This window comes from Acidobacteriota bacterium, assembly GCA_039030395.1.
In the GTDB taxonomy this organism is placed as follows: Bacteria; Acidobacteriota; Thermoanaerobaculia; order Multivoradales; family JBCCEF01; genus JBCCEF01.
Map to the genome: position 1 here is coordinate 1 of JBCCEF010000022.1, position 83180 is coordinate 83180.

At 66.2% G+C, this 83180-nt stretch carries 73 protein-coding genes and 1 pseudogene; 48 read left to right on the top strand and 26 right to left on the bottom strand.

Annotated elements, in window-relative coordinates:
• On the bottom strand, positions 1-441 hold a 441-nt coding region (locus AAF481_16655), incomplete at its 3' end, for a hypothetical protein (GenBank protein MEM7482806.1).
• A 612-nt stretch (positions 442-1053) separates the two neighbouring features.
• Here AAF481_16655 and AAF481_16660 point away from each other — a divergent pair.
• The 4 genes and pseudogenes from AAF481_16660 to thiL all read left to right on the top strand — a co-directional run bounded on the left by AAF481_16660 (position 1054) and on the right by thiL (position 6383).
• Positions 1054-1632: pseudogene (locus AAF481_16660) on the top strand (GTPase domain-containing protein).
• A 694-nt stretch (positions 1633-2326) separates the two neighbouring features.
• Positions 2327-2797: a transcriptional regulator NrdR gene (nrdR, locus tag AAF481_16665; GenBank protein ID MEM7482807.1), complete on the top strand. Its 471-nt coding sequence runs from the start codon at positions 2327-2329 to the stop codon at positions 2795-2797.
• Positions 2798-2830: 33 nt separating this feature from the next.
• Entirely contained in the window at positions 2831-5365 is a 2535-nt protein-coding gene (gene lon, locus AAF481_16670) for an endopeptidase La (protein ID MEM7482808.1), read from the top strand.
• A gap of 10 nt (positions 5366-5375) precedes the next feature.
• On the top strand, positions 5376-6383 hold the full coding sequence (gene thiL, locus AAF481_16675) for a thiamine-phosphate kinase (protein MEM7482809.1): 1008 nt from the start codon (positions 5376-5378) through the stop codon (positions 6381-6383).
• 119 nt (positions 6384-6502) lie between these two features.
• On the opposite strand, the gene AAF481_16680 is transcribed toward thiL, so the two are convergent.
• Both AAF481_16680 and AAF481_16685 read right to left on the bottom strand, forming a co-directional pair.
• A complete protein-coding gene (locus AAF481_16680) occupies positions 6503-7195 on the bottom strand; it encodes a helix-turn-helix domain-containing protein (GenBank protein MEM7482810.1) in 693 nt (230 codons plus the stop codon).
• A 173-nt stretch (positions 7196-7368) separates the two neighbouring features.
• Positions 7369-7878, bottom strand: a complete 510-nt coding sequence (locus AAF481_16685; GenBank protein ID MEM7482811.1) for a redoxin domain-containing protein — start codon at positions 7876-7878, stop codon at positions 7369-7371.
• A gap of 253 nt (positions 7879-8131) precedes the next feature.
• On the opposite strand from AAF481_16685, the gene AAF481_16690 reads away from it, so the two are divergent.
• Positions 8132-8608 carry a GAF domain-containing protein gene (locus AAF481_16690; protein MEM7482812.1) on the top strand — a complete coding sequence of 159 codons (477 nt, stop codon included), beginning with the start codon at positions 8132-8134 and terminating at the stop codon, positions 8606-8608.
• Between the two features lie 12 nt (positions 8609-8620).
• On the opposite strand, the gene AAF481_16695 is transcribed toward AAF481_16690, so the two are convergent.
• From AAF481_16695 to AAF481_16705, 3 genes are all read right to left on the bottom strand, one after another.
• The gene (locus AAF481_16695; protein ID MEM7482813.1) at positions 8621-11743 is read right to left on the bottom strand and encodes a sigma 54-interacting transcriptional regulator; all 3123 of its coding nucleotides are present in this window, start codon (positions 11741-11743) and stop codon (positions 8621-8623) included.
• Between the two features lie 368 nt (positions 11744-12111).
• Positions 12112-13449, bottom strand: coding sequence for a 3-phosphoshikimate 1-carboxyvinyltransferase (gene aroA, locus AAF481_16700; GenBank protein MEM7482814.1), 1338 nt, complete (start codon positions 13447-13449; stop codon positions 12112-12114).
• Positions 13421-14191, bottom strand: coding sequence for an MBL fold metallo-hydrolase (locus AAF481_16705; protein ID MEM7482815.1), 771 nt, complete (start codon positions 14189-14191; stop codon positions 13421-13423). The genes aroA and AAF481_16705 overlap by 29 nt, the downstream gene beginning before the upstream one ends.
• Positions 14192-14365: 174 nt before the next feature.
• Here AAF481_16705 and AAF481_16710 point away from each other — a divergent pair, with 174 nt between their 5' ends.
• Together AAF481_16710 and AAF481_16715 are read left to right on the top strand one after the other, a co-directional pair.
• The gene (locus tag AAF481_16710; protein ID MEM7482816.1) at positions 14366-14929 is read left to right on the top strand and encodes a polymer-forming cytoskeletal protein; all 564 of its coding nucleotides are present in this window, start codon (positions 14366-14368) and stop codon (positions 14927-14929) included.
• A gap of 8 nt (positions 14930-14937) precedes the next feature.
• The gene (locus tag AAF481_16715) at positions 14938-15555 is read left to right on the top strand and encodes a hypothetical protein (protein MEM7482817.1); all 618 of its coding nucleotides are present in this window, start codon (positions 14938-14940) and stop codon (positions 15553-15555) included.
• A gap of 162 nt (positions 15556-15717) precedes the next feature.
• Here the strand turns inward: AAF481_16715 and AAF481_16720 are convergent, their stop codons facing one another.
• Genes AAF481_16720 through AAF481_16735 form a run of 4 tightly spaced genes read right to left on the bottom strand, consistent with a single transcriptional unit; the run spans position 15718 to position 18544 of the window.
• Entirely contained in the window at positions 15718-16263 is a 546-nt protein-coding gene (locus AAF481_16720; GenBank protein ID MEM7482818.1) for an NUDIX hydrolase, read from the bottom strand.
• Entirely contained in the window at positions 16264-16812 is a 549-nt protein-coding gene (locus tag AAF481_16725; GenBank protein MEM7482819.1) for a DUF4920 domain-containing protein, read from the bottom strand.
• A 47-nt stretch (positions 16813-16859) separates the two neighbouring features.
• Positions 16860-18323, bottom strand: a complete 1464-nt coding sequence (locus tag AAF481_16730) for a sodium:solute symporter family protein (protein ID MEM7482820.1) — start codon at positions 18321-18323, stop codon at positions 16860-16862.
• Positions 18320-18544, bottom strand: coding sequence for a hypothetical protein (locus tag AAF481_16735; GenBank protein MEM7482821.1), 225 nt, complete (start codon positions 18542-18544; stop codon positions 18320-18322). The genes AAF481_16730 and AAF481_16735 overlap by 4 nt, the downstream gene beginning before the upstream one ends.
• A gap of 95 nt (positions 18545-18639) precedes the next feature.
• On the opposite strand from AAF481_16735, the gene AAF481_16740 reads away from it, so the two are divergent.
• From AAF481_16740 to AAF481_16750, 3 genes are all read left to right on the top strand, one after another.
• Positions 18640-19806, top strand: a complete 1167-nt coding sequence (locus AAF481_16740) for a hypothetical protein (protein MEM7482822.1) — start codon at positions 18640-18642, stop codon at positions 19804-19806.
• A gap of 63 nt (positions 19807-19869) precedes the next feature.
• Positions 19870-20139, top strand: a complete 270-nt coding sequence (locus AAF481_16745; GenBank protein ID MEM7482823.1) for a hypothetical protein — start codon at positions 19870-19872, stop codon at positions 20137-20139.
• Positions 20136-20564, top strand: coding sequence for a type II toxin-antitoxin system VapC family toxin (locus AAF481_16750; protein MEM7482824.1), 429 nt, complete (start codon positions 20136-20138; stop codon positions 20562-20564). Before AAF481_16745 ends, AAF481_16750 begins: the two co-directional genes overlap by 4 nt.
• 10 nt (positions 20565-20574) lie before the next feature.
• Here AAF481_16750 and AAF481_16755 read toward each other — a convergent pair whose 3' ends face one another.
• The 3 genes from AAF481_16755 to AAF481_16765 all read right to left on the bottom strand — a co-directional run bounded on the left by AAF481_16755 (position 20575) and on the right by AAF481_16765 (position 30868).
• Complete coding sequence (locus tag AAF481_16755; GenBank protein ID MEM7482825.1) at positions 20575-22872, bottom strand: carboxypeptidase-like regulatory domain-containing protein; 2298 nt, start codon at positions 22870-22872, stop codon at positions 20575-20577.
• A gap of 188 nt (positions 22873-23060) precedes the next feature.
• Complete coding sequence (pbpC, locus tag AAF481_16760) at positions 23061-25466, bottom strand: penicillin-binding protein 1C (GenBank protein MEM7482826.1); 2406 nt, start codon at positions 25464-25466, stop codon at positions 23061-23063.
• Positions 25463-30868, bottom strand: a complete 5406-nt coding sequence (locus AAF481_16765) for an MG2 domain-containing protein (GenBank protein MEM7482827.1) — start codon at positions 30866-30868, stop codon at positions 25463-25465. The genes pbpC and AAF481_16765 overlap by 4 nt, the downstream gene beginning before the upstream one ends.
• Positions 30869-30940: 72 nt before the next feature.
• On the opposite strand from AAF481_16765, the gene AAF481_16770 reads away from it, so the two are divergent.
• The 6 genes from AAF481_16770 (at position 30941) to AAF481_16795 (ending at position 38299) form a co-directional block, all read left to right on the top strand.
• Positions 30941-31618: an SRPBCC family protein gene (locus AAF481_16770; GenBank protein MEM7482828.1), complete on the top strand. Its 678-nt coding sequence runs from the start codon at positions 30941-30943 to the stop codon at positions 31616-31618.
• A gap of 12 nt (positions 31619-31630) precedes the next feature.
• On the top strand, positions 31631-33220 hold the full coding sequence (locus AAF481_16775) for an MBL fold metallo-hydrolase (protein ID MEM7482829.1): 1590 nt from the start codon (positions 31631-31633) through the stop codon (positions 33218-33220).
• A 120-nt stretch (positions 33221-33340) separates the two neighbouring features.
• Positions 33341-33739, top strand: a complete 399-nt coding sequence (locus AAF481_16780; protein MEM7482830.1) for a BlaI/MecI/CopY family transcriptional regulator — start codon at positions 33341-33343, stop codon at positions 33737-33739.
• Entirely contained in the window at positions 33736-35925 is a 2190-nt protein-coding gene (locus tag AAF481_16785) for an ankyrin repeat domain-containing protein (protein MEM7482831.1), read from the top strand. The genes AAF481_16780 and AAF481_16785 overlap by 4 nt, the downstream gene beginning before the upstream one ends.
• Positions 35926-35957: 32 nt before the next feature.
• The gene (locus tag AAF481_16790) at positions 35958-37280 is read left to right on the top strand and encodes a hypothetical protein (protein MEM7482832.1); all 1323 of its coding nucleotides are present in this window, start codon (positions 35958-35960) and stop codon (positions 37278-37280) included.
• Complete coding sequence (locus tag AAF481_16795; GenBank protein MEM7482833.1) at positions 37277-38299, top strand: DUF72 domain-containing protein; 1023 nt, start codon at positions 37277-37279, stop codon at positions 38297-38299. The genes AAF481_16790 and AAF481_16795 overlap by 4 nt, the downstream gene beginning before the upstream one ends.
• Positions 38300-38468: 169 nt before the next feature.
• Here the strand turns inward: AAF481_16795 and AAF481_16800 are convergent, their stop codons facing one another.
• Positions 38469-40325 carry a serine hydrolase gene (locus AAF481_16800; protein MEM7482834.1) on the bottom strand — a complete coding sequence of 619 codons (1857 nt, stop codon included), beginning with the start codon at positions 40323-40325 and terminating at the stop codon, positions 38469-38471.
• Between the two features lie 99 nt (positions 40326-40424).
• On the bottom strand, positions 40425-40877 hold the full coding sequence (locus tag AAF481_16805; protein ID MEM7482835.1) for a nuclear transport factor 2 family protein: 453 nt from the start codon (positions 40875-40877) through the stop codon (positions 40425-40427).
• Positions 40878-41083: 206 nt separating this feature from the next.
• On the opposite strand from AAF481_16805, the gene AAF481_16810 reads away from it, so the two are divergent.
• From AAF481_16810 to AAF481_16845, 8 genes are all read left to right on the top strand, one after another.
• Positions 41084-42400, top strand: a complete 1317-nt coding sequence (locus tag AAF481_16810) for a hypothetical protein (protein MEM7482836.1) — start codon at positions 41084-41086, stop codon at positions 42398-42400.
• Positions 42401-42903: 503 nt separating this feature from the next.
• Positions 42904-43473: a TetR family transcriptional regulator C-terminal domain-containing protein gene (locus AAF481_16815; protein MEM7482837.1), complete on the top strand. Its 570-nt coding sequence runs from the start codon at positions 42904-42906 to the stop codon at positions 43471-43473.
• An 84-nt stretch (positions 43474-43557) separates the two neighbouring features.
• On the top strand, positions 43558-45933 hold the full coding sequence (locus AAF481_16820; GenBank protein MEM7482838.1) for an MMPL family transporter: 2376 nt from the start codon (positions 43558-43560) through the stop codon (positions 45931-45933).
• A 56-nt stretch (positions 45934-45989) separates the two neighbouring features.
• A complete protein-coding gene (locus tag AAF481_16825; GenBank protein ID MEM7482839.1) occupies positions 45990-46820 on the top strand; it encodes an outer membrane lipoprotein-sorting protein in 831 nt (276 codons plus the stop codon).
• The gene (locus AAF481_16830; GenBank protein MEM7482840.1) at positions 46783-48054 is read left to right on the top strand and encodes a hypothetical protein; all 1272 of its coding nucleotides are present in this window, start codon (positions 46783-46785) and stop codon (positions 48052-48054) included. The genes AAF481_16825 and AAF481_16830 overlap by 38 nt, the downstream gene beginning before the upstream one ends.
• 219 nt (positions 48055-48273) lie before the next feature.
• On the top strand, positions 48274-50007 hold the full coding sequence (locus AAF481_16835; GenBank protein ID MEM7482841.1) for a serine hydrolase: 1734 nt from the start codon (positions 48274-48276) through the stop codon (positions 50005-50007).
• 108 nt (positions 50008-50115) lie between these two features.
• Positions 50116-50949, top strand: a complete 834-nt coding sequence (locus tag AAF481_16840; protein ID MEM7482842.1) for a MipA/OmpV family protein — start codon at positions 50116-50118, stop codon at positions 50947-50949.
• A gap of 56 nt (positions 50950-51005) precedes the next feature.
• Positions 51006-51698 carry a response regulator transcription factor gene (locus tag AAF481_16845; protein ID MEM7482843.1) on the top strand — a complete coding sequence of 231 codons (693 nt, stop codon included), beginning with the start codon at positions 51006-51008 and terminating at the stop codon, positions 51696-51698.
• Here the strand turns inward: AAF481_16845 and AAF481_16850 are convergent.
• Positions 51671-51823, bottom strand: coding sequence for a hypothetical protein (locus AAF481_16850; protein ID MEM7482844.1), 153 nt, complete (start codon positions 51821-51823; stop codon positions 51671-51673). The two genes, AAF481_16845 and AAF481_16850, sit on opposite strands and share 28 nt — an antisense overlap.
• A gap of 78 nt (positions 51824-51901) precedes the next feature.
• On the opposite strand from AAF481_16850, the gene AAF481_16855 reads away from it, so the two are divergent.
• The 4 genes from AAF481_16855 (at position 51902) to AAF481_16870 (ending at position 56057) form a co-directional block, all read left to right on the top strand.
• Positions 51902-52939: a HAMP domain-containing sensor histidine kinase gene (locus AAF481_16855; protein ID MEM7482845.1), complete on the top strand. Its 1038-nt coding sequence runs from the start codon at positions 51902-51904 to the stop codon at positions 52937-52939.
• 110 nt (positions 52940-53049) lie between these two features.
• A complete protein-coding gene (locus AAF481_16860) occupies positions 53050-53613 on the top strand; it encodes a DinB family protein (protein ID MEM7482846.1) in 564 nt (187 codons plus the stop codon).
• 55 nt (positions 53614-53668) lie between these two features.
• Complete coding sequence (locus tag AAF481_16865) at positions 53669-54250, top strand: YdeI/OmpD-associated family protein (protein MEM7482847.1); 582 nt, start codon at positions 53669-53671, stop codon at positions 54248-54250.
• A 16-nt stretch (positions 54251-54266) separates the two neighbouring features.
• A complete protein-coding gene (locus tag AAF481_16870) occupies positions 54267-56057 on the top strand; it encodes an SLC13 family permease (GenBank protein MEM7482848.1) in 1791 nt (596 codons plus the stop codon).
• 206 nt (positions 56058-56263) lie between these two features.
• Here AAF481_16870 and AAF481_16875 read toward each other — a convergent pair whose 3' ends face one another.
• Both AAF481_16875 and AAF481_16880 read right to left on the bottom strand, forming a co-directional pair.
• On the bottom strand, positions 56264-57712 hold the full coding sequence (locus AAF481_16875) for a hypothetical protein (GenBank protein ID MEM7482849.1): 1449 nt from the start codon (positions 57710-57712) through the stop codon (positions 56264-56266).
• Positions 57712-58461 (bottom strand): hypothetical protein, encoded by a 750-nt coding sequence (locus AAF481_16880; protein MEM7482850.1) that lies wholly within the window; start codon positions 58459-58461, stop codon positions 57712-57714. Before AAF481_16880 ends, AAF481_16875 begins: the two co-directional genes overlap by 1 nt.
• 170 nt (positions 58462-58631) lie before the next feature.
• Here AAF481_16880 and AAF481_16885 point away from each other — a divergent pair, with 170 nt between their 5' ends.
• Positions 58632-59351 (top strand): DNA alkylation repair protein, encoded by a 720-nt coding sequence (locus AAF481_16885; GenBank protein ID MEM7482851.1) that lies wholly within the window; start codon positions 58632-58634, stop codon positions 59349-59351.
• A 117-nt stretch (positions 59352-59468) separates the two neighbouring features.
• Positions 59469-60617 carry a hypothetical protein gene (locus AAF481_16890; GenBank protein MEM7482852.1) on the top strand — a complete coding sequence of 383 codons (1149 nt, stop codon included), beginning with the start codon at positions 59469-59471 and terminating at the stop codon, positions 60615-60617.
• On the opposite strand, the gene AAF481_16895 is transcribed toward AAF481_16890, so the two are convergent.
• The 3 genes from AAF481_16895 to AAF481_16905 all read right to left on the bottom strand — a co-directional run bounded on the left by AAF481_16895 (position 60614) and on the right by AAF481_16905 (position 64168).
• Entirely contained in the window at positions 60614-60832 is a 219-nt protein-coding gene (locus tag AAF481_16895; GenBank protein MEM7482853.1) for a LytTR family transcriptional regulator DNA-binding domain-containing protein, read from the bottom strand. The genes AAF481_16890 and AAF481_16895 overlap by 4 nt on opposite strands.
• Positions 60833-61156: 324 nt before the next feature.
• On the bottom strand, positions 61157-61924 hold the full coding sequence (locus AAF481_16900; protein ID MEM7482854.1) for a hypothetical protein: 768 nt from the start codon (positions 61922-61924) through the stop codon (positions 61157-61159).
• 363 nt (positions 61925-62287) lie between these two features.
• Positions 62288-64168, bottom strand: a complete 1881-nt coding sequence (locus AAF481_16905; protein MEM7482855.1) for a S8 family serine peptidase — start codon at positions 64166-64168, stop codon at positions 62288-62290.
• 343 nt (positions 64169-64511) lie between these two features.
• Here AAF481_16905 and AAF481_16910 point away from each other — a divergent pair, with 343 nt between their 5' ends.
• Positions 64512-65708 (top strand): metallophosphoesterase, encoded by a 1197-nt coding sequence (locus AAF481_16910; GenBank protein MEM7482856.1) that lies wholly within the window; start codon positions 64512-64514, stop codon positions 65706-65708.
• Here AAF481_16910 and AAF481_16915 read toward each other — a convergent pair.
• The 3 genes from AAF481_16915 to AAF481_16925 form a co-directional block, all read right to left on the bottom strand.
• A complete protein-coding gene (locus AAF481_16915; GenBank protein ID MEM7482857.1) occupies positions 65635-66354 on the bottom strand; it encodes a UDP-2,3-diacylglucosamine diphosphatase in 720 nt (239 codons plus the stop codon). The genes AAF481_16910 and AAF481_16915 overlap by 74 nt on opposite strands.
• Before the next feature lie 29 nt (positions 66355-66383).
• Positions 66384-67472 carry a P-loop NTPase gene (locus tag AAF481_16920; protein MEM7482858.1) on the bottom strand — a complete coding sequence of 363 codons (1089 nt, stop codon included), beginning with the start codon at positions 67470-67472 and terminating at the stop codon, positions 66384-66386.
• Positions 67473-67582: 110 nt separating this feature from the next.
• Complete coding sequence (locus tag AAF481_16925; GenBank protein ID MEM7482859.1) at positions 67583-68401, bottom strand: lysophospholipid acyltransferase family protein; 819 nt, start codon at positions 68399-68401, stop codon at positions 67583-67585.
• 429 nt (positions 68402-68830) lie between these two features.
• Here AAF481_16925 and AAF481_16930 point away from each other — a divergent pair, with 429 nt between their 5' ends.
• The 17 genes from AAF481_16930 to AAF481_17010 all read left to right on the top strand — a co-directional run bounded on the left by AAF481_16930 (position 68831) and on the right by AAF481_17010 (position 82261).
• Positions 68831-69697, top strand: a complete 867-nt coding sequence (locus AAF481_16930; GenBank protein ID MEM7482860.1) for an SPFH domain-containing protein — start codon at positions 68831-68833, stop codon at positions 69695-69697.
• Positions 69698-69734: 37 nt separating this feature from the next.
• Positions 69735-69896 (top strand): hypothetical protein, encoded by a 162-nt coding sequence (locus AAF481_16935; GenBank protein ID MEM7482861.1) that lies wholly within the window; start codon positions 69735-69737, stop codon positions 69894-69896.
• A gap of 122 nt (positions 69897-70018) precedes the next feature.
• A complete protein-coding gene (locus AAF481_16940; protein ID MEM7482862.1) occupies positions 70019-70429 on the top strand; it encodes a hypothetical protein in 411 nt (136 codons plus the stop codon).
• A gap of 10 nt (positions 70430-70439) precedes the next feature.
• Complete coding sequence (locus AAF481_16945) at positions 70440-71195, top strand: ABC transporter permease (GenBank protein MEM7482863.1); 756 nt, start codon at positions 70440-70442, stop codon at positions 71193-71195.
• Between the two features lie 3 nt (positions 71196-71198).
• On the top strand, positions 71199-71975 hold the full coding sequence (locus tag AAF481_16950; protein ID MEM7482864.1) for an ABC transporter ATP-binding protein: 777 nt from the start codon (positions 71199-71201) through the stop codon (positions 71973-71975).
• On the top strand, positions 71965-73125 hold the full coding sequence (locus AAF481_16955; GenBank protein MEM7482865.1) for an MlaD family protein: 1161 nt from the start codon (positions 71965-71967) through the stop codon (positions 73123-73125). The genes AAF481_16950 and AAF481_16955 overlap by 11 nt, the downstream gene beginning before the upstream one ends.
• A gap of 30 nt (positions 73126-73155) precedes the next feature.
• A complete protein-coding gene (locus AAF481_16960; protein ID MEM7482866.1) occupies positions 73156-74124 on the top strand; it encodes a GDP-mannose 4,6-dehydratase in 969 nt (322 codons plus the stop codon).
• A 247-nt stretch (positions 74125-74371) separates the two neighbouring features.
• Entirely contained in the window at positions 74372-75715 is a 1344-nt protein-coding gene (locus tag AAF481_16965; GenBank protein MEM7482867.1) for a UDP-glucose/GDP-mannose dehydrogenase family protein, read from the top strand.
• Positions 75712-76731 (top strand): UDP-glucuronic acid decarboxylase family protein, encoded by a 1020-nt coding sequence (locus AAF481_16970; protein ID MEM7482868.1) that lies wholly within the window; start codon positions 75712-75714, stop codon positions 76729-76731. Before AAF481_16965 ends, AAF481_16970 begins: the two co-directional genes overlap by 4 nt.
• A 2-nt stretch (positions 76732-76733) precedes the next feature.
• Positions 76734-76973 carry an oxidative damage protection protein gene (locus AAF481_16975; GenBank protein ID MEM7482869.1) on the top strand — a complete coding sequence of 80 codons (240 nt, stop codon included), beginning with the start codon at positions 76734-76736 and terminating at the stop codon, positions 76971-76973.
• A complete protein-coding gene (locus AAF481_16980) occupies positions 76966-77733 on the top strand; it encodes a VTT domain-containing protein (GenBank protein MEM7482870.1) in 768 nt (255 codons plus the stop codon). The genes AAF481_16975 and AAF481_16980 overlap by 8 nt, the downstream gene beginning before the upstream one ends.
• Positions 77734-78302: 569 nt before the next feature.
• A complete protein-coding gene (locus AAF481_16985) occupies positions 78303-78800 on the top strand; it encodes a YciI family protein (GenBank protein MEM7482871.1) in 498 nt (165 codons plus the stop codon).
• 19 nt (positions 78801-78819) lie between these two features.
• Complete coding sequence (locus tag AAF481_16990; protein ID MEM7482872.1) at positions 78820-80124, top strand: sigma-70 family RNA polymerase sigma factor; 1305 nt, start codon at positions 78820-78822, stop codon at positions 80122-80124.
• 137 nt (positions 80125-80261) lie between these two features.
• Positions 80262-80711 (top strand): Spy/CpxP family protein refolding chaperone, encoded by a 450-nt coding sequence (locus tag AAF481_16995; GenBank protein MEM7482873.1) that lies wholly within the window; start codon positions 80262-80264, stop codon positions 80709-80711.
• Positions 80712-80770: 59 nt separating this feature from the next.
• Entirely contained in the window at positions 80771-81376 is a 606-nt protein-coding gene (locus tag AAF481_17000; GenBank protein ID MEM7482874.1) for an RNA polymerase sigma factor, read from the top strand.
• A complete protein-coding gene (locus AAF481_17005; protein MEM7482875.1) occupies positions 81366-81770 on the top strand; it encodes a hypothetical protein in 405 nt (134 codons plus the stop codon). Before AAF481_17000 ends, AAF481_17005 begins: the two co-directional genes overlap by 11 nt.
• Complete coding sequence (locus AAF481_17010; protein ID MEM7482876.1) at positions 81767-82261, top strand: periplasmic heavy metal sensor; 495 nt, start codon at positions 81767-81769, stop codon at positions 82259-82261. Before AAF481_17005 ends, AAF481_17010 begins: the two co-directional genes overlap by 4 nt.
• A gap of 43 nt (positions 82262-82304) precedes the next feature.
• Here AAF481_17010 and AAF481_17015 read toward each other — a convergent pair whose 3' ends face one another.
• On the bottom strand, positions 82305-82478 hold the full coding sequence (locus AAF481_17015) for a hypothetical protein (GenBank protein ID MEM7482877.1): 174 nt from the start codon (positions 82476-82478) through the stop codon (positions 82305-82307).
• 332 nt (positions 82479-82810) lie between these two features.
• A partial coding sequence (locus AAF481_17020; GenBank protein ID MEM7482878.1) for a hypothetical protein occupies positions 82811-83180 on the bottom strand: 370 nt, incomplete at its 5' end.

Genomic DNA, 83180 nt, shown 5'->3' on the forward strand with positions numbered 1-83180 from the left:
AAGTCGCTCCGGGAGGAGAAAGTCCTGGCGGATGCCCTCACTGCTAGTGCTGAACTCTTCGACCAGGCCTGGTCGACTCAGCCGTACCAGCGAGTCTTGCATGCTGACCTGGCCCGCACCCACGGGATACCGCTGGGTGCCGCGGCCGACACGGCTTGGCTGCAAACGTAACCGACCGAGCTCGTCCTCGCTGTCCGAGATCAAGTGCAGGCCCAGCCGGTCGACTTCGGCGACCAAGGCCTGCATCGGCGCCTGGAGCCGGGCGACTCCTGGCTCTTTCCAAGCCACCCGATGATCGGCCCCTGCCTGCTCCGCCAGATGCTCGCTGAACTCACTCGGGCTCAGGGCGCGCTCGACGGACGCCGGCGCAGGGCTAGCGTTGGTCACACCAACAGAGACCAGGGCCATCGCCGCAATCCAGATGGGTGCTCGCCACGTCATCCCAAAAGTTCCCAGAAATTCTTCGAATCGAGCGAAGACTCTACGTTACCGAGACTGCCCCGGTCACACTCCAGGGCTGCGAATCATGTCTCACAGAGCGCCATCGTAACAGTCACCGGCTGAGTCCATAGAAGGACGGACACCGGTGCGCCGGCACCGAAAGCCGAAGGCAATCGATGTGTATTGCGTGGGTTCGAGGGCTTGGCAACGACAGGATTGTCGGAGTCTGGGCGCGCGTGCTGGATGGCGACACGGTGATCGAGCCGATGATCGTGCGCCAAACAGACCTCGCCCATGCCGCCCCGCCCGAGAAGCCTTTCGAGGCGGTACGGACCGATCCTCTTTGGCAAACTGGTGTCCATTTCGCTCGGTGGATCAAAGCGGACCCAGGTCTCCTTCCAACCCCGTCAGCCGCACGAGAGCGGAATGCGCTCATCGGAGAGAGCACGGGTCCACCCCAAGGCAGCGTTGACGGATCAAAACGGGACCCCGACGCCAGACATCGACCCCGGCCAAGGGGAGCGGGCAACCGAAGACGGATTTTCGATTTTCTTGACCCCTTGATAGGCCGGTGCTAAGCTTCCTGTTCGCCTAAAAAGCCCGTCGACACTCATGGTTTTCTTCAATTACAGCACGATGCAGATGGCCGCCAAGGTCGTCTATTACGGCCCCGGATTGTGCGGGAAAACCACCAATCTCACCCATATCTACAACGCCACCGCGGACACCTCCCGAGGGGAGATGGTATCCCTCGAAACGGAGACCGATCGAACCCTCTTCTTCGATCTCTTGCCCCTGGATGTGGGTCAGATTTCCGGCTTCAGCACCCGCATTCAGCTCTACACGGTGCCCGGGCAGGTGTTTTACAACACCACCCGAAAGCTCGTCTTGAAGGGCGTGGACGGGGTGGTCTTTGTGGCAGACTCGCAGCGCGCCATGCGCCAGGCGAACCTGGAGTCCTTCCAGAACCTGGAAGAAAACCTGGCCCAGATGGGCCTGTCGGTGGACACCATTCCGCTGGTGCTGCAATACAATAAGCGCGACCTGCCAGACATCCTGAGCGTCGAAGAGATGGACGACGCCCTCAACACCCAGGACTGGCAGGCCTTCGAAGCGTCGGCGGTTCACGGGCAGGGGGTATTTGAAACCCTCAAAGGCATTTCGAAACTGACTCTCCTCTCGCTCCGTCAGCGTTTGGCGCGGGACGCCGATGTGGAGACTCCCGCCGGGCAAGGAACGGTACCTCGCCAAGGAGCCTCTCACCCGGATTCGCAGGTTCTCGCGCCACCGGCCGCGGCGCCGGAGACCGCTCAAGGCTCGCCGAACCAGGTGGACTCGAAGCCCGCGCCCGCGAGTGACCAGGATCCCAAAGAGCTCGAACCCGCGCCAGCGACCGAGAACCCACCTCCCGCGGGCACCGCTGCGGGAACCCGAACGCGCCGCGAGCGCGATGTCCTCGGCGAACTGGACGCGCTGCGCCAGGCCGCCCTCGCCTCCAGCCGCGCCAAACCCCTGCCACGGCGGGAAGAGCAAAGAACCCCCGCCGCGGCACCGGCACCAGGACGCGGAGGACCGTCGCGGCACGCCATCGAGCGGTCGAGCAACGGCCTCGGGGAGTTGAGCCGCAGCATTGCTTTGACCCTACAACGAGCGGACTTCGAGCGCGTCCGCCGATTGACGATTTCGATGCAGGTCGAGGACGAGAACAGCGAGGTGGTCGACGCGGTGCGGGGCCTGCAGATCGATCTCGACAATCCCAGCCAGCTAGAAAAGCTCCTTCTCCGACTTCAGATCGCTCTCCAGGCGCGAGAGTAGGATCGTCCCCGCGGAGCATGAAACATGCCCCTCCCGGACGACGCCTGACGAACCCTCGGAGATTCCTCCCATGAAGTGTCCATTCTGCTCTTCCAACCGCGATCGGGTGGTGGATTCCCGCGAACGCGACGACGGCGCCACGATTCGCCGGCGCCGGGAGTGCCTGGAGTGTGCTCGGCGGTTTACCTCCTACGAGCAGATCGAGGACATTCCGTACATGGTGGTCAAATCGGACGGCACCCGCGAAGAGTTCAGCCGCAAGAAGCTGATGGCGGGCATGTTCAAGGCGTGCGAGAAGCGGCCGGTCCCCTCCCGCCGGTTGGAAAACATCGCCGACGAGGTGGAGTCCCTGCTGCACCAGCAGGAAGACCGGGAGATTTCCACCCAGGATCTCGGCTCCTTTGTAATGGAAGGCTTGAAGGGTCTCGACCAAGTGGCCTACGTACGTTTCGCCTCGGTCTATCGGCGGTTCGAGGATGTCGAAGGCTTCAAAGAGATCTTGAAAGGATTGGTTGGAGCCCCGGAGAGCCGGAAGGCATAGCGCGCCCGCACCCACCGGAGCGCCGGAGACACGATGGCCCAAGAACCCGAAGTCCTAAAAATTCCGGATGTCCTGCCGGTCCTGCCGCTCAAGGACACGGTGGTCTTCCCGTACATCATCGTTCCGCTCTCGATCAGTCAGGATCCGAGCGTGCTGGCGGTGGATCGCGCTCTGGCCGAAGACCGGCTGATCATGCTGGTCGCCCAGCGCGCGGCCGATGAAACGGCCGGCGACGACGAGCCGACTTCGGAAGACCTCCACGCCGTCGGCACCGTGGCGGTGATCATGCGCATGCTCAAGCTACCGGACGGCCGCATCCGCATTCTGGTGCAGGGCCATTCCCGTGCCCGTATCGAGCACATCGGCCAGACGGCTCCCTACTTCCAGGCGCGCATCACGCCGATCCCAGAACCCGCCGGCCCCGAGGCAGGGGCCATAGACCAGGAAGCGGAAGCCGACGACTCCTCGGAGGACTCGGAGCACGGCGAACTGGAGATTGCCGCCCTGGTGCGCAGCGTCAAAGACGACCTGGACCGCGCCTCGGGACTGGGCAAGAGCATCTCGCCGGAAGTGATGGTGATCGCCGCCAACCTCGAACAGCCGGGCCGTCTGAGCGACCTGGCGGCGAGCAATCTGGAGTTGAAGCTCGGCGAAGCGCAGGAGATTCTGGAGACCTTCGACCCGGCGGAGCGCTTGCGGCGGGTGGGGGCCCTGCTGGCGCGGGAGATCCAGCTCCTGACCATGCAGCACGAGATCTCCAACCAGGCGCGCGGCGAGATGGACCGCAGCCAGCGGGAGTACTACCTGCGCCAGCAGTTGAAGGCGATCCAAGACGAACTCGGCGAAGGCGACGAGCTGACCGCCGAGATCCGGGCCTACCGCGAGGCGGCGCGGGAGAAGGAACTGCCGGACAGCGCCCTGGAGGAACTCGAGCGGCAGATCCGGCGCCTCGAGCGGAGCCATCCGGAGAGCGCCGAGACCTCGATCATCCGCACCTATCTAGACTGGATGACGGCGCTGCCATGGAACAAGACCAGCACCGACCGCCTCGACCTCGGCGCCGCCCAGAAGGTGCTCGACGAAGACCATTTCGGCCTCGAAAAGATCAAGGAGCGAATTCTCGAGTACCTCGCCGTGCGCAAGCTCAAGGCCGACGCGCGGGGGCCGCTGCTGTGCTTCGTCGGCCCGCCGGGAGTCGGCAAGACTTCCCTCGGCCGCTCTATCGCCCGCGCCCTCGATCGCGAATTCGTGCGCATCTCCCTCGGCGGGGTGCGGGACGAGGCGGAGATCCGCGGACACCGTCGTACCTACGTAGGGGCTCTGCCTGGCCGCATTCTGCAGGGGCTGCGGCAGGCGGACACCGGCAACCCGGTGTTCATGCTCGACGAGATCGACAAAGTGGGCGCCGACTACCGCGGCGATCCCTCCTCTGCGCTCCTCGAGGTGCTCGATCCGGAACAGAACTCGACCTTCGTCGACCACTACCTGGGGATGCCCTACGACCTGTCCAAGGTGCTGTTCATCGCCACAGCCAACCTCCTCGACCCGATCCAGCCGGCCTTCCTGGACCGCATGGAGGTGCTGCGCCTCTCCGGCTACACCGCCGCCGAGAAACTCGAGATTGCCCGCCGGCACCTGGTGCCAAAACAAATCGCCGAGCACGGCCTGAGTCCCGAACAGATGGAGATCACCGAGCCGGGCATCGTCCGCATCATCAGCGACTACACCCGCGAAGCGGGACTGCGCAATCTCGAACGATCGATTGGCGGCCTCTGCCGCAAGGTGGCCGTCGAAGTGGCCCGCGGGCGCGAGGAGGGGCGCGAGTTGGAAGAGCCTCGTTCCCTCGGCTCGGAGGACGTGGCGCGCCTTCTCGGGCCGCCCAGCCACCACAGCGAGGAACTGCTGCGGGACGACCGTATCGGCGTTTCCACCGGCCTGGCCTGGACCGCCGCCGGCGGCGATCTGATGTTCATCGAGGCGGTGGCGGTGCCCGGCAAGGGCAAGATCGTTCTCACCGGTCAGCTCGGCGAGGTGATGCAGGAGTCCGCCCAAGCGGCGGTTTCCTACGCCCGCTCCTATGCCGCCCACCACCCGGCTGCGGCGGATGACTTCTTCGCGACCCACGACATCCACATCCACGCTCCGGCCGGCTCCATCCCAAAGGACGGACCGTCCGCCGGCATCACCATCGCGGCGGCGGTGGTTTCGGTACTGGTCGGCCGCCCGGTGGATCGCCGCATCGCCATGACCGGGGAGATCACTTTGCGGGGAGACGTGCTGCCGATCGGCGGCTTGAAAGAGAAGGTAATGGCCGCCAAGCTGGCTGGGGTCACCTCCATTGCCCTGCCAAAGCTCAACGAACGCGATCTGCCGGAGGTACCGGAAGCGATCAAGCGGGGCATCGAGTTCCGATTCGTCGAAACCGTCGACCAGGTGCTCGACCTCGTCCTCCTCCGCGCCCCTGCCCGCAAAGCGAAACGCTCTACCAAGAAAAAACGAACGGCCACCTCCAAGAAAGCGACCTCCGAGGCGCGCACACCCGCCGGCCTCGGAGCCTCCACCCGGTGACCTCGCCGGCGTGAACGAAGAAGACCGCCTTCTACGGTGGCTGCGGCGTCGTGGCGGAGGGGATCCCGGGGATCCCATGCGTCCCGGTGACGACGCCGCGATCCTGCCGGCGGCGGGCGAAACAGCCGTCAGCGTTGACAGTCAGATCGGCGGCGTCCACTTTCCGGAAGATCTCGATCCGCGCCAGATCGGGCGCCGGCTGGTCGCCGTCAACTTGTCCGATCTGGCGGCGATGGGCGCGGTACCGCGCCACGCCTTCGCCGCCCTGTCCAGTCCGGAAGGGTTTGATCGCCGAAGCTTCTTCGAAGGCCTCCTCGCCGCCTGCGACACTCACCAGCTCATCCTCAGCGGCGGCGATCTCGCCCACTCCCCGGAGAGGGTGGTCGCCACCCTGACGGTGGTCGGCGAACAGGCACCCGACGGTCGCTGGCTGCGGCGCGGAGCGGCCCGGCCGGGCCACGCCCTGTGGGTGGGCGGCAGCCTCGGAGAGTCCGCCCTCGGTTGCCGGCTGGTCGCCCGAGGAGCCCGGCGCCGGGGCTCCCGGATCGACCTACCGCCGGGCATCTCCCCTCACCTCGCCAAGACCGCTCGTCGAGCCGTTCGCCGGCATTTGGAACCGAAACCACAGATTCCCCTCGGTCAAGCCCTGGCAACCGCTCACCGGCAAGGTGCCGCGATGGATGTTTCCGACGGTTTGACCCTCGATCTCGACCGCCTATGTCGCGAAAGTGGGGTTGGAGCGGTGATCGATGCTCCGTTACCTTTTGCCCCCCAAACGAAAGAACTGGCGGCTGCCCTCGACGCCGACCTCGGAGATCTCGCTCTCGGCGGCGGCGAAGACTACGTACTCTTGTTCACCCTGCCCTCGGGCGAGAGGGTCTCCGCCCCGGACGGCACGGGCTGTCGACGGATCGGAAAGATCGTCAAAGAAAAGGGCATCTGGCGCAGCGAGCGGAGACGTAGGGTCCCGCTGCCGATCCAAGGGTGGGACCACCTTCGATCGCGAACTCCAACATAGGCTGCTACACCTTCATATAGAAACCCTTGATCCGAAACGTAAGAACTCTTTATCTTTGGCAAACGAAAAGGCCGCCTGCACAGGCGGCCTTTCAAAATCACTGCGACTAGCGAGGTCGATCAAACGCGCTGTATCGTTACCCGCAAAGGCTTTCGATTCTGTTTGATGAGCGCCCGCACTTGCTGTTCCAGGCTCGACTGTGACTTTTCCAAGGCCTGGATGCGCTTCACCAAGTCACTCTCGCTCTTGCCTGCTTTCCGGCCACGGCCGCGCACAGTTCGGACTGCAGGCGCAGCCGAACGCCCGGTAGAGGCCTTCCGCCGGCCACCGCGCCGACCGGCATTCTCCTTCTTCAAGCGCTTAAAAACATCGACCGCCTTCACCGGATACCGGCGCTTCCGACCCTCTCCCTCGGAAGGAATCTCATCCTGATGGATCTTCGCATAGCGAGAAGCCGTCGGGTAAGAAACCCCTACGCGCTTGGACACTTCCTTCAACGTCAGCAAATCCCCCTTTTTCGCCGGCGATGCCTTCTTGCTTTGACGCCTCGAAGAGGCCCGTCGACCGCCCTTCGCCTTCGCCTTGGCACCGGACGAGGAAGCCTGTCGGCTAGGCCGACCGCGCTTGCTCACATTCTCCTTCTTGATCTGCTGGAAGACTGCAATCGCGCTGGCGGGATAGCGCTGTTTCCGGCCCTCTCCCTGCGAAGGAATACGGTCTTGATACTCCTTCTTGTAGCGCTGCAACGTCGGCATCGAAATGTTTGCCCGCCTCGACACTTCGGACAAAGTCAACAGTTTGGCATTGGCCATGAGCCGCCTCCTCTTCTAGGGTTCTCTTCTAAGAATTCATTCCTTCGAAGGGCGTTTCATGATCAGAATAACTCGCGCCCTTGCTCATTATCATTTCACGCACCGTACCTGTCAATGCGATCTGCAATCTTTAGTCAGTAGATCGACCCCATCGAATACTACTCGCGCTGTCTTCAGCTACCCTCGGAATCCGCCAGAATTTCCGCAATCGCCTTGAAATTCGGCTGTTCTCCGGCATTCTCAAGCACCTCCGCGTAGCGGACAATGCCTTGCTTATCCACCACGAAGGCCGCCCGCTTCGAAACTCCCTGCATGCCAAAGAACTCGTCATAGAGAGCGCCGTAGCGACCGGAAACCTCTTTATTGAAATCCGAGAGCAGTGGGAAAGGAAAGGACTCCTCTTTCGACCAGGCCTGCAGTGCAAAGGGACTGTCGACGCTGATGCCGAGAATCTCCGCATCGAGGGCACCGTAGCGGCTGTAGTTTTCGCGGATCGAGCACAGCTCTTCGGTGCATACTGAGCTCCAGGCGAGGGGGAAAAACAGCAGAACGACGTTCTGCTCACCGGCATAGTCCGACAATTGAATCGGATCCTGGCCGGGTTGGTGAACGAGCGAGAAGGCGGGGGCCGCCTGCCCGACTTCAACGGCACCGGAGGCGCCGGGCGCTGCTGAATTGGACATAGATCGTGTCTCCAGAGGAACTGTCCATGACGAAACTTGCTCTGAACGAGGAATTCGGGTGGGGAAACGGATCGCGACGAATCGTCGCGAGAGGGACAATACCCTCAATCGATGAGTTTATCTCAATCGGAGTTGGGAACCCAAATTGCGCTCATCGTCATCGGATCGAGGCGGCGCCAGAAAAACACTTTCGGACCGCATCGAAGACGATGATCGTGCCCCGAAACGCCGACGATCACGCTACGATAGGAAGATGGAAAGCGCCGCCACCAAGTCCGATCGATACCGAGCGGCTCAGCAAGAGCTGGCCGCCGTGCTAAGGGACATCGAGGATCCGATCGCCGTGATGGCCACGGCGGCGTGCATTCTCCACCGCCATATTCCTCAGGCCAGTTGGACAGGGTTTTATCGCGTCGTCGCACCGGACTTGCTTCGCATCGGCCCCTACCAAGGCCCCGTGGGTTGCCTGGAGATTGCCTTCGACCGAGGGGTGTGCGGCGCTGCTGCCCGAGAGGGCCGAACGCAACGGGTCGAAGATGTCCATGCCTTTCCCGGCCACATCGCCTGCGATGCTGAGACCCGCTCGGAAATCGTTCTGCCGGTGCACTCCCGGGAGGGAAAGCTGATTGCAGTACTCGACATTGACTCGCACCAGCCTGCGGCCTTCGACGAGGAGGATCAGGCCGGTCTCGAGCGCATCGTCGCGGCTCTCGAGAGACGCTTGCCGTAGAACCGGCTTGGATTACCGAAGTTTGAGCTTCTTGACCAGGTAGGACATCGCCTGGCGGGTAACGCCCAATTCACGCGCTGCGGCGGACTGGTTGCCGGCGCTGCGTTCGAGCGCCTCGGAGACGATCTTCCGCCGCAGTGCTTCGATCTCCCGGTGATAATCGGAGATCGGTCCCCGGGGAGCTTCCGGCAGTTCCAGATGCTCCGGTTCGATGACACCGGCACCGGCCAGGGCGGCAGCGGTTTGCAGGGTGTTCTCGAGTTCACGCACGTTGCCCGGCCAGGAATAGCCGCGCAGCCGCTTCTTCGCCTCGGCGGAGAGCGTTCCGCCGCCCCGCCGGTCGAGAATCGCCCGCGCCAGAACGAGCACGTCCTCACCGCGAGCGGCGAGCGGCGGCAGAACGATCAGCGCCCCTTTCAATCGGTAGTAGAGATCGCTGCGAAAGTCGCCGGCCTCGGCAAGTTCGGCCAGGTCCCGGTGGCTCGCGGCCACGACCCGGACATCCACCGCCCGGCTCAACGACTCACCGACCCGCCGCACTTCGCCTTCCTGTAGTACCCGTAACAGCATCCCCTGAGCTTCCGCCGGCAGGTCGCCGATCTCATCGAGCAACACCGTTCCGCCACGGGCCGCTTCGAAAACACCGCTGCGATCCCGGTCGGCACCGGTGAAGGCGCCTCGCACGTGCCCAAACAAATCCGACAGCAGCAACGAGCCGGACAGCGCCGCGCAATTGATCGCCACAAAGGGACCACCGCGGCGCGGGCTCAGGCGGTGAACGCGACGGGCAAAAAGCTCCTTGCCGGTACCGCTCTCACCGCGCAGCAAAATCGGCAGCGGCTCCGGCGCCAAGCGATCGAGGCGGGCGAGCGCTTGGCGCAGAGCGTGGCTGCTTCCCAAGATCTCGCCGTTGTTCTCCGCCGAGACGTGCCCGGCACCGCGGGAACGCGCTGCCGCCGACGGCGCGGACGCGGTGAGGGTTACCCGGTCCCGCAGCAGCGCAAACAGGGCTTCGAGCACCGCATCCTGAGACTTCGCCCACAGGCCGATTTCGCCCCCTTCGTGCGGCGCTGTTTGGCCGACCGGGCCACCTTCGCCGTCCACCAACACCTGAAGGTCCGACCCGCCGGTCCACACCACACGGGCTTCCGGGTATCCCATCGCTTCGAACATTTCGGACCACGCCGTGCCGCCGCCCTGCAAGAACTCTTCGAGAGCCTTCCAGGGACCGGCCTCGCGCCGCTCGATACGGTCTGCCAGCATGCCCGCCCCACCCCGGCGCAGAACCCGTAGAGCCTGCCTTCGCCAACGGGTTGGCACTTGATGGGGAAAGAGAATCTCCAGATCGAACACCCAGCGCGCGGCGCGAAAGGGCTCGACCTCCTCGAACACCCGCCACTCCTCCCGCGGCACCGCCTGTCCAGTGAGGAGAAACGTCCACAGGCGACCGCCGGTCTCATCCTCATCGACCGCCAGGAGCGCCGCCTCGCGGTCACCGGCGAGGGCCCACACGGCAGGACGCTCCTCCGGCTCGATTTCGTCGAAGGTTCCGGCGGATACCCGAACCAACGCTTCGCGCGCCTCGTCGGGCCGGTCCAGCCAGCCGAGGGCTCGAGCACCCAACAAATGCAGGGTGCCCGCATGGCCTTCGAGGCCTGCCTGCTCGAGCTGACGACACCCCTCCTCGCAACTCTGCAGGGCGGCCAGCGGCCGACCGCGGGCCAGTTCCAGGCGCGCTTCTAGGCTGCGATCGTAGGCCAGTCCCCGCAGGTTTCCGGAGCGCCGGTTCTCGCCCAGGGAGCGCTCCACCACTTCGGCCACTCCGCCGAGGCGGCCGCGGCGGAGACGGATCTCCGACAGATTCAACAAACCGAGAGTGGTAGCCCGGGGACCGTCGCACTGTCGATAGAGGCGAACCGCATGCAGGAACGCCCGCTCCGCCCCGGCCAGGTCACCGGTGCCGCCGCGGGCCACCCCCAGGTCATTCCACAGGCCGGCGGCGTCGAAGGTGCTGAGGCAACGGCGTGCGGTCCCTAGGGCCTCTTCCAAGTAGTCCGCCGAGCGGCGGGAGAAGCGTTCCGCCAGCGCCGCGACCCGCAACCAACGCCAGCCTTCGCTGGGATCGTCGCGCAGTCGTTGAGCCTTCTCCAGGGGCTCGGCCATCTCTTGCCAGCGGCCCTGGTCCCAGGCCGCCACCGCCGGCAACAACCGCGAACGAGCCCGCAGCACCGGCGGCGCCGAGCGGCCGGAGGCTAGGGCCCGGGCCACCCAGTCGCGAGCTCCTTCAGGTTGGCCGAGGCCCATCATCACCCGCACCGCCACCTCCGCCGCGGCCACCGTCGTCGAGGCATCGAGATCACCGCGCACCAGGTAGCCGAGGGTGCGCCGCGCCGCCCGGAAATCGCCCAGACCGTATTGGCACAGCAGCCGAATCCGCAAAGCCGGAACGTCCTCCCGCGAGCGGATCGCGCCGAGAGCCCGTTCGAAGCGCCCACGGCGGAGGTCTTCCTCGGCCAACTCGAAGACATCGCCTTTGGACGGGCCCCGCCACAGATCAATCACCCGGCGGCTGCGGAGGAGATCGACCATCTCGCTGAAATCGCTAGCCCGCTCTCGACACCGCCGGCGCCAGGCGACCGGACCGGCGAGCAGCACCTCCTCCTGCTCATGGACCACCCGAGCCACCAAGGCGGCGCGCGCGCCCGCAAAGGCCGCCGTCCACAAGAAAGGAGCGAGGTCCAGCAGAATCTCGACGGCGCGGTTGGCATCGATCGGTACCAGCCCTTGGTTCCAAATGTCCATCGCCCGCCGAACGACGCGTCGGGATTGGCCCCGGCCGGCGATCGCCGACCCACCGAAGAGGCGCGCCGCCAGCAGCCGGAGCAGATCCTGCGGTAGGCGGGTCGCCGGCCCCGGCACCAGTTCCAGACCCCGCAGGCGACCGGACGGGTCGACCTTCGCTCTGGACCAACCGCCGACCAGTCGCCGGCCCGCCTGGTGCGCCAGGGACAGGGTGGCGGCCCCTTCGAGCAAGACCGCCAGCCGCTGCCGGTCGGTCAATCGGCGGGCGGCTTCGGCGACCGGCAGAGCATTTTCACCAGCCGGCTCCGATGCACTGAATTGCAGATTCCCCAAGGCCGAATCACCCCGTCTTCAGTCGATTGCCCGGCAGTCGCAGAAGTCTTTGTTCTCTTGATTGCTATGAGAAAAAAACAATAGCACGAACGACCGCCCGCGCCGCGCCCCCGGCGAGACAGGGCAAGAAAAGGCCTTCGAAAGGGGGTTGGCAGGGTGCTGAGAAACTCGGCAGCACCCTGCGACCGAGCCCACAGGGCTCGGCGGCGCCGCAGGCGCCGAGGACGGGCGGCCCGCGTAGGGGTGAGCCGGAAAACACTGGCGTTTTCGGGTGAGGGGCGGACCGCGTGCGGGCGCCTAGCCCCCTGAAAGGAAAAGCTAGCAGGGAAGCTGAAATCAGAGGCCGCAGGCCTACTTCAGCTTCCCTGCTAGCCGGTTTGGAGGAGGGCCGAAAGATCTCGCCAGAAGGCCGGATAGGACTTGCAAACCGCCGAGGGTTCCCCCACCGTCACGCCTGGCCGCAGCAGGCCGATGAGAGCCAAACTCATGGCGATGCGATGATCGTCGTGGGAGTGAGTGGTCACGGGCTCCTCTGGTGGAGCAGCCTCAGCCCATACCCCCGGAATCACCAGCCCATCGGCCAGTTCCTCCGCCTGCGCACCGACGCGAGCGAGCTCCGACGCCATAGCCGCCAACCGATCGCTTTCCTTGATCCGCAGGTGAGGAACGTTGGTGATGCGCGTAATCCCTCGGGCGAAAGGCGCCAGGGCGGCGAGGGTGGGAACCTGGTCGGGCATCGACGAGAGGTCTGCTTCCACCGCCCGCAGGCGGCCGGTGCCGCGCACCCGTACCGCGTCGCCCCGCCAGCGGATGTCTCCGCCCATGCGTTCGAGCAGTGCCAGAAATCCCCGATCGCCCTGTCGGCTCGTCCGGGTCAGGCCTTCGAGGGTCACCTCACCGCCGGTGAGAACCGCCGCCGCCGCGGGATAGGCGGCGGCGGAGTAGTCCCCCTCCACCCGCACGCGATCCGGCGGCCGTAGAGTGGTGGGATGCACCACGAAGCGGTCCTCCGCCGGCCGCTCCACCCGCCCACCGAAGAGATCGAGCGCCTGGAGGGTCAGGTCTACATAGGGCTCCGAGGTGAGCGCCGGCACGTCGAGAATCGTTGGTCTCCGCCCGCGCTGCCCCGCCATCAGCAGCGCCGAGAGATACTGGCTGGAGGCTCCGGCGTCGAGGCGCGCAGCCCCGCCCTCAAAGGTACCGCCGTGGACCGTCAAGGGAGCGTAGTCGCCGCCCTCCACCCTAGCTTTGAGCTGCCCCAACGCTCGGGTCAGGGGCCCGACCGGACGCTCCCTCAGACGGGGCACCCCGTCCACCCGCCAGCGGCCGGGAACCGTACACAGGCTCGCCAGCAGGAAGCGAAACATGGTGCCGGCGTTGCCGCATTGGATGTCGACGACGGTTTTCTGCTCCGTCGAATCTGGATTGCGCGCCGGGGGCGGATCCAAGCGCACCGTCTCGCCGCTGCTGACTACGCCCCACCCCATCGCTTCGAGGACGCCGCGAAACAGGCGGGTGTCCTCGGCGTCGAGAGGACACTCGACGGTCAACGGCCGCCCGGCCAACAGGGCGAGGTTGAAGCACCGATGGGTCAAGCTCTTGGACGACGGCGGCGTGACCCGGCCTCTGACCGGCCGGCCCGCCGGGACGGCCCCGGCGAGACCCACCGCCGCGGGATCAACCCACCGTGAGAACGAGTCCGTCATAGCCTAGGGAAGCCTCCGGCGGCATCGATCGCTCGACCGCCGCGTGATCGATCTCGTGTGAGAGATGGGTAAAAAAAACGCGCCGCACCGCCAATCGCCGGGCCACAGCCAGTCCCTCCTCGAGGGTGAAGTGGGTGGAATGGGGGCGGTGGCGGAGCGCCCCGAGCACCAGCACCTCAACCCCGGCCAACAGATCGAAACTCGCTTCTGGGATGAAGTTGCAGTCGGTGACGTAGGCGAAGTCGCCGAAGCGGAAGCCCAGCACCTCCCAGCTGCCGTGACGCACCGGCACCGGGATCACCGACAGCCCGATCACCTCGAAGGGACCGTCGATTTGCCGCAAATCGATCTGCGGTTTGCCGCCGCCCTCCTGCCCGGGTTCGAAGATGTAGGCGAAGTAGGCGCGGAGCGTCTCGAGAGTACGGCGAGCACCATAGCAGGGAATGGAAGATTTCTGCCGGAAGTTGACGGCCCGCAGATCGTCCAGGCCGTAGATGTGATCCGCGTGAGCGTGGGTAAAGAGCACCGCGTCCAGCCGGTCCACTCCCTGGCCGAGGGCCTGCTGCCGAAAATCCGGCGTGGTGTCGATCCACAGGCGCCGGCCGTCCGCCCGTTCGAGGGAGAGGCTGGTGCGCAGACGGCGATTCCTCGGATCCGGCGAGGTGCAAACCTCGCAACGGCAACCGATCACCGGAACGCCGGTGGACGTGCCAGTGCCGACCAGGGTGGCGCGCAAACTCATGGCGCCGAGTGTAACGGTAGATGTGCCGGCCAAAGCCACTACACCGACCACCGCCTCTAGCGCATCGGGCCGCCGCCGGAGTGCATCGCTGCCCATGGATACCGATACCCCCTTGACCCCTCCGAACTCATTCTCTATTTTCAATGGAATAAACCACCTTAGGAGAGCCATCCCATGTGGAAGAAAGAAGACGATATGCAACCCAACGCCCAGTCCGCCGCGACGCCGGCGAGCCGGTCGGATTCCCGGAGCGGCGGTGCCGCCGCTGCCGTCATCGGCCCCTCCATTCGCATTCAGGGTGAACTTTCCGGCGGCGAAGACCTGCGCGTCGAGGGCCGCGTCGAGGGCAAGATCTCCCTGCCGGAACATCACGTGGTGGTGGGTGAGCAAGGCCGCGTCAAGGCCGACATCCTGGGACGCACCATCCGCGTCGAGGGTCAGGTGCAGGGCAATCTCACCTCTCGCGAACAGGTGGTGGTCAGCCGCTCCGGCAACGTACGGGGCAACATCACCGCGCCACGGGTGAGCCTCGAAGACGGCGCCCAGTTCAAGGGCTCCATCGATATGGAGCCCAAGGCCAAGGCCAAGGCCGCCGCGGGCGCCTCTGCCCCCGCCCCATCGGACTCGGCCAAGGGATCCGGTTCCGCCCCACGGCCGGAAGCCCCGAGCGGCGGCAAGGAGAGCACCGCCGGAGGCGGCTCCGGCCAGAGGTCCAAGAACGCCGGCGCGGGCCGCTAATTCCCGCTATGCGCTGGTTCCGCCGCCGCCAGCCGGAACCGCCCTCAGCGATGGATCAGGCCGAGCCGGAACCGGAGGTCCATCCCTCGCCGGGCCTGGAAACCCTGCTCGACGAATTGCCGACCAGGGACCGGCTCCGGATCGTGGATCTGGGGCCGGCCCTCGGCGACAACCTCGATTTCTTTTCGAGCCGGTTCTCCTGCCGGGTGCAAGTGGCGGATCTCTATCGGTCGGTGCAGGCAGAGGAACGGCACCTGTCGAAGGAACGCATCGCTGACCTCCTGCCGCTACCGGATCCGCCGGACCTCATCCTCGCCTGGGACCTGCCGAGCTACCTGCCGCGCGAGGCGCTCAAGGCGTTGCTCGCCCACCTGTCCGCCGGCAGTGCAGCGGGCACTCGCCTGTTCACTATGGTGGCCTCCCACTCGCAGATGCCCAACGAGCCGACCACCTTCGTGCTGCGGGAACCGGCGGCTCTCGAGTATCGGCTGCGCAGCCGCGCCCGACGACCGGCGCCGCGCCTGCCGCCGGCCGAGCTGGCCGCCCTCGCTCCACGCTTCAAGGTGGATCGCTCGTTCCTGCTGCGCCACGGGTACCAGGAATACGTGATGATCCGGCAGGAGTGAGAACTTGGAGCGTGCGGCCCAACTCACTCCGAGCCCGAAGGGCGAGTGAGCCGCCGGGATAGGGGTGAGCCCGAAAGAGTCATTTTTCGGCCAGGGGGGGCGCCTAAGCCCTCCAGAAGAAACAAGTTGGCAGGCTCCTGCAACAATCGGCGAAGCGGATGTTCAGGAGTTGGCCAACACCGATGCCGCTCGCAGCAGGCCGCAGACGGTCTTGGAGTCGGTGATGTCTCCGCGGGCGGCCCGCCGCACCGCCTCCGCCAAGGGAACGGGCACCACTTCGATCACTTCGTGCGCTTCGAGCGCCTGCTCAGCGGGTTCCAGGTTCTGCCCCAGGTAGAGGTGGATCTTTTCGTCGGTGAAGCCCGGCGTAGTCCAGATCCAGCCGAGGGAGATCAGTTCGCCGGGTCGGTAGCCGATCTCCTCCACCAGTTCGCGGCGGGCACAGGTTTCCGGATCGTCACCGTCGAGCTTGCCGCCGGGGATCTCGTCCAGCCAACCGCCGGAGGCATAGCGATACTGGCGGATGAGGAGCACCCGATCTTCGATCACCGGCACCACCGCCGCCGCACCGAGGTGACGGATCATCTCGAATTCGTGCTGGCGGCCGTTCGGTAGAAGTACCCGATCGACCGCCACATCGATCACCCGGCCTTCGAAGATGGTGCGACTCGAAAGGCGTCGACCGTCGCCCTTCACGGAATCGGTCACTCAGCGAGTCTCGGCCGAGGTGGCGGCCGTTGCGGACTCCTCTGCGGTGGAGTCTCCGGCGATCTCGGCACCCTCACCGAGGATCTGAATCAACCGGAATGGACCTTCACCGACGGCGGAGTCATCGAAGGTCTCACCCTTCTCGGCAGCCAGGTGACGCAGCCAGCGCACGTAGGCGTCGCGCTTCATCGGGAGCAACTGCACCACCCCTTCGGCCACCGCCTGCCGACCGATGGCGCTCTCCGGAAAGACGATCACCCCATCCTCGACCTTGACCCGGATGCGGCTTTCGCCGCCGGCCTCTTCGATCTCCATCCAGCAGCCCTGCATCGGGCACACCTGCCCTACCTCGCCGGACACCCGCACGCGCTTGCCGTCCCAGGCCTCCGGATCCGCCAGGATCTTCTCGATGGACGTCTCTTCCGCTTCCCGCAGGGGCTCGCCGTAGAGATCCGCCCACGCCGCACCAGCGGTCAACAGACTGATCAACAGTCCTGCGGCCCATGCCCACCGAACTGGCGTCCCGGTCCACTCATTTCTTCCCTGCATCGCCATCTCCTCGGAATTCAGGTTCCAGAGCATCATATCCAGGACCCTCACGGATGTCGCCGCAGCCGCAGCCGGCGCGAGATCACGGCGCCCGCGTAGTTGAGGCCCACCCCCAGCACCCCGGCGTGGAGGCCACCGACGGTGCGCAGCCCTACTGCGTAGAGAGTGACCGCCAAGCCGAGCCCCAGGACCAGGCCGAGAAGGATGTCGCGGCTGGTGTAGGCGGCTGGGTCGTCGGCGTCGTGCAGAGTACCGAGAACAAAGGCCGGGGACATCTGGATGAGGATCTCGAACTTGATCACCAGCAGGCCCCAGAGGGTGGTGCGCGGGGTAAGAGCGACACCCACCAGCAGCGCCATCACGGTGATGCTGAAGAGCGGCCCCCAGCGCAGCAGCCGCTCGGCACCGGCGGCGTCGAGGCCACGGGCGCGGGCCAGAAAGTCTTTGGTGAAAATCGAAGCCAGGGAGAGAAGGCACGAGTCGGCGGTCGACATGATGGCCGCCACCACCGCCATCATCACCACCAGCACCGGCAGGTAGGCGAGGGGCTGGATTTCGACCAGATGGGCGAGAACGCGAAAGGTGATCTGGTCCGCATCCGCCCCTTCGATACCCGGGAAGAGGGCGATGCCGGCGAGGCCGATGAGAACTACCGTGGTGATGGCGATGAGCGGCAGAAAGGCCATGGCGCTCAGGGCCCGGCGCAGGGTGACCATGCTGCGCGCCGCGTAGATGCGCTGAATGGCCTGCGGATAGAGCGGCGCCCCGAGGCCGAGAAGGAGAAAGTTGCTGGCCCACACCAGGCACACCCGCAGGCTGGGGCTCGCCACCTTCTCGGGGGCCACCGCCTCGACGGAGGCGATCACCGCGGCCGGCGAGCCGACCTCGAAGGACAAGAGGATCACCACCACCAACAGGCCGCCGAAAAGCAAGCCCCCCTGCAGCACGTCCGTCCAGGCCACCGCCCGCATTCCGCCGAGGAGTTCGTATACCAGGATCACCACCGCCCCCACCAGCACCGCCGTGGCGAAGGACACCGCGCCGTCGGTGAGACCGGAGAAGGCGTGCCCCATGGCCATGAGCTGCGCCAGCAGGAAGTTGAACAAGGTCACCACGAAGATCGTCGCCGACAGGTAGTTGAGCACCGGGCTGGCAAAGCGCTTGGCGAGGAAGTCCGTCGGGGTGACGAAGGCGCCGCGCCGCGAGCGGGCGAAAAGCGACGGCACAAACAGGGTGTAGCCGGCGACGATCGCCACCATGAAGGTGACGCTCATGAAATAGGCCAGGCCTTGGCGGTAGGTCTGCCCCGGAAAGCCGGACAGCGAGTTGCCGCTGTACTGGGTGGCGAACAGGGTCAGCAGCAACACCATCAAGCCGAGGCGGCGGCCGGCGAGGTAGAAATCGCTCAGCGTCTTCTCGCGCAGCGCGCGGCGCGCCACCGCCCCGACCACCAGCAGCAGCGCCACGTAGCTGCCAGCGGCCAGCACGAGGTCGCGCCCGAGGTCGTTCATGGCGCTGCCCCGCCCTTACCATCGTCACGCCAGTAGCGCGACAAGCCCCAGGCGGTGACGCCGGACAGCGCCAGCGTGAAGGCGCCGCTCCACCACAGCCAGACGGGTAGGCCGAGCCACGCCATCGGCTCGCGGCCGATGAACGGGAACGGCACGGTCCCCAGCGCCGTCAGCGCCAGGGCCCAGCGAAAGCCGCGGTGGGCACGGGGTTCGTCTCGCATCGTCGCGCCGAGCCTACGACGAAGGCGCACGAAAGGTCGACACAGGGCTAAAATCGAGTGAGGGTAGCAATGGGCGGAACCCTTGGGAGAGACCCGTGAAGAGACCGACATCGCACAGTTCCGAGATCGAGCAGGCCGTTCGCCTGCTCGCCGAGGAGGCGCGGCGGCGCATCGAGCGGCATCCCTCGGGGCATCTGCTGCGCTCCGGCAAGGAAGCTCTGGATCTCTCCCTTCAGCTCGATCCCTCACCCCACAACAGCGAGGACGGGCGCGCGGCGGAGGCTCTCGACCGCGATCTCGATGCAGCCATCGAAGGCTTGATCGTCCACCGCGCCGCTTTCCGGCCGGGACGGGTCTTTTGCTTACGCTGCGCCACACCGGACTGCGAGCACGCGGTGCCGCCGTCGAGCCGCGAGGTTTTCGCCGGCTACGGCGCCACCGGCATTCCGCGCTTTCTGGACTTCGGCCAGCTCTTGTTGGAGCGGGGCGATCCGCGGGTGGATCGCCTCTATGCTCGCCCTCCGGCCCTGCTGGCGCACACCCTACGCCGCGGTCACCTCACGGCGGAGCTGCTGGAGCCCTATCGCAACCCCGAATCGGGCTTCCGAATCCACGGGCAAGTGGCCGCCGGCTGGTACGGCGTACCCGATCCAACGGGACGCCCGCAGGCGGTGGCTCTGTCCTTCCAGATCGTCTCTACCCGCCCTGGGAAGCGGGGGCGGCGGCGCTTCGGCCTCAACGTGCTCGGCATCGGCCCGGACGGACAGCCCCTGGAACAGCTCTACGACCGGCTGCGCGAGCTGCCCTGGCAGGACACCGTGCGCTGGGCCCAAACGGCCCTCGACCAGATCACCTTCCAGCGCAAAAAACCCGGCAAGAGGTCAAAGTCCGAAGAACCCCTCGAACGGCGTCTCCTCCAGGTGCTCAACGGCCTCGCCCGGCGGCTGGAGAAGCACCGCCGGGCCAAGGACCGCAAAACCCTTCACGGGCAGCAGCGCGCCCGCCAGACGGAGCGCCCCACCCACATGGCCCTGGCGGACCTCGCCAAGGCGGGAAAGGACGAGCTGCTCTACGACACCCGGCAGGAAACGCTGGTGGTGCTGGGCGCCCGCGGCCGCGCCCATGTCTTCAACCCCGCCGGCAAACTGGTGACGTCGATCCGCTACACCCCGGCGGCGATCGAAAAGCGCCGCCACCGCAAGCTGTGGCGCCGGGCGACGGCGGAGGAGATTCAGGGGCTGCGGCAGAAGGTGGCGGGGTAATCTGATGACTGAGCATCAATTGATGCCTTGACATCAATTGATGCTCCCGCCTAGTATTCCCACATGAGGACCACGCTGACGATCGATGATGATGTGGCTGGACGGCTGAAAGAACAGGCCGAGAAGCGTGGCTTGCCTTTCAAGGTGGTGGTCAACGAAACACTGCGTGCCGGTCTCGGCCCCCACCCCTCAAAGAAGCAGGCCGTGCCGAAGGTGCGTACCCACTCCTTTGGGTTCCGCCCCGATATCGACCTCGATCGCATGAACCATCTGGCTGACGACCTGGAAGCCGAGGCGTTTGCGCGGAAGCTGGAAGAGCAGCAACAGGCATGATCCTGCCGGACGTCAACGTCCTCATCCACGCGCACAATCAGGACTCGCCGATACACCAAGATGCCCTACGGTGGTGGCAAGAGTGCCTGGCTGGCCGCATCGGCGTAGGCCTTGCTTGGGTCACCTTGCTCGGCTTTCTTCGAATTTCAACCCACCGACGCATCCTCGCCAGCCCGCTCCCCCATCGCCTCGTCCTCCAGGACATCGGACGCTGGCTGGAACTACCGCACGTCCACATTCCCCATCCATCGGAAAGGCACTTTCAGATCCTCAGCCGGTTCATCGACCAGGCCGGCACCGCGGGGAACCTCACAACGGATGCACATCTCGCCGCCCTGGCGATCGATCGCGGCTACGTCCTTCATTCCACCGATCGAGATTTCGGAAGGTTCGACGGCTTGCGGTGGATCAATCCGCTCCATTGACGACGAGCCTCTAGTCGATGACCAGTTCGACGACATCCCCCGCAGCGTGCGTCCCGAGGGAGTGATTCTCTCCGGCAACGGTCACCTGCGGCGCAACAGCGCCATTGGGATCGACACCTTGCAGAATCACTTCGCCCTCCGCGTCAGTGCGAAGGTAGACGACCGAGCCGTGGCCGGTCGCGGCAAATACCTGTTCGTCTGGACCCAACGTCGCCACGCCCAGGGATACCGCCACCGGAGCTCCGGCGAGGGGCCCTCCGTCCGAGTTCTTGACTCTAAGCAGCAGCGGAGGGTCCGGCGCAGCGGCGATCTCGATCCGTCCCGTACCGGACAGAGCTCCTGGCGGTAGAAGTGTCGTGGCCGCCCGAGGATGGACGACGATGGCCACCGCTTCTTCCCCGCAAAGCCCAGGCAGCTCGACGCGACCCCGCCCGTTCGCCATCCGCGAGCATCGCCGATCCCAGACTCCATTTTCGTCATAGACGAGTATCGCCGCCCGGCCTAGTTCCCGACCGTCCTGCAGAACCAGATCCGTCGCTCCCTGGCGCTCGTCCGCTTCCAGTTCGATCGTCAGGCGCACCGGCGTCTCCGGCGGCACGACAAGTCCGCGCCGACCGGAAGGACGATAGCCGTCCCGGAGCACGGCGAGATCCAGCGGCTTGCCCGGTAAGCCACGAAGGGCCAACCGGCCATCGGCGTCTGTGTGCATCGCCACGGCATGGCCGTCCTCGGGCTCCACGTAGCGAGCCCTACCATCTCGAAAGCGTAGCGCCGGCGACGGCGGCCGGTAGCTGACCATCGCGCCCTCCAAGGGCTCGCCGGTCATCGCGTCCTCCACCCGCACCTCCAACGCCCGAGCCGATCCCAACTCGAAGTCCAACCGCCCCTCTCCGAGCAGCGCAGAACTGATGTGAAACACCCGGCAGCGGCCGGCAGCGTCACAAACCTGAAGATGATCGGACATCGAGAACAACCCCATTCGCTCGGCGGCCGGACGATCCCGCAGATCCTCCGGCAGGGCGGATCGCTTGAGGTCGAAGATATCCGCCACCTCGCCGAAGTAGAGGAGCCGGTAAAATCCGTCGTCGCCGGTCGGAAACACCCGCCGCCGCGTCACGCCGGTCAGGGTCCCTTCAATCCGCACTTCGCCCGCCACCGGTTCGCTGTCCTCGGTGATCTCACCGTAGATCTCCAGTTCCCAAAGGGGAACCGGCTCCGACGCCGGGAAGGCGTCGTCATCCGCGCTCAGGTACGGGAAGACCTTGTTGCCGAGGCCGCGTACCCGGTCGTCTCCGATCACCGCGTCCACTGAGTACTGGCCGTGATCGAGCCCGGGGAAGGTGTACTCATGCAGTCCGCGGATCAACTCTCGCGTCAGCGGCAGTTCCCGGCAGGCGCGATGGTGGAGGGAAGCGCGGTCGCCGCGGCGGAGACCGCAGCGGTAGAGGTGTAGGCGGCCCGAGGGGTGCTCCCGCCGAGGCCGGTAGTCCACCCGCAGCGTCAAGGTCGCCCGTTCTCGAAGCTGGGTCGCGGGTAATTCCCAGGCTTCACCCTCGCGGCCCTCGACGAGGAGGCGCTCGGTGCGCAGTTCCGGGTGCTCCAGCCCAATCCAGCCGGCGGTCGCTTCGACGTCCAGGAAGAACAGCGTCACGCGACCGGGTGACCACGCCGCCGCCGTGGGTAGGGTCGGCAACGCCGCATCGCGGGACACGAAGGCCGCCATCAGGGCGGCACGGTCCACCGGCTTGTTCTCGGAGTCCTCGGGCAGCAGAGCCGTCCCCATCAGCGACTGGCGACCCGGCGGCGGAGGTGAGGGAACCCCAAAGGAGATAGCTGCACCGGCCGGGCAACGGCGAGGCGAAGCGATGCCGTCGAGCCCTCGAACGGTTACGCCATAGGCCAGAATCTTCCCGGCGGGCACCCAGGCCTGCTCTCGCACCCCCGGCACCAGCGGATAGACGGCGCCATGGTCCAGAGACACCAGGTCGAGCCGAGTCAAGCGGCGAAAGTCTGTGGCCTCCTCGACCCTCACCTGGCAGGCCGGCACAGCGTGCCACACCAGGCGCTCGGAGGCGGCCCCCTCCTCGGTCACCGGGAGCACACCGGCCAGCACGGAAACATAGCCCGGCCCTTCCGCAATCCAGGACCATTCGCCCGGCGGCACTTCGAGCTTTTCGTTCAGCGGCCCAACGATCGCCGGCTCGAAGGTGCCGACGCGATACAGAAAAACCTCGCCGTCCGGCAGAAAGTGCTCCGGGCCGAGGCGACCGGCGTTCCAGTCGTCCTCGGCAACCAGGTGAAAGCTCACCTTCGCGGCGCCTAGGGGGCCAGTGAAAAGCGCAGCGAAAACTAGAGCGGCTACCGCTAGCTTGTGACTCAGTTGCGCGTTCAAGGTCGAGCAATACACAGAGTCATTTTATCTAGATAAGTAATACTTTTCATATCATGACATAGTGATTCGACCCGACATCGCTGCCAGACTCCGCACCCGAGCCTCTACTCCACCCGCAATTCCACCTCATCCGCCCTTCCGTGGTCGTCGACCACCACCAGGCGGTGCTGGCCCTTGGAAGGAATCCAAAACCTCTCGCCCGTTGCCGGGCCGTTGGCGAGGAGCTTGCCGTTCAAGAACCAGTAGAGCTGTCCGCGGCGTGGGTCGAGGTGGGAGCCGCCGCGGGCGACCAGGGCGATCTTCTGATAATCCCGGGGCACGCCTCGCCGTAGGCGATAGGGAGTGCGGGGGTCCGGCGAGACGATGCGCGGGGCGGCCACCGCCGAGCCGCCGGCACAGTCCGAAGCAACCGGTGGCAGAGCGGTGAGGGCGAGGCCGCGGGACAGGCGCCAGGCCACCAGCTCGGCGGGCGGAATCTCCACCACCTCGGCGCGGTGCGGCCGCTCGCCGAGGCAGCGGCCGGCGAGCCACTCACCGGTTTCCCGGTCGACGAAAATCCGCCGATGCATCCGGCAGGACGGCAGCCGGGTGCGGCCGGCGAGGCCGGAGATGCGCTCACGCTGAGGACAGTGCGGCCCCGGGCGATGGCGGCTGACGGCGCAGACCTCAAGACCGCGGGTGACCGGCGCTGGCGGAGCGGTAGCGCGAGTCGGCGCCGGCGTCTCCACCCCCGCCAAGGCGCGATGGACGTCGAAGAACAAGGGCCCGGCGTGGCGGCTACCGGAGATGCCCTGCGACGCCTTGCCGTCAAAGTTTCCCACCCATACGGCCACCGTCCAGCGGTCGGTGAAGCCCACCGCCCAGGCATCGCGATGACCGAAAGAGGTGCCGGTCTTCCAGGACACGGCGGGCACGTCGCGGGCCAGATTCCAGGCCTCCGGCAGATCCGGCCGGCGCACCCACTTCAGCAACGAGGCCACCTGCCGGGCGGCGCCCCGGGACAGCCAGGCTTCCTCCCCAGCCGGAGCCGCGGCCTCACCGCGGGCCTGCGGCATCAGCCAGGTGAGGGGGGCCACTCGACCGTCGTCCGCCAGGTGGGCGTAGGAGTTCGCCAGCTCCAGCAGACTGACCTCGCCGGCGCCGAGGATCAACGGTAGGCCGTACTGCGCCGCCTCACCGTCGAGGGAGACGAAGCCGCCGCTGCGCAGCCAGTCGAGGAAGGACGGCAAGCCAACGTCCGACAGCAGCCGCACGGCGGGAGCGTTGAGGGATTCCGCCAGCGCCGTGCGCAGGGTGACCCGGCCGCGATACTCGCCGTCGTAGTTTTCCGCCACGTAGCCAGCAAAGTCCGTCGGCACGTCGAGCAGGTAGGAGTCCGGAACCCAGCGGCCGGAATCGAGCGCCCGACCGTAGAGAAAGGGCTTCAAGGTCGAGCCCGGGCTGCGCCGCGCCACCACCCCGTCCACCTGTCCCTGGTGGGCCTCGTCGAAGAAGGCGGCGGAACCCACCCAGGCCCGCACGGCGCGCGTCTCGTTCTCGATCACCACCACCGCCGCGTTGCCCAGGCCCTGCTCTCGCAGCTCTCCGATGCGCCGCGCCACCACCCCTTCGGTGGCCCGCTGCACCGCCCGGTCGAGGGTGGTGGTGACGGAGCGGCCGCGGTGGCCGGCGGCCACCCGCCGAGCGAAGTGGGGCGCCGCGAAGGGAACCGGTCGCAGGGCCGTCGGCACCGGCTGGCGGCGCGCTGCCCGGGCCTCCTCGGCGGTCACCACGCCGCGCCCTTCGAGGCGTGCTAGCACGTCGCGGCGCACCCGCTCGGCGGACTCCGGATAGCGCGTCGGATCGTAGTAGGTAGGAGACCGCGGCAAGGCCGTCAGCAGAGCGATCTCGCCGGCCGAGAGGGCCGCCGGCTCCTTGCCGAAGTAGAAACGCGACGCCGCCCCGACCCCCTCCAAGTTGCGGCCGTAGGGGGCCATGTTGAGGTAGATCGTGAGCAGCTCCCGTTTGCTGTAGCGCCGTTCGAGCTGCAGCGCCCGGAAGGTCTCGATCAGCTTGTGGTCCAGGGTGCGGGCCTTGGGCTCGGCCATGCGGGCGATCTGCATGGTGAGGGTGGAGGCGCCGGAGACCACCCGCCCCTCGCGCAGATTGGTCACGGCGGCGCGCAGGATAGCGAGGGGATTGACCCCCGGGTGGCGGTAGAACCACCGGTCCTCGGAGGCGACGAGTGCGGCCACGAGCTGTGGCGGCAGCTCGTCGTAGGTCACCGGCAGGCGCCAGATCTCGTCCGCCGGCAGAAACAGCCGCAGAGGCTCACCGTCGCGATCGCGCACCGCCGTCGCCGCCGACCGCTCCAGAGCGTGCCAGGGGAACGGGAAGGCGAGATCGAGCAGCAGAAACGTGACGACCGGCAGCACGACCGCGACCACGCCGAGGCGCGGTGCCCAGCGCCACAGCCGGCGTGGACGATGACGTGGGGACCGGCTGTTCCGCCGGCGCCGGAGGGCTCTCACGGACGCCTCGCCGACACTTCGAGCACCCCGGCGGCGCCGACCGCCCGCAGGGACGGGTTGTACATCGCCTCGGCCTCGACCGGGGGCAGTTTGAAGGTGCCCGGCACCACCGCCCGCACCAGCGAGTAGAAGGTCTTCCACTGATTCGCCGACAGATCCGTGAACAGGAGCAGCCGATCGTCGCGCAGGTCGAGATAGTCCGGCAGGAGGTCCGCGTCGGTGATCCACGGCAGGGTCTCGGTCGTGTCGAGGCGCGGGTTCTCCACCTCTAGACCGGCCGGCAACAGGGTCTGGAGAACGATGTTGTCCACCTGACCGGTGATGCTCCGCACCCGGGTCTTGATGACGATCAGGTCCCCCTGGGAGATCCGCGCCGGATCCACTCGATTGCGCTCGCGGTCGAACCACTCCCGCTCCACCTCGAGGCCGGCGTTCTCCGGCCGGAAGGCCTCCTCCGTCGGCAAACCTCGGGTGTAGACGCTGTAGAAGGCGTCACCGGCTTCAAAACCGTCGTCGAAGGTGACGACCAGCGGTTCGCTCCCGGCGATCGACGGAAAGGCCGTCATCTCGGCGTCGAAGCGGCCGAGGCGGCGGCCGCCCACCGCCACTGCACCGCCGTAGTCGGCGGATTCTTCCTGCCGCCGGAACACCTCGCCCAGGGCCAGCAGGGCAAAGGCGGATTCCTGGGTGGTCCAGCCGCGGCCGGTGTCGAGGTCCCGCGCCAGCCGGTCCACCAGGGTGCCGATGCGCGGATCTCCCGGCTTGCTCTCCGCTAGGGCAAGGAGCAGCAGCGCCCGATTGCGGAGCTGTGAGCCGAGATTGCCACCGGTATGGCGGCCGATCGCCGCCGCGTCCTCGATGCCGGCGGTCAGTTCATCGACGGCCGTCGCGTCGCCGGAGTAGGCGGCGGCCAACAGCGCCCGGGACGAGGGCGAAAGATCCATCTGCTTCTGTTGGCGCAAGAAGTCCATGGTGCCGAGATCCGGACGATCCGCCCGGGCGAGGACGTAGAGCGCATAGACGGTGCGCTCCAACTCCGCCGCACCGTAGGTCGCCTTGGCCCGCGCCTGGTTGCCGGTCCAGCGCAGAGCCCCGTCGTAAAGGAAGCCCTCGACGCTGTAGCCGGCGCGGCGCGCTTCTACCAGGAAGTGGGTCGCCCACACGCTCGGCCAAGCGGCGGTCTCCCCGCCACCGGGCCACAAGGTGAAACCGCCGGTGTGGTTCTGCATCCGGCTGATCCGCCGGATGCCCTCCTCCACCGCCGCCGCCGGAGCCGGCCGGCCGGCATCCTCATTGAACAGTTCCGGTTCCAGTCGCCGCGCCAGATCTTCCAGGTAGATCAGAGGAAAGGCCGTCGAGACGGTCTGCTCCAGGCAACCGTACGGGTAACGCAACAGCCCCGCCAGCTTGCCGGCGAACTGCACCAGCGGCACCGGCCCCAGGCGCAGGGTGCGCTCCACCGAGCCCGGCCGCGCCCAGTCAGCGAGCGCCCGAACCTCCAAAGGATTGCCGTCCACCGGACCGGCCTGCTCCACCACCCGGTACGGCAGGTGAGAGCGCATCGGCAAGGCCACCTCCGAGCGCGCCGCTTCGCCGTTGCCTTGGACCACCACCTTCAGCTCGGCCAGGGAGCCGGCGTCCGGCGCGACGATCGGCACGTAGGTCACCGCCTCGGAACCGTCCGGCACGCTGACCTTGCCTTTCACCGGCTCGCCGAGGCCTTCGATGCGGACCTCGAAATCGCCCGCGGAACCGGTATCGTTGCGCACCGTCACCGGAATGTTTGCCTGGTCGCCCCAGGCGAGGAAGCGGGGGAAGGTGGGGGTGACCACCAGCGGATCGCGCACCCGCACCATCTGTTCCTCGGAACCGAAACGGCGACCGTCCGCAGCCACCACCATCACCCGCAGCGCCCCCTGGAAGTTGGGCACCTCGAAGGAGGTCTCCACCCGGCCGTCGGCCCCGGCGGTCAGTGGTCCGGACCAGTAGGCCACCGGCACCACCCGCCGGATGCTGTCCGTCTGGACGTACTGCGCCATGCCGGCGCCGGCGGCGCCGCCGCCCACGGCCAGGTCGCCGGCCACCGGCACCTCCGGCAGAAGCAGCGAGAAGCCGTCGAAGGTGCGCACGCTCAGGCCGAGCTTGCGGTAGAAGAAGGCGAAGGGATCCGCCGTCGCCTGGGAGACGAGTTGCAGGATCCCTTCATCCACCGCCGCCACCGTCACCGTCGCTCCGGGAGCCGCCGCGACGGCCACCTCCAGACTGCGCTCGGAGCGCATTTCCTCCGGCGCCACGATCTCTAGATCCAGCCGGTTGGAAGTGCGGTCGACGGAGATCGGCACCGCTCCGAAGGCGCGGGTGACCTCGCCGTCGCCCAGGTCGTCAGCGTTTCTCACCACCAGCGCCGTGACGTAGGCGTTCGGCCGCAGGGCACCGGACAGCGGAATGCTCAAGGTGGCGGTATTGCCGGTGAGTTCGTGCAACTCCGTGTGGAAGATGCGGTCCCGCTCCACGGTCAGCAGCAGCCGGCCGGCAAAGGGCGCGCGCACCTGTACCACCGCCGTGTCGCCGGGGCCGTACTCGCCGCGGTCGAGATCCAGCTCGACCCGCGCCGGGTTGTCGATCGCCCAAGGGGCATAGCCCCAGCCGGAGGCGTAGAAGCCGACCTCCGTCGAGGCGGAGGTTTGAAGATCCGTCAGCACTACCCGGTAGGCGCCGGTCTCCGGCGGAGTGAAGGAGAAGGCCGATCGGCCGTCCGGCGCGGTCAGAGCAAGGGTGTCGACCAGCGTCGCCTCGCGGCTCGACTCGTAGCGGTAGGTACCCGAGGGGGTGCGCCGCAGCACGGTGTTCCAGCGGTCGCGGAACAGTTCCGCCCGCAGTCCCTCTGCGGCCACCGCCTGGCCCGCGGGATCGACCGTCACCAGTTCGAACTCTGTCGCCTGCCCCGGCTCGCCGTAGCCTTCGGCGACCTTGCGCAGACCCGGGTAGTAAGGAACCGGGTGAACGGCCACCCGCTGCCGCGCGGTGACCCCGCGGCCGCCGCGCTCCGAAACCCGCGCGGTGAGGATCGCCTGCAGGCTCGACGGCGCCGTCAGGCCGCGCGGCACGGCGACGGCAAATCGCTTGCGGCCTTCGGCGTCGAGGGTGCCTTCTTCGGTCAGCAGCGGTTGATCCTCGAAGCGGCGGTCACCGTTGCGGAAAATGAAACCCTCGAAGCCCTCCGGGGCGAAGGTCGAATCCACCAGGCGCACCCGCGCCTCCACCGGCAGATCGGCCCCCGGCGGACCGAAGAGGTAACGCCCCTCCACCTCGAAGGACAATTCTTCGCCGGGCAGCGGCGCCTCGCCAGGGGTGATAGCCGCCTTGATGCGATCCGGGATGAATTCCTCCACCTGGAACAGGTAGCGGCTCACTACCGCGTTGCCGATCTCCAGGTCCAAGCTGTGATTGCCGGTCAGGGAGTAGGCCGGCAGCTCCAGCTCGAAGGGCACCAGGCCCTTGTCGTCGGAAGTCTTGCGCAGGAGGTCCCGTTCCCGGCCGCGCGGATCGCGATGGCGCAGCACCACCGGCAAGGCCGCCGGCGCGGCGAGGGCGGCATCCCGCAGGATGCCCAATCCCTCGACCGTTTCGCCCGGCCGATAGAGATCCCGTTCGCCGTAGAGGAAGGCCGAATAGCCCTGAGCGCTCAGCGGGGCACCGCCCACATCCAGGCCGGTGGTATCCACCCGCGCCTGATCGAGCACCAGAAAGCTGAAATCGTCGCCGCGCTCCACCGTCACTAGGTAGGGTCGGGCGTTGTCGGAGCCGAGCCTGGCGGCCAAATCGCCGCCGAGGCGCCAAAGGCCTCGCGCGTCCGTCCGGCCCTCGGCAACTAGCTGATTCTGGCTCGACAGCAGCCGCACCCGCGCCCCGGCGACGGCCGCGAGATCGTCGAGGGACGAAACCACCACCAGAAAGTCGTCGCCGGACTGCTTGGCGACCACTCCGAGGTCGGTCAGCAGCACCCATCGGGTCGAGCCGCGCCAGTTACCCCGCCGGGTGACGGAAGCGCGGTAGAGGCCGGGACCTTCGAGATCGGCGTATTGGTCCAGGGTCACCGTCGTCGCGACCTTGCGGTTGCGGCCGCCCTCCACCCTCAGCTCGACGCTCCGCAACCTTCCCCCCATGGCGTGCCGGGGGGTCGAAACATAGCCGGTCGAGCCAGTGGCCGAAAATCCTCCCTCCTGCAGGGCATAGAACAGGTTGTTCAAATACACCCGGTCGATCGCCAGGGTGAAGCGGTCGACATTGACCGTCTCCACCGCCAGGGTGCGGGAACCGCTCGCCGGCAGGAACATGCCAGCACCGCGAATCTCAATGGAGGGTTCGAGGTTGGGCAGCGACACCTTCTGCTCGAAGGCCTCCTTCAAGGAGGCGCCATCGCCCGCCGGTAGACCGGCGGCGAGCTGCACCGTGTAGGTGGAGCCCGGCACCATCGCCCCGGTGGCGATCAGCTCGTTGCGACTGGCCGACAGGCGGAGATCCGCCACCGCCGGTTCGAGGGTGAGGAACCGCTGGGCGACGGACGGGGCCACCGGCGACGACAGGCGGATGCGCAGGGACGACTCGCTCTCGCCCGGTTGCGCCTGTACTCCACGCACCGCCAGCACCTCCCGCGAGCCGACGGGGATTTCCTGGGTGAAAGGTCCGGCGAGCGGCACGTTGCCGTTCGCCGGGGTCAGATCCTCGACGATCGAAAAGGCGAGCGAGCGCTCGGCCTTGCTCTTGGTCACCGGCCCGGTGCGGAAACCGACCACCGCCGCCGGCCAGTAGGTCTCCAGCTCCACCGGCACGTCCTGAGCGCCGTCCTCGAGGGCGATCAGGGGAGCCAGTTCCTCCGGATTCACCGGGTAGTTGAAGCGCAGCTCGCCGCGGTAGATCACCTGCGCATCGGCGCCATCCGGCGCCGGCTCTTCGTAGACGTCCACCTGCTCCACCAGGAATTGATCCGTCACCACCCGCTGGACGGACTCCCCCACCAACCGTTCGCCCTGCCCGAGGATGCGGTCCGCAATGAGCGAGATTTCGATCTCCGTGGCGGCCGGCAGCGCGCCGGTAGCTTCGAACCGCAGCACCCCACGATCGCGCCAGCGCCACACGCCGCCGACGGCGGGATGGAGGGTGGCCGGCGGCGGCGCCAGCACGTCGCCCACCAACCCCTCGCCCAGCGGCCGGTCAAAGTGCACCTCCAGAAACTTGCGCCCTTCGCGATCGAGCACCACGTCGAACACGGCGACCTCGTCCGTCCCGCCCTCACGGCGCTCGGCGTCCGCTTCGCCCCGCCAGAGAAGCCCTCCGAGCACCAGCACGACGAGGCCCAACAGCGCGATCAAGATGTCCTTCCACTCCCAGCGTCCGGCCATTTCTACATTCCCCTTTCGAATTCAGGCGGCTAACTTAGCAGCCACCGTCGGCGAATCTGGCAAGATCTTCCGGTGATCCTCCGCCCCTTTGCGACCCTGCTTTCGGTTCTGCTGCCAGCCTCGACCGCTCTCCCGGTGGCGAATGACCGTGACCGACTCAACGCCGGCGAGGCCATCGTCCGCCTGGAGACAACCGCTAGCCCCGGCGAACCGCGCCTCGGCGAGATCCGCCGGGTCCTCGATCAACCGGCCGATCGCCTCTTCCGCGCCATCCTCGACTGCCATCACTATCGGGAATTCATGCCCTACGTCACCGCATCCGATGGCAAACTCGTGGCGCAGGGCACCATTGACTGCCGGCAAACAGTGAAAACGCCCTTCAGCCGCAGGTTGCGCTCCTTCACCGTGCGACTCCGGCCGGCCGGTTCCACGGCACCCGACGGCACCAGTGGGAAGGTGACATACACTGCGAGCTGGTCGCTGGCGCCCGGATCGGAACACGACATCGAAACCAGCCGCGGCCGGTGGACCCTCACCGAATGGTCGCCGGGCCGTACCTTGGTTCACCTGCGGTGGGTGCAGGACTTCCGCCTGCCGACGCGCCTGCAAGATCGAGCCACCTCGGCCAGCCTGCCCTGGATCCTCGACGGCCTGCGCCAGCAGACCAACCGTTGCCGATACGATGTACCGCGCGCCGCCGGCTGCCGCGAAGCACCCCCGATTCTCCCATCTCAGACTCCACGACCTTGAGTGACCCGCCGCATGAGTGAAGACAGTCTCTACGAAATCGTCATGGCCGCGGCGGCCGATGCTCCCCTACCGCCGCCCAAGGCGCCGCGTCCGTCGGCCTCGGTCATTCCCTGGCGCAGGATCAGGGACCGAATCCAGGTGTATTGGGTGCGCCGAACCAATGCGCTGGCCTTCATGGGCGGCTGGTACGCCTTCCCCGGAGGCGGTCTGTCCCGCAAGGACCTTCCGGTACCCGTCGCCGGCTCCCCGCAGGCGGTTCCGGAGCCTTTCGCAGCGACCGTTTTCCTGGACGACGGCCATCACGAGACGCCGCCGGACCTGGTGCCGGGACTCACCGCCTGCGTGCTGCGCGAGCTGTTCGAGGAAACCGGCCTCTTGCTCACCACGGAACCGATGCCGGAGACGGTGCTCGCCCGACTGTCGCAGGAGCGCCAGCAACTTCTCGGCAAGCAACGTCCCTTCGCCGAGCTGCTGAACGACCTGGGCGTTGAGCTGTCCGCCGACCGGCTCACCTTCGCCGGTCGCTGGCTGACGCCGCCGCTCGCTCCGATGCGTTTCGACAACCGCTTTTTCCTGCTCGAATGGCCGGAATCGGAACGCCTGCAGCCGGAGATCTTCCCCGGCGAACTCGACGCCGGCGAGTGGATCGACCCGGCGGAAGCCCACGCCCGCTGGAGCGAGGGAGACGTGGTGACGGCGCCGCCCATCCTCCATGCCCTCAAGGTGCTGGCCGATGCCGGACCCGTCGACGGCCTGGCCCGCCTCCAGCAGCCGGACGAAGCGAGCCTCGGCCCCTTCCGGCGCATTGAGTTTCGGCCGGGGGTGATCCTGCTGCCGCTGGAAACGGCTACCCTGCCGCCGGCCAATCGCACCAACGCCATTCTCCTCGGCACCCGGGAGCGGGTGCTGATCGATCCGGGCTCGTCGCTTCCGGCGGAGCAAGAGAAGCTCGAAGCGGCCATCGCCGCCCTGCCGCCGGGCACCGTCACCGCCATCTGGCTCACCCACCATCACCCGGACCATATCGGCGGGGTGGAGCGAGCGAGACAGGCCTTGAAGGTGCCGGTCCTCGCCCACCGCCTCACCGCGGAACGGCTCGCCGAACGCGACATCCGAGTCGACGGCTTCTTGGAGGACGGCGAGGTGCGGGTGCTGAACGGTGAGCCCCCCTTTCCGGTGCGCATCTTCCACACGCCGGGGCACGCCCGCGGGCACCTGTGTTTTCTGGAAGAAAACCGCCGCTCCCTGATCGGCGGCGATCTGGTGGCGGGCTTCGGCACCATTGTCATCGACCCGCCGGAAGGCGACATGGACGACTACCTCCACTCCCTCGAACGGATGGCAGACCTTGCCCCGGGCACCCTCTTCCCGGCCCATGGTCCGCCGTTGCGGGACGCCACCGGCAGCTTCCGCCACTACATCGAGCACCGCCTGTGGCGCGAGGCCAAGGTGCTCGCCGCCTGGCGCGACGGCCTGCGCGAGCCGGCGGCGATCCGGCCGCAGGTGTACGAAGACACCCCCAAGCCGGCCTGGCCGCTGGCCGAGCGTCAGATCAAGGCGCACTTACAGCGGCTGGATCGGGCCGGTCGATTGGCAGGCTAGTGAAGTAGGGCTTCGCCCTAGTTCTTATCAGCAGCGTGCCAACGGTACCCATTCACTTGTCCTCCCTTGCTATGAAACAAGCATGGTGCTATTTTCGTAGCATATCCGAGGGAGAGGCCGATGAGTGACGAAATCTACGACCGTTTGAGCCGCAGGGAACGACAGATCATGGACATTCTGTTCGAGCAGAAGGAGGCCACGGCGGAGGAGGTCCGCTCGCGGCTGCCCGATCCGCCGAGCTACTCCGCCGCCCGGGCGATGCTCGCCAAACTGGAAGAGAAGGGCTACATCCGGCACAGCGAGCGCAACCTTCGCTATGTCTATCGGCCCGCCGTATCGCGCCGGAAGGTACAAGCTTCGGCCGCTTCTCGACTGCTGCGAGTCTTCTTCGACCGCTCCTTGGCGGACGCCGTACGGGGCCTTCTCGACACCTCCTCGGACCGTCTTTCGGACCGTGAGCTCGACCAGGTTGCCGAGATGATCGAACAAGAACGCCAACGCCGGAGGAACGAAAAATGATCGCTCTCCTCTGGAGCCGAACGTCCGAAGTCCTCGCCGCGACCGGGCCTGCCGGCCCATGGCTACTGCAGGGGACGGCGGTGCTGCTGCTTGGAATGGTGGTTGCCATGCTCCTCCGGCGGGCCTCCGCGAGCACTCGCCACGGCGTTTGGCTGGCGACCCTGGTCGGCCTCCTGGCTCTGCCGCTGGCCACCCTCCTGTTGCCGACGTATTCGATTGCCGTCCTTCCCGCCTCGCCGTCGCCTGCGGTGGAATCTCCGGAGGGCCGGAGCAGTACCCCTCAGAACGACCTACCGGCTGCCGCGACCGGCACGGTCCGGACGCCGCCGGCTGCCTCGGGCGCCGTTCAGAGGTCGCCGGGTTCTCGGTCGGGAATATCCCTGGCAGCGGCCCTGGGCATCGCCTACGGAGCGGGCCTTCTAGCGGTTTTGGGTTGGCTTGCCGTCGGCGTATTGCGGGCCCTGCGCCTAGTCCACCGGGCCCGGCCCGTGGCGCGGGATCACCCTCTGCGGCGGCAGTTCCCCCAGCTCGGCGCGCGGCAAGCTCAACCTCGTCTCCTGCTCTCGTCGGAGGTCGATGTGCCGCTGACCCTCGGAGCCCGGCGGCCCGCCATCCTCCTACCCGCCGCGGCGGAGTCGTGGCCCACCGCGGAGGTTCGCCGCGCGCTGGTGCACGAGCTCGCCCACATCGAGCGCGGGGACTGGCTCGCCCATCTCCTCGCGGGGTTGGCGTGCGCCTGCTACTGGTTTCACCCGCTCGCCTGGTTCGCCGGTCGACAACTCGCCTTGGAAGCCGAACGGGCGGCGGATGACCGCGTGCTCCTAGGCGGCGCCGAAGCCACTGGCTATGCCGACCAGCTGGTCGCCCTGGCGCGGCGCCTGCGGACTACACCGCTTTCCACCCTGCCGATGGCGCGGAGCAGCCAACTGCCGGTTCGCGTTCGCTCGATCCTCAATTCACAGCAAAGGAGATCTCCCATGAATCGAGTCCTGAAATTCGCCCTCTCGTCGCTCTTCGTCGCGGCGATTCTGCCGCTCGCCGCCGCCCGCTTGACGCCAGCCCAGGCCACCGCCAGCGGCGAGATCCCGGACCTCTATGCCGCGGCGGCCGAAGGCGACGTCCGCACCGCCCGCCAGCTCATCGACGACGGAGCGGATGTCGACCAGAAAGTCGCCGGACGGGGCACCCCGCTCATCGTCGCGGCGGCCGAGGGCGATCTGGAGATGGTCGAGCTGCTGCTCGCCGAGGGCGCGGACGTCGGCCTGACCGAAACCCGCGGCCCCCGCCGTTCCGGCCTGCAGCGCTCCGCCCTCACCACCGCCGCCGGAGCGGGACACCTGGCGATCGTCGAAACACTCCTTGCGGCCGGGGCCGAGGTCGACATGGCGCCGCGTGGAGACGCCACCGCCTTGATCGAGGCGATCCGCTCGGGACACACAGACATCGCTTTGCTGCTCCTCGACAGCGGCGCCGACCCGGATCGCAAAATGCGCAACGACGGCAGCCCGTTGATCGCCGCCGCCCGGCGCGGGGACCTGGTCCTCACCGAGGCCCTGCTGGCCCAAGGCGCCGATCCGAGCGCCCGCGTCAACACCGATGAGAACCCGATCTACCACGCCATCCGCGGCGGACACGAGCAGATCGTCCGCGCCCTCATCCAAGCCGGAGCCTCGGTAGAAGCCGAATGGCAAGGCGACGGAACGGCTCTCATCGAAGCCGCCCGGCGCGGCGAAGAAGGACTGGTCGAAGAACTCTTGGATTCCGGCGCCGACCCGAATCAAGCCGTCAACGGAGACGGCAGTCCGCTGATCCAGGCCGCCGCCCGGGGTGATCTCGTCGTCATCGAACTGCTCCTCGACCGCGGCGCCGACGTCAATCAGGGCGTCATCGGTGACGGCAACCCCTTGATCGCCGCCGCCGGATCGGGGCACGTTCCAGCGCTCGAGATGCTGATCCGCGCGGGCGCCGAAGTCGACCGCGTCGTCCCAGGAGACGAAAACGCCCTCATCCAAGCGGCCGGCCACGGATATTTACCGGCGGTCGAATACCTGGTCTCCGAAGGAGCGGACGTCAACGCCCGAGTCATCACCGACGACGGAGAACTGCGCACCCCCTTGAATCGGGCCGAACTGCGCGGTCACCAGCAGGTAGTGAACTACCTGCGGTCGATGGGCGCTCGCGAGTAACCTCTCCTCCGGAACGAAAGCGAGTGCGCTTCATGGATTTCGACAGAGGGGATTTCATGCCCCTGTTGCTGATCTGCTGCTTTGTCCTGTTAGGAGGCGTCCTCGGCGCCTGCACCGTCCATCCGGCCGAAGAAGCGACGGGCACCACGCCCAGTCTCGTCTACGAGATGACCAACGGTTACTGGTACCGCGACGGCCGCTTCGAAGAGCAGACCATGTACGCCGTAGATGGCGTGTTGCGCGCGAACCGGCCCGAGAACGTCAGGGAGGTGATCGACCTCGCCGGCGGCTACGTGCTGCCGGCTTTCGGCGATGCCCACACCCACTGGCCCGCCGTGCCGGAGCGGGTCAGCGAGCACTCGTTGAATTTCCTGCCCCAAGGGGTCTTCTACCTGATGAACCAGGGCAGCCCGGGTCGCTACCGCCAGGCAGTGCGCGCGTTGGTCAACGGACCCGAAAGCGTCGATGTTGCCTTCGCCTTTGGCCTCGTGGGGTCGAAGCAGAGTCACGGCATGGCGGTTTTCCAGAAGCTCGCAAAGCGAAGCGTCTATCCGGGGATGACGGTCGAAGACCTCGATGGCGACGGATACTTCATCGTCGAGAGCGCGGCGGACATCGACGCGCACTGGCCCACCCTGATGGCTGCGCAGCCGGACTTCGTGAAAATCATGGTGGAGCACTCGGACGACCACCATCGCCGCCGGGACGACCCGGAGTTTTTCGGACGCTCCGGCCTCGACCCGGCCCTCGTTCCGCCGATCATCGCGCGGGCACACTCCGAAGGACTGCGCGTTTCTGCACACATCGAAACGGCCGTGGACTTCGCCCTGGTGGTCGATGCGGGCATCGATATGGTCGCCCACATGCCCGGCTACGACCTCCCCTCCGAAGACGACCTGACGCGCTATCGGATCACCCCGGAAGACGCGGCGAAGGCCGCCCGGCAGGGGGTGGCGGTGGTCACCACGACCTTGCTCAGCCAGGGATTTGGCCGCGATGACCCGGAACGCCTCTCAGCGATGCGCAAAAATCATGCGGCCAATCTCCACACCCTGGCGAACGCCGGCGTCGAACTCATCATCGGCAGCGATCGCTACGGCGATTCGGCGGTAGACGAGGTGATGAATCTCGCATCGCTGGGAGTGCTCGACCGAGCTATGCTGGTGTCGATGCTCTGTTCGAAGACTCCACAAGCGATCTTTCCCGACCGCCGCATCGGAACCCTCGAAGACGGAGCGGAGGCGAGCTTGGTCGTTCTGGGCGGCAACCCCCTCGAAGACCTGAGCCACCTGCGCGAGCCGACGCGGGTCTTCAAGGACGGTCAGCCCCTGGAATTCCCTGAGGACGCTACTTGACGGCGAGTCAGCTCTCCCTCTTCGAAGGCGCGCCGGATGGACGCAAGCCCAACCCGGTGCAGCCGGCGGAGGTGCCGCCGTACCTCGCCGAGGTTGCGGCGGCACTGCCGGAGAATCTCCACCTCGGCACCTCGTCGTGGTCTTTCCCGGGCTGGGCCGGCTTCGTCTACCGGCGCAGCCACTCCCCCCAGACCCTCTCCCGCCACGGCCTGGACGCCTACGCCCGCCATCCGCTACTGACCGGCGTCGGCCTCGACCGCACCCACTACCGGCCGATGACCGCCGAGGCCCTCGCCGCCATGGCGGAGGCGGTGCCGGAGAACTTTCGTTTCGTCGTCAAGGCTCATGAGGACTCGACCGTCCGCGTCTTTCCGGAGCATCCGCGCTACGGCACGCGCCGGGGAGAGACCAATCCCCGCTTTCTCGACCCGGCCTACGCTACGGACCAAATCGTCCAGCCCTTCGTCGAGGGCCTCGGTGAAAAGGGCGGCGTGCTTCTCTTCCAGCTCGCACCGCAGGAGATGGCCGGCGACTTCATCGACCGCCTGCACGACTTCCTACGCCGGCTTCCGTCCGGACCGCGCTATGCGGTGGAGTTGCGCAACCGCGAACTGCTCGGCCCACCGTGGGCGGAAGCCTTGGCCGACGCCGGGACCCTGCACTGCCTCAATCTCCACCCGCGCATGCCGGACGTCGGCACCCAAGCCCGCCTGAGCGGCGCCCTGGAAGGCAAGGCGCTGGTCATCCGCTGGATGCTCCAAAGCCACCTCACCTACGGCGACGCTCGCCGCCGCTACCAGCCTTACACCCGGTTGATGGACGAAGACCCCACCGCCCGGCGCACCGTCGCCGCACTGGCGACGAACGCCCTCGGCGCGGGCAAGCGGGTCTTCACCATCGCCAACAACAAGGCCGAAGGCTCGGCGCCCCACACCCTGTTCGAATTGGCCCGCACCATCGCCCGCCTGCGGGCCGCCCAAACCGACCGCAAGCGCGGGCCGAAAGCGCCCGGCTCCTGATCCGAGCCCGAAGGGCGAGGCGGCGCCGTAGGCGCCGTGGATGGGGTGAGCCCGAAAACACTGGTGTTTTTGGGCGAGGGGCGGACCGCGTGCGGGCGCCCAGCCCCCTGGAAAGGAAAGCTAGCAGGGCAGCTGAAATCATAGGCCGAAGGCCTTTTTCAGCAACCTGCTAGCCTAGCTCTCGGATCTTCGCCTCGGCGTTGGTGCGCAGGAAGTCGCGCAGGGATTCGTTCGTGGTGGTGGTGTCCTGCGGCAGCACTTCGAGCACCCGCCGGTACAGCTCCAGCGCCCGTTGGCGGTTGCCCGCCTGCAGGTTGATCTCCGCCAGGCTGTCGTAGGTGTTGGCGGAGCGCGGATACAGCGCCACCGCCGCTTCGAGCACCGTGATCGCCTGGTCAAGGTGGCCTTCACCGGCGAGGGTGTAGCCCAAAGTGTTGAGGCGCGATTCGGCCACCGCCGGGTCGTCCGGCTGTTCGGCGTGCAGGCGCCGATAGGCCGCGGCGGCCCTCTCGAACTCTCCGGCGACCAGGAAGTCCGAAGGCAAACGCTCACCTTCCGCCATGCGCTCCGCCCGCTGCCGCCGTTCCGGCCGATCCCGCCAGGGAGGGGTGACCACCGTCACGGACCGTACGCTTTCTTCCTCGCGTTCGATCTCGTAGCGAATCTCCCGGTCCATCCGGGCCAGCTCCCCCGGCGCGATCTGAAACAGCGAAACGTCGGCCCCGGACGCTGACCGGCTAAACAGCCGTCCGTCCGCGGTCACCAGCTCGATCGCCTCATCACCGTGCACGCGGTAGCGGCCGGCCAGGGCGGCGGGGTCGCCGTCCGCGAAGGGAACGACCGGCAGCGGAGCCGGCAGGTAACCGGGCCATTCTTCACGCTGGGCGACGGCGCGGACGATCTCCCGCGCCAGGCGACCGCCGTTGTCGGAATTGGTCATCACCGCCAAGGCAAAGCCGTGATCGCGACTCGCCGTCAGCTCACACTGGAATCCCTCGTTGGCGCCGCCGTGGCCAAAGTACTTCTCGCCCCTGCGATCGTCGATGAAAAAACCGAGCCCCGCCTCTTCGGCGAGGGGTGTGGTCATCCGTTCGGCCAGCGGGCGGCCGAGCAGGGCACCTTCGTCACCGCGCCGGGCCGCCTGGATCTCCATGGCGAACCGGCAGAGATCGGACGGGGTGGTCCACAGTCCGGCCGGCGCCATCTCCGGGTAGGTGTGGCGCTTGCCGGCGACCGGCGAGCCGTCTCGGAAGTAGCCCGCCGCCGCCCGCGACAGCTTCTCCGGCGGCAGCGGCTGCTCGAAGGTGCTCGAGGCCATACCCGCGGGTCCCAGCACGGTGCGCTCCATCAGCACCGGGAACGATTCGCCGAGAAGGTCCGTCAACACCACCTGCGCGATGGTCGTGCCGCCGCCGGAGTAGCGGAACCGAGTTCCCGGTTCGAGGTCGACCCGCACCGCCGAGGTGTTGGCCGGCGGCTCGCCTTCGAGCACCTGCACCGCCGTCGGCACCGGCGCCCCCAACGCGTAGCCCGGAAAGCCGTGCACCGTGAGGCCCGCACTGTGGGAAAGGATCCGCTCCAGGGTCACCGGTTGCTCCGCCGTCCACTCGTTCTCCGGCAGCTTCCAGGAGCGCAAAAACTCGTTGACGTTGCGATCCAGCGCGAGCTTGCCCTTCTCCACCTGGCGCAGCACCCCGGCAGCGCTCACCGGTTTGCTGATCGAGGCCGCCTGGAAGAGGGTCTCCGGAGTGGCTTTGACCCCCTCTTCGACATCGGCGAAGCCCCAAGCCTCGGCCCAGCGCACCTCGCCGTCGGCGCAAAAAGCCACCGACACCCCATGGACGTCGAGATCCTGCATCCTCTGTTCGAGAGGCCAGCCGGTCTGGCCGGCGATGAGCACCGGCCCCTGGAGCCGCAAAGCCGCCAGATGCTCCGGTAGAACTTCCGAACCGGCGAGTATCGCCGGGGCGATGATCGCCACCCCCACGAGCACCAGTACACCGATGAGCCGAGTCTTTGTCATCATCGATCCTCCTTTTCCGGCGGACCCTAGCAACGGATCGAGGCCTGGATCAAAATACCGGTCAGGTGTCCGGCGGACCTCCGCCTTCGGAGGTGGAGAGGCTCAGTCCGGGTGACGGTAGTAGATCTTGGCCGCGATCCGCCAACCGCTGTCGAACTTCAGCAGGGAAAGATAGTCCGTGAAGATCAGCGTGCCGTCCTTGGAGAGTTCGATTTTGACGGCGGCGGCATTGCCGGTGACGTCGACGGAGGCGAAGTGGTGGGTCCACACATTCTTCGCCGGATCGAAGTCTTCACTGGCCTTGCGCTCCGCGGTGCCGGCGACCCAATCGGCGATCGGGTATTTCGACAGCTCTTCGCCCTTCGCCGAGAAAATGGCGAAGTCCGGATGGAAACCGCGCTCCATCGCCTCCGGGTTGAGTTCGTTGAAAGCTCCATGGACATAGCTGGTTTCGATCAGGCTCTTGATCTCGGCAACGGCGGCATCGTCGGCGGAGAGCGAAGTAGCGCCCATCGGGAGAGCGACAAGAGAAAAGAGGACGACAATCTTCTTCATCGGAATCTTTCTGTGCGGTTGGGCACGATAGTCAAGGAGAAATGGCCGTTCCCCGTGACTTTATCTCCTCCCTCGGCGGGGTGCAGGGAGGCGCCATTCAATCATCGCCATAGGCGGCTTTATTCCTGCCGCCCGGCTGGGATAGCCTGCGCAGCCGAGCGCCGAGATCGGAAGAACCCACTCCCCTGAAAGGATCGCGACTCCTCATGCCCGACAGACTCCTCAGCGTTTCTCGCTCCTCACTACGCTGCTCCCTGCTGCTTCTTCTCCTCGCTTCGCTGGCCGCGGCGACGCCGGCCGGCGCCCAGGTCGTGCCCAGCGGCGGCGAATTTCCGGTCAATCAGGAAACCCTCGACGAACAAAACGATCAGCGTCTCGCCGTGGCGCCGGATGGCACCTTCGCCCTGGTGTGGGAAAGCTTCGGTCAAGACGGCTCCGGTGAGGGTATTTTCCTGCGCCGCTTCGCCGCCGACGGCACACCGCTGGGCGACGAGGTGCAGGTCAACACGGAGACCGTCGGCGATCAGGTGGATCCGGACATCGCCGCCCTCGCCGGCGGCGGTTTCGTGGTGGTATGGGACAGTGAACTCCAGGACGGAAGCCTGCGCGGCATCTACGGCCAGCGCTACGACGCGGCGGGCGACCCTGCGGGGAGCGAGGTCCCGGTCAATGCCACCACGGAAGGAGACCAGAACGACGCCGTCGTCGCCGGCGCGGCGGACGGCGGCTTCCTGGTGGCCTGGGAAACCCAGCCGGTCGACGACCCGACCGAGGAGTTGGTCGCCCGGCGGTTCGACGCGGCGGGTTCGCCGGTGAGCGGCGAGATGGCCGTCAACACCACCACCGCCGGTGACCAGGAAGACCTCGACCTGGCCTCCGACGCCGCCGGCCGGTTCGTCTTCGTCTGGGAGAGCGACGGCCAGGACGGCGATCTCGATTCCGTCGTCGCCCGCCTCGGCGACACCGCAGGCACGCCGGAAGGAGCCGAAATCCCGGTCAACACTTTCAGTACCGGCAACCAGGACAACCCGAGGTTGTTGGTCCGACCGGACGGCAGCTTCGCGGTGGCCTGGGAGGACGACGTCCAGGACGCCACGGCGCCGGCGGTGTTCCTGCGTCTCTTTCGGGCGGACGGCGCTCCCACCACCGGCGAGCTGCAGATCAACGCCGGCACCGGTGCGGACTTCTCGCCTCGGCTGGCCTTCGACCCGAGCGGCGGCGTGGTGGTGACCTGGGACAGTTTTCTGCAGGACGGCGACGGTGCGGCGGTCCTCGCGCAGCATCTCAATCGGTCCGGCGCCCCGCGCGGCGCGGCGGAGGTCCTGAACCTCGTCACCACCGGCAACCAGGGATTCAGCCAGGTGGGCATCGGCGCCGATGCCCGGGGCCTCGCCGTGTGGACCTCACCGGACAGCGACGTGGATCCTCTCGAGGGCCTCTTCGGCCGCCGCTTCGAAGTGCCCATTTTCTGGGACGACTTCGAGACCGGCGACCTCACCCACTGGTCCGCCACCGTCGAGTAAAGGCCAGGCATCGCTCCGCCGACTAGGTGCCGCCGCCGACTAGGTGCCACCCACTTGTCAAAGCTCCTAAGATCAACGGGTTAGAAGAACCTCATCGCGCCTAGAACATTCGGGTGGCACCTCCTCCCGCTTGCACCTCATCCCGCTTGGGTTAGAAGAGCCTCATCGCGCCTCGAACATTCGGGTGGCACCTACTCCCGCTTGGAACATTCGGGTGGCACCTCCTCCCGCTTGGTGCCACCCAATTGTCAAAGCTCCTAAAATCAACGGGTTAGAAGAACCTCATCGCGCCTAGAACATTCGGGTGGCACCTCCTCCCGCTTGGCACCTCCTCCCGCTTGGTGGCACCGGATGACCAGCGATGGTTCTTGACACTCGCCGCCACCTCATACATACTGGTCGGTATGGAATCAGCCGACTCAGCGGACGTCTCGTCCGCACCTGACGCCCAAGAGTCACCCTTCGCCCGAGTGCGCGATCCGGAGGGAACGCGAGAAGCACTGGTGCAGGCAGCTTTCCACGAGATTCATCGCTGCGGCTTCCGCTCCGCCGGCCTCGACGCCATCCTGAGCCGAGCCGGAGTCACCAAAGGAGCCCTCTACCATCACTTCGGCAGCAAAGGCGACCTCGGCCTCGCGGTGCTCGACGAGATCATCCGTCCGATGGTCCTGGAACACTTCCTCGATCCGATCGAAGCGAGTGACGATCCCGCCGGGGCGCTGATCGAGATGGTCCGGCAGACCGCGGCCATGACCACCTCGGAAGTGCTGGTGCTGGGCTGTCCGCTCAACAATCTGGCGCAGGAACTGTCGTCCGTCGACGAGACCTTCCGGCAGCGAATGGCCGACATCTTCAGCGAGTGGCAGGAGCGCCTCGCCGAATGTTTGCGGCGCGGCCAAGAGACCGGTCGAGTGCGCCAAAATCTCGACGCCACCAGCGCCGCCGCCTTCATCGTCGCTTGCTGGGAAGGCAGTATTTCAATTGGCAAGACCACCCGCGACGAAAACACACTGCAGGCCTGTGCCGAGGGCTTCGTGGCCTTTGCCGAAAGCCTCCGGCCCCACGCCGCCTAGCCCGAAAAGAACAGTCTGTAGCCAAGCCAAGTCTACTCCGATACATACCGACCAGTATGCATGCCATAACAGGAGAAGGAAGCCATGAGTGAAACGCTCGACCAAAGGGTGACCCGCGCAGCCCGCTGGCTCATACGCTGGCGCTGGCCGGTCTTGGTGGTCACGGTCCTTGCCGTCGCCGCGGTAGCCAGCGGAGCGCGGCATCTCGGATTCGCCACCAGTTACCGCGTATTCTTCAGCGAAAGCAATCCGGAGCTGCTGGCCTTCGACGCCATGCACGAAATCTACAGCAAGAACGACAACATCCTCTTCGTGGTCACGCCGGAAGACGGCGAAGTGTTCACCCCGGCCACCCTGGCGGCGGTGGAGGAGATCACCGAGAAGGCCTGGCAGGTTCCGGCCTCATCGAGGGTCGATTCGATCACCAACTTCCAGCACACCTGGGCCGATGCCGACGACCTGATCGTCGAAGACCTGGTGACCGGGGCGGAAGATCTCACCGCGGAGCAACTGGCGCGGATCCGCTCGATCGCCCTGGAGCGGCCGGAACTGGTCGGCCGTTTGATCTCGCCGGATGGCGACGTCACCGGCGTCAGCGTCACGGTACAGCTCAGCGGTGAGGATCCCAAGGAACTGATCCCGCCGGTTTCCTTCGCGCGGCAACTGGCGGCCGAAATCGAAGAGGCTCATCCGGGTATCGAGGTCCGGCTGTCCGGTGTGGTGATGCTCAACAACGCGTTCGTCGAAGCCGGCGAGGGAGATCTTTCGTCGGTGATTCCCCTGATGTACCTGGTGCTGATCGCCGTGATGGTGCTGCTCCTGCGCTCCTTCTCGGGCACCTTCGCAACGGTGGTTCTGATCGGCATGTCGGCGGCCGTTGCGATGGGAGTGACCGGTTTCAGCGGCACCCACCTGACTCCGGTGTCGGTCCAGTCGATCACCATGATCCTCACCCTCGCCATCGCCGACAGCATTCACGTTCTGGTCTCCATGTTCCAGGAGATGCGCGGCGGCACGGCAAAGCGGGAGGCTCTGGTGGAGGCCATACGGATCAATTTCCTGCCGGTGCTGTTGACCAGCGTCACCACCGCCATCGGATTCTTGAGCCTCAACTTCAGCGATTCGCCGCCGCTCCAGCATCTCGGCAACATCACCGCCGTGGGGGTGATCGCCGCCTTCGTCCTGTCGATGACCCTGCTGCCGGCGCTGATGGCGATCCTGCCGGTGCGGGTCAAAGTACGCGCGGCGCGCTCAAAGGCACCGTTCTTTGAACGTTTGGGTGACTTTGTGGTGGCCCGGCGCCACTGGATGCTGTGGGGCGCCGTGGCTCTGATCATCGCGACGGTTTCGTTCGTGCCGTCGAACGTCATCAGCGACCGCTTCATCCAGTACTTCGACGATTCGATCGAGTTCCGGCAGCACACGGACTACGCGGTACAGAACTTGACCGGCGTGTACCAACTCGACTTTTCCCTGGAGAGCGGTGAAACCGGCGGCATCAGCTCGCCCGAATACCTCGCCACCGTCGACCGCTTCACCGAGTGGTTCCGCGCCCAGCCGGACGTTCTCAACGTGTCGGCCCTGACGGACACCATGAAACGCCTCAATATGAACATGCACGGCGACGACCCGGCCTACCTCCGGCTGCCGGAGAATCGAGAGCTGGCGGCGCAGTACCTTCTGCTCTACGAGATGTCGCTGCCCTTCGGTCTCGACCTCAACAACCAGATTAATGTCGACAAGAGTTCGACCCGCCTGTTGGCGACGGTGGGCGACATGCCGACGAACGAGTACCTGGCCCTCGCTGGGCGCGCCGAAGAGTGGCTCGCCAACAACGCGCCGCCGGAGATGATGGCGCGCGCCACCGGGCCGACCACCATGTTCGCCAACATCACCAAGCGCAACATCGAGAGCATGATCTTCGGCACCTCGATCGCCTTTCTGCTGATTTCCCTGGTGCTGATGGTGACTCTGCGGAGCTGGAAGATCGGCCTGCTGAGCATCATCCCCAATGCCGTGCCGGCGGCCATGGCCTTCGGGGCTTGGGGCCTGCTGGTGGGCGAAGTGGGCTTCGCCGTGTCGGTAGTGGCGGCGATGACCTTGGGGGTGGTGGTGGATGACTCGATCCACTTCTTGACCAAATATTTGCGCGCCCGGCGCGAGAAGGAACTCGACGCCGCCGGGGCCGTGCGCTATGCCTTCCGCTCGGTGGGCCAGGCCTTGTGGGTCACTTCAGCGGTGCTCACCGCCGGCTTCCTGATCCTGGCGCAGTCGAGTTTCAAACAGAACTCGGACCTCGGCCTGCTCGCCGCAGTCACCATCGTCGTGGCCCTGGTGGCGGACTTCACTCTGCTGCCGGCGCTGTTGATGTGGATCGACGGCGACAAGGGCAAAGCGCGCAAAGGGGCGGCCGCGGAGTCCGCCCACCTCGACCCCGGAGTCGCCGAAGGCACCGCCTGAGGCCCGAGCCAACCTACTGAAACTAGAGATTTCCCAGAACACTAAGGAGTGATGTGATGAAACCTGCAAACCCCATTCAGACTCTGGAGCGGACCCGCTCGTCCGTCATGACGGTCCTCCTGCTGGTCGCCGTCGCCGTGGTCGCGACCCTCCCCTCCGCCGCCCAGACGCCGGAGGAGCGGGGCCTCGAAATCGCCCAGGAGGCGGATCGCCGAGACACCGGGTTCCACGACTCGACCGCCGAATTGGAGATGACCCTGCGCAACAAGAACGGCCAGGAGAGCAAACGGGAACTGCGTAACAAGACCCTTGAACAGGAAAACGACGGCGACAAAAGCCTGGTGATCTTCGACAAACCGGCGGACATCGACGGCACCGCCTTCCTCACCTTCAGCCACAAGACCGGCGACGACGACCAGTGGCTCTACCTACCGGCCCTGAAGCGGGTCAAGCGAATCGCATCGAGCAACAAATCCGGCCCCTTCGTGGGCAGTGAATTCGCCTACGAAGACATCTCCTCCCAGGAGGTCGAGGAATACACCTACCGCTACCTGCGCGACGAGACCCTCGACGGCCAACAGACCTTCGTCATCGAGCGCTACCCGGTCGATTCGAAGTCGGGCTACACCCGGCAGGTGGTGTGGATCGATCAGGCCGAGTACCGCACCTTAAAGATCGATTTCTACGACCGCAAGGACGCCCTGCTCAAGACCCTCACCTTCGGTGGTTACCAGCAGTATCTCGATCAATACTGGCGGCCCGAGACGATGGACATGGTCAACCACCAGACCGGCAAGAGCACCCGGCTGGTGTGGAGCAACTACCAGTTCCGCACCGGCCTCGAAGACCATGACTTCGACCGTGCCAGCCTGGCGCGCACCCGGTAGGGTGGGCGTTCGCCGTCATCCGGCCCTCTTGGCGGCAGCGATCTGCTGGCTCGCTGCGCTCCCGGGATGGGCTCAAGAAGAGGCGCCTCGGGGAGAGTGGAGCGGCTTCGTCGCCGTCGAGGGACGCGCCTTCCTGAACGATCCCGTCTTCGGCCGCCAGGACGACGGGGTCCAGGGTTCGCTCGTTCTGGAGCCCGAGTACCAGCGCGACCTAGCGCGCGATGGCGAGCGCCTGACCTTCAAGCCCTTTCTGCGGCTGGACACTCTGGACGACGACCGCAGCCACTTCGACATCCGCGAACTCACCTGGCAGAAGTCCGGTGGGCGCTGGCAACTCCTGGTGGGTATCGGCAAGGTGTTCTGGGGAGTCACCGAGTCGCAGCATCTGGTGGACATCGTCAACCAGACGGATCTGGTCGAGAACCCCGACGGCGAGGACAAACTCGGCCAGCCGATGGTGCAGTGGAGCCTGATCCGCTCCTGGGGCATCCTCGATCTGTTCGTCCTGCCGGGTTTTCGGGAACGAACCTTTCCGAGCCCGGAAGGACGCCTCTCCCCCGCCCTGCCGGTGTCCGATGAGGCCCTCTACGAATCCTCCGCCGAGGAGAGCCACGTCGACTTCGCGGCTCGCTGGTCGCACGCCATCGGCCCCCTCGATTTTGGCCTCTCGCATTTCACCGGCACCTCCCGCGAGCCGCGCTTCCTGCCCCGGCTGAGATCCGACGGCGATCCGGAACTGGTGCCGTTCTACGATCAGATCGACCAGACCGGCCTCGACCTGCAGGCCACCCTCGGAAGCTGGCTCCTGAAACTGGAGGCGATCCATCGCTCCGGCCAGGGCGAGGCCTTTGCCGCCGCCACCGCCGGCTTCGAGTACACCCTGTACGGAGTCTTCGATACGGCGGCCGATGTCGGACCGGTTGTCGAGTATCTGTGGGACGAGCGCGGGCGCGAAGGTTCCCCCGGCGATGGCCTCTCACCCTTCCAGGACGACCTCTTCGCCGGCGCGCGGGTGGCCTTCAACGACGTGCAGAGCAGCGAGCTGCTGGCCGGGGCGATTCTCGATCTCGAATCCGACGCCGCCCTCTATTTGCTGGAGTTCAGCCGGCGCTTCGGCGCAAGCTGGACCGTTGACGCCGAAGTGCGCGTATTCGATGGCTTGCCGCTGGATGACCCGCTCGCCGGCTTCGCCGAGGACGACCATTTCCTGCTCCGCCTCGCCCGCCACTTCTGAGGGAGCGAGCGCCACAAAACGGAGACCGTTGCGTACGGGTCACTAGCGGCCGCCGAGGACGGCCTTGGTAGCCTGCTGTGGTTCTCATCGTCACCCACCACCACGGAGTTGCCTGAAATCTTCGGAGGATTCCCGATGGCTCGATGGCTCGCCGCAACGCTCGTCCTTTGGATCTCCCTTCCCCTCCTCGCCTCGGATCGCGTTCCCGACGAGCAGTGAATGCAGTACGCGGATCCGGCCGAAGCCGGATTCGACACCGCCGAGCTGGCCGCCGCCAAGGCCGACTGGGAGAACCTATCGTCGTCCGCCTTCATGGTGATCGCCGACGGCGCCGTGGTGACCGCCTGGGGTGCAACGGACCGCCGCTTCATGTGCCACTCGGTGCGCAAGAGCTTCCTGTCGGCGATCTTCGGCATCTACTGGGATCGCGACGAGATGGAGTTGAACAAGACCCTCGCCGACGTCGGCATCGACGAGCAGGGCGAGGGCCTTCTCGAAAGCGAGGAGCAGGCGCGCATTCTCGACCTTCTGAAGGCCCGCTCAGGAGTCTTCCACCCGGCCGCCTACGCCGGCCGCACGGACTCCCGGCCGCGCGGCAGCGAAGGGCCGGGCCGCTACTTCGCCTACAACAATTGGGATTTCAACACCCTCGCCACCATCCTCGAGAAGGAGACCGGAGATTCCGTCTTCGAGGCCTTCGACGAGCACTTCGCGCAGCCTCTACGGATGGAGGACTGGCGCCCCAGCGACGGCTATTTCCACTACGAACTCGACAAGTCGAAGCACCCGGCCTACCCCTTCCGCCTGTCCGCCCGGGACGCCGCTCGCTTCGGCCTGCTGTTTGCCCGCGAGGGACGCTGGGGGGACGAGCGGATCCTTTCGCGCCAGTGGGTGCGGCGCAGCACCGCCCTCTACTCGAAGGACAACGAGCAGTTCGGCTACGGCTTCATGTGGTGGGTGGCGCTGGAGCCGCGCTTCGCTGACCACGGATTCGTCGCCGCCCGCGGCGTTGGCCGTCAGATGATCGTGTCGCTGCCGGACCTCGACATGGTGATCGTCAACCGCGCCAACACCTATCGCGGCGAGGGCACCGAATACCAAGAACTCCTCAATTTGATGGAGAAGGTGATCAACGCCCGCACCGGCGAGGCCGTGGCGGCCCCGCGCCTCGTGCCCCTGGCGGACGTCACCCAGCCGCCGAGGACCGCCCCCGGCCACCGCATGCCGATGGCCGATTTGGCCGGCGAGTGGCCACATCCGCCGGCTCCGTTGGGACTACCGCAGCAAGCGACCCTGCGGATCATCGATCGCGGCGACTATCTGATCGTCGATGCTCCTTTCGCCGGCACCTTCCGCCACTATCCCCAGGAGGACGGCTGGTTCCTCGAGGAGGACAGCCTCGACCGCTACCTGCCGATCTACGACGACGACGGCAAGCCGGCTGGCCTCGCCGATGCCGCCACCGTCGCCCAGGCGGCCATCGCGGCCCGGGCGCGCGGCGACCAGAAGGCCGCCCGCCGGCATCTCGCCAGGATTCCCGCAGGAGAAGGGACTCAGGCAAAGCGCACCTCAAGAGGTTCGCCGGACCTCTCCATCCGCATCGCCGACGCCCTGCTCGATCTCTTCGAGCGGCCGAAGCGGGCGGAAAAGAACCTCCAATCCCTCCTCGCCGAGGACGAGGTCCGGGCCAACCGAGTCGAAGGGCGCATCAACGTCATCGGCTACCAGTTCATGCGGGCCGACAAGTTGGCCGAAGCGCAGCAGGTGTTCGAGCTGAACACCCGCCTCTTCCCGCAGGCCTTCAACACCTGGGACAGCCTGGGCGAGGTCTACATGAATCAGGAGAAAAACGCCGCAGCCATCGAGTCCTACCAGCGCTCCCTGGAACTCAATCCAGAAAACCGCAACGCCGAGGCGATGATCGAACGCATGGCTTCGGGCGGGGGCACCTGAGCGAGCGAGTATCGGTCCAACGCTTCCACGCTTCTTCCACGGTGATTCCACGGTCTTTCCACGGCGCCGGCTCTAGCCTCCAAGTCATAACGACCTGGAGATCTAGAGATGAGAACCCGAATCGTCAGTTGCCTATGCTTCGTCAGCCTGTCACTGGTTGCGCCTCCCCTGCTGGCCCAACCGGAGCGCAATCCGCAGAGCCCGTGGTATCTGCAGGAACGGGATCGCTGGTGGGACGTCGAGATTTTTCTGGGCGTGGAGTCAGAACCCGACTATGCCGGCTCCGACGACAGCGAGGTCGAGCCGGACGCGGATATCCGGGCCCTGTTTCGTGATCGCAAGGGGAACCGCTACATCCTGTCCCTGGGACAGGTGTCGGGGATCTTCGATCTTTCGCCACGCACCGCCCTCCAGATCACCCTCGAATACGAAGAGGGGCGCGACAGGGAGAATCCCGCTCTCGCCGAGTTCGAGGAGGTTCGCGACACCCTCGAAGGACAGATCTCGCTCTTCCGCCGCTTCGGCAACACCTACCTCGCCGGCGTGCTGCAACCGGACATCCTCGGCCGCGGCAAAGGACTGGTGACCTTCCTCGCCCTCGGCCACGACCGAGCGATCGGCGAGAAGGTGCTGTTGAGTCCCCGGATCGACGTGAGCTGGGGCGACAGCGAGCACATGCGGACGGAGTTCGGAATCAGCGCCGCCGTGGCTGCCGCCTCCGGACTGGCACCCTACGAGCCCGGAGGCGGTCTCAAATCGGCCACCGCCGCGCTGGGCCTGCGCTATGATTTTTCGCGGCAAGGTTCTTCCCGGAAGTGGAGCCTGCTGGCGGACCTCGAAGTCGAGCACTACTTTTCCAAAGCCGCCGACAGCCCGCTGATTCGCGACGCAGGCTCCGACGTCACCTACGAGGCGGCCTTCGGTGTGCTCTTTCGCTTCTGATGCCCTGACACCCGATTTAGATCCCACTCCGAGAGACCCATGATCGAGCCACCACGGTGATCGAGCGGCCTCGAGTACTGGTCATCGAGGACGACCCGGATGTCGCGTCGAATATCGCGGAGTACCTGGAGAGCCGTCATTTCGTGCTCGACTTCGCCTATGACGGCATCAGCGGCCTCCACCTGGCGGTCACCGGCTCGTTCGACGCGCTGGTGCTCGACCTCATGCTGCCGGGGATCGACGGCTTGACCCTCTGTCGCCGCCTGCGCTCCGACTCTACCTTCGAGGCGCCGCCGATCCTGATGCTGACGGCCCGCGATGCCCTCGACGACAAGATCAAGGGCTTCGAAGCCGGAGCCGACGACTACCTGGTCAAGCCGTTCGCTCTGCCGGAACTCTTCCACCGCCTCCAGGCCCTGTTGCGTCGTGGCGTGGCGGGCGAGCCTCAGATCCTCAAGGTCCACGATCTGGAACTCGATTGGCCGAGCAGGACGGTGCGTCGGGCGGGACAGGTGCTGCAGCTCAATCGCACCGAGTTGAAGATCCTCTCCATTCTGATGCGCGCCTCCCCCGCCTTGGTCCGCCGGCAGGATCTCGCCGATGCGCTCTGGCAGGACCAAGAAGTGAGTGAAGACCTCCTGCGCTCTCACATCTACCGCCTACGCCGCGCCATCGACCGCCCGTTCGCGGATCCGCTGCTCCACACCGTTCGCGGCCAGGGCTACCTCCTGCGTCCACCGGAGCGATGAGGCTCGGTATCCGCCAGCGGCTGAGCTTGCTTTTCGCCGCCTTCGCCGCCCTCCTCGGGATTCTCTTCAGCGCGCTCGTCTTCTTTATCTTCTGGCGGGTCGAAGATCGCTTCATCGAGCGTCAACTCATCGATTCCTTGGACCGGTATTCTTCCCAAGGATCCCGCGAGGGAATCCCTGGTAGGGCGTCGGATTTCATGTACTTGGGCCCCGTTTCTGAAGTGCCGGTGGACCTCGCTCGCCCCTTCGGCACCCTGATCCCCGGCTATCACGAAGCCGAGACTCACGACGCCGAACTCCACGCTCTGGTACGGCCCCACCCCGACAGAGACGGTCTGGTGCTGTCGATCGCCCGCTTCCCGGAGAGCGAGCGGGCCGAAGATCAACTCGCCTTGGCGATCCTCGCCGGACTGGTGACCACCGTCCTCGCAGGCGGCCTCCTCGGGTGGCTCCTCGCTCGGCGGCTGGTCGCTCCCATCGAAAGGCTCGAGAAACGCTTGGCCGCCGGCCAGTCGCCCTATGCCTGGGGCCTACCGGCGGATGAGATCGGCGCCCTGGCGCGAGCCCTCGACGAAGCCCACGAGCGGACGCAACGAGCCCGCCGCCGCGAGCGGCTGTTCCTGCGCGAAGCCAGCCACGAACTGCGCACGCCGGTGACCGTGATCCAGGGGGTGTGCGATCTCCTGGCCGATGAAGATCCGGCCGATGATCCTCGGTTCACCGATCGCCTGGGGCGGATCGCGCGCTCCGTTCGCCGAATGAATGCGACCATCCAGAGCTTGCTGTGGATGGCGCGGGAGGAAAGCCGCCGCAGCGCCCAGGACGGGCTCCCGATCGCCACCCAGCTCACAGACTTGATCGAAGAGTTCCGCCTGCTCCTGCCGCCGGGCGTCGAACTGGTCGCAACGCCCCCGCACCACGACCGCCCCTTTCGGGACTCGACCCTCCTGATGGTGGCGCTCTCCAATCTCATCCGCAATGCCATCGAGCACACCGAGAGCGGCGAAATCCAGGTCGCCATCGAAGGCCGATGGGCTCGGGTCGCGGATTCCGGAAGAGGCATCGACTCGGAGCTCCTGCAACGCCTGAACGATCCCGACGCTCCCGCCGGCGGCGGCTTGGGGTTGCCGATCGTGCATCGCATCTGCCGACGCTGTGGCTGGCGCTTCGAACTGTCGAGCGAAGTCGGCCGCGGAACGGCGGGGCGCATTCAGTTCGCTCCGGCCACGGAGCAAGACTGATTGCTCGCCTGGGCGTCGGATAGACTCTTGCCACCTTCGAAGACCCGGCAGCACCCCGAAGAGAATTTGCCTGCCGGTTGCTCTGGACGACCAAAAGAAAGGGAATTGCGATGAGATATCTATTCAAGGGGATGTTCCTGGTTCTGCTCGCCCTGTGCACGACCCTGCCGGCGACGGCGGACGGCGGCGACGACGCCCTCAAAGCAGCGGTGACGGCCAACCTGGAGGAAACGGCAAAGAAGCTGATCGCGCTGGCCGAGGCCGCTCCGGAGGACATGTACGGTTGGCGGCCGACGGTCGAGGTCCGTACCCTGAGCGAGGTCTACATGCACGTCGTGAGCGCCAACCTAATGCTGCCCGGCGCTCTCGGCGCCGCCCCGCCGGAAGGGGTCGAGATCGGCGAGAACCCCATCGCCACGGCGAAGATGTGGGAGGAGACCATTACTTCGAAGGACGAAGTGGTGGCCAAGCTCAAGGAATCCTTCGCCTACTTGACGGAGGCTCTTGGCTCCCTCGAAGATCTCGACGCGGAGGTCCAGATCTTCGGTCCCCCGCAGCCCAAACGGGCCTATTACATGATTCTCCTCGGGCACGCCCATGAGCATCTGGGCCAAGCCATCAGCTACACCCGCAGCATGGGCCTGGTGCCGCCCTGGAGCCAGCAGGCCGAGTAGGCCGCCTGATTCTCCAAGCCTAGTAAAGTCACCAGGGGCAGCCGAGACCACGCGAATGTCCGAGCAACCCATCTTCTTCGCATCTCCCGCCGAGTTTCGAGCCTGGCTGGAGTCGAACCATGACGGCGCGGAGGTTCTGTGGGTCGGCTATTGGAAGGTGGCGACCGGCAAAGCCAGCGTGACCTGGGAGGAGTCCGTTCGAGAAGCCCTGTGCTTCGGCTGGATCGACGGGCTCCGTCGGTCGATCGACGAGGCGAGTTACAAGATCCGCTTTACTCGCCGCAAGGCCACCAGCCATTGGAGTCAGAAGAACCTCGGGATGGTGCAAGAGCTCATCGAGCAAGGCCGCATGCAGCCGGCCGGCATGCAGGCCTATGAGCTGCGCAACGAAGGCAAGATCGCGCGCGCTTCCTACGAACAAGAGTCCGCCCATCTGCCCAAGGAGTACGAGGACCGGATTCGGTCGGACGAGAAGGCCTGGCGGTTCTTCGAGGAGCTGGCGCCGGGCTACACCAAGACCTCCATTCACTGGGTGGTGAGCGCCAAGCGCGAAGAAACCCGCCGGCGCCGGCTGCAGATCCTGATCGATTCCTGCGCCGCCGGCGAGAAGATCCCGATGCTGCGGAAGTACACTTAACGCCCCTCCTCGCACCATGTCCTTCGAAGCGATTCTTCTGCTGACGTTCTTGATCGCGGCTCTCGCCTCGTTCCTGCTCGAGCTGCTGCCGGTCGATGTGACGGCCCTCGGCCTGGTGCTGGCGCTAATGGTCACCGGCATCGTGCCGGTGAACGAAGCCCTGGTCGGTTTCTCCAACAAAGGCGTGCTGACCATCGGCGGCCTGTTCATTCTGAGCCACTCCCTCATCCGCACCGGCCTGGTCGAGCTGGCCGGCGAGCGCTTGAGTCGCCGCTTCCGGCACCGCAAGTGGCTCGGCATCGGCGTGCTCCTGGCGGTGGTGGCGGTGATCTCCGGCTTCCTCAACAACACCGCCGTGGTGGCCATGACCATTCCACTGGCGGTGGATATCAGCCGACGGATCGAAATCAATCCCAGCAAAGTGCTCATGCCGCTGTCCTTTGCGGCCATCTTCGGCGGCACCCTCACCCTGATCGGTACCTCAACGAACCTGCTGGTGAGTTCGCTGCTGGAGGAAAACGGCCAAGAGCCGCTGTCGATGTTTCAGTTCACTCCTATGGCGGTCGTCTTCCTGGCGGTGGGATTGATCTACGTTCTGGTGCTGGCGCCGCGCTTCCTGCCGGAGCGGACGAAGATCGAGACTTTGACCAGCGAGTTCGAGATGGATGACTTTTTGACCGAACTCGAAATCCTGGAAGACACCAAGCTGGTGGGCCAGACCGCCCTCGAGGCCCAGCTCAGCGAGCGCTACGACGTCACCGTGCTGACGGTGATCCGGGGCAACCAGCGGATCTCGGTCAATCTGCGCACGGTGCCCTTCGAAGTCGGCGATCTGCTGCTGGTGCGCGGCGGTCCGTCCAACCTGCTGCGACTGCGCAACGAGACCGGCGTGGCCCTGCTGAGTGACGTCAAGCTCGACGACGCCGAGCTGTCCGAAAGCCAGCAGGTGGTCGAAGCCCTGGTCAGTCCCAACAGCAGCCTGATCGGCCGCACCCTCCAGCAAGCGGACTTTCGGCACAGCTACGGCGCGTTCGTGCTGGCCATACGCCGCGCCGAGTCCACCCTGCGGGAGCGCCTGGCCCGCACCCGGCTGCGCTTCGCCGACACCCTGCTGATCGTGGTGTCGCCGGACCGCCTCGGGGAGCTGCGGCGCCACCACGACCTGATCGTCACGACGGAGGTGGACGTGAAGCTAAGGCGGGAACGGCTGTGGTGGCTGCCGATAGCCCTCGTCCCATCGGTCATCCTCCTCGCGGCCACCGGCTTGGTGGACCTGGTGGTAGCGGTGCTGGCGGCGATCGTCGTACTGCTGGTGCTGAAGGTCATTCGGCCGCAGGAGTCCTACCGCGCGGTCGAGTGGCGGGTGATCGTATTCATTGCCGCCTTCATTCCCGTCGGCGATGCGATGCTGCGTACCGGCCTGGCGGACAAGCTGGCGAACGCCGTTCTAGCGCCGACGGCTCTGGTGCCGCAGGCCATCGCGCCGTGGGTGGCGGTGTCCGTCCTGTACCTGGTGACGTCGGTCGCGACGGAGACGGTGACCAACAGCGCCGCCGCCATCGTGCTGACGCCGGTGGCCTTGGGCATGGCGTCGCAGCTCGACGTGCGGCCGGAGGCGCTGGTGATCGCCATTTGCTTCGCCGCGTCGGCGTCGTTCATGACGCCGACCGGCTATCAGACGAACATGATGGTCTACGGCGCCGGCAACTACCGCTTCACCGACTTCAGCCGCTTCGGGGGCCCCCTGAACCTGCTGTTCTGGATCCTCGCCTCGGCGCTCCTGCCGGTCTTCTTTCCGTTCCACTAACCGAGACCCAGACCCGGCGCACTAGCGCGCTGCTGCAGAAGCCTTTCAGCAGCCTGCTCCGAGCCCAAAGGGCGAGGCGGCGCCGAAGATGGGGGCGAGACCGTAAAGGCTAGGCATTTCGGGCGAGGGGGGCACATAGCCCCCTTGGCCCAGAAAAACTAGCAGGGAAGCTGAAACCATAGGCCGAAGGCCTTTTCAGCAACCGGCTAGAAGAAGGGCAGGATCTCGAAGCCGACGACCTCCGACCGCACGATGCCGCCGGTGTCCGGATCGGTGACCTCGAACTGCACGAACCACACCTGGCCGATCAGTCCGCCGTTGAACGGAATGTTGATGGTGGCGCCGATCAGGCCATGGCCGGCGGCGCCGATGCGCCCGACCGCGGGCACCACCTGGGTAGTCGGCGACAGCCAGAACTGCCCGCCGCCCAACGGCACCACCGGATCGCTGAAACTTCGCACCCCCACCCGCAGGGTGCCGAAGTAATCCCGCTCGATCACCGCCGGTGGATTGCCACTATCGATCTCCATCCCCACCAGCATGGTCAGGATGGGGTTTCCGATGAAGGAGTCCGGCGGCGTGAAGATCGGCCGCAGGGCAGTGCCGTTGGAGAACGCTTCCGGGAACCCATAGCGCCGCATGGCGCGCATCGCCCAGCGGCTGGTAGTCGGCTGGCCGGACTCGCGAGCGACATAGGAATCGCCCAGAACCACCGGCGCGGTAAGCGAAATCGAAACCCGGTCGTCGCCGCTCGCCATGGTGCCGATGCCGCGCACGAAGCCGGTTTCAAGATGCACGATGTCGATAGCCGTCGCCGAAGCCGCCGGCGTAGGCTTCACCACGTCGAGGGTGAAGCTGCTCTCGGACACCGTCGCCGCGTCGATGATGAAGTCCGGCGCCAGATCCTGGTCGCGCCAGTCCCACAGGGCGTTGGTGATGTTTCCGGCACTGCCGGAGAGCGCCCGGCCCTGGATCAGGGGGTCCGGATAGAGACCGAGGTAGACGTGTCCCGGATCCGTCGCCGGGTCGTCGCCTGCCGGCCACACCAGGTCGAGATAACGATCCCGCGCGCTGTGGAGGGCACCGACATCGGCGGTCGTCGCCCAGGTCGAGTAGCTCTGCGGCAGTTGGCCGAAGCCGTTCCAGGAAGCACGCCAGATTTTCTTCTTCTTGGCGTCGAGCAGGTAGAGGAACCCGGAATTCTCGTCGTAGACCACGCCGGAGAAATCCGAGCCCGTTTTCACGTACAGGCTGGCACCAAAGAGGTTGCCGAAGACGTCCTTGCGCCAGTACTCGACGGTACCCGCACCGTTGCCGCCGGCGCGGCGGCCGGCGACCAGGAACGAGCCATCGGAAAGCTTCTGGAAGTCTCCGGGGTTCACCACCCCGGTGAGCGCCTCGGCACCGTTGAGCCCGTCGTGCAGCAGACCCGCGGCCGATACCGACGAGCTGATCGGGCCGGTATGGGCGATCGACCGAGCCGGCCGCATCAAGGGAATCGCCACCCGCGGAACATGGGGGAACGGCCCGGGAGAAGGGGTCGGGGTGATGGTGATCGGCCGATCGCCGACCACCGGGGTCTGCGCTTCGACGACGGCCGGCGCGACCACCGCGACGGCGCAGGAGAGGGCCAAGAAAGTCTTGAGGATTGTCATCACTTGCACCCCCCGGGCTGCATCTGGTTGAGAGCGTCTTTGTTCTGTTGCCAACTGTCTTTGGCTTTGTTGGCGTCTTTGATGCGGTCGTCGATCTTCTTCTTCTCGTCCGGGTCCGTCTCCTTCGCGGAGAGGGCTTCGAGCACGGCGATCTGGAGTCCCCAGGCGTCGAGAGCGCGGTTGACAATGCCGCACTTGTCATCGAAGGACTGGTTCTTTCGCGGGTAGTTGTATTTCTGGGTAAGGCGCATTCCTTCGTGCGCCAGCAGGCCGGCCAGGCCCGCCTTGAGGGCACTGCCGGTCAGCCAGTGATCTCCCAGCACGACGTACTCGTTGCCGGCGCCCACTTCCTCGGTTCCCGAGACGTTCTTGCCGTCGTCGTTCTCGATCGAGGTGAAGGCGTCGTGCCCTTTCTTGGTGAGCGTTTGCTTCCGCATCCGCGACTCGTACTGGCCGGTGGTGGGATCTTTCTTGCCCTTGAGCGCCTTGAGGGCTGCATCCAGGGCCTTCTCGGCCTTCTTTCGGTTCGGATCCGATGGATCCATCGAGTCAACGGCGCAGTGCAGCTCGTCCATCGCCTCGTTGACCTTTTCGGTGTCGGAACCGGAGCCCGTCGTCAGCGGCTTGCCGGGGGGCTCGTCCCCCCAGGCCGGTGCCGCCACGAAGACGAGCAGCAGCGCCAGGAGACAGGCTGGAACTGGGTAGGGGCCGGCGCCCTTCGGCCCCGTGGAACGGGCTTCTCGCATCATGGGTGCTCCTCCGCTTTGCCCCGCGATGCGAGCGGCGACCACGTCGCGTTCTTCCGGGCGTTGAACCGTAAGCTTCTACACCTGCAAAGCGATAAGTACCGTCAGAAGCAACAACGGGCGAGCTGGGCGGATCCGGCGACGGACGCTCGTTCGTCGGTTACTCTGCGGTGATGAACGCCGTCCAGGAATTGCACGATCGCCTCGCTCCCCTCGGCACCACTGAGCGGGCGACCCATGAAAAGAAATACCTCAAGAGCGATCTCGACTTTCTCGGAGTACCGGTACCGCTGATCCGGAAAGAGGTCCGGCGCTGGTCGAAGGAGCAACCGACCCTCACCCGCGCCCAGCTCCTCGCCACCGTCCGCGGCCTATGGCGCACTCGAGTCCACGAGCTGCGGTCTTTCGGAGCCTTTCTTCTCACCTCCCGGCTCGACCTGCTCGAAGTCGCAGATTTCGCTCTCCTCGAGAACCTGCTCCGCCGGGCGAAGACCTGGGCGCACGTCGACGCCCTCGCCGTCCACGGCGCGGGACCGCTGGTGGAGCAACACCCGGCCGCCGGCTCCGAGGTTCTCGATCGCTGGATCGCAGACGACGACTTCTGGATTCGCCGATCCGCCATCCTCGCCCTGCTGCTGCCACTGCGCCGCGGCGGAGGGGACTGGCCGCGCTTCGTCCGCTATGGCGACCGGTTACTCGATGAAAAGGAATTCTTCCTTCGCAAAGCCATCGGTTGGGTCGCCCGGGAAACCTCGAAGGAACGTCCCGAAATCGTCGTCGATTGGGTGCGCCGCCACCTCGATCGAATGTCCGGAGTGACCTTTCGAGAGGCCGTTCGGCGTTTGCCGGATGGAGTGCGCGAGGAACTCACCGCCGCCTACAAGGGGCGTTGACGAAGACCGGAAAGCTTGGGCCGAATGGGAACCCACCGACGCCCGCGACGTTGTAACCGTACAGAGATCAAGACGCAGCGCCTCCGCCGCCATCGATTCCTCGTGGAAGGAGCTTTCATGCCCAGACAGCCGATCCTCGTCATCCTCGCGTGTCTCGCCGCGGCCACCGCCGTCGCGGCACCGGAACAAGGGTCGGATGGAGAGCCGGCGACGGCGGAGAGCGCCAGCGGGGAGTTGTCCAAAAAGGGTACGGCCCTGGTCCAGAGTGACGACCTCGTTCCCGCGCTGGGCGACCCGGACGGCCGACGACCGATCACCGAAACGCCCTGGTTCAACTTCTATTCGGACTTCGCCTTCAACGTCTATGACGCGGTGCTCACCTCGGCGACGGCGCAACGCCGAGACCGGCCGGACCCATTCGCTCAGGGTGAGTGTTGGGAACGTCTGATCCAAGAGGATCGCAGCGCCTGGTCGGCGGCGGTGCACTACTTCGCCGAGACCGTCGCCGGCACCTACGACTTCAGCCGAGAGCGCACCATCATTCGCGCCCGCCTGGTGGGTATCGAGATCGATCTCGACGACGACGACCGGCGCGATCTCGCCCTTTCCCTGCTCTTCTTGCGGGCCGCCGCACCGGCCTGGCGGATCTGCGCCTGGCAGGAGCAGGATGTCGCCAACCGCCGCTGGGTGGCCGACCTGGTGCCGCTTCTCGATCGCCACGCGGACACCATCGGTGCTCGCCTCGAAGAGCTTTTCGGCAAGGCCTGGCACCACAAGCCGCTGGCCGTCGACCTGGTGGAGACGGCCGGCTGGGCCGGCGCCGATACGGTCGCCTTCCGCGGGGTGCCGACCCACATCCAGATCAACAGCCGCAGAGCCAGCTACAAGGATCGAGCGGCCTTCGAGATGATCTTCCATGAAGCGAGCCACGAACTGGTTTCGCCGCGCCGAGGGCCGATCGCCGAATTGATCGCCAAGGCGGCGGAGGAAGTGGATGCGCCGATCCACCGGAGCCTGTGGCACGGCGTACTGTTCGTCACCGTCGGCGAGGTGGCCCGTCAGATCCTGGCAGCGGAGGGCGAGACCTACACCCCCTACACCGAAGCCAACGGCGTCTTCGGCGGCGACTGGAAGGTCATGCACCAGCCGCTGTTCGATCATTGGCTGCCCTTCGTGCGCGGCGAAGTGGGCCGTGAAGAAGCGGCTCGCAATCTGATGACCGCCCTCAAGACGGCGATGGCCGAGGAGAAGCCCAATTCGGGCTAGCCAACGCTCTTAGGACCGACGTGCAATCGCTCGGCGAGGCGCTTGGCGTAGCGCCCGCTCATCGTCAAGGGTTTATCGATGCCCTCGACGAACACCCGGTGGCGGCCGTCGAATCCCGGTCCGATGCGCCGCACCCGATGCCGCTTCACCAGCACCGAACGGTGCAAGGGGCAGCCGACTGGCTGCTGTTCCAGGAGTCCAGCAGAAACTTCCACTCGCCGCCTTCGCATCGCCACACCTCCACCGCCTTGCCGCGGTCGAACACCGTACCGTCCGGCCCCAGCACGTCGAAGCGCCGGATGCGGTGGGCGAGATCGCCCGAAAGCGGTCAAAGCGCCGCAGGCCACTCCCGCTCGATGCGGGCGCGGAACCGCGCGAAGCGAGGAGCGGAGCGCTCGGATTACGCCAGGACACATCACCCCGAGGATCGGCCGAGCGGTCGACGCAGGACCGGCGAACGGTCGCGAGGGGAGGTCGAACGGTCACCGGGACCCGCCAAGGGTCGGCGAATCCGGGAGCATCTCCACAGCGGGAAGGGCTCAGGGGCAGGACCAGGTCTCGAGCACCCGTATGGGCCTGGGCGGGGCGCTGAGGACTCCGCTGCAGCCGGAGCCGGCCAAGATCGTGTCATCGCGGGTGGACGCGGTTACGGCGGTGACGTCCTCCAGCCGTCCGGTACAGGCGGTCTCGTCGCCACGGGGGCTGAGTTCGAAGGTCGCGGAACGCGTCCCGGTGGTGACAAACACGGTGACCCGAAAGTCGTTGGGGTTGCAGATCTCCGTCAACTCGGCGCTCTCCGGCAACCAAGATTTGGAGAGGTTGAGTTCCTGCCAGGCCGGCCGGCCGGCGTCGCACACGCCGTAGAAATACCCGGAGTCACGGTCGTCTTCGGTCATCACGCTGATCACCCGGCCGAGACGCGGTGTCGGCTCGTTGCGCCCCGTCGCCGAGAAAATGATCGAGGTGTTCTGAGTGGGGTTGATCAGCCGCCTACCGGCGGTCTCCCGGGAATCGATGGGATCGCTCGCGAACATCTCGTTGGGGAAGGTGGTGACCATGAGGCGGGTGGGGTGCCCGCAGTCGAGATCGTGACCGGTGAAGCCTCCGCGACCGTCCCGCCTGCAGCCGCTCCATGGGCCGGCATTCCAGGTCACCGTGACCGACTCGCCCGGACAGATCAGACTCGGCGTGACCTCGGCGGTCCAGGTGTTGGGGGGCGAGGGCGGCGCCAAGAGGCAGGCCGGCGCCGTAAAGGCGAGAAAAAGAATGAGAACGATCGCGCTGACGCGCAGTTGAGCGACTCGCATGGCGTGGTCCTCCAGGACAGCCTCCTGCGGAAGCGTCCGGTCGATGAATCGAGAGCCGAGGGTTGCGGAGCACCAAACCTTCGGCCGACGGTGAATTCATCGGGACCGTCGAAGACAGCCACAGAGCGTTACATCGCGCGCAGTCAAGGAAGGAAAGAAACAGGCCCCCTCACCCTCACAGGTGCCACCCACTTGTCAAAGCTCTTGAAATCAGAGACTTGAAACGACTCCGACATTCGGGTGGCACCTGATGGGAGCCGCCTCCGACATTCGGGTGGCACCTGATGGGAGCCGACTCCGACATTCGGGTGGCACTTGATGGGAGCAGCACCTAACGGAAGGGCGCACGACCCTCGGCCGTCGTCAGGGCACGAAGTCCGTCCAGGAAGCCGCGTCACCGGATTCGAAGCCGTCCGCAAAGATGTCGGCCGCATTGTCCAACAGGTCGGGTGCCGGGATGATCCCGAAACCGGAGTCCCGGTCGAAGCCCGGCGCCTCAATGTCGAGGGCGGTGGATTCAAACAGCGGGAACAGATCATCCTGCGTCACGGTCGGGAAGAGTTCGTTGAGCAGTGCCGAGATCGCGGCGGCGTGAGGTGCCGAGGCGGAACTGCCGAAGAACGTTTCGAACCCCGGCGTAGTAGTGGATACGCCGTCGGCGGCGGCAATGTCCGGCTTCTGGCGCACAATCGACGTTTGGCCACCGAGCAGAGGCTCACCGCTGCCGAAGGCCGGCACCACCGGCGAGCCGTCCGGATTGAAGAAGATGCGCCGAGGACCGTCGGAATTGAAGGGCTCCGAAGGGTTGGCGGCTCCGCCGGTGAACGGACCGCCGCCCGCCGTAGCCACGTTGACGGCGGCCACCGCGAAGGCGCCCTCGGCGGCGATATGGCCGCCGATCTGCCCGGCGGTCGCGAACTCCAGCCGGCCCCGGTGGGTGTTGAGCTGGAGGAAGCGATCATCGCCCGAGAACTTCACCACCACCAGCCGGTTCCCGGTGTCGTCCTCGCCCACCGAGGCGAGGATCTCGAAGGGATCGTCATCGCCATTCTGAGTGTTGGTGGAAGCACCGAGTACGTTCGTCAAGGTGTCGTCCAACAGGTAGAGATCGTAGTCGTTGCCGGCCGAGTCCAGCGGGTCGGACCACCACAGGGTGAAGAACGGGGCATCGTTGAGTGCGTCTTCGGTGATCTCGTTGGAGGCCGAGCCACCTCCGAAATCATGCGCCGAGAGGCCGGCGCCGGGGAGCGCCGCGGGGAGCGCTGTGGCCGAGTACTGCCCCTCCCAAACGCCCGAGGTGCCGGCGTTCAACCGACCGGAGTTGCCCGCCGCCACGAAGTAGAAGACTCCATCCGCCGCCACCTGATCCACCGCCTGGGCGATGATGCCGTCCTGAAATACCGGCTCGGCGAAGTAGAAAACGTCCTCGGCGATCACCTTACAGCCGGCGGCGGCGAGGTCGAGGATGTTCTGGGCGAACTGCGCCTGGCCACCATTGGCGGTGGCGAAGGCGAGAGCCGCCCCGGGCGCCATGTCGTGCATGATCTCCAGGAGTGCCGTGCCCTCGCTCGATCCCGGGTTTCCGCTCTGCCCCGGCAGCACCGTCACTCCCGGCGGCAGCTCACCGGCCGCCTGCAAGTTCGCGAGCTCGTCCACGCTGTCGGAAATAGCGCAGGCCGTTACGCCGGAACCGTTCACCGAGAACGTCGTCCTGGCCGTATCCGATTCGTGGGCGACATCGCCCTCGGTCACCGTGATATTGCCGTTCACCAGCATCCGATCCGCCGGGCGCACGCCGCGCACCTCGGCGCGTTCGGCCAACGCCTCAAGAGCCGCCAGCGGTAGCTGAACTCGCAGCGTATTCCAGCGCGGGAAGGCGCTCTCCACCCATCCGCCGAGGTCGTTGACGGCGGCCAGCAACTCGTCCGTCACCTCGGCCCGGATATCGACCATCACCCGCTCCCGGGCGTCCAGATCGATGCCCGTGCGGAATTCCTGCAGCCGCGCCGTGGCCGGGTCGCGGCGCTGCCGCAGCACCTCGATCAGAAGATTGGAATCGAGCTTGTGCTGTGCCGGCGTGCGCGCCTTTTTCATCTGGGTGAGGGTTTGGATCTGCTCCAGGGCAGAGGGAGTTGGAGCCTCGGCCTGTGCGACGAGGGGAAGGGCCAGCCCGGCGACGACCAGGCAAAGAAGTCCGCGCTGCCAGGAGCTGGAACGACGGCCACAACGAGGAAATAGCAGCATCAGTTGAACCTCCCAAACAAAGAATCCAAGTTTCAAATCCCAGGGTGAGCCAAGGTTTCTCCCCGGGGGAATCGGGATACCCGAAGGTGTCGGACGGCCTCAGAACATTTCAGCTCACGCGCCAAATCTCACAAAGGGATCTCCGGACAGACAAACGAACTCCGGAGCGCGTGACGACGACTGGCGACTGACCTCCAGGATAGCGGTCCTCAAGAACCGCGCAACCGCCTGGAGTGAGGAATCGACCCCTGCCAAAAGTTAGGTGCGCAGGCCGAAGTGCCTCAACCCACTCGTCGAAAGGCCTCACCCAGGCCACAATTCGGCTGTGAGATCAAGCGAACGCATGCTCTCTTCGTGGATCTTCAATCTGATCTTGGCCGCTGGTGAGGTGGTGCTGCTCAGGCCGCTCATCGTCCAACGAGACGCCTTCAGTCTTCGACGCCTATCGCTTCGGCTGGTGGGTGTCGCGCTGCTAGCCGGCCTGCTGGCCGGGCTCCTGGGGATGGATCCCTTCGGTATGCTGCGGCTCCTCGCCTGGGCGATCTTCCTGCACGGCACGGCGCTGGCGGCTCTAGCCGGTTGGCTGCTGTGGTACCGCTCCCGCCTGCTCGCCGGCGCATGCCTCGCGATCGCCGTCATCTTGCCGGCGATCGCGTTCAACGCCTTCCGAACCGAGCCCTATCGATTAGAGGTCACCACCCACCGCATCTCTGCACCCGGGCTCACCAAGCCGGTCACAATTGTGCTGATCGCCGACCTGCAGACCGATCACCTGGGCGACTACGAACGAATGGCGCTCATCCAGGCGATGGAACTTCACCCGGACCTGCTCCTGCTGGCGGGCGACTACGTGCAGCTTCCTCCGGGCGCCGCGCTGGAAGCGACCCAGCGGGAACTCAATGCCTACTTGAAAGAGATTGGATTCGCCGCCCCGCTGGGCATCTACGCCGTGGAAGGCAACACCGATCCGCCGGGCTGGGAGCGGGCCTTCGAGGGACTGAGCGTCCGAACCGTTCGCTCCACCTCCACCTTCGACCTCGGCGAAATCCGCCTCACCGCCCTCTCTCTGGCAGCCTCCTTCAATCAAAGCCTGGCGCTGCCGCCGGCCCCGGAGGAGGCCTTCCACATCGCCCTAGGTCACGGTCCGGACTTCGCCCTCAGCCCCGACGCGACCGTAGACCTCTTGCTCGCCGGCCACATCCACGGCGGCCAGGTGCAGATTCCCGGCTTCGGCCCGCTGATCACCCTCTCCGCCGTCCCCCAAAGTTGGTCCACCGGCCGCACGGAGCTGCCAACCGGCGGCACCCTGGTCGTCTCCCGCGGCATCGGGATGGAGCGCGGCCGGGCGCCACGACTGCGTTTCTTCTGCCGGCCGGAGCTGGTGGTTCTGGAGTTGGTGCCGCCACCTGGAGCCAGCGCGCAGCATAGAAGCCGCCAACCGGGCGCGGCGGAGCTCCGCGAGCGGGCTAGTCCGCGACGGGCGCTTCCAAAGAGCCGCCCGGTCCATTCCCTCCCACCCACTCCACCCGCCGGCTCGTGAACCAGGCCTCCAGCAGCCGCACTTCCCCACCCTCGACCTGCCAGGTCCGCTCCTCGTGGAAGTGCCCGAGGAGGAGCACGTCGTACCCTTCGGACAGTCTCCGCGCGGCGTAGCGGCGGATGACGGCCTCGGGGAGTTCCCTCTTGTGCTTGAAGTTGGTGCCGGAGAGGCGGCGTTCGGTGGAGGTGACGAGGCGCTGGGCGAAACGGCGGGGGGTGCGGAGCACCAGGGCGCGGGAAAGCCAGCTCTTCGAAAGCGTGCGCCAGAAGCGGTACTGCCAGTCGCGGTCGTCGAGGCCGTCGCCGTGGACAGCGAGGTAGCGCACGCCGTCGACGGTGAAGGCGACTTCGCGCACGACGGAATCGAAGGCATCGGCGTAGGGGCTTGCCTGGAGGAAGAAATCGCGGTTGCCTTCGACGTAATCCACTCGAAGGCCGGCTTCTCGGAGGGCGCGAAGGGCCTCGACGACGGCGGCGATGTCCGGCGTTTCAAATTTCTCGCTGCCCACCCAGGCCTGGAACAGATCGCCCATCAGGATCAGGCGCTTGCAGCCCTCTCCGGGCAAGGCCGCGAGCTGGGCGAGGAAGGGTTCCGCCGCACCACCGGGGCCGTTCAGGTGGTTGTCGGCAATGAGCGCGACGGACATGGTGCGGGCTAGAGACCTCCGGCCGAAGGTCAAACGATGGTCAGGGAAGGGCGTTCGAGAGCCGCAACTTCCTCGACCACCGCTTCGGCGATCTGGCGGAAGGCGTCGGCGTGGGGGCCCTCTTCCTGCTCCGCCACGATGGGACGGCCAGCGTCGCCACCGCGCACGATCTCCGGGTCGAGGGGAATGCGGCCGAGGAAGCGCGTTTCCAGCAGTTCGGCGGTGCGCTCGCCACCGCCGTGCTTGAAGATCTGGGTCTCCTCGTGGCAGTGCGGGCAGACAAAGGTGGACATGTTTTCGAGAATGCCCACCACCGGCACATTGACCTTGCGAAACATCGCCAGCCCCTTACGGGCGTCGATCAAGGCGACGTCCTGCGGGGTGGTGACGATCACCGCACCGGCCAATGGGATCTTCTGGGTGACGGTGAGCTGCGCGTCGCCGGTGCCCGGCGGCAGATCGACGATCAGGAAATCCAGCGCCCCCCACTCGACATCCCCCAGCATCTGCTCGATGCCGCGCATCACCATCGGGCCACGCCAGATCACCGGCGTGTCGGTGTCGACGATGAAGCCCAGGGACATCAGCTTGATGCCGTATTTCTCGAACGGCAGGATGCGATTTTCCTGAATGCGCGGCCGCCGGCCGATGCCGAACATGGTGGGAACCGAAGGACCGTAGATGTCCGCGTCGAGCAAGCCCACGTGGTGACCGAGCTGGCCGAGGCGGATGGCGAGGTTGGCGGCGACGGTGGACTTGCCCACGCCGCCCTTGCCGGAGGCCACGGCTACGACGTTTTGTACCTCGGGGATGAGCTCCGGACTGCGGGCCGTCGCCTGCTGGGCAGCGCGCTGCGGCGGATCCGGCTTGACCACGTTCAACTCCACCTCCACTCGGGAGACCCCCTCGACCTGAGCCACCGCCTCTTCCACCGCGTCGCGCACCTCGTCGGCGGCGCCGGGATTGTGGGTGGCAAGGCGAAGTTCCACCCGCGCCGCGCCGTCGTCGCCGGCGGTCACCGTGTGAACGAAACCGAAAGAGACGATGTCCCGGCTCATGCCCGGATACTTGACGGTCTTGAGGGATTCCCAGACTTGCGCTTCGAGGTCATTGGCCATGTCGGAGGTACCTTCCCGCGGGGCGCCCCCACGGATTCGGCCCCACGGGTTTCGGTTGGGGCCGGATGTTGCTGGAGCGCGGGCCGACCGGCCCGCTGACGAAAACTGTATCAGTCCTCGGAGGGCGCGCCGAGGACCGGCGTGAGCTCCTCCGACGCCGATGAAGGAACCTCAGCCTCGGCGCCATCCTCTTCGCCGGACAGCTCCACCACTTCGCTCCGCACGCGGCTCATCAAGGCGTCCCGTCGGCGGATGCCGAATTGCTTGGAGTCGATCGGTTCGCCCAGGCGCACCTGGACGGTGCCCGAAGCGAGCTTGAGGGAGTCGCGCGACAACACCCGACGGGTGCCGGAGACGCCCACCGGCACAATCGGCGCCCCGGCCTTCAGGGCCACCAAAAAGCCACCGCGCTCGAAGGGGCCGATGCGGCCATCGCGCGAGCGGGTGCCCTCCGGGAAAAACAGCACCGAGGCACCGGCATCGAGCCGGCGGCCAGCGATCTTGTAGACCTCGCGGGCTCGACTGCGATCCGAGCGGTCCACCGGGATGAAGCCACCGGCGTGGAGCGACCAACCGAAGACCGGAATCCGGAACAGGCTGCGCTTGGCGGCGAAGCGCAGCGAGCCCGGCAGGGTGACCAGCAGGGCCGGAATGTCGAAGTAGCTCTGGTGATTCGCCAGGTAGACGCGGCCGCGGCGGCCGTCCACCGAAGCCGGCACCTCGGCTTCGACTTTCACTCCGCTGATCCACAGCAGGCCCCGTGACCAGACCCGGGCCAGGACCACCATCAAGTTCCCGCGCGGCGGCACCCAGGAGAACAGGACCGCAGTGGAACCGAGCACGAGGGTGACCGGCACCAGGTAGGCGATGGCCAGGGCGGTACGCCACCAGGCGGGGCGGCGGTAGGGTGTGGAGCGCTCGGAAGTCACGTCAGGGGGAAGCCTCGGCAAGAATCCATCCGGACATCGGTTACCGCCCCATTCTGCGCGATCCGTGCGCACCAGGTCCAGCCGGCGGCTGCGATCGGCAGCGGGCTAGCCCGACCTAGCCACCAGCCTTCTGCTGCGAGGGCGGATGCACCTGCATATGCAGCGTCTTTTGGCCTCTCCGCTCCTCGACGTACTTCGAGTACGCCCGCTTCGCTTGGAGGACCAAACTCCTTGCAGCTGCAGGCCCAAGAAACAACTCTGGACGCCCTCTCGCGACGAAGTTGGTGAGAAGGTCGGGCTAGCCCATGGAATATCAAAGTGATATCATACTTATATCAGTCGAGGATGAGCCCGATGATCGGTACTCGACTCTCTGTACGACCCATTCTTGACTCAGGGGAGATTGCCATGGCCCAGAAAACAGATTCCATTCGCGAGATTTCCCGCACCGCCCTGCCCGGTCTGGGGATGCTCTTTGTCGCCCTGCTCGTGATGGCAGGCGGGATCGAGAGCTTCCGGCGCGGGGTGTTGTCCGGATCGGCGGCGGAGGGGCTCGCCGGCGTGCTGTTGTTCGTTGTCGCCATCCTGCTTTTGGCAGGACTGTTCACGGTGCACCCGAACGAGGCCAAGGTCCTGCAGCTCTTCGGCTCCTACCGCGCGTCGGTGAAAGAACCGGGGCTGCGCTGGGCCAACCCCTTCTACTCCAAGACGAAGATTTCGCAACGTACCCGCAACTTCGAAACCGGCAAGCTCAAGGTCAATGACCGCAGCGGCAATCCGATCGAGATCGGCGCGGTGGTGGTGTGGAAGGTGGTCGATACGGCGGAGGCCCTGTTCAATGTGGACGACTTCAAGCATTTCGTCGAGGTGCAAAGCGAAGCGGCCCTGCGCGCCTTGGCGACGGCCTATCCCTACGATGCCCACGAGGAGGGAGAGGAAGCCCTTTCCAGCCACACCGTAGACATCTCCGCGGAGCTGCGGGACCAGGTGCAAAAGCGCCTCGATCAAGCCGGCGTCCAGGTGATCGAAACCCGCATCAGTCACCTGGCCTACGCCCAGGAGATCGCCGCCGCGATGCTCCAGCGGCAGCAGGCGAGCGCGGTGGTGGCGGCGCGCCAGAAAATCGTCGAGGGCGCCGTGGGGATGGTGGAAACGGCCCTCGAAATGCTCTCGACCCAGCAGGTGGTCGAACTGGACGAAGAGCGCCGGGCGGCGATGGTTTCGAACCTGCTGGTGGTGCTGTGCAGCGACCGCCACACCCAACCGGTGGTCAACACCGGCACCCTCCACCACTAACCCTTTCTTATTATTCGACGAACGGGCGAGACTCTCCGTGGCCAAAAGAAAAGCGTTCCCGCTGCGCATCGATCCGCGGATCTATGAAGCCCTCAAGAAGTGGTCGGCGGATGAGTTGCGGAGCGTCAACGGCCAGATCGAGTTTTTGCTGCTCAACGCCCTGAAGCGCGCCGGCCGCTGGAAGAAGGACGCCGACTAGCAGGTTGCTGAAAAGGCCCTCGGCCTGCTGAAGAGGCGAAACCGTCTTTCAGCCCCTGCCTAGCTGGACGGGCTAGACCCATTCCGGCGGCGGGCCGCACGGGCACTGTAGGATGGGCTCCCATGCCGCCCGTCAGCTCGCTTCGCCGCCGACTTCGCTTGCTCGGCTGGCTCCGTCTCTCGCTCGTCGCCGGGGCGCTCTACGACCTGATCTTCGCCGCCCTGATGGTGGTCGCCCCGGCAGCCACCGCCGCCTTTCTGGACCTGCCGCTGCCGGGCGAGACGTTCTATCTCTGGCTCCTCGCCATCCTGCTGACCATGCTGGCCCTGCTGTATCTGGCGGCGGCGCAGGATCCACGGCGCTACACGGCGGTGGTGTGGGTCGCCATCGCCGGGCGCCTCGCCGGAGCCGGCGCCTTCGCCCTGGCGGCCTACGGTCGTCCGGAACTCCAGCCGCTCTACCTGGTGGCCGCCGCCGATGCCGCCTTCGGCCTGCTCCACGCCGCCCTCGCCCGCCCCTTGAGCACCGGATGACGATGACCGAATGAGAGCCTTTTTCGACCTCGCGCGGGTACTCGGTGAGATCGCGATTCTCACTGGCCAGGCCTTTCGCGGGCTGTTTCGGCGGCCTTGGGCGTTGCGCGAATGGGTGCGCCAGATGGAGCAGATCGGCGTCTACTCGCTGGGCGTAGCGGCCATCACCACCACCTTCACGGGCATGGTGCTGGCCCTGCAATATGCCCTCGGCTTCGCCTCCCTGGGCGGCAAGTGGTACGTCGGCTCGATCGTCTCCACCTCGCTGGTGCGCGAACTCGGTCCGGTACTCACCGCTCTGGTGGTGGGCGGCCGAATCGGTTCCGGCATGACCGCCGAGCTGGGCACCATGAAGGTGACGGAGCAGATCGACGCGCTGCGCTCGATGGCGGCGGATCCGGTGGTCAAGCTGGTGGTGCCGAAGCTTGCCGCCACCCTTGTGATGCTGCCGGCGCTGACCATCCTGGGCGACGCCCTCGGCATCTTCGGCGGCCTTGCCATCGCCATCTACGAACTGGACGTAGCGCCGGGCCTCTACATGAACGACGTGCTCGATTCCCTCACCCTGAACGACGTCTTCAGCGGCGTCGGAAAGACCTTCTTTTTCGGCTATTTCATTGCCATCATCGGCTGCTACAATGGCCTTAACGCCGCGGGGGGAGCCGACGGCGTGGGGCGCGCCACCACCAATACCGTGGTCTATGCCTCGATTTCGATCCTGGTCTCCGATTTCTTCCTCACCAAGATGTTTTCGATGCTGTTCTAGATCATGGCCGCTACCGAATCCATCGCCGACGCCCTGTTTACCGTCCGTGGCCTGTCGAAGTCCTACGGCGACAAGGAAGTCTTGCGCTCGATCGACTTTGACGTGCAGCGCGGCGAATGCCTGGTCATCCTGGGCGGTTCCGGTAGCGGCAAGAGCGTCACCCTGCGGCAGTTGAACGGTCTGGAAGAGCCCGACGAGGGCAGCGTGCTGTTCGATGGCGATGTCGAGATCTCCAGCCTGTCGGAGCAGCAGCTCTTCCCCATCCGTCGGCGCATCGCGATGCTCTTCCAGGGCGGCGCGCTGTTCGATTCGATGACGGTGTTCGAGAACATCGCCTTCCCGCTGCGCGAGCACTCGGATCTGGACGAGGATGAGATTCGAGAACGGGTGGCCGAGCGCTTGTCGCGGGTGCGCCTGGCGGGTATCGAGGACAAGGTGCCGGCCAACCTCTCCGGCGGCATGAAGAAGCGCGTCGCCTTGGCCCGCTCCCTCGCTCTGGATCCGGAGGTGGTGCTCTTCGACGAGCCCACCACCGGTCTCGACCCGCGCACTTCGGCCACCATCGGCAGCCTGATCCGCGACATCCAGCAGAAGATCGGCGTGACCTCCGTAGTGGTGACCCACGACCTGCCCCTGGCACGCTCCGTCGGCGACCGGCTGGCTTTTCTCCACCGCGGCAAGTTCCGCTTCATCGGCACCTGGCTCGAGGCGGAGAGGACGGCGGATCCGCTGGTGACGGATTTCCTGGCCGGCCGCGAGGAGGACATCGATGCCGCGTGAGGGAGGACGCGAAACGCGGGTAGGCCTCCTGCTGCTGGCAGCGCTGGCGATTCTGGCGGTGGCGGTGTTCCTGATCGGCAAGGACAGCAACCTGTTCGCGACAAAGAACCGCTACTTCACCCGCTTCCAGAACGTCAGCGGCCTGCAGAAGGGCAATCCGGTGCAGTTGAACGGCGTGGACGTCGGCACCGTCGAAGAAGTGAATCTCTCGCGCGAAGCCGGCGACGAGAAAATCCAGGTGTGGATTTCCATCGACGAGCGCTACGCCGAGCGCATTCGGCAGGATTCCCTGGCCCGCATCAAGACCCTCGGTTTGCTGGGCGACAAATTCGTGGAGATCACCGCCGGCTCGCCGGCCGCCGAGCTGGTCGCTTCGGGTGCGGAGATTCGCGCCGCTCCGGCCACCAGTGTCGACGCGCTGATCGCCTCCGGCGAGGATACGGTCAACAACGTGGTGGCGATTTCCTCTTCCCTGCGCACGGTATTGAAGCGTCTGGAGCAGGGCGAGGGCGTGGTCGGCGAGTTGACCGCCGACACCCCCGAGGGTGACAAGTTCACCCGCTCCGTCTACGACACGGTGGAGTCCTTCCAGCGCATCGTCAACAAACTGGAGCGCGGTGACGGCCCGATCGCCCGGCTGATCAACGACCGCGCCATGGCGGACCGCCTGGCCGAAAGCGTGACCTCCCTCGAAGGGCTGCTGAAGCGCGCCGAGGAGGGCGACGGCCTGCTGCCCCGGCTGCTCGACGACGAAACCCTGGTCCGTCAGGTGGAAGGCACCTTGGCCAACCTCCAGGAGGCCTCCGAGCAACTGACCGCCTTCACCCGCGAAGTCGAAGGCTCCGACGGTCTCGCCATGAAGCTGCTGACGGACGAGGAGTACGCCACCGAGGTGAGCGAGAACCTCAGCCAGCTCGTCGAACGCCTGAACGGCATCGCCGGCAAGCTCTCCGAAGGGGACGGAACGGTGGCCCGGCTGATCGACGATCCGCAGGTCTATGAAGCGATCAACGATGTTATCGTTGGAATCGACGAGTCGCGCTTGCTGCGCTGGCTAATCCGCAATCGCCAGAAGAAGGGCATCGAACAGCGATTCGAGGAAAATCAAGGCGAAGACTCGCCGAACCAAGGGGGATCGGCCACTCCCTGAGGCCGACCCACACCGGATGTCCTCCACCCCATGTCCCACTACCTGATCACCGGCGGTGCCGGCTTCATCGGCTCCCACGTCACCCGACGTCTGCTCGGCCGCGGCGACCAGGTGACGGTGCTGGACAACTTCAACGACTTCTACGACCCGGCGCGCAAGCGCGCAAACGTGGCACCCTTCCTGGACGGCGACGCCTACCGGCTGGTGGAAGGCGACATTCGCGACGAGGCGCTGGTGGACGAGCTGTTTCAGAGCGGAGAGTTCGACGGGGTGATCCACCTGGCGGCCCGGGCGGGGGTGCGACCGAGCCTGGCGGAGCCCATCCTCTACGAGGACGTCAACTGCATCGGCACCCTACGGCTGCTGGAGGCGGCCCGGCGCCACGGCCCGCAGGTGTTCATTTTCGGCTCGTCATCGTCGGTCTACGGCATCAACCAGAAGGTGCCGTTCTCGGAGAGCGATCCGGTGGATCAGCCGATCAGCCCCTACGCCACCACCAAGCGCACCGGCGAGCTGCTCTGCTACAACTACCACCACCTTTACGGCCTCAAGACGAGCTGCCTGCGGTTCTTCACCGTCTACGGCCCGGCCCAGCGGCCGGAGATGGCGATCCACAAGTTCACCGATCTGATCGCCCGAGGCCAACCCGTGCCGCTCTTCGGCGACGGCTCCAGCCGGCGCGACTACACCTTTATCGATGACATCGTGGACGGTGCGATCTCTTCCCTCGACCGCGCCCACGATTTCGAAATCTTCAACCTCGGCGGAGCGGAAACCACCTCGCTGGCAGATCTGGTGCGCTGGATCGGTGAGGAGCTCGGAGTGGAGCCGCAGGTCGAGAGCCACGCTGTCCAGCCCGGCGACGTGCCGATCACCTATGCGGATGTCGAAAAGGCCGAGCGTCTCCTCGGCTACTCGCCGAAGGTCCCCATTCGCGAAGGTTTGAAGCGCTTTGTCGCCTGGTACCGAAGGGGCCACGCGACCGCCGGTTCCGCCTAGGCGCTTCGCCGGCCAGCCGGCCGCCGCAATGGAAGCCAATGTCCGCCAGCCAACGAGAGTCCTAGCCTGCCTTTCTCACCGCCAACCTACTGCGAGTCCGTATGTCACTGAATCGGCTGCGTAATCCACTGAACCTGCTCCTCGACGTACTAAAAGTACGCCTTCGTCGCAGAACCCGCGGATGCCTTGCATCTTCAACGACCTACGGCCTCTCGCTACGGTCGCCGGTAAGAAAGGCAGGCTAACCATGAATGTTTGCGTTGTAGGGAGTGGGTATGTCGGTCTGGTCACCGGCGCTTGCCTGGCCGATTTCGGCATGACCGTGACCGGCGTCGACAAGGATGCCGACAAGATTGCCGCCCTTCACCGGGGTGAGATCCCGATCTACGAACCGGGCCTGCAGAGCCTGATCGCCAAGAACGAACAGGCCGGGCGGCTGTCCTTCACCACCGACCTGGGACCGGCCATCGAGCAGGCCCAGGCGGTGTTCATCGCCGTCGGCACACCTCCGCGGGAGGACGGCTCGGCGGACCTGACCTTCGTGCGGCAGGTCGCCCAGTCGGTCGCCGAACACCTGAACGGCTACAAAATCATTGTCACCAAGAGCACCGTGCCCATCGGCACCGGTCAGATGATCGAGGACATCGTGCGCCAGGGCACCGGCGGCGGGCAGGACTTCGCGGTGGTCAGCAATCCGGAATTCCTGCGCGAGGGTTCGGCCATCTCGGACTTCATGCGGCCGGACCGGGTGGTGGTCGGCTCGCGGGATCCGCGTGCCTTGGAGCTGATGCGCGAGATCTACGCGCCTCTGAGGGTGGCGGACGTGCCCTTCGTGGAGACCAACGTCGAGAGCGCCGAACTGATCAAGTACGCCTCGAACGGCTTCCTGGCGACCAAGATCTCGTTCATCAACGAGGTGGCGGCGATCTGCGAGGCCTTGGGCGCCGATGTCGAAGTGGTGTCCCGCGGCATGGGCCTCGACAACCGCATCGGTCCCAAGTTCTTGAACGCCGGCCCCGGCTTCGGCGGTTCATGCTTCCCCAAGGACACCCAGGCGGTGGTGCAGATTGCACAGCGGGCCGGCGAGCGCTTCCGCATTGTGGAAGCGGTGTTGGAAGTCAACGAGATCACTCAGCAACGGATGGTCGACAAGATCGACGCGGCGCTGGGAGGTGTCGCCGGCAAGACCCTGGCCATTCTCGGCCTGTCCTTCAAGCCGGATACGGACGATGTGCGTGAATCCCCGGCCCTGACCATCTGCGCCGGCCTCACCGAGCGCGGTGCCGCCCTGCGGGTGTACGACCCGGAGGCGATGGACGCCTCGCGCGAGACGCTGCCGGACGCCGAGTACTGCAGCGGTCCCTACGACGCCGCCCTCGGCACCGACGCGGTGGTGATCCTCACCGAGTGGAACCAGTTCCGCGCCCTGGAACTCGACAAGCTCGCGGAGCGGGTCCACCAGAAGGTGATCGTCGACCTGCGCAATATCTACGAACCGGGGCGGGTCGCCGCCGCCGGCTTCCGCTACGTTTCCGTCGGCCGCGGTGAGGCGAAGCCCTCTCCCGCTTCCGCCTCGCAGGAGGCATCGTGACCTCGGCGCCCCAGCAAACTTCACTCGTCACCGGCGGCGCCGGCTTCTTGGGCTCCCACCTCTGCGAGCGGCTGCTCGCCGAGGGGCACCGGGTGATCTGCGTCGACAATCTCCTCACCGGCCGGCGGGAAAACCTCGCCGCCGTCATGAACGACCCCCGCTTCCGCTTCATTGAGCACGACATCTCGATGCCGCTCTTTCTCGATGGACAAGAGTTCGACGATAGGGGCCTAGGCGACGAGGCGATCGACAACGTGCTGCACTTCGCCTCACCGGCCAGCCCGATCGACTACCTTGAACTGCCGATCCAAACCCTGAAAGTGGGTTCCCTCGGCACCCACAACAGCCTCGGCCTGGCCAAGGCCAAGGGAGCGCGATTTCTCCTCGCCTCCACCTCCGAGGTGTACGGCGACCCGCTGATCCATCCGCAGCCGGAGACCTACTGGGGCAACGTCAACCCGGTGGGCCCGCGCGGCGTCTACGACGAGGCCAAGCGCTTCGCCGAGGCGATGGCGATGGCGTACCACCGAGTGCACGGCCTGGAGGTACGCATCGTGCGCATCTTCAACACCTACGGCCCGCGCATGCGCCTGGCCGATGGCCGGGTGGTGCCGGCTTTCATGCAGCAGGCGATCGCCGGCGAGCCGCTGACCATCTTCGGCGACGGCAGCCAGACGCGCTCGTTTTGCTACGTCGACGACCTGGTGGAGGGCATCTTCCGGCTGCTTTTGAGCGACTGCGCCGAGCCGGTCAACATCGGCAACCCGCACGAGATGACCATCCGCGAGTTCGCCGAGCAGATTATCGCCCTGACCGGCAGTACCAGCACCTTGACCTTCGAACCGCTGCCGACGGACGATCCCAAGGTGCGTCAGCCGGACATCACCAGGGCCCGCGAGGTGCTCGGCTGGGAGCCGAAGGTCTCCCTCGCCGAGGGTCTCGGGCGCAGCCTGGAATACTTCCGCCACGAGGTCGATGCACAACGGGCCGCCCGCGTGGCTCATGGAGACTTGTAACCATGGCGAACATCGTCACCTGCGCCCGCTGCGGCGAGACCAAGACCGCCCTCGACAAACCTCCCCTGCCCGGCAAAGTCGGACAGCAAGTGCAGGAAAACATCTGCACCGACTGCTGGGACGAATGGGGCAACATGGAAGTGATGGTGATCAACGAGCTGCGCCTCAACTTCATGGATCCCAAGTCGCAGGAAATCCTTCAGCAACAGATGCGCGAGTTCTTCCACCTCCAGGGTGAGTAACCCACCGCCGGCGAGGCCCGCGCCCGCGACGAAACCGCAGCCCGAGCCGCTCATCAGCCGGCGAGGGGCGGCGCTGCGGTTCGCGCTGCTGGCGGTCATCGTCGTCGCCGGCTTCGCCCTCTTCCGCTGGACCCCGCTCGGCGAAGCGGTCACCGACGGCCGCCTCCTCGAAGCGGTGCGGGACAGCCCCTGGGCACCGGTCGTGTTCATCGCGATCTTCGCCGTCCTCTGCCCCGTGGGCATGCCCGTCAGCCCGGTGGTGGCAGTGGGCGGAGTGTTCTTCGGGGTGGGTCTCGGCACCCTCTACAACTTTCTCGGCTGCTTTAGCGGCGCCGCCACCTCCTACGGCCTGGCGCGGCTCCTCGGCCGCGACTTCGTCGCCACCCTCGGTCGCGGCGGACGCCTCCAGCGGGTGGAGCGCACCCTGCGCCGTCAGAGCTTCTGGAACCTGGTGGTGATCCGCTTCGTGCCGCTGCCGTTCCCGCTGGTCAACTACGGCGCCGCCCTCTCGGGCATCCGCGCGTTCAAGTTCCTCGCCGCCACCGCCGTCGGCCTGGCGCCCGCCATCGCCATCTACACCTACCTCGGCGCGGCGGTGGTCACCGCCGCCAGCGAGGGCGGCCGCGAGGGCCTGCTGCCCGCCTTCCTCGCTCTGGGCGGGTTGATCCTCCTCACCTTCATCCCCCGCCTGTTGACCGCCCGCCGGCGACGCAAACGCCTGGCGGACCTGCGGGCCGAGCGGGCGAAGCGGCGTCGCTAGAACCCTACTCCGAAGGACTCGCTACAGCGTCACCTAAACAAATCTGACATACACATATACGTTAAATTGAATTAAATGATAATATAGTTTTAACCTTGGAAATCGAACCATCCACCATCCATCCAATCCTCGGAAAGGAAGTGGTATGAAGATTCTCACCCTTACTGCACTGTCATGCCTCATCGCGCTTACCCTCACCGCTACCCCGCAAGGGACGATCGCCGATCAAATTCCCACCGAGCCGGACCAAGCAAATCAACTCCCAACCACCGAAGTACCCATACCGGCTCCCGTCACGCCGACCTTTCTGCAAACCGGCCCCATCCCGACCGAAGGAGGCGAAGGGAGTGGAGGAGGTGGAGGCAACGGTGGCAACAACTACGTATGCCAGGCGACGGTCCAGTGCCCTGGTCTCCCTAGCCTTGGCCTTGGTCCGTACACCTTGTCCTGCAACGGCTACTACTCCTGTTCTTCCAGCCCTGGCTCGCACGTCGTTTGCGACGGAATAGGTACTATTTGCTTAGGGTAGGCCTGCCTGCGGCCATGGGCTGCAAAGAGTCTCTCGGCGTTTGGGAGGAGCCACGGCGGGACCGTATTCGAGGTTCTTTCTCCCTTTTGTCGATTCTTCACTCAGCCATTCATCTAGGGGGCAACGACGCCGGAGGAAAGTCCCCCGGCCCATCAATGACCCTGGTATAGGAGACCGAGACCATGGCTCAGTTCATGCTGCTACTGCACGACAAACCGTCCGACTTGAGCACCGTTTCCGCCGAGGACATCCAAGGCATCGTCGGCGAATACATCGCCTGGCGGCAAGGCCTCGAGGAACAGGGCCGATTGGTCGGCGGCGAAAACTGGCGGACGAGGGGGGCAAACACCTGTCCCTGGTCGACGGCGCTCTGCGGGTGGTCGACGGCCCCTACAGCGAAGCCAAGGAAGTGATCGGCGGCTACTTCGCCATCGAAGCGGCGGACTACGACGAAGCCCTGGACCTGTGCCGGGACTGCCCGCACCTGAAATACGGCGAACGCATTGAGCTGCGCCGCGTCGACGACATCCACCCCTGACGCGCCGGAGCTGCGGAGATTGGCTTCGCAGGCACCATCCGGGACCGCGGACCGCGGGCTCTCCGATCCCTCCCGGATCAGTGACTCCGTCGACCATCTCTTCCGCCACCGGGCGGGAGAGATGGTCGCCGTCCTCGGCAGCATTTTCGGCTTCCGGCACCTCGACCTGGTCGAAGACATGGTGCAGGAAGCGCTGCTTCGAACGCTGCGCCTTTGGCCCTACCAAGGCCTGCCGAAAAACCCCAGCGCCTGGATTGTCCAGGTGGCCAAGAACCGTGCCCTCGAAGTGCTCCGCCAGCGAGGCCGCAGGTACGAGGAGGGTCCCCGCATCGAGGCCCTGCTGGACCGCCTGGCGGACTCGGAGAAGCGGACCGAAGCGGCCTTCAAACGGGAGCTGCGCGACGACCAACTACGGATGATCTTCGCCTGCTGCCACCCGAGCCTCAAGCGCAACGCCCAGGTCGCCCTCACCTTGAAAACCGTCGGCGGTTTCAGCGTGGCGGAGATCGGCCGCGCCTTCCTCAACCGGCCGGCCACCATCGCCCAGCGCTTGGTGCGCGCCAAAGCCCACCTGCGGCAGGAGAAGGTCGAACTGACCATGCCGCAGCCGGACGATCTGGGGGTTCGGCTGGAGGCAGTGCACGAAACCTTCTACCTGATGTTCAATGAAGGTTGGGATGCGGCGGAAGGCGAAGACCTGGTGCGGCAGGACCTGGTGGACGAAGCGATTCGCCTCACCGGCTTGCTGGCCGACCACCCGTTGAGCGGCACCCCGGCGACTCACGCCCTCGCCGCCCTGGTGCGCTTCCAGGCGGCCCGCCTCGCCACCCGGGTGAACGCCCAGGGAGACCTCATGCTGTTGCCGGATCAGGATCGTTCTCGCTGGGACCGCCGACGCGTCGCCGAAGCCCTCGGCCATCTGCTGCGCGCCGCCCGCGGAGATCGGCTCACGACCTACCACTACCAGGCGGAAATCGCCGCCTGCGACGCCACCGCGCCAAGCTATGAGGACACCGACTGGCAACACATCCTCCACTGCTACGACGGCCTGCTACGGCTCCGTCCGTCGCCGGTGGTCGCCCTCAACCGGCTGGTCGCTCTCGCTGAAAGCGCAGGACCCGGGACGGCCCTGGCGCAAGCCGCGGCGGTGGTGCAGGATCCCACCCTCGAAGGCTACTTCCCCGCCTGGGCCATCCACGGCGATCTTCTGGACCGATGCGGCCGCCCGCGAGACGCTGCCCGGGCCTTCGAGCGCGCCCTCGCCCTGACCGCCAGCCAGCCGATCCGCCGCAACCTTGAGAGGCGCCTAGCCGCCCTGCGCTAGGGACCGCTGAGGCGAACTTTCTGCCACCGCCTGTCCTACAGACCGCCGGCCTATACGACCAAGAGGTGAATGCGCGCTCGAAGCGCGGCCCGCCCCCGGGCCGCATCACCCACGACGGACCACAGGGAGTTCACACCATGCGTCACAGCACCTCATCACGCCTTCTCGTTGGCATCGTCCTCACCGCCCTGGCGAGCGTCATCGCCTTCCCGGTTCTCGCCCATCCGCCGACACCGCTGCGGGTCGTCGCCCAATTCCTCGATCTCTCCGAAGAACAGGCACAACAGTTAGCCGCTCTGCGCGCCGCCGCGGCGGACGAAATCGCACCCATCGTCCAGGAAATCGCCACCCGCAAGGCAGCCCTACAGCAGATCTTGAGTGGCGAGGATCCGGACCCGCTGGAAGTCGGCGCCCTGGTCGTCTCCATCCACAGTCTCGAACGCCAGGTGCGGATGATCCAGCAGGCCGTCACCGATGAATTCCGTACCCTGCTCGACGACGAGCAGCTCCAGCGCCTCAACGCCGTCGACCGAGCGGAGCCCCTCTGCCGAGTAGCCCCGGCCTTCGAAGCCCTACACCTCATCTAGCCAACCCACCGGGCGGCGCAGCTCATGGAATGATCTAGCGCCATGAACGAGGTTCGACCTTGACCACCGCGCCGTCGACCGGGGCGGCGACCGCAGCCGCCTCCGGCGGCGGAGCGGTCGCCGCCTACACCCTGGAAGACCTGGCACCCCGCCTCGAGGCGCTGCACGAAGCCAGCTTCCACTGGGCGCTGACCTGCGCGAAAGGGGTGCGAGAAGAAGCCGAGGACGTGTTGCAGACGGCGTATCAAAAAGTGGTGGACGGCCGATCGACCTTCGACGGACGGTCCGAGTTCAAGACCTGGCTCTTCGCGATCATCTGGCGAACCGCCGCGGACCGCCGGAGGCGGCGGGCCTGGCGCCGGGCGCTGCTCGGACGCTGGATCGACGACGCACGATCCGAGTCCCGGGAAGCCACCTCACCCCTGCACCGGCTCGAAGCCTCGGAGCGGGCGGAACGGGTGCGGCGAGCCCTGGCCACCTTGAGCGAACGACAGCATCAGGTCCTCGACCTCGTCTTTTACCACGAGCACAGCATCCGCCAAGCCGCCGAAGTCCTCGGCCTTCGGCTGGGCACGGCGCGGGTGCACTACCAACGCGGCAAGGCCGCATTGAGCGAACGCCTGCGGCGGGACGAACGACGGAGCAATTGGAGCCATGTCGACTGAAATGCAGAACGAGGAAAAGATCCGGGCGCTGTTCGAGGAGACCCACGAGTCCCAGGCACCGCCACCGGCTTTCCAGCCCATGTGGCGCCGTGCCCTCGGCGGCCGCGAAACGCAACGGCCGGGGCCACTGCGTTGGTCCCTGCCGGCGGCCCTGGCGGGAGCGCTCACCCTCGCCGTGATCCTGTCAGCGCCATGGAAACCACCCATGCCCAGCGCCGGCGCTCCGGTCATCGCCGATGCGGCCCTGGACTCCACCTCGTGGCACGGGCCGACGGACTTTCTGCTCCGCACGCCGGGCTACGACTTTCTCGAACGGGTGCCGGAACCATCGATGGCGCTCGGACTGGACACTTCCCCATTCAACATCGATTCTTCGGAGGAGAACTCACCATGAACACCACCGCACGGCACCCCCGACGGACCTTGAGGATCGCCGCCGTGACGCTCATCCTCTGCGCCTTCGGCATGAGCCTGGAAGCGCAGAACCGGCAGAACCGCCAGCGGCTCAAGATCAACCCCATCGAGCGCCATCTCTATGCGCCGGAGCTGGTCATGAACCACCAGGACGAGCTGGGCCTGTCGGAGCAACAGCGCCAGACTTTGATCGAAGAGGTCCAGGCCCTCCAGAGCGACATGGTGCCGCTCCAGTTCGAGCTCGGGCAAGCGGTCGAGGACCTCGACGGCCTGGTCAAGACCACCCCAGTGGACGAAGCGGCGGCGGTTTCGCTGATCGAGCGGGTCACCGGCCTCGAAGGCCAGATCAAGCGCCGTCACCTGGTGCTGTTGATCCGCATCAAAAACCTGCTCGATGCCGAACAGCGCAACACCCTACGTCAGCTCCGAGTCCAACAGCGCCGGCCGCGCGCTCTGCGGCAAGGAGGGTGAGGACGCTCGCGCTCTGATCAGCGCGGGGCCGGTTTCTTCTTCGCTAGGCGGCGCCGTTGATCGCGAGCTGCAAGAACTCGTTGCGCTCGGGATCGTAGACGGCTCCCCAGAAGTCATCACCTCCATCGCAGACCCCAACCGCCTCGATCTGCCACCGAGGAAATCCGTCCGGCGAACGGAAGGCGTTGATATATACAAAGTTCCTGCCCTCCCACACGATGCCCACATACTGCCGAAAATATTCCCTTGGCCTCCGGATCGAGCCGTGGAGAAAGCAACACTGGTCCGCCCGAACATAGGCCAACTTATACAGATTCCGCTCAAGCCGCTCAATGACGTGCGCCGGCACCGGCCAGGTACCCGCGACCTCCCTCGGAGTCGAACGGGAGCACTGAGTCAATACCGCCCCCGCCTGGTCATTAGACAGCACAATCCAGTCGCCCAGCGAACCACTCGTGGTCGTGCAGGACAAGATCCCCACGCAAGCCACCAAATTCAACCAAGAAATGTGTTTGGCTCAGATCCGGACTGCCTTGGCCGGCCCAAATCTCACCTCCCTCCCCGGACTCCGTCGCTGGGTGCCCAGGAGGCCAGCAGCGCGCCGTTGCGGTAGATGTGGTCGCGAGCGTGGGTCCAGGTGCCACCGGATCCGCCCAGGACGTCCCAGGTGCGCAAGACCTTGCCGTCGAGGTCTCGGACGGTGTAGGTCTCTTCGACCGGGGCGACGGAGAAGTCGAGCTGGTAGAGGCGCTCGTCGTCGGCGGTGTAGAGGAAGTAGCTCTCGACGGAGCCGTCGCCTCGGCGGAGGGCCTTCATCTTGGAGAGGGGATCCCAGGTGTAGGTGAAGCCGGTGGCTCCGGATCCCCAGCCGCGCTGGTTGCCGGCGGCGTCGTAGGCGGCGAGGGTGAGGCGATTGGTA

Bases quoted from the DNA above. Each gene is read 5' to 3' on its own strand.
- AAF481_16870 (MEM7482848.1), top strand. From the start codon at position 54,267: ATGTCCTTCGAAGCGATTCTTCTGCTGACGTTCTTGATCGCGGCTCTC.
- AAF481_16920 (MEM7482858.1), bottom strand. From the start codon at position 67,472: ATGGCCAATGACCTCGAAGCGCAAGTCTGGGAATCCCTCAAGACCGTC.
- AAF481_16730 (MEM7482820.1), bottom strand. From the start codon at position 18,323: ATGAACGACCTCGGGCGCGACCTCGTGCTGGCCGCTGGCAGCTACGTG.
- AAF481_16825 (MEM7482839.1), top strand. From the start codon at position 45,990: ATGAAACCTGCAAACCCCATTCAGACTCTGGAGCGGACCCGCTCGTCC.
- AAF481_16785 (MEM7482831.1), top strand. From the start codon at position 33,736: ATGATCGCTCTCCTCTGGAGCCGAACGTCCGAAGTCCTCGCCGCGACC.
- nrdR (MEM7482807.1), top strand. From the start codon at position 2,327: ATGAAGTGTCCATTCTGCTCTTCCAACCGCGATCGGGTGGTGGATTCC.
- AAF481_16860 (MEM7482846.1), top strand. From the start codon at position 53,050: ATGAGATATCTATTCAAGGGGATGTTCCTGGTTCTGCTCGCCCTGTGC.
- AAF481_16810 (MEM7482836.1), top strand. From the start codon at position 41,084: ATGCCCGACAGACTCCTCAGCGTTTCTCGCTCCTCACTACGCTGCTCC.
- AAF481_16750 (MEM7482824.1), top strand. From the start codon at position 20,136: ATGATCCTGCCGGACGTCAACGTCCTCATCCACGCGCACAATCAGGAC.
- AAF481_16705 (MEM7482815.1), bottom strand. From the start codon at position 14,191: ATGAGTTTGCGCGCCACCCTGGTCGGCACTGGCACGTCCACCGGCGTT.
- AAF481_16805 (MEM7482835.1), bottom strand. From the start codon at position 40,877: ATGAAGAAGATTGTCGTCCTCTTTTCTCTTGTCGCTCTCCCGATGGGC.
- AAF481_16965 (MEM7482867.1), top strand. From the start codon at position 74,372: ATGAATGTTTGCGTTGTAGGGAGTGGGTATGTCGGTCTGGTCACCGGC.
- AAF481_16940 (MEM7482862.1), top strand. From the start codon at position 70,019: ATGCCGCCCGTCAGCTCGCTTCGCCGCCGACTTCGCTTGCTCGGCTGG.
- AAF481_16745 (MEM7482823.1), top strand. From the start codon at position 19,870: ATGAGGACCACGCTGACGATCGATGATGATGTGGCTGGACGGCTGAAA.
- AAF481_16830 (MEM7482840.1), top strand. From the start codon at position 46,783: ATGACTTCGACCGTGCCAGCCTGGCGCGCACCCGGTAGGGTGGGCGTT.
- AAF481_16790 (MEM7482832.1), top strand. From the start codon at position 35,958: ATGGATTTCGACAGAGGGGATTTCATGCCCCTGTTGCTGATCTGCTGC.
- AAF481_16680 (MEM7482810.1), bottom strand. From the start codon at position 7,195: ATGGCCAATGCCAAACTGTTGACTTTGTCCGAAGTGTCGAGGCGGGCA.
- AAF481_16710 (MEM7482816.1), top strand. From the start codon at position 14,366: ATGTGGAAGAAAGAAGACGATATGCAACCCAACGCCCAGTCCGCCGCG.
- AAF481_16910 (MEM7482856.1), top strand. From the start codon at position 64,512: ATGCTCTCTTCGTGGATCTTCAATCTGATCTTGGCCGCTGGTGAGGTG.
- AAF481_16840 (MEM7482842.1), top strand. From the start codon at position 50,116: ATGAGAACCCGAATCGTCAGTTGCCTATGCTTCGTCAGCCTGTCACTG.
- AAF481_16950 (MEM7482864.1), top strand. From the start codon at position 71,199: ATGGCCGCTACCGAATCCATCGCCGACGCCCTGTTTACCGTCCGTGGC.
- AAF481_16915 (MEM7482857.1), bottom strand. From the start codon at position 66,354: ATGTCCGTCGCGCTCATTGCCGACAACCACCTGAACGGCCCCGGTGGT.
- AAF481_16835 (MEM7482841.1), top strand. From the start codon at position 48,274: ATGCAGTACGCGGATCCGGCCGAAGCCGGATTCGACACCGCCGAGCTG.
- AAF481_16890 (MEM7482852.1), top strand. From the start codon at position 59,469: ATGCCCAGACAGCCGATCCTCGTCATCCTCGCGTGTCTCGCCGCGGCC.
- AAF481_16775 (MEM7482829.1), top strand. From the start codon at position 31,631: ATGAGTGAAGACAGTCTCTACGAAATCGTCATGGCCGCGGCGGCCGAT.
- AAF481_16880 (MEM7482850.1), bottom strand. From the start codon at position 58,461: ATGATGCGAGAAGCCCGTTCCACGGGGCCGAAGGGCGCCGGCCCCTAC.
- AAF481_16690 (MEM7482812.1), top strand. From the start codon at position 8,132: ATGGAAAGCGCCGCCACCAAGTCCGATCGATACCGAGCGGCTCAGCAA.
- aroA (MEM7482814.1), bottom strand. From the start codon at position 13,449: ATGACGGACTCGTTCTCACGGTGGGTTGATCCCGCGGCGGTGGGTCTC.
- AAF481_16735 (MEM7482821.1), bottom strand. From the start codon at position 18,544: ATGCGAGACGAACCCCGTGCCCACCGCGGCTTTCGCTGGGCCCTGGCG.
- AAF481_16780 (MEM7482830.1), top strand. From the start codon at position 33,341: ATGAGTGACGAAATCTACGACCGTTTGAGCCGCAGGGAACGACAGATC.
- AAF481_16995 (MEM7482873.1), top strand. From the start codon at position 80,262: ATGCGTCACAGCACCTCATCACGCCTTCTCGTTGGCATCGTCCTCACC.
- AAF481_16975 (MEM7482869.1), top strand. From the start codon at position 76,734: ATGGCGAACATCGTCACCTGCGCCCGCTGCGGCGAGACCAAGACCGCC.
- AAF481_17005 (MEM7482875.1), top strand. From the start codon at position 81,366: ATGTCGACTGAAATGCAGAACGAGGAAAAGATCCGGGCGCTGTTCGAG.
- AAF481_16900 (MEM7482854.1), bottom strand. From the start codon at position 61,924: ATGCGAGTCGCTCAACTGCGCGTCAGCGCGATCGTTCTCATTCTTTTT.
- AAF481_16945 (MEM7482863.1), top strand. From the start codon at position 70,440: ATGAGAGCCTTTTTCGACCTCGCGCGGGTACTCGGTGAGATCGCGATT.
- AAF481_16875 (MEM7482849.1), bottom strand. From the start codon at position 57,712: ATGACAATCCTCAAGACTTTCTTGGCCCTCTCCTGCGCCGTCGCGGTG.
- AAF481_16885 (MEM7482851.1), top strand. From the start codon at position 58,632: ATGAACGCCGTCCAGGAATTGCACGATCGCCTCGCTCCCCTCGGCACC.
- AAF481_16725 (MEM7482819.1), bottom strand. From the start codon at position 16,812: ATGCAGGGAAGAAATGAGTGGACCGGGACGCCAGTTCGGTGGGCATGG.
- AAF481_16865 (MEM7482847.1), top strand. From the start codon at position 53,669: ATGTCCGAGCAACCCATCTTCTTCGCATCTCCCGCCGAGTTTCGAGCC.
- AAF481_16800 (MEM7482834.1), bottom strand. From the start codon at position 40,325: ATGATGACAAAGACTCGGCTCATCGGTGTACTGGTGCTCGTGGGGGTG.
- AAF481_17010 (MEM7482876.1), top strand. From the start codon at position 81,767: ATGAACACCACCGCACGGCACCCCCGACGGACCTTGAGGATCGCCGCC.
- lon (MEM7482808.1), top strand. From the start codon at position 2,831: ATGGCCCAAGAACCCGAAGTCCTAAAAATTCCGGATGTCCTGCCGGTC.
- AAF481_16715 (MEM7482817.1), top strand. From the start codon at position 14,938: ATGCGCTGGTTCCGCCGCCGCCAGCCGGAACCGCCCTCAGCGATGGAT.
- AAF481_16765 (MEM7482827.1), bottom strand. From the start codon at position 30,868: ATGGCCGGACGCTGGGAGTGGAAGGACATCTTGATCGCGCTGTTGGGC.
- AAF481_16820 (MEM7482838.1), top strand. From the start codon at position 43,558: ATGAGTGAAACGCTCGACCAAAGGGTGACCCGCGCAGCCCGCTGGCTC.
- AAF481_16905 (MEM7482855.1), bottom strand. From the start codon at position 64,168: ATGCTGCTATTTCCTCGTTGTGGCCGTCGTTCCAGCTCCTGGCAGCGC.
- AAF481_16955 (MEM7482865.1), top strand. From the start codon at position 71,965: ATGCCGCGTGAGGGAGGACGCGAAACGCGGGTAGGCCTCCTGCTGCTG.
- AAF481_16685 (MEM7482811.1), bottom strand. From the start codon at position 7,878: ATGTCCAATTCAGCAGCGCCCGGCGCCTCCGGTGCCGTTGAAGTCGGG.
- AAF481_16960 (MEM7482866.1), top strand. From the start codon at position 73,156: ATGTCCCACTACCTGATCACCGGCGGTGCCGGCTTCATCGGCTCCCAC.